This is a genomic window from Achromobacter colocynthidis, from assembly GCF_057334535.1.
The window spans coordinates 604,520-700,705 of record NZ_JBHFIZ010000035.1; the positions used below are offsets into that span (position 1 = coordinate 604,520).

Annotated in this window: 86 protein-coding genes and 2 pseudogenes; 51 read left to right on the forward strand and 37 right to left on the reverse strand. The window is 63.7% G+C overall.

Features of this window, described 5'->3' with window-relative positions; all coding sequences use genetic code 11:
- Positions 1 to 846 (forward strand): Bug family tripartite tricarboxylate transporter substrate binding protein (locus ACE04A_RS18390; RefSeq protein ID WP_485820380.1); only part of this gene is annotated, 846 nt, incomplete at its 5' end.
- A 134-nt stretch (positions 847 to 980) separates the two neighbouring features.
- Here the strand turns inward: ACE04A_RS18390 and ACE04A_RS18395 are convergent.
- From ACE04A_RS18395 to ACE04A_RS18425, 7 genes are all read right to left on the reverse strand, one after another.
- On the reverse strand, positions 981 to 3,368 hold the full coding sequence (locus ACE04A_RS18395) for a catalase (RefSeq protein WP_448719007.1): 2,388 nt from the start codon (positions 3,366 to 3,368) through the stop codon (positions 981 to 983).
- Positions 3,369 to 3,378: 10 nt separating this feature from the next.
- Positions 3,379 to 3,993 (reverse strand): hypothetical protein, encoded by a 615-nt coding sequence (locus ACE04A_RS18400; RefSeq protein ID WP_259247114.1) that lies wholly within the window; start codon positions 3,991 to 3,993, stop codon positions 3,379 to 3,381.
- A gap of 122 nt (positions 3,994 to 4,115) precedes the next feature.
- Entirely contained in the window at positions 4,116 to 5,012 is an 897-nt protein-coding gene (locus tag ACE04A_RS18405) for a LysR substrate-binding domain-containing protein (protein ID WP_448719008.1), read from the reverse strand.
- A gap of 73 nt (positions 5,013 to 5,085) precedes the next feature.
- Complete coding sequence (locus tag ACE04A_RS18410; RefSeq protein ID WP_448719009.1) at positions 5,086 to 5,982, reverse strand: ABC transporter permease; 897 nt, start codon at positions 5,980 to 5,982, stop codon at positions 5,086 to 5,088.
- 2 nt (positions 5,983 to 5,984) lie between these two features.
- Positions 5,985 to 6,935, reverse strand: a complete 951-nt coding sequence (locus ACE04A_RS18415; protein WP_448719010.1) for an ABC transporter permease — start codon at positions 6,933 to 6,935, stop codon at positions 5,985 to 5,987.
- A gap of 17 nt (positions 6,936 to 6,952) precedes the next feature.
- Positions 6,953 to 8,605, reverse strand: a complete 1,653-nt coding sequence (locus ACE04A_RS18420) for a peptide ABC transporter substrate-binding protein (RefSeq protein ID WP_448719011.1) — start codon at positions 8,603 to 8,605, stop codon at positions 6,953 to 6,955.
- Between the two features lie 46 nt (positions 8,606 to 8,651).
- Entirely contained in the window at positions 8,652 to 9,785 is a 1,134-nt protein-coding gene (locus tag ACE04A_RS18425) for an NAD(P)/FAD-dependent oxidoreductase (RefSeq protein ID WP_485820381.1), read from the reverse strand.
- 341 nt (positions 9,786 to 10,126) lie between these two features.
- On the opposite strand from ACE04A_RS18425, the gene ACE04A_RS18430 reads away from it, so the two are divergent.
- The 9 genes from ACE04A_RS18430 (at position 10,127) to ACE04A_RS18470 (ending at position 21,315) form a co-directional block, all read left to right on the forward strand.
- Positions 10,127 to 10,540: a Rid family hydrolase gene (locus ACE04A_RS18430; protein WP_448719013.1), complete on the forward strand. Its 414-nt coding sequence runs from the start codon at positions 10,127 to 10,129 to the stop codon at positions 10,538 to 10,540.
- Complete coding sequence (locus ACE04A_RS18435; protein ID WP_448719014.1) at positions 10,527 to 11,882, forward strand: NAD(P)/FAD-dependent oxidoreductase; 1,356 nt, start codon at positions 10,527 to 10,529, stop codon at positions 11,880 to 11,882. The genes ACE04A_RS18430 and ACE04A_RS18435 overlap by 14 nt, the downstream gene beginning before the upstream one ends.
- A 14-nt stretch (positions 11,883 to 11,896) precedes the next feature.
- The gene (locus ACE04A_RS18440; RefSeq protein WP_485820382.1) at positions 11,897 to 13,426 is read left to right on the forward strand and encodes an aldehyde dehydrogenase family protein; all 1,530 of its coding nucleotides are present in this window, start codon (positions 11,897 to 11,899) and stop codon (positions 13,424 to 13,426) included.
- On the forward strand, positions 13,423 to 15,237 hold the full coding sequence (locus ACE04A_RS18445; protein WP_485820383.1) for an ABC transporter ATP-binding protein: 1,815 nt from the start codon (positions 13,423 to 13,425) through the stop codon (positions 15,235 to 15,237). Before ACE04A_RS18440 ends, ACE04A_RS18445 begins: the two co-directional genes overlap by 4 nt.
- 55 nt (positions 15,238 to 15,292) lie before the next feature.
- Positions 15,293 to 16,426 carry a serine hydrolase domain-containing protein gene (locus ACE04A_RS18450; RefSeq protein ID WP_448719017.1) on the forward strand — a complete coding sequence of 378 codons (1,134 nt, stop codon included), beginning with the start codon at positions 15,293 to 15,295 and terminating at the stop codon, positions 16,424 to 16,426.
- A 172-nt stretch (positions 16,427 to 16,598) separates the two neighbouring features.
- Positions 16,599 to 18,239, forward strand: coding sequence for a PepSY-associated TM helix domain-containing protein (locus ACE04A_RS18455; protein WP_485820384.1), 1,641 nt, complete (start codon positions 16,599 to 16,601; stop codon positions 18,237 to 18,239).
- Positions 18,236 to 18,586 carry a DUF3325 domain-containing protein gene (locus tag ACE04A_RS18460; RefSeq protein ID WP_100855554.1) on the forward strand — a complete coding sequence of 117 codons (351 nt, stop codon included), beginning with the start codon at positions 18,236 to 18,238 and terminating at the stop codon, positions 18,584 to 18,586. Before ACE04A_RS18455 ends, ACE04A_RS18460 begins: the two co-directional genes overlap by 4 nt.
- 229 nt (positions 18,587 to 18,815) lie before the next feature.
- A complete protein-coding gene (locus tag ACE04A_RS18465; RefSeq protein ID WP_448719084.1) occupies positions 18,816 to 20,588 on the forward strand; it encodes a ribonucleoside triphosphate reductase in 1,773 nt (590 codons plus the stop codon).
- Positions 20,557 to 21,315, forward strand: coding sequence for an anaerobic ribonucleoside-triphosphate reductase activating protein (locus tag ACE04A_RS18470; RefSeq protein WP_448719019.1), 759 nt, complete (start codon positions 20,557 to 20,559; stop codon positions 21,313 to 21,315). Before ACE04A_RS18465 ends, ACE04A_RS18470 begins: the two co-directional genes overlap by 32 nt.
- Positions 21,316 to 21,367: 52 nt before the next feature.
- Here the strand turns inward: ACE04A_RS18470 and ACE04A_RS18475 are convergent, their stop codons facing one another.
- Positions 21,368 to 22,789 carry an aminotransferase-like domain-containing protein gene (locus ACE04A_RS18475; RefSeq protein ID WP_448719020.1) on the reverse strand — a complete coding sequence of 474 codons (1,422 nt, stop codon included), beginning with the start codon at positions 22,787 to 22,789 and terminating at the stop codon, positions 21,368 to 21,370.
- Between the two features lie 132 nt (positions 22,790 to 22,921).
- On the opposite strand from ACE04A_RS18475, the gene ACE04A_RS18480 reads away from it, so the two are divergent.
- From ACE04A_RS18480 to ACE04A_RS18490, 3 genes are all read left to right on the forward strand, one after another.
- Positions 22,922 to 24,211, forward strand: a complete 1,290-nt coding sequence (locus ACE04A_RS18480) for a hydroxymethylglutaryl-CoA reductase, degradative (RefSeq protein ID WP_448719086.1) — start codon at positions 22,922 to 22,924, stop codon at positions 24,209 to 24,211.
- Positions 24,212 to 24,291: 80 nt separating this feature from the next.
- The gene (locus ACE04A_RS18485; RefSeq protein WP_259247099.1) at positions 24,292 to 24,780 is read left to right on the forward strand and encodes a hypothetical protein; all 489 of its coding nucleotides are present in this window, start codon (positions 24,292 to 24,294) and stop codon (positions 24,778 to 24,780) included.
- Entirely contained in the window at positions 24,777 to 26,165 is a 1,389-nt protein-coding gene (locus ACE04A_RS18490; protein WP_448719022.1) for a tripartite tricarboxylate transporter permease, read from the forward strand. Before ACE04A_RS18485 ends, ACE04A_RS18490 begins: the two co-directional genes overlap by 4 nt.
- A gap of 5 nt (positions 26,166 to 26,170) precedes the next feature.
- On the opposite strand, the gene ACE04A_RS18495 is transcribed toward ACE04A_RS18490, so the two are convergent.
- The 5 genes from ACE04A_RS18495 to ACE04A_RS18515 all read right to left on the reverse strand — a co-directional run bounded on the left by ACE04A_RS18495 (position 26,171) and on the right by ACE04A_RS18515 (position 31,336).
- Complete coding sequence (locus ACE04A_RS18495; RefSeq protein WP_448719023.1) at positions 26,171 to 27,070, reverse strand: SMP-30/gluconolactonase/LRE family protein; 900 nt, start codon at positions 27,068 to 27,070, stop codon at positions 26,171 to 26,173.
- 13 nt (positions 27,071 to 27,083) lie between these two features.
- Positions 27,084 to 28,091 (reverse strand): Bug family tripartite tricarboxylate transporter substrate binding protein, encoded by a 1,008-nt coding sequence (locus tag ACE04A_RS18500; RefSeq protein ID WP_448719024.1) that lies wholly within the window; start codon positions 28,089 to 28,091, stop codon positions 27,084 to 27,086.
- A gap of 31 nt (positions 28,092 to 28,122) precedes the next feature.
- Entirely contained in the window at positions 28,123 to 29,109 is a 987-nt protein-coding gene (locus ACE04A_RS18505; RefSeq protein ID WP_259247092.1) for a Bug family tripartite tricarboxylate transporter substrate binding protein, read from the reverse strand.
- Positions 29,106 to 30,311 carry a CaiB/BaiF CoA transferase family protein gene (locus ACE04A_RS18510; protein WP_259247090.1) on the reverse strand — a complete coding sequence of 402 codons (1,206 nt, stop codon included), beginning with the start codon at positions 30,309 to 30,311 and terminating at the stop codon, positions 29,106 to 29,108. The genes ACE04A_RS18505 and ACE04A_RS18510 overlap by 4 nt, the downstream gene beginning before the upstream one ends.
- An 86-nt stretch (positions 30,312 to 30,397) precedes the next feature.
- A complete protein-coding gene (locus ACE04A_RS18515) occupies positions 30,398 to 31,336 on the reverse strand; it encodes a hydroxymethylglutaryl-CoA lyase (RefSeq protein WP_447989369.1) in 939 nt (312 codons plus the stop codon).
- 215 nt (positions 31,337 to 31,551) lie between these two features.
- On the opposite strand from ACE04A_RS18515, the gene ACE04A_RS18520 reads away from it, so the two are divergent.
- Positions 31,552 to 32,280 carry an IclR family transcriptional regulator gene (locus ACE04A_RS18520; protein WP_279996737.1) on the forward strand — a complete coding sequence of 243 codons (729 nt, stop codon included), beginning with the start codon at positions 31,552 to 31,554 and terminating at the stop codon, positions 32,278 to 32,280.
- Between the two features lie 153 nt (positions 32,281 to 32,433).
- Positions 32,434 to 33,591: an NAD(P)H-dependent flavin oxidoreductase gene (locus tag ACE04A_RS18525; RefSeq protein ID WP_448719025.1), complete on the forward strand. Its 1,158-nt coding sequence runs from the start codon at positions 32,434 to 32,436 to the stop codon at positions 33,589 to 33,591.
- A gap of 5 nt (positions 33,592 to 33,596) precedes the next feature.
- On the opposite strand, the gene ACE04A_RS18530 is transcribed toward ACE04A_RS18525, so the two are convergent.
- Together ACE04A_RS18530 and ACE04A_RS18535 are read right to left on the reverse strand one after the other, a co-directional pair.
- Entirely contained in the window at positions 33,597 to 35,069 is a 1,473-nt protein-coding gene (locus ACE04A_RS18530; protein ID WP_259247079.1) for a sensor histidine kinase, read from the reverse strand.
- Complete coding sequence (locus ACE04A_RS18535; protein WP_259247076.1) at positions 35,066 to 35,794, reverse strand: response regulator transcription factor; 729 nt, start codon at positions 35,792 to 35,794, stop codon at positions 35,066 to 35,068. The genes ACE04A_RS18530 and ACE04A_RS18535 overlap by 4 nt, the downstream gene beginning before the upstream one ends.
- Before the next feature lie 147 nt (positions 35,795 to 35,941).
- Between ACE04A_RS18535 and ACE04A_RS18540 the strand changes: the two genes are divergently transcribed.
- The 5 genes from ACE04A_RS18540 (at position 35,942) to msrA (ending at position 39,119) form a co-directional block, all read left to right on the forward strand.
- Positions 35,942 to 36,574, forward strand: a complete 633-nt coding sequence (locus tag ACE04A_RS18540; protein ID WP_259247075.1) for a cytochrome b/b6 domain-containing protein — start codon at positions 35,942 to 35,944, stop codon at positions 36,572 to 36,574.
- Between the two features lie 10 nt (positions 36,575 to 36,584).
- On the forward strand, positions 36,585 to 37,376 hold the full coding sequence (locus ACE04A_RS18545) for a molybdopterin-dependent oxidoreductase (protein ID WP_259247074.1): 792 nt from the start codon (positions 36,585 to 36,587) through the stop codon (positions 37,374 to 37,376).
- A gap of 41 nt (positions 37,377 to 37,417) precedes the next feature.
- A complete protein-coding gene (locus ACE04A_RS18550; protein ID WP_448719027.1) occupies positions 37,418 to 37,714 on the forward strand; it encodes a pentapeptide MXKDX repeat protein in 297 nt (98 codons plus the stop codon).
- A 94-nt stretch (positions 37,715 to 37,808) separates the two neighbouring features.
- Complete coding sequence (gene msrB / locus ACE04A_RS18555) at positions 37,809 to 38,312, forward strand: peptide-methionine (R)-S-oxide reductase MsrB (protein WP_427964466.1); 504 nt, start codon at positions 37,809 to 37,811, stop codon at positions 38,310 to 38,312.
- A gap of 105 nt (positions 38,313 to 38,417) precedes the next feature.
- Positions 38,418 to 39,119 (forward strand): peptide-methionine (S)-S-oxide reductase MsrA, encoded by a 702-nt coding sequence (msrA, locus tag ACE04A_RS18560; protein WP_447989379.1) that lies wholly within the window; start codon positions 38,418 to 38,420, stop codon positions 39,117 to 39,119.
- A 34-nt stretch (positions 39,120 to 39,153) separates the two neighbouring features.
- Here msrA and ACE04A_RS18565 read toward each other — a convergent pair whose 3' ends face one another.
- A complete protein-coding gene (locus tag ACE04A_RS18565) occupies positions 39,154 to 40,476 on the reverse strand; it encodes a tetratricopeptide repeat protein (protein WP_448719028.1) in 1,323 nt (440 codons plus the stop codon).
- A 426-nt stretch (positions 40,477 to 40,902) separates the two neighbouring features.
- Here ACE04A_RS18565 and ACE04A_RS18570 point away from each other — a divergent pair.
- Positions 40,903 to 41,016, forward strand: a pseudogene (locus tag ACE04A_RS18570) (ESPR domain-containing protein); the annotation flags it as partial.
- Between the two features lie 39 nt (positions 41,017 to 41,055).
- Positions 41,056 to 48,207, forward strand: a complete 7,152-nt coding sequence (locus ACE04A_RS18575) for an autotransporter domain-containing protein (protein ID WP_485820399.1) — start codon at positions 41,056 to 41,058, stop codon at positions 48,205 to 48,207.
- 37 nt (positions 48,208 to 48,244) lie between these two features.
- Here the strand turns inward: ACE04A_RS18575 and ACE04A_RS18580 are convergent, their stop codons facing one another.
- Positions 48,245 to 49,210, reverse strand: coding sequence for a tripartite tricarboxylate transporter substrate binding protein (locus ACE04A_RS18580; protein WP_448719029.1), 966 nt, complete (start codon positions 49,208 to 49,210; stop codon positions 48,245 to 48,247).
- A 265-nt stretch (positions 49,211 to 49,475) separates the two neighbouring features.
- On the opposite strand from ACE04A_RS18580, the gene ACE04A_RS18585 reads away from it, so the two are divergent.
- Positions 49,476 to 50,462, forward strand: a complete 987-nt coding sequence (locus ACE04A_RS18585) for a Bug family tripartite tricarboxylate transporter substrate binding protein (RefSeq protein WP_448719030.1) — start codon at positions 49,476 to 49,478, stop codon at positions 50,460 to 50,462.
- Positions 50,463 to 50,471: 9 nt separating this feature from the next.
- Positions 50,472 to 51,257: an SDR family NAD(P)-dependent oxidoreductase gene (locus ACE04A_RS18590; RefSeq protein ID WP_448719031.1), complete on the forward strand. Its 786-nt coding sequence runs from the start codon at positions 50,472 to 50,474 to the stop codon at positions 51,255 to 51,257.
- A gap of 18 nt (positions 51,258 to 51,275) precedes the next feature.
- Here ACE04A_RS18590 and ACE04A_RS18595 read toward each other — a convergent pair whose 3' ends face one another.
- Genes ACE04A_RS18595 through ACE04A_RS18605 form a run of 3 tightly spaced genes read right to left on the reverse strand, consistent with a single transcriptional unit; the run spans position 51,276 to position 53,763 of the window.
- A complete protein-coding gene (locus tag ACE04A_RS18595; protein WP_485820385.1) occupies positions 51,276 to 51,836 on the reverse strand; it encodes a cyclophilin-like fold protein in 561 nt (186 codons plus the stop codon).
- A 17-nt stretch (positions 51,837 to 51,853) separates the two neighbouring features.
- Positions 51,854 to 53,011, reverse strand: a complete 1,158-nt coding sequence (locus ACE04A_RS18600; RefSeq protein ID WP_448719033.1) for an MFS transporter — start codon at positions 53,009 to 53,011, stop codon at positions 51,854 to 51,856.
- Entirely contained in the window at positions 53,008 to 53,763 is a 756-nt protein-coding gene (locus ACE04A_RS18605; protein WP_448719034.1) for an alpha/beta hydrolase, read from the reverse strand. The genes ACE04A_RS18600 and ACE04A_RS18605 overlap by 4 nt, the downstream gene beginning before the upstream one ends.
- Before the next feature lie 135 nt (positions 53,764 to 53,898).
- On the opposite strand from ACE04A_RS18605, the gene ACE04A_RS18610 reads away from it, so the two are divergent.
- On the forward strand, positions 53,899 to 54,813 hold the full coding sequence (locus ACE04A_RS18610) for a LysR family transcriptional regulator (RefSeq protein WP_448719035.1): 915 nt from the start codon (positions 53,899 to 53,901) through the stop codon (positions 54,811 to 54,813).
- A 44-nt stretch (positions 54,814 to 54,857) separates the two neighbouring features.
- Here ACE04A_RS18610 and ACE04A_RS18615 read toward each other — a convergent pair whose 3' ends face one another.
- Together ACE04A_RS18615 and ACE04A_RS18620 are read right to left on the reverse strand one after the other, a co-directional pair.
- Entirely contained in the window at positions 54,858 to 55,535 is a 678-nt protein-coding gene (locus ACE04A_RS18615) for a carboxymuconolactone decarboxylase family protein (protein ID WP_448719037.1), read from the reverse strand.
- A gap of 118 nt (positions 55,536 to 55,653) precedes the next feature.
- Entirely contained in the window at positions 55,654 to 56,151 is a 498-nt protein-coding gene (locus ACE04A_RS18620; protein ID WP_438857623.1) for a (R)-mandelonitrile lyase, read from the reverse strand.
- Between the two features lie 169 nt (positions 56,152 to 56,320).
- On the opposite strand from ACE04A_RS18620, the gene ACE04A_RS18625 reads away from it, so the two are divergent.
- The 3 genes from ACE04A_RS18625 to ACE04A_RS18635 all read left to right on the forward strand — a co-directional run bounded on the left by ACE04A_RS18625 (position 56,321) and on the right by ACE04A_RS18635 (position 58,904).
- Positions 56,321 to 57,241, forward strand: coding sequence for a LysR family transcriptional regulator (locus tag ACE04A_RS18625; RefSeq protein WP_448719038.1), 921 nt, complete (start codon positions 56,321 to 56,323; stop codon positions 57,239 to 57,241).
- A 66-nt stretch (positions 57,242 to 57,307) separates the two neighbouring features.
- Positions 57,308 to 57,625, forward strand: a complete 318-nt coding sequence (gene relB, locus ACE04A_RS18630) for a type II toxin-antitoxin system RelB family anti-toxin (protein WP_279996753.1) — start codon at positions 57,308 to 57,310, stop codon at positions 57,623 to 57,625.
- Positions 57,618 to 58,904 carry a type II toxin-antitoxin system HipA family toxin gene (locus ACE04A_RS18635; protein WP_448719039.1) on the forward strand — a complete coding sequence of 429 codons (1,287 nt, stop codon included), beginning with the start codon at positions 57,618 to 57,620 and terminating at the stop codon, positions 58,902 to 58,904. The genes relB and ACE04A_RS18635 overlap by 8 nt, the downstream gene beginning before the upstream one ends.
- A 31-nt stretch (positions 58,905 to 58,935) precedes the next feature.
- On the opposite strand, the gene ACE04A_RS18640 is transcribed toward ACE04A_RS18635, so the two are convergent.
- Positions 58,936 to 60,015 (reverse strand): sensor histidine kinase, encoded by a 1,080-nt coding sequence (locus tag ACE04A_RS18640; RefSeq protein WP_259247019.1) that lies wholly within the window; start codon positions 60,013 to 60,015, stop codon positions 58,936 to 58,938.
- 183 nt (positions 60,016 to 60,198) lie between these two features.
- Between ACE04A_RS18640 and ACE04A_RS18645 the strand changes: the two genes are divergently transcribed.
- The 5 genes from ACE04A_RS18645 (at position 60,199) to ACE04A_RS18665 (ending at position 65,076) form a co-directional block, all read left to right on the forward strand.
- The gene (locus tag ACE04A_RS18645) at positions 60,199 to 60,885 is read left to right on the forward strand and encodes a LytR/AlgR family response regulator transcription factor (RefSeq protein ID WP_447989430.1); all 687 of its coding nucleotides are present in this window, start codon (positions 60,199 to 60,201) and stop codon (positions 60,883 to 60,885) included.
- A 2-nt stretch (positions 60,886 to 60,887) separates the two neighbouring features.
- Positions 60,888 to 61,772: a LysR substrate-binding domain-containing protein gene (locus tag ACE04A_RS18650; protein ID WP_448719040.1), complete on the forward strand. Its 885-nt coding sequence runs from the start codon at positions 60,888 to 60,890 to the stop codon at positions 61,770 to 61,772.
- Between the two features lie 148 nt (positions 61,773 to 61,920).
- Entirely contained in the window at positions 61,921 to 63,138 is a 1,218-nt protein-coding gene (locus ACE04A_RS18655; RefSeq protein WP_485820386.1) for a CaiB/BaiF CoA transferase family protein, read from the forward strand.
- A 15-nt stretch (positions 63,139 to 63,153) separates the two neighbouring features.
- Positions 63,154 to 64,005: an enoyl-CoA hydratase-related protein gene (locus tag ACE04A_RS18660; RefSeq protein WP_485820387.1), complete on the forward strand. Its 852-nt coding sequence runs from the start codon at positions 63,154 to 63,156 to the stop codon at positions 64,003 to 64,005.
- Between the two features lie 87 nt (positions 64,006 to 64,092).
- Entirely contained in the window at positions 64,093 to 65,076 is a 984-nt protein-coding gene (locus ACE04A_RS18665) for a Bug family tripartite tricarboxylate transporter substrate binding protein (protein WP_424917713.1), read from the forward strand.
- A 110-nt stretch (positions 65,077 to 65,186) separates the two neighbouring features.
- Here ACE04A_RS18665 and ACE04A_RS18670 read toward each other — a convergent pair whose 3' ends face one another.
- Positions 65,187 to 66,179, reverse strand: coding sequence for a Bug family tripartite tricarboxylate transporter substrate binding protein (locus ACE04A_RS18670; protein ID WP_485820388.1), 993 nt, complete (start codon positions 66,177 to 66,179; stop codon positions 65,187 to 65,189).
- 58 nt (positions 66,180 to 66,237) lie between these two features.
- Positions 66,238 to 67,335 carry a mandelate racemase/muconate lactonizing enzyme family protein gene (locus ACE04A_RS18675; protein ID WP_448719044.1) on the reverse strand — a complete coding sequence of 366 codons (1,098 nt, stop codon included), beginning with the start codon at positions 67,333 to 67,335 and terminating at the stop codon, positions 66,238 to 66,240.
- A 98-nt stretch (positions 67,336 to 67,433) separates the two neighbouring features.
- Between ACE04A_RS18675 and ACE04A_RS18680 the strand changes: the two genes are divergently transcribed.
- Both ACE04A_RS18680 and ACE04A_RS18685 read left to right on the forward strand, forming a co-directional pair.
- A complete protein-coding gene (locus ACE04A_RS18680) occupies positions 67,434 to 68,375 on the forward strand; it encodes a LysR family transcriptional regulator (protein ID WP_485820389.1) in 942 nt (313 codons plus the stop codon).
- Positions 68,376 to 68,463: 88 nt separating this feature from the next.
- The gene (locus ACE04A_RS18685; protein ID WP_448719046.1) at positions 68,464 to 68,907 is read left to right on the forward strand and encodes a DUF695 domain-containing protein; all 444 of its coding nucleotides are present in this window, start codon (positions 68,464 to 68,466) and stop codon (positions 68,905 to 68,907) included.
- Positions 68,908 to 68,921: 14 nt separating this feature from the next.
- Here the strand turns inward: ACE04A_RS18685 and ACE04A_RS18690 are convergent, their stop codons facing one another.
- Complete coding sequence (locus ACE04A_RS18690) at positions 68,922 to 70,613, reverse strand: sensor domain-containing diguanylate cyclase (RefSeq protein WP_485820390.1); 1,692 nt, start codon at positions 70,611 to 70,613, stop codon at positions 68,922 to 68,924.
- A 213-nt stretch (positions 70,614 to 70,826) separates the two neighbouring features.
- On the opposite strand from ACE04A_RS18690, the gene ACE04A_RS18695 reads away from it, so the two are divergent.
- Both ACE04A_RS18695 and ACE04A_RS18700 read left to right on the forward strand, forming a co-directional pair.
- Complete coding sequence (locus ACE04A_RS18695) at positions 70,827 to 71,219, forward strand: VOC family protein (protein ID WP_279996764.1); 393 nt, start codon at positions 70,827 to 70,829, stop codon at positions 71,217 to 71,219.
- Positions 71,220 to 71,436: 217 nt separating this feature from the next.
- On the forward strand, positions 71,437 to 71,802 hold the full coding sequence (locus tag ACE04A_RS18700; RefSeq protein WP_259246985.1) for a hypothetical protein: 366 nt from the start codon (positions 71,437 to 71,439) through the stop codon (positions 71,800 to 71,802).
- Between the two features lie 24 nt (positions 71,803 to 71,826).
- On the opposite strand, the gene ACE04A_RS18705 is transcribed toward ACE04A_RS18700, so the two are convergent.
- Together ACE04A_RS18705 and ACE04A_RS18710 are read right to left on the reverse strand one after the other, a co-directional pair.
- Complete coding sequence (locus tag ACE04A_RS18705) at positions 71,827 to 72,672, reverse strand: MBL fold metallo-hydrolase (protein WP_259246982.1); 846 nt, start codon at positions 72,670 to 72,672, stop codon at positions 71,827 to 71,829.
- Positions 72,673 to 72,699: 27 nt separating this feature from the next.
- Positions 72,700 to 73,242, reverse strand: a complete 543-nt coding sequence (locus ACE04A_RS18710) for a sugar ABC transporter (RefSeq protein ID WP_448719049.1) — start codon at positions 73,240 to 73,242, stop codon at positions 72,700 to 72,702.
- A gap of 164 nt (positions 73,243 to 73,406) precedes the next feature.
- Between ACE04A_RS18710 and ACE04A_RS18715 the strand changes: the two genes are divergently transcribed.
- From ACE04A_RS18715 to ACE04A_RS18745, 7 genes are all read left to right on the forward strand, one after another.
- Positions 73,407 to 74,312, forward strand: coding sequence for a LysR substrate-binding domain-containing protein (locus tag ACE04A_RS18715; protein ID WP_448719050.1), 906 nt, complete (start codon positions 73,407 to 73,409; stop codon positions 74,310 to 74,312).
- Positions 74,313 to 74,361: 49 nt separating this feature from the next.
- Positions 74,362 to 74,745, forward strand: coding sequence for a VOC family protein (locus tag ACE04A_RS18720; RefSeq protein WP_259246977.1), 384 nt, complete (start codon positions 74,362 to 74,364; stop codon positions 74,743 to 74,745).
- A gap of 115 nt (positions 74,746 to 74,860) precedes the next feature.
- Positions 74,861 to 75,787 (forward strand): alpha/beta hydrolase, encoded by a 927-nt coding sequence (locus tag ACE04A_RS18725; protein WP_448719051.1) that lies wholly within the window; start codon positions 74,861 to 74,863, stop codon positions 75,785 to 75,787.
- Between the two features lie 358 nt (positions 75,788 to 76,145).
- The gene (locus tag ACE04A_RS18730; protein WP_448719052.1) at positions 76,146 to 76,667 is read left to right on the forward strand and encodes a Csu type fimbrial protein; all 522 of its coding nucleotides are present in this window, start codon (positions 76,146 to 76,148) and stop codon (positions 76,665 to 76,667) included.
- Positions 76,668 to 76,679: 12 nt separating this feature from the next.
- Positions 76,680 to 77,408, forward strand: a complete 729-nt coding sequence (locus ACE04A_RS18735) for a fimbrial biogenesis chaperone (RefSeq protein WP_279996771.1) — start codon at positions 76,680 to 76,682, stop codon at positions 77,406 to 77,408.
- 91 nt (positions 77,409 to 77,499) lie between these two features.
- Complete coding sequence (locus ACE04A_RS18740) at positions 77,500 to 79,719, forward strand: fimbria/pilus outer membrane usher protein (protein ID WP_485820391.1); 2,220 nt, start codon at positions 77,500 to 77,502, stop codon at positions 79,717 to 79,719.
- A 2-nt stretch (positions 79,720 to 79,721) separates the two neighbouring features.
- Positions 79,722 to 80,687, forward strand: coding sequence for a Csu type fimbrial protein (locus tag ACE04A_RS18745; protein ID WP_279996773.1), 966 nt, complete (start codon positions 79,722 to 79,724; stop codon positions 80,685 to 80,687).
- A gap of 3 nt (positions 80,688 to 80,690) precedes the next feature.
- Here ACE04A_RS18745 and ACE04A_RS18750 read toward each other — a convergent pair whose 3' ends face one another.
- Positions 80,691 to 80,927, reverse strand: a complete 237-nt coding sequence (locus ACE04A_RS18750; RefSeq protein WP_448719054.1) for a hypothetical protein — start codon at positions 80,925 to 80,927, stop codon at positions 80,691 to 80,693.
- 206 nt (positions 80,928 to 81,133) lie between these two features.
- Here ACE04A_RS18750 and ACE04A_RS18755 point away from each other — a divergent pair, with 206 nt between their 5' ends.
- The 3 genes from ACE04A_RS18755 (at position 81,134) to ACE04A_RS18765 (ending at position 85,186) form a co-directional block, all read left to right on the forward strand.
- Entirely contained in the window at positions 81,134 to 81,643 is a 510-nt protein-coding gene (locus ACE04A_RS18755; protein WP_279996775.1) for a sigma-70 family RNA polymerase sigma factor, read from the forward strand.
- Entirely contained in the window at positions 81,640 to 82,617 is a 978-nt protein-coding gene (locus ACE04A_RS18760) for a FecR domain-containing protein (RefSeq protein WP_448719056.1), read from the forward strand. Before ACE04A_RS18755 ends, ACE04A_RS18760 begins: the two co-directional genes overlap by 4 nt.
- Positions 82,618 to 82,819: 202 nt before the next feature.
- Complete coding sequence (locus ACE04A_RS18765; RefSeq protein ID WP_485820392.1) at positions 82,820 to 85,186, forward strand: TonB-dependent siderophore receptor; 2,367 nt, start codon at positions 82,820 to 82,822, stop codon at positions 85,184 to 85,186.
- Positions 85,187 to 85,238: 52 nt separating this feature from the next.
- On the opposite strand, the gene ACE04A_RS18770 is transcribed toward ACE04A_RS18765, so the two are convergent.
- On the reverse strand, positions 85,239 to 85,796 hold the full coding sequence (locus tag ACE04A_RS18770) for a dihydrofolate reductase family protein (protein WP_279996778.1): 558 nt from the start codon (positions 85,794 to 85,796) through the stop codon (positions 85,239 to 85,241).
- A 59-nt stretch (positions 85,797 to 85,855) separates the two neighbouring features.
- On the opposite strand from ACE04A_RS18770, the pseudogene ACE04A_RS18775 reads away from it, so the two are divergent.
- A pseudogene (locus tag ACE04A_RS18775) lies at positions 85,856 to 86,042 on the forward strand (NmrA family transcriptional regulator); the annotation flags it as partial.
- A 279-nt stretch (positions 86,043 to 86,321) separates the two neighbouring features.
- Here the strand turns inward: ACE04A_RS18775 and ACE04A_RS18780 are convergent.
- Positions 86,322 to 87,293, reverse strand: coding sequence for a quinone oxidoreductase family protein (locus ACE04A_RS18780; RefSeq protein ID WP_448719058.1), 972 nt, complete (start codon positions 87,291 to 87,293; stop codon positions 86,322 to 86,324).
- Positions 87,294 to 87,412: 119 nt separating this feature from the next.
- Between ACE04A_RS18780 and ACE04A_RS18785 the strand changes: the two genes are divergently transcribed.
- Both ACE04A_RS18785 and ACE04A_RS18790 read left to right on the forward strand, forming a co-directional pair.
- Positions 87,413 to 88,327 carry an AraC family transcriptional regulator gene (locus tag ACE04A_RS18785; RefSeq protein ID WP_448719059.1) on the forward strand — a complete coding sequence of 305 codons (915 nt, stop codon included), beginning with the start codon at positions 87,413 to 87,415 and terminating at the stop codon, positions 88,325 to 88,327.
- Between the two features lie 276 nt (positions 88,328 to 88,603).
- Complete coding sequence (locus tag ACE04A_RS18790) at positions 88,604 to 89,731, forward strand: HNH endonuclease (protein ID WP_448719061.1); 1,128 nt, start codon at positions 88,604 to 88,606, stop codon at positions 89,729 to 89,731.
- A gap of 162 nt (positions 89,732 to 89,893) precedes the next feature.
- Here ACE04A_RS18790 and ACE04A_RS18795 read toward each other — a convergent pair whose 3' ends face one another.
- The 6 genes from ACE04A_RS18795 to ACE04A_RS18820 form a co-directional block, all read right to left on the reverse strand.
- On the reverse strand, positions 89,894 to 90,433 hold the full coding sequence (locus tag ACE04A_RS18795) for a carboxymuconolactone decarboxylase family protein (protein WP_259246950.1): 540 nt from the start codon (positions 90,431 to 90,433) through the stop codon (positions 89,894 to 89,896).
- Positions 90,434 to 90,501: 68 nt separating this feature from the next.
- Positions 90,502 to 91,695 carry an MFS transporter gene (locus ACE04A_RS18800; protein ID WP_485820393.1) on the reverse strand — a complete coding sequence of 398 codons (1,194 nt, stop codon included), beginning with the start codon at positions 91,693 to 91,695 and terminating at the stop codon, positions 90,502 to 90,504.
- A gap of 57 nt (positions 91,696 to 91,752) precedes the next feature.
- Positions 91,753 to 92,511 carry an SDR family oxidoreductase gene (locus ACE04A_RS18805; RefSeq protein ID WP_448719063.1) on the reverse strand — a complete coding sequence of 253 codons (759 nt, stop codon included), beginning with the start codon at positions 92,509 to 92,511 and terminating at the stop codon, positions 91,753 to 91,755.
- 128 nt (positions 92,512 to 92,639) lie between these two features.
- Positions 92,640 to 93,590, reverse strand: coding sequence for a GlxA family transcriptional regulator (locus ACE04A_RS18810; RefSeq protein WP_448719088.1), 951 nt, complete (start codon positions 93,588 to 93,590; stop codon positions 92,640 to 92,642).
- Between the two features lie 120 nt (positions 93,591 to 93,710).
- Positions 93,711 to 95,069, reverse strand: coding sequence for an MATE family efflux transporter (locus ACE04A_RS18815; RefSeq protein ID WP_448719064.1), 1,359 nt, complete (start codon positions 95,067 to 95,069; stop codon positions 93,711 to 93,713).
- 202 nt (positions 95,070 to 95,271) lie between these two features.
- Entirely contained in the window at positions 95,272 to 95,394 is a 123-nt protein-coding gene (locus ACE04A_RS18820) for a hypothetical protein (RefSeq protein WP_448719089.1), read from the reverse strand.
- A gap of 112 nt (positions 95,395 to 95,506) precedes the next feature.
- On the opposite strand from ACE04A_RS18820, the gene ACE04A_RS18825 reads away from it, so the two are divergent.
- Positions 95,507 to 96,186 (forward strand): transposase (locus ACE04A_RS18825; RefSeq protein WP_485820394.1); only part of this gene is annotated, 680 nt, incomplete at its 3' end.

Here is a 96,186-nt window from a genome sequence, read left to right on the forward strand (position 1 = left end):
GGGGGGGCGCGACTCTTGGCCAACAAGCTGTCGGGCAGCCTGGGCCAGTCCGTCATTGTCGAGAACCGCCCCGGCGCGTCGACGGTGATCGGCGCCGACGCGGTGGCGCGCGCACAACCCGACGGCTACACCTTGCTGCTGTCGGGCAGCACCACGTACACGGTGCTGCCGGCGCTGAAACCGTCGCTGCCCTACGACCCGTTGCGTAGCTTCGAACACATCGGCATCGTCGCCATGGCGCCGGTCGTGCTGTTGGCGCAGAACGGGTTGGCGGCGAACACGGTGCAGGAAGCCGCCGCGCTGGCCAAGCAGCAAAGCAGCAAGGGCGGGCTGATGTACGGCACCTTTGGGCCGGGCTCCGCACCGCATCTGGCCGGAGAAATGTTCGCCGAGGCCGCCGGCGCGAAGATGATGCCCGTGCCGTACAAGGGCAGCGCGCAATTGATCACCGCGATGATCGGCGGCGAAGTGTCCCTGGGCGTGGACACCGTGTCGTCCGCCGCGCCGCAGGTGCGCGCGGGCAAGGTTCGCGCGCTGGCCGTCACCGGCGAGCACCGCATGCCGCAGTTGCCGGACGTGCCCACCTTTGCCGAAGCCGGCATACCCCAGGTGTCGTGCGTGGGCTGGTACGCGCTGGCCGCCCCCGCGCGCACGCCCGCGCCGGTCATCGATACGCTGAACCGGGCGGTGGAAAAAATCATGCAGGACCCGCAGGTGCGCAAGGCGGTGTCGGACCTGGCGCTGGAACCCGTGTATTTGCCGGGCCAGGCGCTCAAGGACCAGATCGCGAAAGAAGTGAAAACGTTTGGCGACGTGGCCAAGCGGGCCGACATCAAGCTGGAATAAGCGCGAAAACAGCGGGGGAAAAGTGGCGAAAAAGGCGCAGAAAAGCAGCGCGTGAAAACCGCCCCCCAAAAAAAACGCTTGGCCCCAGCGCGTTACAAACGTCTGGGGCCAAGCGCGTTTTACGTCAGACTGCCTTACACCATCGGCGGCATCGTTTCCCGCTCAGGGTGCCGATGCATGGCCAGCGCCTGGATGAACGCCGCCGCGCTTTTTGCCGGCGCGCCGCCGCCCATCAAGAGGCCACTGTCCGCCTCGTTGGGCGCAATGCCCGCCGAGCCAAACAACTGCCCTCCCCGGCCCAAACCCAGCAAGGTCTTGCCGTGCCGGAACGCATCGCGCAAGAACTCCAGCGCGCGGCCATCCGCCTGCAAGCGCGTCACCGCGCCTTCGCCGCCGGGCACCACCGCGCCGTCGAACAGCCCGGACGGATGATTGTCCAGCGATGCATCGGCATCGAACATGCCGCCGCCTTCGGCCTGCACGGGCCCGATGCGCTGACCCACCAGCCGCACCACCACGCCCGCCTGAATCAGCGCATCGGCCACCGCCGTCACGGCCGCGCCGTCCACGCCTTCGGCGACCAGAATGGCGACCTTGCGCGTGGCCACACCGCCATCGCCCGGCCTGGCAGTCAGAGACAACGCGGGTGACACCTCGACTTCCGGCTTGGGCGGTTGCGCCGCCGCGCGCGGCATCGGTTCGGGCAAGACCATGCCCAGCAGGTCGGCCACGCCCTGCGCCAGCTCGTCAGACACATTGCGCAGCGACGCCACCATGCGCTGGCGGATGGCGGGCACCGTCACCTTGCTCAGCTCGAACGAAAAGGCGTGGATGATGTGCTGCTTTTCCCAATCAGTCTGGCTGTTGTAGAACAGCGCGGCCTGGTTGTAGTGCTCGGCGAACTTCTCGGGGTGCCCGCGCAATTCATCGCCCGCGATCGGCTCGGGGAACGGCACAAAGCCCTGCATGCCCGCCTGGAACGGACACCCTCCTGCCAGCGAGTTCGGTTCGTACGCGACACGGCCACGGTGGATGGCTTGGCGATGCATGCCGTCGCGCTGGTTGTTATGCACCGGCGCCACCGGCGCGGTGATGGGAATTTCATGGAAATTGGGGCCGCCCAAGCGCGAGATCTGCGTGTCCACATACGAATGGATGCGGCCGGCCAACAACGGGTCGTTCGTGAAATCGATGCCCGGCACCACGTGCGCCGTACAGAACGCCACCTGCTCAGTTTCCGCGAAGAAATTGTCGGGGTTGCGGTCCAGCACCATGCGGCCGATGGGGGTGATGGGCACCAGTTCCTCGGGCACGATCTTGGTGGCGTCCAGCACGTCGAAGCTGTAGCGCTCGGCGTCTTCCTCGGTGAAGATCTGCACACCCAGTTCCCATTCCGGGCCGTGGCCCGCGTCAATGGCTTCCCACAGATCGCGGCGGTGGAAGTCGGGGTCGGCCCCCGATACCTTGACGGCTTCGTCCCACACCTGCGAGTGCGTGCCCAGGACGGGACTCCAGTGGAACTTCACCAGGCGCGACTCACCGCTGGCGTTGACGAAGCGAAAGGTATGCACGCCAAAGCCCTGCATCATGCGATAGCTGCGAGGGATGGCGCGATCGGACATCAACCACATCAGCATATGGGTGGACTCCGGCATCAAGGACACAAAGTCCCAGAACGTGTCGTGGGCCGACGCGGCCTGCGGCATGCCGTGATGCGGCTCGGGTTTTACCGCGTGCACCAGGTCCGGAAACTTCATCGCGTCCTGGATGAAGAAGACAGGCATGTTGTTGCCGACCAGGTCCCAGTTGCCTTCGTCGGTATAGAACTTGACGGCAAAGCCGCGCACGTCGCGCGCGGTGTCCTTGGACCCCCGCTCGCCCGCCACCGTGGAAAAGCGCACGAACACCGGCGTGCGCTTGCCTTTTTCTGCAAATAGAGACGCGGCGGTCAAATCGGTCAAGGGCTTGTAGCACTCGAAGTAACCGTGGGCAGCCGAGCCGCGCGCGTGCACGATGCGCTCGGGAATGCGCTCGTGATCGAAGTGCGTAATTTTTTCACGCAGGATGAAGTCTTTCAGCAGCGCCGGCCCGCGCACGCCGGCCTTGAGCGAATGCTGGTTGTCCGCCACCGGCACGCCCTGGTTGGTCGTCAACTGCTGGCCACTGCCGTCCGAACGCACCCGTGACAGGCGCCCGTGCACCTCGTTGACTCCAGGCGCGGCGGCGTCTCCGGTCTTGGCGGTGGACTCGGATTCCGACAAGGAACTTGCGCCCACGGAGGGGTCCGGCGGCGTCGTCTGCGCGCCGGTGTAAGGACAGCGCGCGGCCTGTTCACCATATTCGGCGGCCTTGTTGGGGTTGTGGGGCATGGACGCAGCCGTGGCGCCCACGGCGGCCGCGCGCTTGAGCGCGGGCTCGGTCGGCTTGCCAGCGGGACCGGCGGCCGGGCCGCTGTCGGTGTTCATGTATGCAGTGGGCAATGCGCCAGCGGCGCCCTTGGCTGCGGGTTTCTTGCTTGCCATTGAATCTCTCCTAGTGTTTCAGCATTTCGCCGCGCGCCTGCTCGGCCCGCGAGGCGCCGATGGCGGTTTTCACTTGTTTGACTTCTTCAGGCGGGGGCAGCACTGCGGGCAAGCCCAGCGACTCCACCCACAACTCGCGCGACCACCCTTGCGTGTGATATAGGTGGTGGTCTTCGTCCTGCGCCACCGCGTCGTGGGCCTGTTTCAGAATCGCGGCTTCCTTGCCGGAATGCTGCTCGGCCAGCAGCCCGATCAGCGACCAGTTGGCGTGGTCCTTGGTTTCGGCCAGCACCACGCATTCGGTCGCCACCAACTGCGCCGCATCGGCATCGCCCGCGCTGACGGCCATCTTCATCGCCTTCACCAGCGAATCGCCAAGATGGCGCACCACCTCGCGCCCCGGCGTCTGCTTGGCGGGGTCAAGTCCCAGTTGTTCAAACACGGTCAAAAGCACACGATGGTGCGTGCGCGTTTCTTCCAGGTATTCCTTCCATTCCTTCTTCAGGTCTTCGTTGACGGCACAGGACACGGCGGTCTCGTACACAGCCAAGCCGCCGATTTCAGTCTCCAGCGCCTGGTAAAGCAATTCATTGATTTGTTTGGCGTTTGCCGCTTTGCGTTTCATCAGGGGCTCCTTGTCCACGGGGTCGGTTCGCCGGTTGCGCCCTACGTTCGCAAACCCGGCGGCATGACGCGCAGCTTCAGCAAGCGCCATGCCCAACCTCGTGCCCCCGCGCAGCCTCCCGGCTAGGCGTAGGACCTGATGATGGCTTGGGATTCCACCAATTCGCTGACGATCCAGTCTTCCACCAGCTTGACCTGCCGGCGATGGCGCAACGCGGGCCGACGCACCAGGTAGTACGACACGCCGGTGGGCACCGCACGGCGCAGCGGCACCACAACCCGACCGTCCTCAATGGCCTGGTGCGCCAGCACTACGTCCGCGATGGCTACGCCCAGCCCGGCCTCGGCGGCGCTCAACGCCATATCCAGTGCGTCGAAATCCAGGCCGCCGCGCGTCAGCAGTTCGATACCGGTCTTCTCAGACCAGGTGATCCAGTCCTGGTGGTCGGGCAAGGGGTGCAGCAGCGTGGACTCGCGCAAGCCGCGCTCGGGGTCGGCGGCATCGATGTGACCGGGCGCGCACACCGGCACGATCCACTCGGCGTAGAGCTCCGTGGCGTCTTCGTGCGAGAAGTTGCCCAGCGCATAGCGGATACCCAGGTCGGAATCCGTCTCATCGGCCGTCATGTCATTGAGCCGTGTGCGCACCACGACCTTGATCATCGGGTATTGCTCGTGAAAACGCCGCAGCCGGGGAAACAGCCAACGCAGCGCAAAGGTGGGAATCACGCGCAGCGTCACGATGTCCTGGTCCGTATGCGTGGGGTCGATGGCGTTGGCGATATGGTCGAACGCTTCCTTCACCGTCGTGGCAAGCTTGCGCCCGGCCTCGGTGATTTCCAGGCCGCTGTGCGTGCGTAGAAACAGCGTCTGCCCCAACTGCTCTTCCAGGATGCGAACCTGCCGGCTGACCGCGCTTTCGCTCACGTTCAAAATCTGCGCGGCCTTCTTGACGCTGGTATGGGCCGCCACGACTTCAAAGCAACGTAGCGCGTTCAGCGAGGGCAGGCGTCGAAGCATCCCGGTCTCCAGGGCGTATGGGGGTGGCTAGGCTCGGATCAAGGGGGACCGGCTGGCGCGTTCGCCAGCTTGTTCACTGGCTGCGCGGCTCGAGTATATTGCGCAGCCCTTCGCCGATGAAGTTCACGCTGGTCACGGTCAGCGCAATCGCCACGCCGGGCACGATGGCCAGCCAGGGCGCCGAAGTCAGGTAGATCTGCGCGTTGTTCAGCATGTTGCCCAGGCTGGCCACGGGCGGCTGGATGCCGTAGCCCAGGTAACTGACATAGGATTCCAGCAGGATGGCGCGCGCCACGTTCAGCGTTGCGACGATGATGATGGGGCCCATGGCGTTGGGCAGCAGTTCAACGACCATGATGCGCAAGCCCGATGCCCCGGCCGTGTGCGCCGCCGCCACGTATTCCGCATTGCGCAGCGAGCGGTACTGACCCTCGACCAGCCGCGCCACTTCCATCCAGCAGGTTGCCGAGATCAGGATGGTGGTTGAGACGATGCCCGGCTTGACCAGCATGGCCAGGGCCAGAATCAGGAAAATCGTCGGGAAAGCCAGCATGGCGTCGACAAAGCGCATCAGCAAGGCACCCACGAAGCCGCGCCGGTAGCCGGCGATCATGCCCACGATGGTGCCGATCACCACCGATATCAGCATGGCCGCAAAGCCGATCGTCAGCGAGATCCGCCCGCCAGCCATCAGGCGGGCCAGAACGTCGCGGCCCAGCTCGTCAGTACCCAGCAGATGCCCGGCGCTCAGCGGCGGCGCAAAGCGGTTGAGCACGTCGATATAGCTGGCGTCCAGACGCAAGACCAGCGGCCCCGCGAAGCACAGCAGCACCATCACGGCAATGGTGATGACGCCGGCGGTCGCCAATTTGTTGCGCGCCAGGCGACGCCAGCCGGCGCGCAGAGGACCGGGCGGACAGTACGCACCGCCGGCCGTGACCGGATCGGAGATTCCAGGGGCTTTCATCATGCTCAGTCCATCCGAATACGAGGATCGGCGATGGCGTACAGCACATCGGCCAACAGCGAGCCCAGCATCACCATGATGGCGGACAGCATCAGAATGCCCATGACCACGGGGTAGTCGCGGTACTCCAGCGAGTCGAAAAACAAGCGGCCCATGCCGGGCCAACTGAACACCGTCTCGGTAATCAACGCGCCGCCCAGCAAGGAGGGGAACTGCAGGCCGACCAGGGTGATCATGGGCAGCAGCGCATTGCGCAAGGCATGCGACAGGATGATGGCGCGCCCGCCCGCGCCCTTGGCGCGCGCGGTGCGGATGTAGTCCTGCTCCAGCGTCTCGATCATGGACGAACGCATGAAGCGCGCCCACACCGCCGTCTCGACCAACGCCAGCACCATGACCGGCGCAATCATGTGATGCGCCAGGTCCAGGAACGAACCGTCGCCAAAGGTTTGCTGGTTACCGGCCGGCAGCCAACCCAGCTTGATCGAGAACAGGTAGATCGCCATCAGCCCAAACCAGAACGTCGGGATGGACAGGGCAATCATCGCCCCCACCGACGACAGCGCGTCCATCAACGAATGCCGCCGCACCGCCCCCCAGATGCCGATCATGCCGCCCAGCAGCGCGGCAATGACGGTGGATACCGCCATCAGCGACAAGGTCGCGCCGATGTGCGATCCAATGGTGGCCAGCACGCCGATGCCGTCGCGGTAAGACGCGCCCCAATCACCGCGTACCATGCGCAACAGCCAGTCGCCGTACTGGATGAGAAAGGGGCGGTCGAGCCCCATGCTGCGCGTCAGGCGGTCGATATCCTCTTGCGCCATGTTCGACGATTGCACCAACTGCGACAGCGGCCCACCCGGCGACAGGTACAGGATGCCGAAGCCTATCAGCGACACCAACAGCAGCAACACCAGGGATTGGCCGCCGCGCTTGAGCAGATATTGAGTCATCTGAAAGCTCCGCCCCGTCAGCTTGCCCAATACCAACTGCGCATGTTCCAGCAGTTGGACGAGCTGTTGATATTGTTTTCGTAGCCGACCAGCTTGTCCTTGACAGCTTCGATGATGACGGTCTGCGACACGGGCAACAGCACCAGATCGGATCTGACGATTTCTTGGATACGGTGATAGATGCGCTTGCGCTCGTCCAGGTTGAATTCCCGCGTGCCCTGCATCAGCAACTGGTCCATTTCCGGGTTCTGGTACTGGTACGTGTTCAGGCCGCTGCCCCCCTTGGCGGGTATCGATGCGCTGGAAAAACGCGCGGTCACGTCGGGGTCGCTGCCTTGCAGGAAGTTGGACGCCACCATGACCGACTGGTATTGGGACTTCTGCCAGAAATTTCCCCAAATGACGGCCGCCGGCATGTTCTCGATGGTCATCTCCACCCCGATCTGCCGCCAGTCCTGCATCAGCAGTTGTTGCGACTGCTCGCGTGCCTGCGCGCCGGCCGTCGTGGAATTCGTGAACGCCATGCGCTGGCCGTTCTTGACCCGGATGCCATCGCTGCCCGGCACCCAACCGGCCGCATCCAGCAAGGCGCGCGCGGCCTGCGGGTCGTAGCGGTGCGCCGGCAGCGCGTCGTTGTACGCCCAGTGGCCTTTAGGCACATAGGATTCCGTCGGCAGCGGCCGGCCCTGATAAATGGCCTTGATGCGGGCTTCCTTGTTCATGCCCAGGTACAGGGCTTGGCGCACGGACTTGTCCGCGAACGGGGCAAAGCCCAGGTTCAGCGCCACGTGTTCAATAAACGGCGTGGGCACCGGCATGATGCGCACGCCGCGCAGCTTGGCCGCTTCTTGTTCGAAGCTGGGCTGGATGCCCGACAGCCCCAGGTAGTCGATCTGGCCGCTGCGAAACTGCGTATACAGCATCGTCTGATCAGGGATGTACTTGAAGATGACGCGCAACAGGTAGGGGCCCTGGCCGTGATAGGCAGGGTTGCGTTCCAGCTGGATGTGGTCGCCCGCGCGCCGCGCGCCCCAGCGGAAGGGGCCCGTGCCCACGGGCGCCTGGTTATAAGGCGCGGTGTTGGGGTCGGCGGCCGTGGCTAGTATGTGTTCCGGCACCATGAAGGTCTGGGACAGCACCGACATGTACGGCGTGAAGCTGCTTTCCATGCGCCAATGGATTTCGTCATCGGCCACGACGGTGATGTCGCGCACCAGGGAATGGCCAACGCGATTGCGCGCCCGGAACGCCGGGTTGTTGATCAATTCCAGCGTGTACTTGACGTCGCGAGCGGTGAACGGCTTGCCGTCGTGCCAGGTGGCGCCCGTCTTCAGCTTCACCTTCCAGACCAGGCCGGCGGCCGACAGGCCGCCGTTGGCGACAGACGGCACTTCGCGCGCCAGGTCGGCCACGGTATTGCCTTGCGCGTCGATGAACCACAGCGTGCTGAACAACTGCCACCACACGCCCTGGTCAACTTCGCTGCCCGGCATCAACGGATTGAATACCGTGGGTTCCTGCGAAATGCCGGCAATCACCTGCCCGCGCGGGGCGGACGGCGGCGTGGTCGTGGCGGATGTGGTTTGTGCCCAGACGGGCGCGGCCATCAAGGTGCCGGCGGTGGCCGACAGCTTCAGGAAATCCCGTTTGGAAATCTTGTGGTGGATCATGGCTTCCGTTTCCCCGTTGTGGATTGCTTGTTCGTCTTTGCCGGAATCAGGCGGATAGCAGCGTGGCGCGGTCGGGCGACAACGCCTCGGGCGTCAGGCCACGCGCTTGTAGTGCGTCGGGCAACGCGTGGCCCTGCGCCAGCGCCGCCACGGCCTGCCCCATCGCTGGCGAGGTCAGCACACCGCAACCGCCCAGCGCCGCGTACCAGATGAAGTCGGGGCTGTCGGCGCGCGCGCCGCAAACCGGGTTGCGGTCACGCACATAGCTGCGCACGCCCGCCCAGACGCTGAGGGGTCGCGGCACGCGCAAGCTCGTGTCCAACTCAATGTTGTAGATGCCCTGCGCCACGTCCAGTTCTTCGGGATAGACCTCGCCAGGAGCCACCGGTTGCGCGTCGGCGGGCGAGCCCATGAAGCAGCCATGTTCCGGCTTGACGTACCACTGGTAGTCCGCGTTGCACACATGCGGCCAGTGCCCGCCTTCGGAACCGGGCAGCAGCGGAAAGGTAAAGGCCGTGCGCTTGTACGGCGTAATGCCGATGGGCGCCACGCCCGCCATGTGGGCAATGGTGTCAGCCCAGCCGCCGGACGCATTGACGATCACGTTGGCGGTGTAGTCCTCTTCCTGGGTGCGGATGCGCCACTTGCCGGCGTGCCGTTCTATCCCCTGCACCGGCGTATTGGTCGCCAGCACGGCGCCATTGCGCTTGGCGCCTTTCAGATAGGCCTGCAACAAGGTGTTCACGTCGATGTCCTGCGCGTCGGTCTCATGGACGCCCAGGTCGAACTTGTCGGCCAGCAACGCGGGGAACAGGGCCATTGCTTGTTCGCGGTCCACCCATTCGGCGTTGCCGCCCGCTTGCCCGATACGGGCGTGCAAGGTTTCCAGCACGGCCTTTTGAGCATGGCGGCCCAAGGTCAGGCTGCCGCGCTGCTCGATCAGGGGAAGGTCGGCAAAGCCCGAGGGCGGTTCATAAAAGAACGCGCGGCTGGCGGCGGCCATGGCGCGCATCTGGTCGGCGGAAATGCCAACGGTGAACTGGCCGGCGGTACGCCCCGAACTATGAAACCCGAAATGCGGCTCTTGTTCGATCAGCGCCACCTTACCGGCCCGAGAAAGAAAGTAGGCGGCAGCCGCGCCTGAAATCCCACCGCCCACAATGACAAAATCAACGTGCATCCTGCGTTCCCCTTTCATCTGGAATGCCGCGAGTGCTGCTTCGCGGCGCCGGGCTGTTCCCGGAATGACCCGATTGAATCCCAACGCCTTCGGCAGTGTCGAGTCGAATAAATGGAATCGAAACCGCAATAATCTGCACCGGGTCCGCGCTTGCCCAAGCGCGGGGGAACGCGCTACGGGAAAACCATGACCAGGCAAGTGCCCTACCCGGAGCCATGACGTACCGGCCATCCGCGGTCGTTCTATTAATCGCATCCCGTCCTCGATTTTTTGACATCGACGCGGCAGCGCCTTTTGCGCGATCCTGCTCGCCAATGAAGCACTCCTGGATGAAAACCGACATGAACGAGCACACCCGCCAACACGGCAGCCGCAAAGCCATCTACTCCGGCAGCGAGTATGAACGCACTTACAGCTATGCGCGCGCCGTCGCGCTGAACGGCCACGTCCGCCTGTCCGGCACAACCGGCTACGACTATGTTGCCGACGTGCTGGCCGAAGGCGCCCAGGCGCAGACCGAACAGATCCTGCGCAATGCGCAGCATGCCTTCCAGCAGGCGGGCGCGTCGCTGCGCGATGTGGTCCGGGTGCGTATCTATATCGCCCGGCCCGAAGACTACGATGCCGTCATGGACGTGTACGCGGCGGCGTTTCGGGGCATAGATCCCGCGTGCACCACCGTGCAGGCCGGCTTGTTCGATCCCGCCATCCGGGTCGAGATCGACATGGATGCCATCATCGATGCCGCCGCTTAACCTGTTGCACCATGCGCCGGCCGACGCCGTGTCGCGCCTGCTGGACAGGGCCGAGCCCCTGCCCGCCACGGCCGACGTGGTCATCATCGGCGGCGGCATCATGGGCTGCAGCGCCGCCTGGTATCTGGCTCGCGCCAATTTGAAAGTGGTGCTGCTGGAAAAGAACCGCATCGCCTCGCAGCAGTCGGGGCGCAATTGGGGCTTTGTGCGGTCGCTCTATCGAGACCCGGCCGAGCTTTCCCTGGCGGCGCAGGCGCTGTCGCTTTGGCCCGGCTTGCGGGCAGAGCTGGGCCATGAGACGGGGTGGATGCGCAGCGGCTGCCTGTTCCTGTGCGCCGACGAGTCCGAGCGCCGGTCCTATCAAGCTTGGCTGGCCGAGGCCGGAGGCCGGGTCAGTGACACGCGCATGCTGAGTCCCGACGAGATCGCGGCGCGGTTTCCGATGGTGTCCCGGCGTACCGAAGGCGGCATCATCGCCGAATCGGATGGCCAGGCCGAACCCACCCTGGCGACCCTGGCTTTTGCCCGCGCGGCCATCGGCGCCGGCGCCGTGGTGCTGGAAGATTGCGGCGTGAGCGCCCTGGACGTCGCGGGCGGCAGCGTGTGCGGCGTGCAGACCGAACACGGCAGCGTGCGCGCCCCCATCGTGATCTGCGCGGCCGGCGCGCAGACCTTTCGCCTGTTGCAGGCGCTGGACGTGAAACTGCCGCAGAAGGTCGTTCGCAGCACGGTGTCGCTGACGGCGCCGCTGCCCGCCATGGGCCTGCCGTGCTTCGTCGGCTACGGGCTGGGCTTGCGTCAGCGGCCGGATGGGTCCTGCATCATCGCCACCGATGCCGGCACCGACATCGACCTGACGCTGGACTCTTTGCGCGCCTCGCATTATTTCCTGCGTGAAGTGGTACGCAACCACAAGGGCTTTTCGTTCCGGCTGGGCAAGCCCTTCGTCAATGACCTGTACACCCGCCTGTCGGTGCCGAAATCGGATTGGGCGATCAAGCCCCGCGATCCCGACATCGCGCCCAACACGCACCGCGTGCGCGACAACCGCAAGCGGTTCGCGGAATTGTTCGCGCGGATGCCCCCCGTTGAAATCGTCAAGTCCTGGGCCGGCAACATCGACGTCATGCCGGACGCGCTGCCGGTGATCGACGCCGCCTGGCCGGCTCGCGGCCTGATCATCGCCACGGGGTTTTCCGGGCACGGATTCGGCCTGGGTCCCGCGGTCGGCAGCACGCTTGCCGCATTGGCCCGAGGCGCCGAACCCAAGACCGACCTGGCGCCGTTCTCGGCCGACCGTTTCCTGCGTGGAGCGTATTCGCGCCCCTACGCGGCCATCTGATTCCTGGAGCAATGATGTCCGATACCGCCCTGCCCCTTCCCAGCCATGCAGAACTGCAACGCATGGCCGCCGGCCTGCGCTTGCCCGACCGCGCCTTCATCGACGGCGACTGGTCGGCGTCCGATAACGGAGCGCTGATCGAAACCAGCAACCCCGCCACCGACGCCGTGCTCGGCACGTTGGCCCATTGCGGCCAACAAGACGTGGACCGCGCGGTGGCGGCGGCGCGCTCGGCGTTCCGCAGCGGCGCCTGGTCGCGCTGCGCGCCGGAGCAACGCAAGGAAGCCCTGCTGAGGCTGGCGGAGTTGATCCGGCGTGATGGCGTCAAGCTGGCCGTCATGGAAAGCCTGGAAAGCGGCAAGCCCATTCGGGACTGCCTGCGCGAGATCACGCAGGAAGTGCCGGCGATCTTTCAGTGGTACGGCGAATTGGTGGACAAGACCTACGGCCACGTGGCCCCGACCGGGCAGGAAGACTGCGCGATGGTCGTGCGCGAACCCATCGGCGTGGTGGCGGCGGTGCTGCCCTGGAACTTTCCCCTGCTGATGGCCACGTGGAAACTGGCGCCCGCGCTGGCCAGCGGCTGCTCGGTCATCGTCAAGCCAGCCGAAGAAACGTCGCTGACCACCCTGGCCCTGGCGGCGCTGGCGATCGAGGCTGGCATTCCGCCGGGTGTCTTGAACGTCTTGACGGGGCCGGGCGAAACCACGGGACGCCTGATCGGACAACACCCTGACATCGATGCCGTGTCGTTCACCGGGTCCACCGACGTGGGGCGGCTGTTCCTGCAATACGCAGGGTCCAGCAACCTGAAAACGGTGGGGCTGGAGATGGGCGGTAAAAGCCCCTTCATCGTCCTCGATGACGCGGACCTGACCGACGATCTGATCGACAATGCCGTGATGGCCGCGTTCTGGAACGGCGGCCAGAATTGCTCGGCCAACATGCGCCAACTGGTGGCGCGGTCGCGGCAGGACGCCTACGTGGAGAAGATCATCGCGCGAACCAAGCAGATCGTGATCGGAGACCCGCTGAATCCGGCAACCGACATGGGCCCGCTGATTTCGGCGGGCCAGCGCAACCGCGTGCAGTCCTATGTGGCCAAGGGCGTGGAGGAAGGCGCGCGCCGCGTGCTGGAAGCCGTCGGCGCGCCGGGCGGTCGCGGGCCCTATCTGGGTCCCACCGTCTTCGCGGACCTGCGTCCGGACATGGTCATCGCCCGCGAAGAGATCTTCGGCCCGGTCCTGGGGGTCCTGCCCGTGGACAGCATGGACCAGGCTCTGCGGATTGCCAACGGCACCGACTACGGCCTGCACGCCACCGTCTACACCCGTGACCTGGACCGCGCCATGTACTTCGCGCGCCGCCTGGAGTGCGGCACGGTCGCGGGCAACGGCTTTACCGAGGGTGACATCAAGACCCCCTTCGGCGGCTACCGGCGCTCGGGGTCGCTGGCGCGCGACAAAGGGCTGGAGGCCATGGCGCAATACCAGCAGATCAAGACGATCTGGTTGCGTCTGTCCGCAATGGGGCTGAGCGCGTGAACGCGCCGGTGCTACGCGTCGCCGGCCTGCACACCCGCTTCCGGGTGCCGGGCGGCTGGAAGACCGTCGTCAACGGACTGGACTTCGAGGTTGCCCCGCGCGAGACGCTGGCCGTGGTGGGCGAATCCGGCTCGGGCAAAAGCGTGACGGCCATGTCGATCATGCGCTTGCTCAACCCGCGCGACACGCAGGTGTCGGGCAGTGTCCTGCTGGGCGACCGCGACCTGCTGGCGCTACCCGAACCCCAGATGCGCAAGATTCGCGGCGCTGATATCGCAATGATCTTCCAAGAGCCGATGACCAGCCTGAACCCGGTGCGCACCATCGGGTTCCAGGTGGCTGAATCGCTGATGCTGCATCGGGGCCTGGACTGGCCGGCGGCGCAGGCCGAGGCGCTGCGCCTGCTTGAGAAAGTACGCATCCCGGCCGCGGCGACTCGTTTGAAAGACTATCCGTTCCACCTGTCGGGCGGCATGCGCCAGCGCGTCATGATCGCCATGGCGCTGGCCTGCCGGCCCCGGCTGCTGATCGCCGACGAGCCGACCACCGCGCTGGACGTCACGATCCAGGCACAGATTCTGGCCCTGATCCGCGAACTACAGCAGGAAGACGGCATGTCGGTGCTGTTCATCACGCATGACATGGGCGTGGTGGCGGAGGTGGCTGACCGGATGGTCGTGATGTGCGGAGGGCAGCAGATCGAATGCGGCGAAACCGCTCGTATTTTCGATACGCCCGGCGAACCCTATACGCGGGCCCTTTTGGCGGCAGTGCCGCGCCTGGGCGCCATGAAAGACGTGGCGCGTCCGCTGCCGTTTGCCGCCATCGACCGGCAAACCGGCGTCCAGACACCTGCCGTGGAAGCGGCGGACACCGTGCGCACCGACGCCCCGCCCGTGCTGGAGGTCCAGGGGCTTACGGTGCGGTACCGCATGGGTTCCGGGCTGCTGTCGCGCGACCGCGGCATGGTGCATGCCGTCGAAAACGTATCGTTCAGCGTGCAGCCCGGCGAAACCCTGGCGCTGGTGGGTGAGTCAGGCTGCGGCAAGTCCACCATCGGCCGCAGCATCATGAACCTGCTGAGGCCGACCTCGGGCCAGGTGCGGGTCAATGGCCAGGATATCCACGCCGCCAGGGGCCGCGACCGCGCCGCCATGGCGCGCCATGTGCAGATGGTGTTTCAAGACCCTTTTTCCAGCCTGAACCCGCGCAAGACTGTCGCGGCGGCAGTCGCCAGCCCCCTGATAGTGAATAAGGTCTGCAAGGGCGACGCGCTGCGAGCCCGCGTGGCCGAACTGCTGGCCTGCGTGGGTCTGGACAACGCGGCCGGCGACCGCTACCCCCAGGAATTCTCGGGGGGACAGCGCCAGCGCATCTGCATCGCCCGCAGCCTGGCGCTCGGGCCGTCGTTACTGGTGGCAGACGAGGCCGTCTCCGCGCTGGACGTATCGATCAAGGCGCAGGTGATCAACCTGATGCTGACGCTGCAGCGCGACCTGGGACTGGCCTATCTGTTCATCTCGCACGACATGGCCGTGGTGGAGCGCGTGAGCCATCGCGTGGCGGTGATGTACATGGGCGAAATTGTCGAGATCGGCTCCCGCGCCGCCGTGCTGTACGACCCCCGCCACCCCTATACGCGACGCTTGCTGGACGCCGTGCCCGTGGCGGACCCGGGCGCGCGCCTGGCGTCGCCACGCCACCTGATCCAGGACGAGATCCGGCATACGTTGCGCCCGCTCGGCTATACGCCACCCAGGCGGCGCTACCAGGAAGTCGCGCCCGGCCACTTTGTGATGCAGGACGACTAAGGCCCGCAGGTCGCGCGCCGCTCGTCCACCCATGAATTCAAATCTGGAACCTGCCATGCCCATGACGCCCGCCCTGAAGACGCATTTGATGCGGTTCTACGACGGCACCCTACTCCCCGACGAACTTGCGCTGGCGCTGTCCAGCGACCCCGGCTGGTTTGCGTCCGACACCGTAACGCGCGGCAAGCGCGTGCGCGATCTGCCATTGCGGCCCGGCGGCATGCCCGCCTTGCGCATCCAGGATCAAGGGCGTGTGTTCGACCTGTACGACTATCTGGCCACTAACGGCGTGGCCGGCCTGTTGGTGATGAAGGACGGGCAAGTCGCGTTCGAGACCTATCAGCGTGGCATCGCGCCTGAAACGCGCTGGAATTCGTGTTCACTGGCCAAGTCGGTGGCGGCGACGCTTGTGGGCGTGGCGCTCAAAGAAGGGCTGATCCACTCGCTGGACGACCCGGTGACACGGTACGCGGACTTGGGCGGGGTCTATCGCGAGGTCTCGCTGCGCCAGATGTTGCGCATGTGCTCGGGCGTGCAATGGAACGAAGACTACGGCGACTCGGCCTCCGAGCGCCGCCAACTGCTGGACATCCAGACCCGCTGGCAAGCGGGCGGCATCCGCGACTTCATGAAGCGCCTGCCCGCGCGCCAGCCCGCGGGCCAGGCGTGGGCCTACAACACGGGCGAATCGTATCTGCTGAGCGCGGTGATGGAAGGCGCAACGGGCCAGCGGCTGGTCGACTACCTGCAATCGCGGCTGTGGTCGCGCATCGGCATGGAGTTCGACGCTACCTGGTGGGCGGAATGCCCCGGCGGCATGACGATCTCGGGCAGCGGCATGAACGCCACCCTGCGAGACTACGCACGGTTCGGCCAATTCGTAATGGAAGGCGGGCAGTTGGATGGCGAACACCTGCTGCCCGAGGACTGGGTGGCGCAGGCAGGGTCCCCCTACCGAATCGGCGACACCGAAATTCCCTACGGCTACATGTGGTGGGTGCCTGAGCTGAAAGACCCCGCCCTGGCCGGCGCCTTCCAGGCCGAAGGCATCTATGGGCAGTTCATCCACATCAACCCGGCGCACAAGCTCGTGGCCGTGGTGCTGAGCGCGCGCGGCAAACCCAGCTACAAGAAGCGCGTCGAGATCAACGACGACGCCTTCTTCGCGGCGCTGGCCCGGGCGTTCTGACGGCCCTTTGAGTAGGACAAGCAGATCCAGCCGCATCAACATGGACGTCTCCCATAGACGTCCCCAATTAGCTTAAAATCGGAACCATTCTCAATAAAAATTCTTGCCGACTCGCTCTCCGCGGCAATCCCACAACAAGAGGCTCGCTCTGAAATCCGGTTTCCGCCTATCCATGGCCTGGTTGCACACCTGGGTCGGCCTGTGGTTTTCGTGGCTGCTGTACACGGTGTTCCTGACCGGTTCGCTTGCCCTCTTCGCCGAACCCATCACCCACTGGATGACGCCCGAGCACCACGCGGCGGAAGCTGCGGCGGCCGATGCCGCGGCGGCCGATGCCGCGGCGGCGGCGCAGGAAGGCGCGCCCGTGGATCGCGCCCGTCGTCTGGACCTGGCCGTGGACTACATGGCGCGCCATCACGCGGGCGCGGGCATGTGGGAGATCTGGCCCGTCAACCGGCATCACGACAACGGCTTGTCGGTCTACTGGTTCGACAAGAACGGCATGTACGCCGACGCCGAGCTGGACCCCGCCACGGGCGCCGAACTGGACGACCATCACGACGAGGCAGGCCGCGCCACCATGGGCGGCACGCACTTCGTGAACTTCCACTACATGCTTCACGAAAGCCGCTTCGGCGTGTGGATCGTGGCGTTCGCCACGATGGCGATGCTGGTCGCGCTGATTTCGGGCGTGGTCACCCACAAACGCATCTTCAAGGACTTCTTCACCTTCCGCGCCAAGAAAGGCCAGCGTTCGTGGCTGGACGCGCACAACGCCGTGGCGGTGCTGACACTGCCCTTCCAGTTCATGATTGCCTACACCGGCATCGTGATTTCCAGCGCGCAACTGATGCCCGCCCCCGTCGTGGCGCAGTACGGCCCCGGCATGGAAGCCACCCGCCTGTACCTGGCCGAAATGCAGGGGGAAGAAAAGCCCGTGCGCACCGGCCAGCCGCTGGCCATGCCGCCGCTGGAACCGCTGGTGGCCCGCGCCGAAGCCATGATCGGCCAAAGCGCGCGCGCCATCGTCATCCAGAACCCGGAAGACAGTTCCATGCGCGTTGCGGTCTACGGTTGGAACGAAGCCAGCGACGCCTTGCACAACATCAGCGCCACCACCGGCATGGCCGAATTCTCGGCGGCCACGGGCGACCTGTTGCGCATGCGCCCGGCGGGCGGCGTCAACGGCGGCGCGCCGGCACTCACGCGCCAGGTGATGGGCGACCTGCACATGGCGCCGTTTGGCGGGCTGGCCGTGAAGTGGCTGTACTTCCTGTGCGGCGTGGCCGGGGCCGCCATGATGGGCACGGGCGCCGTGCTGTTCATGGTGAAGCGGCGCGCCAAGCTGGGCAACGAATTCGGCGCGGCCACCGCGCGCATGTACCGCCTGTTCGAAGGCCTGAACGTGGCGGCGCTGGCCGGTCTGGCGGTGGCTTGCATCGGCTACTTCTGGGCCAACCGCCTGTTGCCCGTCGCGCTGGAAAACCGTGCGTTGTGGGAACTGCGCTGCTTTTTCGGGCTGTGGGCGTTGATGCTGGCGCATGCCTGGCTGTGTCGTCCCCGGCTTGCGTGGATCACGCAGTTGGGCTTGCTGGCGGCGCTGTGCCTGCTGTTGCCGGCGCTGTCCTACGCCACATTGGGCGACCACACCGTGGCGCAGATGGCGCGCGGCGACTGGGAAAGCGCGGGCGTCGAACTCACCGCCGTGGCCGTTGGCGTACTATCCGCGTGGGCGGCCATCCGTATGTGGAAGAAGCCCCAGTCCGCGCCCGCCCAGCGCACTCCCCGCGCGACGCAAAAGGCAGCGGCATGAACCTGAACGACGTATTCGCCATTGCAGTGGCTTTGCTGCTGACCTACTCGGGCATGGCCTGCCTGAGCCTGGCCATGCCGCGCCATTACGAGCAGGTGTGGGATCGCGACCCGTCGGCCGGTCACACGCGCGTGCTGCGCGGCGCGGGCGTGCTGCTGCTGGCGCTGGCCTTACTGCCTTGCGTGGGCCTGTGGGGCAATACGGTGGGCGTGGTGGCGTGGCTGGGCTGGCTGTCGGCGGGCGCATTGCTATGGGTCGGCATGCTGTCATGGGCGCCCCGCCCGGCCGCGCGCGCCGCCGCGTTCGCCGTGGCCATTTCCTTGGCGGGCATCGGCATCGGCTTCTGACGTCAGGCGAAAGCCGCATTGCGATTTGCCCCTTCGTTTTTCCCTGTTTGACCCGCATCAAGCCAGGCTGACATCGCCTTCCATTGGCGGCCGATAACACCATATGTAGTGATAGAGTTTTGACACTCCACTACATATGGTGCCATCCATGCTTCTACAGCCCCCGCTCCCCCGCGACATTCCCTCCGCCTCTTTCGACCGCAACAAGCTGGTCGACGTGGAAAGCGCCATGGAGGAATACCTGGACCAACGCGATTGGCGCGTCAACGCCAATGCCAACCAGGGGTACAGCCTGGGCGGCCTGATCCTGAACGTGGCGGGCAAGGTCACGGCCAACTATTGGCTATCGCACGTGTTCACACCCGAGGCGGGCCAGGCGCATCGCGACGGCGACCTCCACATCCATGATCTGGACATGCTTAGCGGCTATTGCGCCGGCTGGTCGTTGCGCCAATTGCTGACCGAAGGCTTCAACGGCGTGCCCAGCAAGGTGGAATCCACGCCGCCCAAACACATGTCGGCGGCCATCGGCCAGATCGTCAACTTCCTGGGCACGCTGCAAAACGAATGGGCGGGTGCGCAAGCGTTCAGCTCGTTCGACACCTACATGGCCCCCTTCATCCGCCGCGACGCCATGACGTACGCGGACGTGAAGCAGGCCATGCAGGAACTGATTTTCAACCTGAACGTGCCCAGCCGCTGGGGCACGCAAACGCCCTTCACCAATCTGACCTTCGACTGGACCTGCCCCGCCGACCTGAAAGAACAGGTGCCCTACGTGGGCGGCGAGGAAATGCCGTTCGCCTATGGCGAGCTGCAAGCAGAAATGGACATGATCAACCGCGCCTACATCGAAGTGATGATGGCCGGCGACGCCCGGGGCCGCGTGTTCACCTTCCCGATACCCACCTACAACATCACGCCGGATTTTGATTGGAGCCACCCCAACACCACGCGCCTGTTCGAGATGACGGCGCGCTACGGCCTGCCCTACTTTCAGAACTTCTTGAATTCGGATCTGGAACCGCACATGGTGCGGTCCATGTGCTGCCGCCTGCAACTGGACCTGCGCGAATTGCTCAAGCGCGGCAACGGCCTGTTCGGCTCGGCCGAGCAGACCGGATCCGTGGGCGTCGTCACCATCAACTGCGCGCGGCTGGGCCATACCTGCCAGGGCGACGAAGCCCGGCTGATGCAACGCCTGGACCACCTGCTGGAACTCGGCCGCGATGTGTTGGAAACCAAGCGCCGCGTGGTGCAGCACTACATCGATCAAGGCCTGTACCCCTACACCCGCCGCTACCTGGGCACCTTGCGCAACCACTTCAGCACGCTGGGCGTGAACGGCATCAACGAGATGATCCGCAACTTCACGCACGACGCCGACGACGTCACCACGCCGGCCGGCCACGCGCTGGCGGTGCGCCTGTTGGACCGCGTGCGCGAGCGCATGACGGAATTCCAGGAACAGACCGGGCACCTGTACAACCTGGAAGCCACACCCGCCGAAGGCACCACCTATCGCTTCGCGCGCGAAGACCGCAAGCGCTTTCCCGGCATCTTGCAGGCGGGTAGCGACGCCCAGCCCTACTACACCAATTCCAGCCAGTTGCCGGTGGGCCATACCGACGACCCCTTCCATGCGCTGCAATTGCAGGAAACGCTGCAAGGCAAATACACGGGTGGCACCGTGCTGCACCTGTACATGAACGAAGCCGTGTCGTCCGCCCAGGCATGCAAGGAATTGGTGCGTCGCGCGCTGACGAACTTCCGCCTGCCCTACATCACCGTCACACCCACGTTTTCCATCTGCCCAAACCACGGGTATTTGGCTGGGCACCACGACGTCTGCCCCAAGTGCGAGGCCGAGGGCAACGCCCCCGAACCGGTGCGCTGCGAAGTCTGGACCCGCGTCATGGGTTATCACCGCCCCGTGTCGTCCTTCAACACCGGCAAACAAGGCGAATTCCATGAACGCCGCTTCTTCGTCGAACAACACTGAACCCGTCGCACGCCGGCCCGCGCGCGCTGCGCCCCCGCAACCCGTGGCGACGGCCCTGCCCCGGCATGCGCCCGCCATCGGCGGACTGGTTCCGTTTTCAACGGTGGATTGGCCCGGCCAGTTGGCGGCCGTCGTGTTCATTGCCGGGTGCCCGTGGCGCTGCCATTACTGCCACAACCCCGACCTGCAAACCCGCGCCGCCCGCTACGACTGGCGCGATACGCGCGCCTTTCTGAAAGACCGCGCGGGCTTGCTGGACGCGGTGGTGTTTTCAGGCGGCGAGCCGCTGTCCGAACCCCGCCTGCCGTCGTTGATCCGCGACGTGAAGCGCATGGGCTACCGCGTGGGCCTGCATACGGCCGGCATCTACCCCTTGCGCCTGGCCGATGTGTTGCGCCATCTGGATTGGGTGGGCCTGGACATCAAGGCCGATGCACAAGGCTACGACGACATCACCGGCCGCCGCGATTCCCATCGCCCCGCGATGGCGTGCCTGACGCAGTTGCTGTCGGCGGGTACGGACTTTGAATGCCGCATCACCTGGCACCCTGATTGGCTGGCCGAGGACCGGCTGCTGGTGATGGCGCAAGCGCTGGCGCGCCGGGGTGTGCGGCGCTTTGCGGTGCAGGCGGCGCGCGGTAATTCCAACCTGCACGCCGCGCGCATGCTGAGTCCCCAGGCGCAGGCAAGCATGGCGCAGTGGTTCGACGAATTCACTTATCGCTGAACCGAAAGAACGGCGGAAGAAGGCAGCAGAAAGAGCCGGCGGTCTCACGCGCCTAACGCCGCGCCGCCAGCGCCTTTTCCAACGTGGCCCGAAAACGCGGCGACCCAATCGCGCCCACATTGCACCGCGACCACGGCGACACCGCCGTGGGGTCCACGCTGAACACGCGGCCCGGCGCCATGATGACTTTCTCGGGCATCAGATCCGTCGCCAGCGTCAACGAGTCCGCCACGCCCGGAAACGATGACCATAGATACAGTGAACTGGTCGGCCGCGCGAATACCTCGGCGCCCAGTGCATCCAACACCTGCAACGCATGGCCGGTGGCGGCCTCCAGCCGTTGGCGCAAGCGCGCCAGATGGCGCTCGTAGTGCCCTTCGCGCAGCATCACGTCCACCATGCGCTCGCAGTATTCCGAACTGCTCACGTGCACCAGCGCCTTCAGATCGGCCAAGTCGCTGGCCAGCGCCGCGTTGCAGGCGATGAAGCCCACGCGCAGCGCCGCCGAGAACGACTTCGAAAAACTGCCGATGTAGATCGTGCGCTCCAACTGGTCCAGCGCCGCCAGCCGCACGGCGGACGTGGGCTTGAAATCCGCCAGCGCATCGTTCTCCACGATCATCAGGTTGTAGCGCTCGGACAACTGCAGCACCTTGTAGGCCTTGGCCAGCGAGATGTCGGACCCGGTCGGGTTGTGCGCCAGCGACTGCGTAAAAAACAAGCGCGGCTTCTCGCGCTGCAACAAGGCTTCCAGCGCGGCCACGTCCGGCCCGTCCGACAGGCGCGGCACGCCCAGCATGCGCACGCCCGCCAGCTTCAGCTTGCCGAACAGCGGGTAGTAGCCCGGGTCGTCCACCAGCACGGTCGCGCCGGGCGGCACAAAGTAGCGGATCACCAGGTCCATCGCCTCGTTGGCGCCATGGGTCAGCACCAACTGCGACGGCGCCACATTCACGCCCACATCGCCCAGCTTGCGCACCAGGCTTTCGCGCAGCGGCGCGTAGCCAAAGCGGCTGCCGTAGCGGAACAGCGCGCCCAGCCCGGTGCGCACCACCTTCTGGTGATAGCGGTCCATGCGCATGTCGGCCAGCCATTCCACGGGCGGAAAGCCATCGCCCGCCTGGACCGCGTCGGGCTGCGTCTTGAGCTGCTCGCGCATCAGCCAGACGATGTCCATGGCGCGGCTCAATTGGCCGGGTTCCTCGTCGGCCGCCTTGCGCGCGAAGTCTCCGTCCAGCACAAAAAAGCCCGACCCACGGCGCGGTTCGACCAGCCCCTGGGCCACCAGCATTTCAAACGCCACCACCACGGTGTTCTTGGCGTAGCGGTGCAACTGCGACAGTTCACGCAGCGACGGCAGCTTGTCGCCCGGGCGGTAGACGCCGTCGGCAATCTGCTGGCCGATCAGCTTGGCCAGGCTTTCCGCGATGGGCGCGCCGCGCGGCCGTTTACCGGTGTTGCTGAGGTCATTCATGGGATGTTTTTCGCCCGGGATACCCGTCAAAATTGGTGCAGTGCGATGGTACTGTTTGGCAAAACTGTACCTCTCAATAGCGGTACAGTTTACCTAGAATCAGGCCACTCAATAACGATACGGAGACCTGCCATCGTGGCCGATTCACGCCTACCCAACTTCCGCGCGCTGACCCCCGCACAACGCCTGGCCGCCATTGCCCAGACCGCCGCGCTGACCCCCGATGAACAACAATTGCTGGCCCAGCCCGGCGCGCTGGGACTGGACCGCGCCGACGGCATGATCGAAAACGTCATTGGCGCATTCGAACTGCCGCTGGGCGTGGCGGGCAACTTCCAGGTCAATGGCCGCGACGTGCTGGTGCCGATGGCGGTGGAAGAGCCGTCGGTGGTGGCGGCGGCGTCCTACATGGCCAAGCTGGCGCGCGAATGCGGCGGCTTTGAAACATCCAGCACCCGCCCCTTGATGCGCGCGCAGGTGCAGGTGCTGGGCCTGACCGACCCGCACGGCGCGCGGCTGGCGCTGCTGCGCGAACGCGAACGCATCCTGACGCTGGCCAACAGCCGCGACAAGGTGCTGATCGAGCTGGGCGGCGGCTGCCAGGACATCGACGTGCATGTGTTCGCCGACACGCCGCGCGGCCCGATGATCGTGCTGCACCTGATCGTGGACGTGCGCGACGCCATGGGCGCCAACACCGTCAACACCATGGCCGAAGCCGTCGCGCCGCTGGTGGAAGAAATCACGGGCGGTTCGGTGCGCCTGCGCATCCTGTCCAACCTGGCCGACCTGCGCCTGGCGCGCGCCCGCGTGCGACTGACCCCGCAAGTGCTGGACACCAAGGAGCGCAGCGGCGCCGACATCATCGAAGGCGTGCTGGACGCCTACACCTTCGCCGCCGTCGACCCCTACCGCGCCGCCACGCACAACAAGGGCATCATGAACGGCATCGACCCCGTCATCGTGGCCACCGGCAACGATTGGCGCGCGGTGGAAGCCGGCGCGCACGCCTACGCCGCGCGCTCGGGCCGCTACACGTCGCTGACCACCTGGGAAAAGGACACGTCAGGCGCCTTGGTGGGCACCATCGAAATGCCCATGCCCGTGGGCCTGGTGGGTGGCGCCACCAAGACGCACCCGCTGGCCCGGCTGGCCTTGAAGATCATGGACGTGCGCTCGGCCCAAGAGCTGGGCGAAGTAGCGGTGGCCGTAGGCTTGGCGCAGAATCTGGGCGCGCTGCGCGCCCTGGCCACCGAAGGCATCCAACGCGGCCACATGGCCCTGCACGCGCGCAACATCGCGCTGGTGGCAGGCGCCGTGGGCGCCGAGATCGATACCGTCGCCAAGCGCATGGCCGAGGAAAAAGACGTACGCACCGACCGCGCGCTGGCCTTGCTGGAGGAACTGCGCGCCAAGAAATAAGCCCTGGCCCCCGGCCACATAAGAACAGAGGCGATGCGGCCAAGCCCCCCCCCCCCCCCCCCACCACAACGGAGAGAGACATGGAACCAAAATCCCCAGCGCCGTCCTGGCGCCTGGCAGAAGTGTGGAACGACACGGTGGACCTGCGCCAACTGGCGTGGGCCATCGGCATCGGCATCGCCATCAGCGTCACCGGCTTCTTCGCCGCCAGCCGCTGGTTGCGCGGCGTGGTGGCGTCGCCGGAACTGGCGCACGCCTACGCCATGCTGGCCGGTCTTGCCGGCTGCGTGATCGCGGGCGTGATCTGCGCCCGCCTGTTTCCGCCCAAGCGTGAAGTGGTCGAACATGCCTCCACGCATGACCCCGCCTGGCGCGCCGAAGTGCTGGCCGAACTGGCCGAACAGCCGGGCGGCCTGGGCTCGGTGGCCGACCTGCCCGAGCCCGTGGTGCGTGAGCTGAAGGAACTGGGTCTGTACGAACTGTTCGCCGAAGCGCCGCCGAAGCCCCAGTCCGCAACATCGCCATCCGCCTCCCAGCCGCAAGGCGCATCCAAGGAGGCGCTGGCATGAGCGACCCCATCCTGCTTGAACAAATCATGGTGGCCGCCGCCATGGGCCTGCTAGGCGCGGTGGTGTTCGCCGCCATCGGCCTGGTGTCCGGCACCGACGAGACCACCACGCTTGCGCCGCTGACCTTGCTGGTGGTGCTGCTGGGCGTGCCGCCCGCCGGCGTCTTCACCTTTTTCCTGGCCGGCGCCGTCGCCAAGCACATGACGCACGCGGTGCCCACGGCGTTATTGGGGATACCCGGCGACACCCTGGCCACGCCGCTGCTGCAAGACGCGAACATGCTGCGCAAGCTGGGCGTGCCGCACATTGCCTTGCGCAAGATGGTGTCCGGCGCCATCGTGGCCGCCTTCGTGGCGGTGCCGCTGGCCGTACTGTTCGCCGTGTTGCTGGCGCCGTTTGGCGCGGCCATCACCAAATCCGCGCCCTGGATCTTCCTGGCGGCGGCGGTGCTCATCGCGTACTTCTCGGCCGGACGCTGGTCGGCGGTCGCGCTGCTGGTGCCTTTCGTAGTGGTGATCATCGCCCTGCAAAGCCTGACCGCCAAGTACGGCGTCAAGCTCAGCATCAGCTACTTCCTGGGCATCGCCATCGGCCCCTTGATCGCGGATCTGTTCACCGTGGTGTCGCCCATGGGGCGCAAGAGCATGATGCGCGACAAGGTCCGCACGTTCTCGCTGGCGCCCGACGTCAAGGGCTGGTCGGGCTATTTCCCCAACCCGCTCAAGGTCATGGACCGCGTGCAGACCCGCTGGACCCTGGCCACCGCCGCCGTGTCCAGCGCCACCTTCGTGTTCAGCCCCGTCGCCATGACGGTGGTGCTGGGCGAGCTGGTGGGGTCGCGCATCAAGCATGCCTACCATCGGCTGACCACGGTGCTGTCGGCGCGCAACGGCGTCACCGAAGCCACCTATATTGCCGAGGCGCTGATTCCGTTGATCGCCTTCGGCCTGCCGCTTAGCCCCGTGGCCGCCGGCCCCGCCGCGCCGCTGTTCAACGCGCCGCCGCGCTTCACCGTGGACGCCGCCACCGGCCAGACGCACAACCTGCACAACCTGCTGAACCACTGGGAATTCCTGGGCTACGGCATGCTGGCCGTGCTGTTGGCGGCGCTGGTGTCTTACCCCTTCGCCATGAACTTCGCGCGCCGCGCCGCGCTGTTCGTGTCGCGCCGCGTCAGCCACGAAGCCATCATCGCCACCTTCGTGGGCCTGATCATCGTCATCAGTATCTGGGAAGGCCAATTCCTGGGCCTCCTGGTCATTCTGACGATGGGCCTCTTTGGCGGCCTGCTGTCGCGCCGCTTCGGCTTCAACACGGGCGTGCAGTTCATGGGCTACTACACGGCCGTGCTGTCGGTGCCGGCGATTGTGAAGCTGATGGCCTGATCGCGTTACGCCGGCAACGGCGCTTCAAGAATCGCCCCGGTTGCGGATTCCGTCATCACGACGGTGCCGCCATCGGGGCGTATTGCCACATTGGTGACCGTGCTGCCGGCGATCGGGCTTTTCAGGAAGTGCGTGACTTCGCCACCCGCGTTCAGCACGAAGACGCCGCCCAGGCTGGCATGCGCCACCAGCAAGCCACCCGTTGGGGTGCAGGCCAGCCCGTCGGGGCCGCTGGTGCCAAAGAACGTGCGAAACGCCCCCATCTTGCTCAGCGAGCCATCTTGCATCAACGGGCCGCGCCACACCTGGTTGGCGCGCGTCACGGCCACGAACAGCACCTGTTCCCGCGCGTCCAGCGCAATGCCATTCGGGCTGGGCGCATTGGCCAGCAGCAGGTCCAGGCGACCGCTGTCCGGGTCATAGCGATACACGCGACCCTGCGGGTCGTGCAGCCCCGTCTGCCCCTGGTCCGTGAAATAGAGCCGGCCGTTGCGATCAAACACCAGATCGTTCACGCCCTTGAACGATTCGCTGTTGCGCTCGCCCAGCACGGTGTCCACGTTGCCAGTGGCCGGGTCGCATCGCAGAATGCCGTGCCGGTAATCGGCCACCCACAGGCTGCCGTCCTGATGCCGCGCCAGGCCGTTGGGCCAGCCGCCCGTCTCCGCCACGACGCGCCATTCGTTGGCATCGTCGATGCGCAGGATGCGGCCGTGGGGAATGTCCGTGACATACAGCGCGCCTTCGGCGTCAAACACCGGCCCTTCCAGAAAGCAATCCACGGGGTGGCCCGCCTTGTTGGCGTCGGCCCAGGCGCTGCGCCGTGGCAGCCGCAAGGTGTCTGGCATGACCGTGACCACACGCGCCTCGATCACCATCGGCGGTTTGAAATCCAGGTTCCACATGATGCCGCCTTCCCTATTCAGGCTTGATACCCACGCGCTTGCCCACGTCGGCCCACAGGCTGACCTGGTCTTGCACGTAGGCGCCGAACTGCGCCACCGGCATGGAACGATGCCGCGCACCTTGTCGGGCCATGTTTTCCTGCATGGCGGGCTCGCTCATCACTTGTGCCACCAACTGGTTCATCTTGGTGACGATGGCATCGGGCGTGCCCTTGGGCGCGGCCAAGCCAAACCAGTTCAGCACCTGATACGAGGGCAAGCCCGCCTGCGCGAAGGTCGGCACGTTGGGCAAGGCGGCGAGCCGCTCGGTGCCGGTTACCGCCAATGCGCGCACGCGGCCACCCTGTACGGGTGCGATGGCGGTGGGCGCCGCCGTGATCAACAGGTCGATCTGCCCGGCCATCAAGTCCGCCAAAGCCGCGCCCGCGCCGCGATACGGAATGTGCGCCAGCTTCACCTTCGCTTCGCTCTGGAACACTTCGGCGGCCAGATGGGTGGAACTGGCTTGCCCGCCAGACCCGTAGTTCAGCGTGCCGGGCGCTTTGCGCGCCTGTGCGATCAGCGCGTCCATGGTCTTGAACGGCGATTTTTCGGGAACCAGCAGTACCAGCGGCGTTTCGATGATCTCGCTGACGTGGACCAGGTCGTTCTCATAATCCCAGGGCAGCTTGGAGAATAGCAGCGGCAGCATGGTGTACGTGGTGTCCGTCACCAGGAACGTGCTGCCGTCCGGCGTGGACCGCGCCACCTCTTGCGTGGCAATCGTGCCGGACGCGCCGGTCTTGTTTTCGACGATGAACGTCTTGCCGGTGGTCTCGGATAATTTCTGCGCCACTTGCCGCGCGGCGTAGTCCGTTGTGCCACCCGGCGAATAGGGAACGACTAGGCGCACGGGTTTGTTGCCGGGCCAATCGGTGGTGCTGCCGGCGCTGTCGGCAGCCTGCGCGGGCACGCAGGCCAACCCCGTCGCGGCCGCAAGCAGAACGCGGCAAAAGGCGCCGCGCGCAAAGAGCATAGTCATGATGTTGTCTCCGTTTTTTTAATCAATCGTTTCAAGCCGCCGTCTGGATGCCGGCCTCGCGGATCAGCGCCGCCCATTTCTTTTGTTCGTCCAGAATGTATTGCTGCGCCACTTGGGGCGAACCGCCCATCGCCTTGCTGCCTTCCGCCGTGAACATGGCGATGGTGGCCGGGTCCGCCAGCACCTTCTGCACCACGCTGTTGACCGCCTCGATCACCTCGGGCGGGGTGCCGGCGGGCGCCACCAGCGCCTTCCAGTCCAAGGCCTCGAAGCCATCGAATCCGGATTCCGCCACGGTCGGCACATCCGGCAGGATGGACAGGCGCTCGCGAGCGCTGACAGCCAAGGGGCGCAGCACTTTTCCTTTCAGCATTTCCTGCGCGGCCTGCGGCGTGGCGAACATGTAGTCGGTGTTCTCGCCCAGCAGGTCGTTCAACGCGGGCGCCGCGCCCCGGTACGGCACGTTCAGCACCTGGAACTTGGCCTGATACGCCAGCAGCTCGCCCGCCAGGTGGCCCACCGTGCCCGAACCGGCAAGCGCCTGCTTGATGGCGCCGGGCTGCGCGCGCGCTTCCTTGACCAGGTCGGCCAGCGTGTTCCAGCGCGCATTGGCCTTCACCACCAGCACCACGGGCAGCGACGCAATCATGGCGACCGCCGCGAAATCCTTGCCGGCATCGAACGGCATCTTGGGCATCAGCGCGGGGTTGATTGCCAGATTGGCGGTTTGGCCCATGCCCAGCATGAAGCCGTCGGGGCGGGTCTTGGCCACTTGGTCCATGCCAATGTTGCCGCCCGCGCCGGGGCGGTTTTCCACCACCACCGACCACCCTGCCGCCCCCGTGATCTTGGCGGCGATGGCGCGCGCCACCGAATCGGTGCCGCCGCCCGGCGTGTAGGGAACAATCAGCCGGATGGGCCGGCCGTCGGGATACGCGGATGCGGCATGCAAGCGCAACGGCAAGGCCGCCGCGCAAAGGGTTGCGCCCAGGAACGAACGTCGGGTCAGAGTGATCATGATGGTTGGTCTCCTTCTGTTATGCGCCTTGCTTTCAAGGCCGCGATCTCATCGTCGCGATAGCCGACCGCCCGCAAGAGCGCGTCGGTGTGTTCGCCCACAGCCGGGGGCTGCAAGCGGATGGGGGGTTGCCGCCCGTCCAGCGTCAAGGGGGTCAGCGGCACGAAGCTGTCAGTGCCATCCGGCAGCGTGATCGGCGCCAGCCCGCCGGTGGCTTTCAGATGCGGGTCATCGAACAGTTGCTCGGGCCGGGTGATGGGCGCGAAGGGCAAGCCTTCTGCTTCGAAGCGCGCGGCCAGTTCCGCCGCGCTATGTCCCGCCAGATGCGAACGCAGCAGCGGCATAAGCCAATCTCGCGCGCGGACCCGATCGTTGTTGGTGGCAAGGCGCGGGTCCGACAGCCATTCTTCAAGGCCGAAGGCGCGGCAGAAAATGTCCCACTGCTTGTCGCTGACCACCGCCAGGAAAATCTGCTCGCCATGCTTCACGGTGAACACGTCGTACACCGCCCAAGCGGATATGCGGGTGGGCATGGGCGCGGGCGCGCGGCCCGTCACGGCGTACTGCATCATGTGCTGCCCAACCAGGAACACGTTGTTCTCGAACAGCGAGGCTTGCACCTCGGCGCCCACGCCCGTGTGTTCGCGCTGGGCCAGTGCGGCCATGGCGCCCATCGCGCCGAACATGCCGCCCATGATGTCGTTCACGCTGGACCCCGCGCGCAGCGGGTCGCCGGCACGGCCGGTCATATAGGCCAGGCCGCCCATCATTTGCACCACTTCATCCAAGGCGGTGCGATTGTCGTAAGGGCCAGGCAAAAAGCCTTTATGGCTGACGTAGATCAGCCGGGGATTGCGCGCCTTCAAGGTGGCGTAGTCCAGGCCCAGCTTTTGCATCACGCCGGCCTTGAAATTCTCACTGACGACGTCGGCCGTATCGATCAGGCGCAAGGCGGCTTCCACGCCTTCGGGTTGCTTCAGGTCCAGCGCAATGCTCTTCTTGTTGCGGTTGAACATGGGGAAGAAGCCCGCGCCGGAACCCAGCAGGCGGCGGGTGGTGTCGCCGCCTATGGGTTCGACCTTGATCACTTCCGCGCCCAGGTCCGCGAGCAGCATGCCGCAGGTCGGCCCCATCACCATGTGGGTGAACTCGACGACGCGGATGCCTTCATACGGAAGGCGGGACGTTGCACTGCTAGTCATGTGGGATGCACCTTGGTGGCAATAAGGGGGAAGCGGACGCCGCTAGCGGGCCTGGGGTTAGCAGCCGGGAACTAGCGGGTCGGAAGCTAGCGGGCCTGGACAAAGCCCAAGGGCAAGCCGGCGTCCGGCGTCATGCCGTACAGCGGTTCGCCCGGCAGGCCGGCGGCTAGCGGCTGACGCGCCGCGATGATTTTTTCCAGGTCGATGCCGGTACGCACGCCCATGGCTTCAAACATGAAGACCAGGTCTTCGGTCACGACGTTGCCCGACGCGCCCGGCGCATACGGGCAGCCGCCCAAGCCACCCAGCGAACTGTCGAACGTGCGGACCCCTTCGTCCCAGGCGGCCAGGCAATTGGCCAGGCCCAGGCCGCGCGTGTTGTGCATGTGCGCGGCGCCGGCCTTTGCGCCCAATTCCGCGCGCAGGCGGCGGAACAACCGACGCACCTGCGCCGGGTTGGCGTGGCCGACGGTGTCCGACAAGCCCGATTCATCGGCGCCTGCCTCTACGCACATCAGCGCCAGCCGAATCACGTCGTCCTCCGGCACCAGGCCTTGCAGCGTGCAACCGAACGCGGTGGAAATGCCGGCCTCAAGCTTTACGTGGGGCGCAAGCTCGTCGCGCAGCGCGGCAATGGCGCGCACCTGCTCCACCATTTCTTCCGGGGTCTTGCGCACGTTGGCCAGGGAATGCGCGTGGCTGGCGGATACCGGCATGGTCAGCTTGTGCACGCCGGCCCGCAGCGCGGCCTCGGCGCCGCGCAGGTTGGGCACCAGCGCCATCACCGTCAAACCCGGAATGCGGGCGGCGTAGGCCACGACCTCGGCCGCGTCCGCCATCTGCGGCAACAGGCGAGCCGGCACGAACGACGCCACCTCGATCTCGCGCACGCCAGCCGCAACCAGCGCGTCGATCCAACGGAATTTGTCTTGCGTGGGCATGGTGGACGACACCGACTGCAAACCGTCGCGCGGGCCCACTTCGCTGATCAGTACCTGCCCCGGGTTGGGCGCGATATCCGCCATGACTGCGTCTCCTTATATTCTATCTATTAGAATGCTGTTCTTTCTTATAGAATTAAAAACGAAGAGAAAATCGCTGTCAAGCGCGAATCCCGGCGCGGCGCGATGCTGTGCCTACAATGGCGGCGCCTGTCGTTCTAAAGGATGGAATATGCCGATCGCCCTTCCCTTGCTGGTTCCCGTTGCCTGCGCCCTGGCCGTCACCACGCGGAACCGCCATGCCGCGTAAAGCCGCAACCGAATCTGTCGCCGATGCCGACGCCGCCGCCGGCGGCGTTGCCGCGGTAGACCGCGCGATGAGCCTGATGGCCGTGTTCACGCCCAACGACCGCACGCTGTCGCTGGGCGAATTGGCCGAACGCACGCGCCTGTACAAGAGCACGGTGCTGCGCCTGCTGGCCTCGCTTGAACACGCGCAATGGATCCAACGGCTGGACGACGGCCGCTACGCGCTGGGCCCGGAAATTGCCCGCCTGCACGGCATCTATTCCGCTTCGTTTTCCCTTGAGCATGTGGTGGTGCCGGTGTTGCGCGACCTGGTCGCGGCCACCGGTGAAAGCGCGGCCTATCACGTGCGCCAGGGCGACGCGCGCCTGTGCCTGTACCGCGTGGACTCGCCCCACCCGGTGCGCGACCATATCCGCGCGGGCGACCTGCTGCCGTTGGAACGCGGCAGTGGTGGGCGCGTGCTGACGGCTTTCGATGACATCCTGGGCAAGGCGCCCGGCCCCGAACAAGCGCTCTACACGCGCATCCGCCAGGACGGCTACTTTGCCGCCATGGGCGACCGCCTGAACGAAGTGGCGGGCATATCTGCGCCCGTGTTTTTGCTGTCGGGTGGCTTGGCCGCCGCTGTGACGCTGACCGCGCCCGTGCACCGCTACAACCCCGACCACCTGAGCCATGTGCTGAACGCAGCCCGGCGCCTGACCGGCCGCGTGGGCTAAGGCCCGCGGCGCTCGTCACGCGCGGCGCGCCGGCAGAGCCAGCCGCGCCCGTTATTCGCTTCGCCCCATCCCCACGCCGCTTGATCCCGCGCAAGGCAACCCGTCATGCCTTGCTCTAGCCTCTGTCCACTTGATCAGAGGAAAGGCTTCAACATGACGTGGTTCAAATCACTCAAACTCGGCGGTCGCGAGCTGCTGCCCATCGTGCAGGGCGGCATGGGCGTCGGCGTGTCGGCGCATCGGCTGGCGGGCGCCGTGGCCAGCCAGAACGCGGTGGGCACCATCGCCAGCATTGATTTGCGCCACCACCATCCCGACCTGCTTGAAAGAACCGACAAGTGCAATGACCGCGACCTGATCGACAGCGTCAACCTGCTTGCGCTGGACCGCGAAGTGCGCGCCGCGCTAGACACGGCGCAAGGCCGGGGCCTGGTGGCGGTGAACGTCATGAAAGCCGTGCGCGGCCACCCCGCACTGGTGCGGCAAGCTTGCGAAAGCGGCGCGCAGGCCATTGTGATGGGCGCGGGGCTACCCATGGACCTGCCCGAGATGACGGCGGATTTTCCCAAGGTGGCGCTGGTGCCGATCTTGTCCGAAGCGCGCGGCGTGGCCGTCGTGTTGAAGAAATGGATGAAAAAAGGCCGGCTGGCCGACGCCGTGGTGATCGAACACCCCGGCCATGCGGGCGGCCATCTGGGCGCCGCGCGCATCACCGACATTCACGACGAACGCTTTGATTTCCAGCGCGTGCTGGCCGACTGCCATGCGCTGTTCGATGAACTGCAATTGGGCCGCGACGCGCCGCAACTGATCGTGGCGGGCGGCGTAGGCAGCCATGATCAAGTGCGGCATTGGCTGGCGCACGGCGCCGACGGCGTGCAGGTGGGCACCGCGTTCGCCGTCACCCGGGAAGGCGATGCCCATGAGAACTTCAAGCGCGTGCTGATGGATGCGGACCCGGCAGAACTGGCCGAATTCACCAGCGTGGCCGGCCTGCCCGCGCGCGCCGTCGCCACGCCGTGGCTGACGCGCTATCTGCGCCAGGAAGCCACCCTGCAAGCCGCCACGCGCTGCGACCCGCGCCGTTGCAGCCAGCGCATGGACTGCCTGACGCAATGCGGGCTGCGCGATGGGCTGTCACGCTTTGGGCAGTTCTGCATCGACTTGAAGCTGGCTGCCGCGCTGCGCGGTGAAGTGAGCCGTGGCCTGTTCTTCCGGGGCGCGTCCAAGCTGCCGTTCGGCAGCGCCATGCGGTCGGTGCGCGAACTGATGGACTATCTGCTGCATGGGCAGATGCCGGCAGCGGCGTAAGCCGCCTACCGCGCCGCCGACAAATCAAACTGAAACACCGCCCCCGGTTCCGGCCGTTCCACCAGCCGGATCTCGCTTTGATGCAGTTGCAAAATGCGCTGCACGATCACCAGACCCAGCCCACCGCCATCACGCGGCCCTCGGTTCAACGCCGAGGCGCGCGTGAACAAACCGTTGCGCAGTTCGGGCGGAATGCCCTTGCCCGTATCGCTCACCTGCACCTGCACGCGGTTCTGCGCCACGCCCAACTGCAAGTCGATCCGGCTGCCCGGTGGGCTATGGCGAATGGCGTTGTCCAGCAGGTTCGTCAGCACGCGCTCGATCAGGCCCAGGTCGGCTCGCACCAAGGGCAAGGCCTGGGGAATATCCGTAGTCAGTTCCTGCTGGCGAGCTTCGGCGGCAAGCTCGAACTTCTGCATCACGTCCTGCACCAGTTCCGGCAGCGAAAACGTTTCCGGTTCCAGCCGCACCAAGCCCGACTCCAGGCGCGCCAGTTCGAAGAGCTCTTGCGCCAGCCGCCCCACCTTGCGGCTTTGCGCCAGCGCGATGTCCAGGTACCGGCGGCGCTCGCTGGCGTCCAGCGTTTCGTCTTTCAGGCGCAGCGTTTCCAGATAGCCATGCAGGGATGTCAGCGGCGTGCGCAGGTCGTGCGAAATATTGGCGACCAGGTCGCGGCGCTGCTGGTCTTGCCGCGTCAGCTCGCGCCATTGGTCCGAGATGCGTCCGCCCATCTGCACGAAGCTGCGACGCAGTACCGAGATTTCATTCAAGCTCTGGTCCGTGGCGTCGCCCGGCCGGGCCAAGGCGGCCAGCGCCTTGCCGTCGTCGCCTTCAAACGCGCTGACCGCCCGCGTCAAGGCACGCAGCGGCCGCGTAATGAGCGCGAACGCCGTCAAGCCCGCCACCAGCCCCAGCAAGGCCACCAGGGCAATCGACCACAGCGTGGTGCGCAACACCGAACTGCGCGACACCGACATCGCCAGCGCATCATGCGCCTGCCCTTGCAGCACCACGTACACATAGCCCGCGTCCGACGTTCCCACGCGCACGGGCGCGGCGCTGAACACCTTTTGGGCATCCTCGCTGCGCGGGTCGTCGCCCACAATGGGCAGCATGTCGCCCGCCAGCAGGCGCTTGACCGGGGCCAAGTCCACCTGGCGCCGCTTGATCTGGCCGGCCGGCGCGGCATCACCCACGATGCGGCCATCGTTGTTCAGCAGATAGACCTCTACGGCGGGGTTGACCGCCATCAACATGTCGAACAGCGAACGCACCGCGTCGGGCTTCCAGCCGTTGGCGTCCATCAGCTCGGTGCTGCCGGCAATATGCTGCGCCAGCCCGCTGGACAAGCGCTGCACCACTTCCTGCTCGTAACGGGAATTGGCGGCGATCTGCAACCAGGCCGACGCGCCGCAGCAGGCCAGCAACAGCAGCGCAAAGACGGCGGACAGGCGTTGGGTCAAGGTGAATCGTTTCATGTCGAGCCTCCGGCAGCGCCCGGACCGGCGGCGAATTTATAGCCCCTGCCCCATACGGTCAGAATGCGGCGGGGGTCGGACGGGTCGGCCTCGATCTTCGTGCGCAGCCGGTTGATATGCGTGTTGACCGTGTGTTCATAGCCTTCGTGCTGATAGCCCCAAACGTGGTTCAGCAGGTCCATCCTGGAAAACACCTTGTCGGGATGGCGGGCAAAGAAATGCAGCAGATCGAACTCGCGCGGCGTCAGATCCAGCCGGCGATCATCCACATCCACCGTGCGCGCGATAGGGTCAATTGACACACCATGCACGGCAAGGCTGCCGGCATCGATGCGCGCATTGCGCTCAATGGCGCTGCTACGGCGCAGCAGCGCCCGCACCCGCGCCACCAGTTCCAGCATGGAAAACGGCTTGGCCAGATAGTCGTCGGCGCCCAGTTCCAGGCCCAGAATGCGGTGCACCTCGCTGGACCGGGCGCTGGTGATGATGATGGGCGTGTAGCGCGCCATGGCCCGCGCGCGCTTGCAGATTTCCAGGCCGTCGATGCCGGGCAGCATCAGGTCCAGCACCAGCGCGTCCCAACTGCCCTCTTCCAGCCGGCGCATGCCCTCGTTGCCGTCGGCCGCGTGCTCCACCTCATAGCCTTCGTCGCGCAGATGCAGGCGCAGCAATTCGGCAATGTGGGCGTCGTCTTCAACAATCAAAACGCGGCGGGGCGTGTCCATGGGGGGCTCGGGCAAGGGAAACACCGCCATTGTCGCCAATCCGCGGGCGGTGAGTTATCACAATTTTTTTAAGTTTGCGTGAGGACTTCGATATCGGCCCCGGGGAAGAATGGCTCCAACGACAGCACCCCGCCCCGGAGACCCGCCATGATGGCAAGCCCCGCCAGTCACATTCCCCCCGCCGCCGCCCGGCCCCCCGGCGTCATCCACCCCGGCTGGCTGCGCATTGTGCACTGGCTGAACGCGCTGGCGGTGGTGATCATGGTGATGAGCGGCTGGCGCATTTATAACGCCGCCCCATTCTTTGATTTCACCTTTCCCAACGGCATCACCCTGGGCGGTTGGCTGGGCGGCGCGCTGCAATGGCATTTTGCCGCGATGTGGCTGCTGTTCGCCAACGGCCTGCTGTATCTGGCCCTGAACCTGGCCACCGGCCGGCTATGGCGCAAATTCTTCCCCTTGAGCCCGAGCGGCGTGGCCGCCGACCTGGGCGCGGCACTGCGCGGCAAGCTGTCCCACGGCGACCTGCGCCACTACAACCAGGTGCAAAAGCTGGCCTACCTGTTCGTCATCGTCGACATCGTGGTGCTGGTGCTGTCCGGCCTGGTGCTGTGGAAGTCCGTGCAGTTCGACCTGCTGCGCGAGCTGATGGGCGGTTATGAATTCGCACGCCGTATCCACTTCTTCGCCATGGCGTTGCTGGTGGCCTTCGTGGCGGTGCACCTGGTGATGGTGGCGCTGGTGCCCCGTAGCCTCATCGCCATGATCCGCGGCAAATAAGGAGCCCAACGTGAGCCAGAAAAAACGCTTGTCGCTGCTGGGCCTGGACGGCGCGGCCATCCTGAAAGAAGCCAAGAACCTGATCACCAGGCGGGTCGAACAACCCTCGCGCCGCGCCTTCCTGCGCAACACCCTGACGCTGGGCGGCGTAGCGATGCTGTCGGGATGTTCCTTGTCCGACGATGAGAACGTGGAAAAGGCGCTGACATCCGTATCGCGCTTCAACGACCGCGTGCAGGGCTGGCTGTTCGACCCCAACAAGCTGGCGCCCACCTACCCGGAATCCATGATTACCCGGCCGTTTCCCTTCAATGCCTATTACGGCATCGACGAAGTGCGCCACGTGGACGAGGAAACGTTCCGGCTTGAAGTCACCGGCATGGTGGCCGACAAGCGCCAATGGCGGCTTGAAGAACTGCGCGCCATGGCGCAGGTGGACCAGGTCACCCGCCACATCTGCGTGGAAGGCTGGAGCGCCATCGGCAAATGGGGCGGCGTGCCGTTTTCCACCTTTCTCAAGCGCGTTGGCGCGGACCTGACGGCCAAATACGTGGGCTTCAAGTGTTCCGACGACTACTACACCAGCATCGACATGCCCACGGCACTGCACCCGCAGACGATCCTGGCACTGACCTATGACGGCAAGACCTTGCCCCCCGAGTACGGCTTCCCCATGAAGCTGCGCATGCCTACCAAGCTTGGCTACAAGAACCCCAAGCACATACAGGCGATTTTTGTCACCAACACCTACCCAGGCGGTTACTGGGAGGACCAGGGCTACAACTGGTTCGGCGGAAGCTAGGTGCAATTCCTGTCTTACTCAATCCATCAAAGGAACGCATCATGAAGACACTTACCACCGCTGCTTTTTCCCTGTGCCTGGCCTTTGGCGCCGTGGCCGCGCATGCCGCCGACACCATGGGCAAGGACAGCATGAGCAAAGACGGCATGAGCAAGAGCTCGATGTCGAAGGACGGCATGGCTAAAGACGGCATGGCCAAGGACGGCATGGCGAAAAGCGGCATGAGCAAGGACGGCATGTCGCACGACGGCATGAAGAAGGACTCGATGTCGAAGGATTCCATGTCCAAGGATTCGATGTCGAAAGATTCCATGTCCAAGGACGGAATGAAGAAGTAAGGAACAAGCACCGGGCAAGCGCCGGGGTCGGAGATTCGATCCCGCCGCACCCCCTGCCAGCGCTTGCCTTGTTGCCTCTTGAAGGAGCCACGCCATGAGTTTGAACCGCAGACATTTCCTGACCCTGGGCGGCGGCGCCGCGCTTGCCGCCGGCCTGGCCCCCTGGCTGACTCCGCGCAGCGCATCGGCCGCCAAGGCCGCCGCCACCTACCCCTACGCCTTGACCGACGAACAATGGCGCGCCCGGCTAACGCCCGCGCAATATCAGGTGCTGCGCCGCGACGGCACCGAACGGCCCTACACCAGCCCCTTGAACGACGAACATCGGAACGGCACGTTCTCGTGCGCGGGCTGCGAGCAGCACCTGTTTTCGTCCAGCACCAAATTCGACAGCGGCACCGGCTGGCCCAGCTTCTGGCAGCCCCTGGCCAACGCCGTCGGTGAAACCCGCGACACCGGCTTCGGCATGGTCCGCACCGCCGTGCATTGCGCGAATTGCGGCGGACACCTGGGCCATGTCTTCGACGACGGTCCTCGCCCCACCGGCTTGCGTTACTGCATGAACGGCGTCGCCATGACGTTTACTGCACAGGGCTGAGTCGCCCGATGCAGAGACCCGACCGGGGCTGGCCCGCCCAAGACTGACCCGCCCGCCTCTACGCCGACCCGGCACCGACCACCCGCCTTATCAGGATTCCCGACCATGAACTTCCAAGCCAAAAAATTCTGCGCCGCCCTCGCCGCCGCCTGCGGCCTGCTGGGTGCGGGCGCATCGCAATCCGCCGAAACCGCCTTCATCATCCCCGCCCCGGCGGTGGACCAAGCCCCGGCCACGGCGCCGCAAGCAAAAGCCGTTATCGCCGGCGGCTGCTTCTGGGGCGTGCAAGCCGTGTTCCAGCACGTCAAAGGCGTCAGCAACGCCGTATCCGGCTACGCGGGCGGCACGGCGAAGACGGCCGACTACGACGCCGTCAGCGGCGGCCGCACCGGCCACGCCGAAGCCGTTGAAATCACGTATGACCCCAAACAGGTCAGCTACGGGGAACTGCTGCAAATCTACTTTTCCGTGGCCCACGACCCCACGCAACTGAACCGCCAAGGCCCGGATCGCGGCACGCAATATCGGTCCACGGTGTTTCCGGCGGACGAAGGCCAGCGCAAGGTGGCCGAAGCGTATATCGAGCAGTTGAACAAGACGGGGGTGTATTCGAAGAAGCTGGCCACCACGGTGGAACCGCTGCAAGCGTTTTATCCCGCCGAGGGCTATCACCAGGACTATCTGGTGCGCAACCCGAACAGCATGTACATCGTGGTGAATGATGTGCCGAAGGTGGAGAACCTGGCGAAGACGTTTCCCGCGAAGTATCGGGACAAGCCGGTGTTGGTGAGTGATAACGGGCGGTAAAGTCCGTCGCGTTCTGACTATCGAGCCTGGCTTGCTAAAGCGCCGCTGCCCGCGAGGCCAGCTTGCGGTTGCCTTCGCTGGCGGGTTTCAAGGCCATGCGTTCCGCCGTCAGCACCTTGGCCAGGCCGCGAGCGCCGTCGCGCAAGGCCGCTTCCACCAGGGTCAGCGCCAGCACATCACGCTGGGCATGGCTGCCGCCAAAGCGGTGCGCGATCAGGCGCAGATCACGCAGCAGGTCCGCGCTTAGCGCATAGTCCTGGCGGGCGAAGGCCACGAGCGCATGCGCCACGGGCAGGCCGACGGCACGCGTCATCATGGCATTGGTGCCGCTACCTTCCGCCGCGGCCTCCATGGCCGCGATCAATTGCTGCGCGGCCGCGTCATCGCCCGCGCCCAGGTAGGCCATCAAGGCATGGACATCATTGAACGCGTAGTACCCCGTGCCCCCGCGTTCCCGCCAAACGTCGGCCAACTGCCGCCAGCGCGGTCCTACGTCCACGCCGCGCAGCAGCAGGCGCCACAGCATGGCGGACGCATCGACCAGGTCCAGGACCTGCCCGGTGGAGGATTCGCGCAGCCGCTTGTCGTACAGCGCCAGCACCTCGGCTGTCTCGTCGCGGTCCAGGTGAAACAGCGCCAGATGCCACCAGTTGTGGATGGCCAGCATATTGTCGGCCGACCAATCTTCGCGGCGTCCGTCCAGCCATGCGATGCCCTCCTCCACCCGCCCCTGCATCTCCAGCACATGGGCCACCGCGTGCACGGCCCAGGGATCGCGCGGGTTCAATTCCAGCGCGCGCCGGCCCTGGGCCTCGGCCTGGGCGTACAAGTTGGTTTCCTCCAGACCAAAGGCATGCATGCCCAGCACGTAGCCATAGTGCGGCATCTGGCTGTTCCAATCCGGAAGAATGCCGGCCACGCGGTCGCGCAGCATGGCCGAGCGCCCAAGCAGGAAGTCGCCGATATGGCCCACCTGCAAGGCCAGCGTGTCGTGCGGGTAGTCGATGAGAATGTCGGCGTAGCGCCGCAAGGCATTCGAGAATTCACCATTCAGCCACGCGCGCGCGGCGGCGGTGTGGCGCCGTTCGCGCGGGTTGGCGATGTCGTGCAGGCCCTCGGCGGCCTCCACGCTCTCGCGCAGCAGCGGCTCCACGCATTGGTCGCTGGCCGTGATCATCATCCCGGCGCGCAGCACATGACCCATGACGAACACGGGGTTGTTGGCCAAGGCCTGGTCGATGACCCCTAGCGGATCGCCGTAATAGCCAAGAAACAGGGATTGCGCCTTTTCGTAGGCGGCCAGGGATGCTTGATCATCCGTGGAAACGGGATTGCCCCGCTCATCGGTCTGCGCCATGGTGGTCTCCTAGGATGCCGCCCAGCGACGGGCTCTGACGATGTAAGCACGGACACCGCCCCACGGCAAAGCGCAACTGCTCTAGTGCGCTTGTACCGCGTGCCGTCCGTTTGACCTGGAGCGACGCAGCAACACCCCTCCGCGCCCGCGCGGCGCGATAGGACAACGCTTCAAACGTCGGCAATAGGACAACGCTTCAAACGTAGGATGGGTGAAGCGCGCGAAAACCGCCACAAGCTAACCAGACCCAAACGCGCGCAACCCATCATGCAGCCATTGCGTTAATCAAAATCGAATCTCTGCCCGTGATTACCTATTTTCAGTGATTCAACAATCCTGTTACTCAGCTTACAGTCGAAGAGTAAGAATTAATTACAAACAGGCTGGCTCGCGGCGAGCAGCCTACGACCTCTTCGATAGGCTGTCATGAATAAAACGTTCTGCTCCGTTTGGAATCCGTCCCTGGGCGCGTGGGTCGCGGCACCGGAAACCACCCGGGTCAGGGGCAGAACATCAGGCAGTGGCAGCGCCACGCTGCTAACCGCATCACCCTCCCGCCACGTTTCGCGCCAACGCAGCATGGTGCTGGCCCTGGCCGCGGCGTGTGCCCTGTTTGGCGCCCTGCCCAAGGCGCATGCCGCATGCACCCCGTTCAGTACGGGCGCCACGGTCGTGTGCACCGGCGGAATCGCCGGAATCAACGAAGCCACCAACAACCCCACGGTAAACATTGCATCCGGCGCGATCATCACCGCGCCATCCTCGTCGTCCAGCGCGGTCACGTTAAGTGGCAACAATGTCCAGCTTGAAAACAATGGCACGATTGACCCATCCGCCATCGGTATCCCCAGCACACTGACCTCTGCCGTCACCATCGGCAATAGCAACAACAGCCTGGCCACGGTGATCAACAATGGGACGATAAGCGGGACGACAGACGCGCCTGCCAGCGCGCTCTTGGGCTCTCTGACCGGCATGGCGCTGAACATTCAAAACGGCAGCTTCGGATCCACGACGATCCTCAACAAAGGCACCTTATCTTCGATGCCCCTGTCAGGGACATCAATGTCGGGCGACGCGCCTGTCGTCGCGGTCTGGGGTGGCTCCCGCGTCAACATGGAGAACCGCAATGCGATCTTCGGCCGCGTGGCGTTTCAAGCGGCGGCGGCCGGCAACGTGTTCACCAATGTGGGCACGATCTACGGTAGCGTGTCCCTGGGCGCCGGTGCCGGGGCCAACCGATACAACGCGCTGACCGGCTCATGGGTCGAATCGGGCGGCGGCGCTGCGGGCGACATGGCGGTGCTGAACCAAGACCTGGAGTTCGCCAGCACTGGCACGGTGGACGGTGGCGCGGGTGGCAACAACACCCTGGCCCTGCAAAACGCCGTCGATGGCGGTTCCGGTACGGCCGGCAGCGGAGTCATTCTGGGTGACACGTACCGCAACTTCAGCAACCTGATCGTCGACAGCGGCACATGGACGGTGTCCGGTCCGCTGTTGACCGGCTCAACGTCGACCACCATCAACGACGGCATGCTGACCTTGATCGACACGCTGGCCCTGGGCTCCGGCCGGATAACCGCCAATGGCGGCACCTTGCTAGTCGGCGCCATGGGCCTGGTGCTTGGCAATGACCTGACCCTGCAAAGCGGCAGCCTGACCTTGGCCGGTGCTCAGCCGCTCACCCTTTCCGGGCAACTGAGCGGCACGGGGAATCTGGTTAAAACCGGCACCGGCGTCACCACGCTAAGCGGCAACAACGGCGCCTTCACCGGCACGACCGCCGTCCGCGGCGGAACGCTGGCCGTAAACACCACGCTGGGCGGCGACGTTACCGTCGAGGCAGGCGGCAAAATCACGGGTACGGGCACGGTCGGCCAGAACGCCACGGTGCGCAGCGGTGGCATCTTGCAGGGCGTGCAAGGGCAGACGCTGAAATTCGGCACTTTGAACCTAAGCCAGGGCAGCCAGATCAACGTGGCGCTGGGCGGCGCGAACGCCACGCCGCTGTTTGACGTTACCGGCAATCTGTATCTAGGTAGCCCGACACTGAATGTGAGCAATCAGGGCGGATTCGGAGCGGGCGTCTACCGCCTGTTCGATTACCACACGTCCCTGACCTTTCCAACGAACTCCCCGATCCTCATCGGCACGACGCCCACGGGCATCAGCGCTTCCCAACTGACCGTGCAGCTGTCGACGTTTGGTCAGGTCAACCTGGTATCCACTGCGGGCTTGACGGTAAATCAATGGGATGGCGCCGACACCACGCCCAATGGCCAGATCGACGGTGGTTCGGGCATATGGAACGCGACGGCCAGCAACTGGACCACTGCCGATGGTTTGATGAACGGCCAATACACTTTGCCCTCCCTGGCCACCTTCACGGGCGCGGCGGGCACCGTCACCGTCGACAACAGCGGCGGCGCCATCGGCGTGACGGGCATCACAATCGGCACGGACGGCTATCGCATTCAAGGCGATTCCATCGCCCTGCAGGGCAGCGGCGGCCAGACGGCAATCCTCGTGGGCAACAGCACCCCTGCCAGCAGCAGCATGGTCGGCACGATTGCATCGTCGTTGACCGGTGCCAGCAAACTGGTGAAGTCCGATTTCGGCACCTTGGTGCTGGCGGGCAACAACACCTACACCGGCGGAACGGATGTGCGCCTGGGCACGCTGTCGGTGTCCAGTGACGCCAACCTGGGCGCGGCCAACGGCGGCCTGACGATCGCGGGGGGCACGCTGGCATCGACGTCCAGCTTTACCAGCAATCGCGCCGTCACCTTGGTCTCAGAGGGCACGTTCAATGTGGCGGCCGGCACGCAACTGGGCCTGGCCGGCACGATCGACGGCAACGGGCAGCTCATCAAGGAAGGCGCGGGCACGCTGGCGCTGACGGGTGCCAACCACTACACCAACTCCACCTGGGTGAAGGCGGGCAGCTTGATCGGCAATAGCGCGTCCATCCGGGGCAACCTGCTCAACTACGGTTCGGTCATCTTCGACCAAAGCCTGGACGACACCGTATCCGGTTTTTTGATCGGCACCGGCGCCATCACCAAACGCGGCACGGGCACCCTGACCTTGGATGGCCTGAACACGCTGGACTGGAACATCGAAGCAGGCACGCTGGCCACCGAGGTGTCAACGTACACCGCCAACGCCACCATCGGCGCGGCCGGCACGCTGCGCTTTGACCAAGCCACCGACGCCGGCTATGCCGGCAAGCTGTCGGGCAGTGGCGTCTTCGTGAAGACTGGCGCCGGCAATCTGGAAATGAACGCGGACAGCAGCGCCTACACCGGCACGACGCGCGTGGCCGGCGGCATGCTGAGCGTGGTCGGCAAGCTGGGCGGCAACGCGGATGTGCAGAGCGGCCGCCTGCACGTCACCGGCACACTGGGCGGCAATGCCGCCATCGGCGCCAACACCATTCTGTCGGGCGCCGGCACCATCGGCCAGAACGTCACGCTGACGGGCGGCGAGCTGCAAGGCACACAAGGCCGCACCCTGACCATTGGCGGTGACCTCACTTTGGACAACGCCAGTCGCGTCAACGTGGCGCTGGGCCGTGCCGGCGCTGCAGCCCTGTTCGATGTGGGCGGCAACCTGGCCTTGGCCGGCACGCTGAACGTCACGGACCAAGGCGCCTTTGGCGCGGGCGTCTACCGCTTGTTCGACTATGGCGGCACCTTGACCACCAACAAGATGGCCGTGGGCAACACACCCACGGGCATCACGGCCAATGACCTTCGCATCCAGACCGCCGTCAACGGCCAGGTCAACCTGATGTCGACCAAGGGCGCCACCTTGAGTTTCTGGGACGGCGGCAACGCCGCGCAACGCGATAACGGCGTCATCGACGGCGGCGCGGGTACGTGGCGCACCGATGGCCTGAACTGGACCAACGCCGACGGCACCCTGAACGGCCGCTTCCAGCCCAACCCGACGTTCGCCGTCTTCCAAGGCGCGTCCGGCGCCGTGGCGGTGGATACAAGCGCTGGCGCCGTCGGTGTGACGGGCATGCAGTTCACAAGCGGCGGCTACCGCGTCCAGGGCGACGCCATCGCGCTGTCCGGCGCGGGCGGCGAAACCATTGTGCGCGTGGGTTCGGGTCTGCCCACCAGCGCCGGCACCACCGCTACCCTCGCGTCCAGCCTGACCGGCGCCAGCAAGCTTGTGAAGTCCGACTTTGGCACGCTGGTGCTGGCGGGCACGAATAGCTATACCGGCGGCACCGAGATCCGTGGCGGCACCTTGTCCATTGCGTCGGACGCCAACCTGGGTGCAAGCTCGGGCGGCTTGACGCTGAACGGCGGCGCGCTCGCCACCACGGCCAGCTTTGATTCCGCGCGTGCCGTCACGCTGATGCAAAGCGCCAACATCACGGTCGCGGCGGGCACCACGCTGGGCTTGCAAGGCGCCATCGGCGGAACGGGCAACCTGCAAAAGCTGGGTGCCGGCACCTTGACGCTGACGGGTGCGAACAGCTACGGCAACACGCAAGTCCAGGCGGGCACGCTGGTGGGCAATGCGGCCTCGATTCGTGGTGACCTGATGAACAACGGCGCGGTCGTGTTCAACCAGGCTAGCGATGCGACCTACGCGGGCTATGTGTCGGGCACCGGCACGATGACCAAGCAAGGCGCGGGCGTGTTGACGCTGACCGGCGTCAATGCGCAAGACTGGCGCGTCGATGCGGGCACGCTGGCATTCAGCGCCGGCCGCTATACCAGCAACACCACGATCGCCTCGGGTGCCGAGGCGCGCTTCGATCAAACCAGCAGCACCTCGTTCAGTGGCGTGCTGTCTGGCGCGGGACAGGTCACGAAGACCGGCGCGGGCATGCTGCAACTGGTGGCCGACAGCAGCGCCTTTACCGGCCAGACCCAGGTTCAATCCGGCATGCTGTGGGTGTCGGACAAGCTGGGCGGCTCGGCCTCGGTCACGGGCGGCCGACTGCATACCGACGGCGTTCTGGGCGGCGACGTCACGGTCAGCGGCGCGGGCATCCTGTCTGGCTTGGGCCGCGTTAACGGCAACGCCACGCTGGCGGGCGGCGTACTGGAAGGCGTGCAGGGCCAGACGCTGACCGTTGGCGGCGACTTGTCGCTGTCCGGCAGCAGCCTGATCAACGTGGAACTGGGCCACGCGCCGAACAACGCCCTGTTCGATGTCGGCGGCAACCTGACCCTGGCCGGCACGCTGAACGTGACGGATCAAGGCGGCTTTGGCGCGGGCATTTATCGCCTGTTCGACTACGGCGGCACCCTGGTCGATAACGGCTTGACCGTGGGTGCTACACCTTCTGGCGTCGATGCCAGTGCCTTGACGCTGCAAACCGCCGTGGGCGGACAAGTGAACTTGGCCTCGACATCCGGCGCCACGCTGAGCTTCTGGGACGGCGGCAACACCGCCCGCCACGATAACGGCGTCATTGACGGCGGCTCGGGCACCTGGCGCGCCGATGGCCGCAACTGGGCCAACGTGGACGGCACCTTGAACGGCGTCTTCCAACCCAACCCGACCTTCGCCATCTTCCAGGGCACGGCAGGCACGGTCACGGTGGACACATCGGCAGGCGCGATCGGCGTTACCGGCATGCAAATCGCCACCGACGGCTACCGCATCGAAGGCGATGCCATCGCGCTGCAAGGCGCGGGTGGTGAAAGCATCATCCGCGTGGGCGCGGGGTCGGCGGCCGACGCCGGTATGACGGGCACCATCGCCGCCAGTCTGGCGGGCGCCAGCAAACTGGCCAAGACCGATTTCGGCCGTCTGGTGCTGACGGGCGACAACACCTATACCGGCGGCACGGACGTGCGTGTGGGCACGCTGTCGGTATCCAAGGACGCCAACCTGGGCGCGGCAACGGGCGGCGTGACGTTGAGCGGCGGCGTGCTGGCCACGACGGCCAGTTTCGATACCGCCCGCAGCATCCTGTTGACGCAACCCAGCGCCATTGATGTTGCCGCGGCAACCACCTTCGGCCTGACCGGAACCCTTGCCGGCAACGGCGATCTGGCCAAGGCAGGCACCGGCATGCTCACCATTTCAGGTGACGGCAGCGGCTACACCGGCAGCATGCTGGTGCAGGCAGGCGCGTTGAACATCGCATCGAGCGGCAAGCTGGGCGGTACGCTGACGCTGGCCAGCGGCACGCTGCTGCAAGGCGCGGGCCAAGTCGGCACGACCACGCTGCAAAGCGGCGCCATGCTGGCGCCGGGCAAGGTCAACGGCACCTTGAACGTGGCGGGCGATTTGACGTTCATGCCGGGGTCCACGTACCAGGTTGCGGCCGATCCGGCCTCATCCGACAGCGCCCGGGTGGCCGTCAGCGGCGTCGCCAATCTGGCCGGCTCCGTAGTGCACGTCGGGCCGGAAGGCGGCTTTGAAACCACGCGCCAGTACACGATCCTGAGCGCCAACGCCATCAACGGCCAGTTCGACAACGTGTCGTCGAACTACGCCTTCCTGGCTCCGGCCCTGCGCTACGGCGCACAGGATGTCACCTTGCAACTCGGGCGCAAGGTGGTGCCGGTGGATCCCACGACGCCGACCACCCCCTCCCGTCCGATCGCTTTCGCCGACGCCGCGCGCACCGGCAACCAACGTGCCGTCGCCAATGCACTGGACAGCCTGCCGTCCGGCAATGCGCTGCACGAGTACATCCTGACCTTGCCTAACGGCGCGCCGCCGGCCGCTTTCAACAGCCTGTCCGGCGAAGCGCACGCCAGCGTCACGTCCAGCCTGATGAGTTCCAGCAGCACCCCACGCACGCTGCCGCTGTCGCACCTGCGGGCCAACCTGAACGCGGGTATGCGCCCGGGCGCGCCCACCGCACAAGCGGGCGGCACGCTGTCCGCGTCCGCCTTGCCGTCATCGAACGCGCAGCCCGCCTGGGCAGAGCTTGTCGGCAACTGGCAAACCCAGAACGCCACTGACAACACCGCGCAAGTGCGTCAACACACGGGCGGCGTCTTCGTTGGCGCCGACCATGCGGTGGGCAACGGCTGGCGCGTGGGCGGCGCGGTCGGCTACACCGACAGCAAGATCCGGGTTGACGATCGTTCGTCCAACGCCGACGTGTCCGGCTATAGCGCGGCCATCTACGGCGGCAAATCGTTTGACGCCGGCGCGGGCAAGCTGAACCTGCTGGTCGGCACGTCGTACACCTGGCACGACGTCAGCACCGAACGCTACGCCACCGTGGCCGGCGCATCGCAAAAGCTCACGGCAGACTACGGCGCCAGCACCACCCAGCTCTTCACCGAGCTGGGCTACGCCATGCCCTTGTCCGACCGCACCACGCTAGAACCCTTCGTGGGCCTGGCCTGGAGCGACCTGCGCAGCCGCAGCTTTTCGGAATCCGGCGGCTCGGCGGCCTTGAACGGCCAAAGCAGCAGCGACAAGCAAACCAGCAGCACGCTGGGCATGCGCGCGCAAACGGACTTCACGCTGAATGGCGCCGAAGGCCGCTTGCAAGCCACGCTGGGCTGGCGCCATGCCTTTGGCGATGTGTTGCCGCAATCGACGATGGCGTTTGATGGCGGCCAGGCGTTCACGGTGTCGGGTGCGCCGATTGCCCGTAACGCTGCCGTTGCCGAGCTGGGCGCGGAAGTGGCGGTGTCTAAGAACGCGTCCGTGGGCTTGAATTACAGCGGGCAGTACGGCGGCGGAAATCGCGAACACGCGGGGTCGTTGAACGTGCGCTGGCGGTATTGAAGGGGACGCCCCCCCCATCAACCGACCCTACCCCCGATCATTCGCTCTTGCGCTGCCTCGCACTCGCTTCAAACTCAGCCGCCAAGCGCAAGAGCTCTTGCTTGTAGTTGTCCAAGGTTCCGCTGTATTCATCCAGATAAAGCTCCCGACGGGCCGCGTCCATCTCTTTTGACGTAGCCGCCTGCCTGACGAAATTCGCAAGCTGGGTCCTTACCGGTTCGGGGATACCGCTACGCACCGCCACGCTATAGCTGCTGTGAAACAGCATGTCGGGAATGCCAAGCTCGGCAAACGTCTTTACCCCGGCCAGATGGCTCTCGCTTCCGGGCCGGCCGGTATAAGCCAGCACTTTGACGCGCGGGTTGTCCTTGACGTTTTGCGTGGTGCCTATCGTGGTGAAGTAGCCATCGATATGGCCACCAAGAATTGCCGTCAGCCCTTCCGCGCCGCCCTTGAAGGGAATGGGGCGATACTGCGTGCCCAGGCTGGCCGCCAGCCTGCTCGCCAAGGTCGAATAGGTGCCGATGCCAAGATCCGCAATGCCGATATCCAGTTCCCGATTCAAACCCTTCAGGTCTTGAAGCTGGTTCCAGCCTCGGTCGGCCGGCACGATGAAGGCATAGCTGCTTTGGGCCAGCGGAGCCAGGATTTCGAAGTCGGAGAGTTCGTAGCTCGCGCTGGGCGTCGTGAGCTTTGCGCTATAGAAACCTTCGGCATGCACCAGCAAGGTGTACCCATCCGCAGGGCTGTTCTTGACGGCCATGATGCCGATGGCCGAGCCGGCGCCAGGCCGGTTTTCCACGACTACGGTCTGGCCCATGATCGCGCCCAACTGCTGGGCAAACGCGCGCGAGATGGCGTCGGTGGCGGCGCCTGGCGGATACGGAACGACAAGCCGGACGGGCTTGGACGGATACGCCGTTTGCGCGGCGGCCGCAAAAGAAAATGCTGCGCTGAACACTGCGCACCCCAACAGCAAACGGCGGCGAATGGCGAACGGCATGGCTTGCTCTTATTCAGTTGTCTCCCCGAAAGTGTATAGAGCCGTCCGCCCGTCAATACCGCCAAATTCTGAAGAAGTCTTCTGCAAAAAACGCAGCACGACGGCGTCCTCATCGCGAGCGGCGCTGTCCATTATTCCTTCGCTTCGCGCAGTTCTGATCTGCGAGTTCAGGGATAGGCAAGCCGGTTCAGCCACCTAGAATTTAGAGCTCCTGATAATTCAAAAACGAATTCGACAACGAGTTCAAAGATTCTGGAGACAAGCAATGACCCAATCCCTTCCCACGCGACGGGCCATCCTGCTGGGCGGCATGTTGATGGGCCTGGGCGTCAACGCCTTGGCCGCCAACGGCAATTGGCCCGACCGCCCTATTCGGCTGGTGGTTGCCGGTTCACCGGGCGCGGGCGGCGATATCTTTGCACGCCTGCTCGCCGCGCCCTTGTCCAACGCGCTGAAGCAGCCCATCGTCGTGGAATCAAAGCCGGGCGCCAACGGCATGATCGCGTGCAGCGCGGTGGCCAAGGCAGAGCCCAATGGCTACACCTTGCTGCTTGCGCCCTCTTCCGCCATCTTGCTGAATCCCGTCGTGCTGCCTTCGCTTCCCTACGATCCGGAGAAAGATCTGCTGCCCGTCGCCCAGGTCGGCGCGGCAGGAATTTTGCTGGTCGCCAACCCCACCATGGGCTTCAAGAATCTGGCGGACATGGTCGCCTACGCCAAGGCCAACCCCGGCAAACTTGCCTATGGATCCTGGGGCGCTGGGTCATCCGGCAACCTGGCCATGGAAGGCATCAAGGCCCATTACGGCCTGGACATGCCGCATGTTCCCTACAAGCAATTGGTCACCGAAAGCACCGACCTGATGGCCAACACCATCAGCGTGGGTTTCATGGATATCGCGTCGCCCGTTCCCTTCATGCGCAGCGGCAAGTTGGTCGCCCTTGGCCAGACGGGTTCGCGGCGCTGGCCAGCCACGATGGACGTGCCTACGCTAGCCGAGCAAGGCTACAACTTTGAAGCCGATGGTTGGTATGGCGTATTCGCGCCGGCGGGCACGCCGCCCGAGATCATCGACCGGCTTAACGCCGAGATCTACCGTGCGCAGCACACGCCTGACGTCCAAGCGAGTATCGAAGGACAGAACATGATCGTGCCCCCGACAATTTCCGCGAAGGAATTCGCGGCATCGATCAAGCGCGATGCGGTCATCTGGCAAGGTCTGGCGAAAGTTGCCGACCTGAAAAACAAGTAGGCAGAACGCATGGACACGTCTTTCAATGCCCCGTTTGCCGTCAATGCCTTGCAAGGTCGCGTCGCGGTGGTCACAGGGGCCACCGGCGGAATCGGCCTGGCCATTTGCCAGCTCCTGCGATCCATGGGCGCTGCCGTGGCGCAGGTGGATATCAACGCGCCCGACACCGCCGACCAGGCGGATGGCCTGTTGAACCTGCGTTGCGATATTTCCGACCCGGACTCGGTAGCGACGATGGCCAGGCAGCTTGGCGAGCGTTTCGGCCGTTGCGACATTCTGGTCAACAACGCGGCCATCAGCGCCGCACCGGTGGGCCTGGAGGAATTCCCGATCGACTTATGGGACAGCATCTTCCGCGTCAATCTGCGAGGCGCATTGCTGTGCGCGCAGGCGCTGTTTCCCATGATGCGGAGTCAGCAGGCGGGCAGCATCATCAATGTGGCGTCGATCTCTGCCCAGACGCCAACGCGAGTCGGCGCCTACGGCACCACCAAGTCCGCCCTGCACGCCTTGACGCGCCAGATGGCCGTGGAATGGGGCCCGCTGGGACTCCGCGCAAACTCCATCAGCCCGGGCATGATCCGCACGCCACTGTCCGAGGCGCACTACCGCGACGACGCCGTGCTGCAAAAGCGCATCGCCCATATCCCGGCGCGGCGTATTGGACTGCCGTCGGATATCGCGGGAGCCGTCGCGTTTCTTGCGAGCGATGCGTCGCTGTATGTGAATGGGCAGGACATCGTGGTGGACGGCGGCTTTCTTAAAGCGTCGTTGACGAATCTGTATGCTGCGTAAGCGGGCTGCTTCGGTCGGCTAGTCCTTGGCGAACCCGATCCGCGCATTTCCGCTGCCAAGCGCCTGCGTCAGGCCGTCGACGTCGCCTACCCGACCAATCGGCGTGTAAGCGTACGACGACTGGAAGGTCTGATAGAAAACGACCAGGGTTCTAGATCCGTACAGCATGAGGTCGCCGCTTCGAATCGTGCCGGGCCGGCTGGCGTTGGTGGGCAGCGCGCGCGGAAGGTCTGCGTGCTTTTCGTTGTCGTTGAGGGCGGCCATGTCGATCGTCAGGGGCAGCATGGCGGCGAATTCTCGAGCCGCCATGGTGTCGGCCAAGGTGATCGCGAAGCGGCGTTCGCCAATGGTTATCCACATGCTTGCTTCCTCCGATTGGATTGCGTCCACAGCCGTGGCTGCGGCGATGGGCGGGCCTGAAGCGCCGGGCTTGGCGGCGTGGCTTCCCCCCAGCACAAGAACGCCGCAAAACAGGCCAAGCCAGCGCGACGCTCGCGGACGACGCAAGTGGCGGATTTTAATGGCCGGCTGGCGTTGTCCGCCGCGAGCGGCGCGAAGGTTCGTCGTCATGGCTTTCATTTAATGCGATGCACGGCTCAGGCCGCTTGCCGCCGTTGCGAGCGCGACGCCAGAAAAGCGAGAAAGGCTGCGACTACCAGCGCCGTCGCACTCGCCACGAAGGTGCTTTGATACCCCACCGAATCGAACAGCACGCCACCCACGAGCGAACCCAGAGCGATGGACAACTGGATCACCGCCACCATCAGACCACCCCCTGCCTCGGCGTTGTGCGGCATGGCCTCAGCGATCCAGCTCCACCAGCCAACGGGCGCGGACGTCGCCATCAGGCCCCAAAGAGCCAGCAGAGCCACCACCGCGGCAACCCAGGTGCCGAAAGGGATCAGCGCCAGGGCAATGACCGCCATCAATGCCGGAATGAGGATCAACGTCCGGTACAAGCCACGCTTGAGAACCGCGCCAATCAGCGCGGTGCCAATAAAGCCCGCCACACCGATCACCAGCAGGATCAGCGATAGCGTGGACACGTTCACTTGCGTCACCGATTCAAGAAACGGGCGCAGGTAGGTGAACAACGCGAACTGGCCCAAGAAGAAGGCTCCACACCCGGCCATGCCATAACGAATGGTGCGGCTCTTAAGCACCTTGAACACGCTGCCAGAGCCAGGCGCGCGTGCCGCCGGCTTCATGGAAGGCAAGGCGATCCACTGCCAGATCAATGCGATTGCAGCCACGGGCACCAGCGCGAAGAACGCACCCCGCCAGCCGATGATGGAGCCCAAGTAGCTTCCCAGGGGCGCCGCAATCACCGTCGCCAGCGCGTTGCCGCCGTTGAAAATGGCCAGGGCCTTGGGCACCTGGCTCGCCGGCACCAGGCGGATTGCCATGGCAGCCGACATGGACCAGAAGCCGCCGATCACGACACCAATGAGCGCGCGGCCCACCATGTACGTCACATAGTTCGGTGCTGTCGCCACGATGACGCCGGAGATGCCCATCAAGACGGTCAAGATCAGCAGCAGCTTCTTGCGGTCCATGGCGCCGGCCACGGCCGAGATTGACAGGCTGGTCAACACCGCGAAGGCGCCAGAGATCGCGATACCCTGCCCCGCCATGCCTTCTGTTATTCCCAGATCGCCGGCGATTGGCGTCAGCAAACTGACGGGCATGAACTCAGAGGCCACGAGTGCGAACACGCACAGCGACATGGCGAATACGCCGCTCCACGCCTTCATGTGGAAGCCAAGTGCTGCGTGAAGAAAGCCGCCAGCTTGTCAAAGGGAATCACATCCAGCCGGTCGTACAGATCAATGTGCGTGGCGCCCGGAATGATCATCAGCTCTTTCGGCTGGGCGGCAGCCGCATAAGCCGTTTCGCTGAAGTAGCGCGAGTGCGCCAATTCGCCATGGACGAACAAGATCGGACGCGGGGAAATTTCCTGGATGTACGTCAGAATCGGCATGTTCATGAACGATAGCGGCGTGGTCATCGTCCAGGCGTTGCCCGAATTGACCGCGCGCGGATGCCGCCCGCGCGGCGTCATGTAGTAGTCGTGGTAGTCCACCAGGAACTGCGCTTCCCCACCCTTGAGCACGTTGTAGGGCGGCTGATAGGCCGGCGTACCCTTCTCGGCGTCTACCCAACGCTGCTGGCTGAGTTGCGCAAGCGTTTGGGTGCGCAGTTCGCGCGTCACGCTATCGTTGTAGCCCTTGGACATGACGCGCGTCATGTCGTACATGGTGCTGGCAACGACGGCCTTCACGCGCTTGTCCGCCGCGACGGCGTTCAGAACCATGCCGCCCCACCCGCAAATTCCAATGACGCCGATCCTGTCACGGTCGACGGCGGGTTGCAGGCCAAGACAGTCAACCGCCCCCACGCTCAGGGCCGCGATGCCGGTGCCCGTCATCTTCAGAAGGCCGCGGCGGCTGATGTCCTTGCCGTACTGCAAAAACACCGTACTACTAGCTTCATTTTTCTGGGTCATGGCGAATTTCCTTTCTGCGAGCCTTTCCATCGGTATGAAGAAGATTCTCCCGCGCGAGGCGCACCATGACTAGCTAATGAATAATGAATAGGCTTATAAGTACTACTAATCAAAAGTCCGTGGGACACTTCCGACATGGTCAGACGAAACCTCAACGATCTCCTCTCATTTGTGACCGTGGCGCGGGAAGGCAGCTTCACGCGCGCCGCCGCGTTGCTGGGCGTAACCCAATCGGCGCTAAGCCAAGCCATCAGCGGCTTGGAAACCCGGCTGGACATCCGCCTGCTGACGCGCACCACGCGCAGCGTGTCGCCTACTGCCGCCGGGGAACGGCTGTTGCAGGCCATCGGCCATCGCTTCGACGAAATCGAAGCGGAACTGGATGAATTGTCGGAACTGCGCGACAAGCCGGCGGGCACCGTCCGCATCACCTGCGGCGACCATGTGCTGAAGACCACGCTGCTGCCGAAGATTGCCCCGCTGCTACGCGATTACCCGGACATCAACGTAGAGTTCGACGTCAACTACGGATTCCGCGACATCGTCGCGGACCGCTTCGACGCGGGCGTGCGCATGGGTGACACCATCGACCGGGACATGATCGCAATGCCGATCAGCCCCAAATTGCGTATGGCCGCCGTCGCCACGCCGGACTACTTCGCCAAGCATTCGAAGCCGAAGCGGCCGGAAGATCTGACAAAGCACCGCTGCATCAACATCCGCTTCCCCACGCATGGCGGCTTGTACGTCTGGGAATTCGAACGCAAGGGCAAGCAGTTGAACGTCCGCGTCGATGGGCAAGCCACGCTTAACAGCACCCCGCACGTCGTTCAGGCAGCGCTGGAAGGCCTGGGCATTGCCTTCCTGCCAGAGGACGAATTCGCGCCCCACATCGACGAGGGGCGCCTTGTGCGGGTGCTGGAGGACTGGTGCGCGCCCTTCGACGGCTACTACCTCTATTACCCCAGCCGGCGGCAGCCGTCTCCCGCGTTCTCCTTGGTGCTTGATGCGCTGCGTACCCAGGAGCCGCCTGCAAAGAAGCGGCGATGATGGCCCGCCTGCCTGACTGCTGTCGGGCGGCGACCACGCCTCACTCACTTCCCCGCTTTAGCCGCCAGTTGACGCGCCAACGCTTCACTGGCTCGACGCCCCATCTCGGCATCCACGCCCGTCACCAGCACTTGGCCAAGCTGACGCAACTGGCCAGCGGTGAGGCCAACGTTCATGCTGATGCGCATGTGCGCCTGCAATTGCGATTCGGCGCCAGGCAGCGCGGACAGCATGCTGACGGTGGCTAACTCGCGACTTTGCCAATCCAGGTTGTCGCGCTCGAAGATATCGCCGAACAAGTGCTTGCGCAGGTATTCGTTGGCGACTGGCGCGAAGTCGAACAACGGCCCTTCCACCGGCCCGCCCGACAGCTTCGTCTGGTTAGCCGTGCCCGCGGCCAGCAGCGCATCCCCCTTCGGAATGGGGCGAGTGGGTGCATTGCCGGGCGCATCCTGGATGCCCCGTTGCTTGCGGGCGTCCAACACCTTCATCAACTCGCTCAGCGCATTCAGGCTGCGGGGAAAGCCGGCATAGGCATACAACTGCACCAGGATCTCGCGGGCGTCGCTTACCGTCATCCCGCTATTCAGGCCCTGGTTCAGCGCGACGTTCAGCTTGGCCAGGTCACCCGCCGCCGCAAAGGCGGCGATCGGCACGAGGGCCTGCTGCCGGGCATTGAGGGTTTCGGAAGGGGTGGGCGCGCTGGCCGGTGCGGGGTTCATCTGTCGGGTTTCCTGTGCGTGGGCGGGCTGAATCAACGCACCAGCCAAGCTCAGGGCAAAGACCAGTGCACTCCAATGTTGGCGCGACTTGCCCGGATGAACGCGCGCTTTGCCCTGCTTAATGGGCGTCATATTGTTCATCGCTGACCTTCTCCATCCAGTTGACGTTCTTTCCATCTGCCGTCGCGGTGACAGCGATATGGGTCATGGCGGTGCTGGGTGCGGCGCCGTGCCAGTGCTTCACGCCCGGCGGGCACCAGACGACATCGCCCGGGCGTATGACCTGTACGGGCTTGCCCCACTCCTGGGTCAAACCAACACCCGACGTCACCACCAGACGCTGTCCCGCAGGGTGCGTGTGCCACGCTGAACGCGCGCCAGGTTCAAAGGTGACAAGCGCCCCTGATGCATTGATGTTCTCGTTGTTCGGCCAGACTGGATCAATCCGCACCCGGCCCGTGAAGTATTCGTCTGGACCCGCGATTGAGGCCTGTTCGCCCGCGCGTGTGATCGCCTGGGCTGCGGTGGAGGCTTGGGCTTGCGGCTCGGCGGCATTGGCGGCCGCCATCTGAAAGACCGCGGCGCAAGCGGCGATTGTCGGGATCTGGGTTTTCATGTGGTTCGACCTTTTTTTAAGTGCGGCGAAACGGCCATGATTAGCGGTTCCTTGAGGTGTTTCCGACGGCAAAGCGAGCATTTACCGCCGGCTTTTCGCTACTGTATGATCGGGTCGATTAGATGAGAAGACTGGAAAATCAGCATGCCCTGGTGTGCTGAATTCACTAATGGCCAAAGAAAACCTGAACGACCTCCAAACCTTCGTGGCCGTTGCGCAGGCGCGAAGCTTCACGCGCGCGGCGGCGCAACTGGGCTTGTCGCGCTCAGCCCTGAGCCACGCGATGCTGGCGCTGGAAGCGCGCTTGGGCGTGCGTCTACTCACCCGCACCACGAGGAGCGTGTCAACGACCGAAGCCGGGCAAAGACTGCTAAGCGTGTTGAGCCCACACTTCAACGAGATCGAGCAAGAACTCGCATCGCTGACCGCCATGCGGGACAAGCCGGCCGGCACGGTTCGTATCACCACCCATGACCACGCCATCAAGACGGTGCTCTGGCCACGTCTGTTGCCGCTGTTGCAGCAGTATCCCGACATCCAGGTCGAGTTCAGTGTGGACTATGGGTTCACCGACATCGCGGCAAACCAGTTCGACGCTGGCGTGCGCAGCGGCAATCGCATCGACAAAGACATGATCGCGGTGCGCATCGCCCCCGATTTCCGGATGGCGGTCGCGGCCTCGCCCGCCTATCTAGCCGGCAAGCGCCCGCCCAGCACCCCGCAAGAGCTGACGGACCATTGCTGCGTCAATCTACGGCTGCCCACGCATGGAGGCCTGTACGCCTGGGATTTTGCGAAAGGCGGAAAGACGCTAAGCGTCCGGGTGGCGGGCCAGACGATCTTCAACAACACCTTTCTGATGCTCCAGGCGGCGCTGGACGGCATGGGCCTGGCGTATGTCCCCTACGACCTGGTGCAGCCCAATGTGGAACAGGGCCGCCTGGTGCCCGTGCTGGAAGACTGGTGGCCGGTGCTGCCTGGCTACCATCTCTACTACGCCAACCGGCGACAGATTTCCCCGGCATTGGCGCTGGTCATCGAAGCCCTGCGGTATCGGCCGGATGCGCCGAAAAAGCGCAAAAGAGACTAGATACGATGCATCGTTAATCCTATAATTTTGGGTATTAACTGGCATAAAGCCATCTGGATACACAATATGTTGGATTTAAGCTTCAGCACGCCAAGCGAGATCGTCAAGCGTCTCTGCCAACGTTTGCGCACGGAGCGTCTGGCGTTGGGCATGACGCAAGCCGACTTGGCCGGGCGAGCCGGCATTGCCACCAACACCGTGTCCAGCCTGGAAACCGGGCGCAATGTCAGGTTCGAGAACGTGGTCCGGGTGGCGATGGCCCTTGGTCGGGCCAAAGAGCTTGAGGGTCTGTTCCAGCCAAAATTGAACAGCATCGAAGACATTCGACGCTACGAAAGCAGCGCGGATCGTCTCCGTGCAAAAAGGAACCCCGGCAATGCTTGAGCAAGTGAATGTCTTCTATGAGGGCTGGGGTGAGCGGTGGCTTTGGGGAACCCTGGCCTCAACAACCGCCCTGACCGGTCGTCCAGTGATCGTCTTCGAGTACAGCAACGACGCCAGGCAAAGGGGCTTGGAGCTATCCTCCTACACCCTGCCGTTGGAGGGGCCCCAGCTGCGCCGCGGTTTTCCAGACCACCAACTTGACTTGCCAGGCCCTGTTTATGACTCGTTGCCGGACGGATGGGGCATGTTGCTGATGGACCGAATGTTCCGGCGACGCAGCCTATCCACGGCTCGCATAGGCCCGCTGGAACGGCTGGCCTATATCGGTGGCAACGCGATGGGCGCCATGAAGTTTGAACCCGTTGCGCCGGAAGGACAGGAACTGAAAGTCCATATCCCGCTTGAAGAACTAGCCGCCGACGTGCAGCAAGTGCTGCAAGGGGAAGGCGGCGAGTTCCTGGAGACATTGCTGCTGGTGGGCGGCTCGCCTCAAGGTGCAAGGCCTAAGGCCCTGGTCTATCGGAATCCCGAAACGGACGGGTTTACCACTGCCGTCACACCGGGATTTGAAGCGTGGTTGATCAAGTTCCCCGCCAAAGAAGAACATCCCGAGGTGTGCGCTATCGAAATGGTCTACGCCGAATGCCTGCGCATGTGTGGCATCGAGACGCCGGACACGCGGTACTTCAGTCTGCCTGGTGGGTCGGCGGCGTTTGCCAGCAAGCGTTTTGACCGACAAGACGGGCTGCGCGTACCCATGCAGAGTCTCGCCGCCTTTACGGGCGCCAATTACCGCACTCCGGGGGTGTTGGACTACGTCAACTTCTTTCGGGCGACGCAGATGTGTACCAACGACGTGCGGCAGATGGCAGTGGCTTTCGAGCGCGCAGTCTTCAACGTTGCATTCCACAACAGGGACGATCATCCCAAGAACTTTGCCTACCTCATGTCGCAAGCGGGTCACTGGAGGCTGGCGCCCGCTTACGACGTGACGTTCTGCGAGGGGCCTGGTGGATATCATCAGATGGACGTGATGGGCGAGGCGCAGGCGATTTCCCGCGCACAGATGCTCAGGCTTGCCAACGAGGCCGAAATGCCCCAGGACGTTGCCGGAAAAATGATTGACCGCATTTGCGATGTGGCAAGCCAGTTCGCCATTCTCGCCGACGACCTCTACCCACAGATCATTACTCGTGACACCTTGCGCACGATCCAACACTGCATCGATCAGAACGTAGCCCGGTTACGCCAAGACCAACCGGGCCGCGGTCGCCGGTGAAGACCTTGGGCGAGCGGACGCTTCCAGGAAGTTACAGCGGCTCTGGCGCTCCCCTCAGCCTGATCTCGGCCACGGTGCTGTCGCCGCGTTGATCCAGCGAAAATGCGTGTCGTCCGGCGTATCGCAACTCAAGGCGGCGGCAAAGATTGCCGAGTCCGCCGCCGCTTCGGACCACGTCGAACGGCGCTTGCAAGCGGCCCGGGTTTTCTACCTGGATGATCAGTTCGTCGCCTTCTAGCCGGGTGCGAATATGGATCACAAAGCGCTCGTGCGCGGACCGCATGCCGTGCTTGATGGCATTTTCAACAAGGCCTTGCAAGGTCATCAGCGGCAGGTTGATTTGCAGCGTGGCCGGGTCGATCTGGCATTGGCACTCAAGCTGCGTGTCGAAGCGCAAGGCTTGTATGCGCAGATAGGCTTGAGCCGCCTCGATCTCTTCTTCCAGCCGGGACAAGCCGCGCCCGCGACGGTCCAGTGAATAGCGCAGGTAATCCGCCAGGCGGCGCGTCATCTCTTCCGCAATGGCGGGACGCTCGGCAATCTCGGCCACGATCGTGTTCAGCGCATTGAAGAGAAAGTGAGGCTCTATCTGCAAGCGCAGATGCTCCAGCTCCAGTTGCAAGGACCGCGTCTCGGCCTTCATCTTTGACATGCGTTCGGTGCGCGCGGACAGCTCAGCCGACACGCCGAAGTACACCAGCGTCCAGATGGAAAGAATGCCCATGTAGTAGAGAAACGCCAGCCGGTACTCATTACCCGGCATCACCTGCATGCTTCCTGGCGGGAACATCTGATGGATGGCGGAAGAAACGGACGCCAGCAACGCCGAGGCCGCCAGGCACAACAGCACGGCGCTGACAAGCACCAGGATCGGCGCGTCGGCCTTGCCCGCGCGGCGCCCATGCAGCACGGCGGCCACGCTGGTCATCGCGAAGGCCAGCGGTTCCAGCACCAGCGTCAGCCAGACAGCCGCGGCCGAATTGCCGAACACCGCCATCCGGATAAAAAAACCGACGACCGCAAGGAAAAGCCATCCCACGATCTGGGCGCGCCAGAAGCCCGGCGACGATTCCCCTTGACTAAGGCTCTGGCTGAGTGATGTGGACATCATGGACGAGCTCTTCTCGAAATAGCCATATTCAAGCGCCGCGACGGGTTCACGGAACAGCGCATATGGCCTTATATTTACCGGCGTATCGGAATCGCAGAGATATCGAAGCCGAAGATATATCGGAACTGACGGTATATCGGAACCGAAGAATATACCCGCCACACTCCGGCGCCTGGGAGGAAAATGCTACGTGTGCTGATCGTCGACGATGAAGCTCCGGCACGGCGCTACCTGCGCCGGCTGCTCGAAGCCACGCCCGATATCGAGGTCACCGGCGAGGCCTCCACCATTGAGCAGGCCCACGAGCTGATCCAGGCACACGCGCCAGACGCCCTGTTTCTGGACATCGAACTGACATCCGGCACCGGGTTTGATCTTCTGAGCGATCTGGAATCCGCGCCCGCCGTGGTCTTCGTCACCGCGCACAACGACTACGCCACCCGCGCGTTCGACGTCGCGGCGGTGGATTACCTGCTCAAGCCGGTCAGCCCCGACAGGCTGGCCCAGACGCTGACGCGGCTACGGCCCCGCGCCACCGGCTACGTGCCGATGAAAACGAAGGCCGGCACCAAACTCATCAAGGTCGAAGCGCTGACGCTCGTGCAGGCCCAAGGTGACTACGTCCGCCTGTGCAGCGCCGCCAACGACAACGAGCTGATGCACATCACGCTGAAGCGCCTGGCCGCGCATCTGCCGTCCCCGCCTTTCTGCGCCTTGTCCCGCTCGATCATCATCAATCTTGAGCATGTCTTGCAGTTATCGCCCCTTTCCGGCGCGCAGACGGAAGTGACGTTCAGCAATGGCGTAGCGCCCATCGTGCTGGGCCGCGTCGCGTCGCTGCGCCTGCGGCGCGCGGTGGCGCGGGGCTAGCCATGGCTAGACGCGACTTGCTTCCCCCACTGAATCCCGCCCGGGCGTTCGAAGCCACTGGGCGCCTGCTGAGCATTTCCAAGGCAGCCGATGAACTGTGCGTCACACCGGCGGCGGTCAGCAGGCAGGTCCGGGCGCTGGAAAACTACCTGGGCACACCGCTGTTTTTACGCATACGCGGCGGCCTGACGCTGACACCGGCAGGCGCACGCTATCTGTCGGACCTAATACCGTTGTTTGCGACCCTGCGTGAGGCCACCCTGGCGGTGGCCGGCGCCAGCGTGGGCCGGGATACGCTGCGCATCCGCTCACCCGCCACCTTTGCCGTGCGCTGGCTCATCCCGCGACTGGCGAGTTTTCATCAGAAGCATAAAGACATCGACGTTCAAGTCATGACGTCGTTCGCGCCGCTGGATTTCCAGCGCGAAGATATTGACGCCGGCATACAGCTGGGCGATGGACGCTGGCCGGGTATGCGCACGCTGCAGCTTGTGCGCAACGAGCTGGTGCCCGTAGCGGCCCCCACGCTGGGGCTGACGCACAAGAAGCAACTGGCGACGCAAACCTTGCTGCATTCCATGGCTCGCCCGGACGATTGGATGCTATGGCTGCGCGCCGCAGGCTTGCGAAACGTCAACCCCGCGCAAGGCATGAAGTACGAAACCTCGTTGCTTGCCTACCAGGCAGCCATCGAAGGACATGGCGTCGCCATTGGCCAAAAGGCGCTGATCGAAAAAGAACTGGCGGACGGAACCTTGGTGGCGCCGCTGGATCGCATACTCGACCATGAGGATTTCACGTATTACTTCGCCTGGCCGACGGGCAAGCCGCAATCCCGAGCGTTGCGTGTGTTCCGCGATTGGCTGTCCACCTTTGTCGCCGTTTGATCTGCACACGCCTGCATTGACCCTTTTACAAAAAGTCAAAGCATCCGGTCGATAAAGTCGTTTGCCGGGTCTGGCGCCGCTGCCTATTCTGCCTGCATGACACGAGAACACGGTCACCCATCAGACCGTGTCGTGCAGGAGACAGGACATGTTCAAACGTAGCTTGCGAGACCTCCGGGTCGTGGATTTCTCGCACGTCCTCGCGGGCCCCGTCTGCACCATGATGCTTGCGGACATGGGCGCGGACGTCATCAAAATCGAACCTCCCGGCGGGGAACTTGGCCGGCAGATCGGCCCACCCTGGATCGCGGGCGAAAGCGCCGTGTACTTGAGTGTGAATCGCAACAAGCGCGGCATCGCGTTGGATCTGAAATCCGACAGCGGTCGCGAGGTCGCGCGCCGCTTGGTCAGCCGCGCGGACGTGGTGGTTGAAAACTACCGTCCGGGCGTCATGCAGGCGTTTGGTCTGGGCTACGACACGCTGGCCAACAGCAATCGCGGATTGGTGTATTGCTCCATTTCCGCGTACGGACAAACCGGCCCGCTGCGTGGCCGGCCCGGTGTAGACGGCATCATCCAGGCCGCCAGCGGCTTGATGAGCACCTTGGGCGGCGCGGACGGCGAGCCGGTAAAAGGCGCGACGCCGGTTGCCGACATGGTTACGGCCTACCTGGCCACGATTGCGATTCTGGCCGCGCACCACGCGGCGCAACGCAGCGGCCAAGGCGAATACCTCGACATCAGCCTGTACAACGCAACGCTGATGCTGCAGCAGATCGGCTACGCGTCGTACTTTGCCTCGGACACCGCACCCGCCAAGGCGGGTAGCGCCGCCCCCTACGCCGCACCGAACGAGGCATACCAGACCCTCGATGGCTGGATCATGGTGGCCGCCTACCACCCCAAGCGCTGGCAAGCCTTGTGCGCCGTATTGGGCGCCGGGGAACTGGAACATGATCCGCGTTTTTCCAGTAATGAATCCCGCGTCGCGCACCGCGATGCGCTTCGCCGGGTGTTGACCCCCTTGTTTCGGCAGCGTGCCACCGACGAATGGGTGAAGCGGCTTGCCGAGTCGGACATCCTGTGCGCGCCGGTGGCGGACTACGACGATGTCGTCCGCTCACAAGAGTACGCGGCGAGCGGAATCGACAGTTGGGTTGACCATCCTGTTGCCGGAAAGGTGCGCATGCCGAGCTTTGCACCGGGGCCCGCTCACGCAACCAGCGCGAATGCCCGCATCACGGCCGCGCCAACGCTGGGCCAGCACAGCCGCCAGATCCTCACCGAATGTGGCTATGCCCCTGCGGAGATCGACGCCCTGTTTGGTAGCGGCGTACTGGGTCAACCCGAGCAATTTTCTACATGAGCCAAGGACACACCAATGAAATCCAATGAATCCGTCGCCGGAGAGGCCGCCTCGCCCATTGCCGAGGTATTGATCCTGCAAGACGTCGCCGACGGCGTCCTCACACTGAGCCTCAATGACCCCGATACAGGCAATGCCATGTCGGTACGCATGGCCGAGGCGCTTGCCGAGGCCCTGGAACGGGCCAATACGCTATCAAACGTTCATTGCGTATTGCTGCGCGCCACAGGCAAGCACTTCTGCACGGGCGGCAATGTGAAAGACATGGAACAAGGGGCCGACTTGATGCAAGGCTCCGCCACCGAAATCCGCGCCCGACTGAAATCAACGCTGCATCGAATCACTCATGCATTGCAAGCCTTGCAGATGCCGTCTATTGCGGCGGTCAATGGGGCGGCTGTGGGAGCCGGCTGTGACTTGGCCCTCATGTGCGACCTGCGCGTGGCCAGCGAAAGCGCGACATTTGCCGAAAGCTTCCTGCGGCTGGGCCTGGTGTCTGGCATAGGCGGCGCCTGGTTCTTGACCCGCATCGTGGGGACGGCAAAGGCGTTGGAGTTGACCCTGACCAGCGAATTCATCGACGCGGCGACCGCGTTGCAACTGGGCATGGTGGCCCGCGTGGTGGCGCCGGAAGCGTTGGACGAGACAAGCGCCGCCTTGGCCCGGCGCATTGCGTCGAATCCCCCCCAAGCCTTGCGCATGGCCAAGCGCCTGGTATTGGATGCCGCCGAGTCGACCTTGCCGATGGCGCTGGAGACCGCTGCCGCCATGCAGGCGATTTTGCTTTGCGGCGATGAGCACAAGGCCGTCGTGCGCGATTTTCTCTCGCAGCGCGCCCGCCGCGCCCCTTCCTTCCAGCCGGTTTGAGCGCGTTGACCACGCACTCAGAAGGCTGGCATACGAAGCGTGCAGGCCAATGACGCCCGCACCAACTAATTGCAGGAGACAAACATCATGAACCGCATCATTACTTTTATCGTCCGCCTGGCGGCATCTATGTTGGCCGTCCTTGGCCTCGCCTGGACCGTCTCGGCACATGCGGCCGGCTACCCTGAAAAGCCCGTGACATTTGTCGTGCCATTCGGCGCGGGCAGCGCAACCGACCTGCTGGCTCGCGCATTGTCAGCGTCGCTTACGCAGCAGACGGGGCAAGCTGTCGTCGTGGAAAACCGGCCAGGCGCAAGCGGCATGATCGCCGCGCAGCATGTGGCCCGAGCCGCCCCCGACGGCTACACGGTGTTGATCACCACCAACACGACGCAAGCCGCCAACCCCCATCTTTTCAAGACGCTTCCTTATGACCCGGTAGCGGATTTCACCCCACTGACAGGACTGGGACGCGGCGGTCAGGTTTTAGTGGTGAAAGCCGACTCGCCTTATCGCACGGTCGATGACCTGGTTCGCGCGGCCAAGCAAGCCCCCGGCAAACTGAGCTTTGGCAGCGGCAATTCGTCCAGCCGCATCGCAGGCGAAATGCTCAAGCAACTGACCGGTACGGACATCGTCTGGGTCGGCTACAACAGCAATCCCAATGCGCTTAACGATCTGTTGGGTGGTCACATCGACATGATGGTGATCGACACCGTGACCGGTTTGTCGCAGATCGAGGCAGGCAGACTGCGCCCACTCGGCGCATCAACCCAGGAACGCCTGCCGCAACTGCCGGATGTGCCTACCCTGGACGAGGCCGGCATCAAAGGCTATGACATGGGTTACTGGTTCGCTGCCTACGTTCCGGCCGGATCACCCGCGCCGACGGTTGCGAAGCTAAGGCAGTTGCTGGTCGGGGCGGTGGGCAGCGACGGCGCGCGGGCATTCTTTCGAAACTCAGCAACTCAGGCGTGGACAACAACCTCCGCCGAGCTGAACGAATTTCAGGCCGCCGACATTCAGAAATGGGGCAGGGTCATCAAGGCCGCAGGAATCGCGCCCGAATGACCTGCTCACCGGGTATGAGCCGAATCGGCAAGCGCGCTGACCCAATTCGCGTGCCCCCTCACCCCACCTTGCGCTCCACCGAGCATGCGCGCGGGCGCCATCGGCGCACCCTACTCCGCCTTGATCCCCCCACGCTGGATCACCCCCGTCCACTTCGCCACATCGTCCTTTATCCGCTGCGCGAATTCAGCCGGTGTGCTGCCCACCGGCTGAAAGCCCAAGCCCGCCAGCTTGTCGCGTAGCGCGCCGTTGCGCACGGATTCGGCCAGCGTTTTCGACAGCCGCTCGATGATCGGTGCCGGCACGCCGGCTGGCGCCACCAGGCCGAACAAGGGCGAGATGTCCACGCCTGGCAGACCCGCCTCGGCAAACGTCGGCACATCAGGCAACTGGCTGACGCGCTTGGGGCTCGTGACCGCCAAGGCCTTCAGGCGTCCCGCCTTGATGTGTTCCAGCAGCGTGGGAACCGTGGCGAAGGCAAACTGCACCTGGCCGCCCAGCAGATCGGTGATGACGGTGCCGCCGCCCCGGTACGGCACGTGCAGCACGTCCACGCCCGCCTGCTGGCGCAATTGCTCACCCGCCAGATGCGGACCGCTGCCCACCCCCGCCGACCCGAACGACAACGTACCCGGGTGCGCCTTGGCCAGCGCAACAAAAGCGGCAACGTCGGTGGCCTTGACGGACGGATGCACCACCATCACGAACGGCGCGGTCGCCATCAGCGAGATCGGCGCAAAGTCATTGATCGCGTCGTAGGGCTGGCGATCGCCCAACAGCGCGGGGTTGATGGTGAAGGTGGAGTCGACCATGCCGATGGTGTAGCCGTCCGGCGCCGACACCGCCAACGCGCGCGTGCCGATCGTGGTGCCGCCGCCGCCCCGGTTCTCAACCACGAAGGGCTGGCCCAGCGCCTCGGCATACACCTGCCCCGCCATGCGGCCCAACGTGTCGGTGGCCGCGCCCGGCGGATAGGGAATGTATAAGCGCACCGCCTTGTCCGGATACTGCGCGGCGCGTGCCGCGAAGCTCCAGGGCAACGCGGCCGCGCCCACTGCCATGGCCGTGCCGTTGATCAAGAACGCTCTGCGCGATGAATGCATATTGTTGTCTCCAGGTTTATGTTTGATGCGGCCTCTTTGGGCTCGCGTTGTCGTCGTGTCAGGCGCTGTAGCGGCCTTCGGCAAGTTCCGCTTCCGGATCCGCGCCCAGCCCGGGCCCGTCCGGCACGGTCACCCAACCGTCTGCGATGGGCACGCTGCGCCCATAGGGCACGTGGGCCAGTTCCACGTAAAGGCGTTCCAGTGATACCTCGGCCTGCTGCGCCGCGATCAGGTGCAGGCTGGCCAGATAGCCCGGTCCAAAAAATGCCACCTGCGGCGCGCAGACGACGTTCGTCCCCGCGCACTTCTGCGCGATGCGCCACGCGCCGGTCAGGCCCAGTTTGATGACGCTGGGCTGCACATACTGCGCGGCTTCGCTGTCCACCACCCGCTCCAGGTCGGTCACGCTGCCGGCGTTCTCGCCCACGGCCAGCGGCACGCCACAGGCGCGCTTCAAGCGGGTCAACGCGCGGTCGTCCTCCGGCGGCCACAGCGGCTCTTCAATCCAGAACGGATCATGCGGGTGCATGGCGGCGATGGCGGCTTCGGCCTCGTCGGGTAGCCAGGCGCAGTTCGTATCCACCATGATGGGCACGCCCGCGCCGGTGCTGCGGCGCACGGCGGCCAGCGCATCGGCGGTGCGCTCGTGCAGCTTGATCTCGGTATAGCCTTCGTTCAAGGCGCGCGTTGTCACCGCGTCCAGGCGTTCCGCGTTGCCGTAGTACTGAAGCAGCGACGCGTAGACGCACACGCGATCGCGGCGCTTGCCTCCCAGTAGTTGATACAAGGGCACGTCGGCGCGTTTGGCGCGCAGGTCCCACAGCGCGATGTCCAGGCCGGCCAGCGCATGCACCACGGGACCCGACCGCCCCAGGTTGTGCAGCGTGCGCTGCATGCCCGGCAGCAAGGTGTCGTCATCCGCATCCCGCCCGCAGGCCAGCGGCGCGATCAAGGTCTCAAAAATGGCAACCAAGGCGCGCGGCTCCACGCAATAAGACTCGCCCCAGGCCACCGTGCCGTCTTCCGTCTGCACGCGCACCAGCGCGCTGTCCAGCTTGTCGCGCGGACGGCCGGCGAACAGCGGCGACGGGCTCCAATGATGAAACGGCAGGCGCAAGGGGATGCAAGTGACGGAAACGATGGTGTTGGCGGGCATGGCGATAGCTGAAGAAGCAGAATGCGATCCGGCTATTCTGGCGGCGCCCCCTTCATATGGTCAAATAGATGAATTGACTATTTCCATATGAAATTCATATGTTCAATCGGCGAGAACTCCTGCTGCTGCGCGCCATGTATCGGCACGACACCGTCACCGCCGCCGCCGCTTCCGTCAACATGACCCAGCCCGCCGCCAGCGCGCTGCTGCGCGACATGGAAACCCGCCTGGGCTTCGCGCTGTTCAGCCGCGAGAACCGGCGGTTGCACCTCACCAGCCAGGGTCGCGCGCTGATACCCGAAGTGCTCAACGCATTGGCCGGCATCGAAGCGGTCGACCGGCTGGCCGTCGACATCCGGCAAGGGGCGTTGGCGCGCTTGGACGTGGGCGCGGTTGCGATAGCGGCCTCCAGCCTGCTGCCCCCTGCGCTAGCCGGCATGCGACAGGCGCACCCGACCGTCGCGGTAACGGTACGCGCCGGCACCGCGCTGGAGATCATAGAAATGGCGGTCGACCATCGCATTGACCTGGGCATCATCATCGGCGCACCGTCCGACATCGACCGCGTCAGCAGCTTGCGGTTGGCGCCGTTGAGCCTGCACGCGGTCATGGCGCAAGATCATCCCTGGGCGCGGCAGTCGGCGCTGACACTTGAACAGGTGGCCAATGCTGGCCCGATCGTGCTGGCCCCCGCCCTGCCCGCCGGCCGCGCAACACGCCAGGCGCTGGAAGCGCGCGGGTTGCCGTATAAGCCGATTATCGAAGTGGCGCAGTCGTCGGCCGCCAGCGCGCTGGCGGCGCAAGGCTTGGGCGTGGCCATCGTGGAAAGTCTTGGCGCCCAGTATGCGGAGCGCCAAGGATTGGTGGCGCGGCAGTTGCTGTCGCTGGAAGATCCGGTGCTTGCGGTGGTCTGGTCGAAAGACCGCGCCATGAGTGGGCCGGCGCAATTGCTGCGGGACGGGTTGGCGGAACAGGCGCGAATTACGGCGCAAGCGTGTGGCACGTGTGTCCCACAGTCTGGGATTGATAGCTTGCGATAGACTTCGCGCTTCTTTTTTTTGAAGACGAGCTTTGCTCGGAACCAAGCGCTGAACCCGCCGGTTCGGTTTCTATATAGGAAGGCATTCAATGAACAGCATTTTCCCAGGCGATCTCTGGGCAGTGGGTGAAACCCGCGTCAACGGTTTGTCGGTCATCGTTCGTTTTCGTACCGGGCTGCCGGCGGCGCCTGACCGTCAGATCAATGAAAACCTGATCATCATCTCCTGGCCGTATACGGGCATCGAGTCCGGCATGCCCAATGACGAAGACAAGCAAAACACCAATCGCTTTGAAGAAGCCATCGAGAACGGCTTCGAGAACTCCAATGTCGGTGTGCAGGTGGCTTGCCTGACCGGCAATCATCTGAAGGAGTGGCGTTACTACACCCCGAACGTTGAGGCCTTTCTGGACGCCTTCAACGAATGCCTGGCCGGGCATCCGGTCTACCCCATCAATCTGCGCATGTTCAAAGACCCCGATTGGAATGGGCTGTCGGAATTGCAACCCGAGGGCTCGGAACAGATTCATTGACGATAAGGGTTGTTCTATCGGAACAGCACCGATTCGATCCGATTGCGCCCCCGTTGCTTGGCGTAATACAGCGCGCGGTCGCTGCGGCTAAGCGCCAGCTCCGCGTCGTCGTCCTTCGTGTGCAGCGCGGAAATGCCGATGCTGACCGTCAGCGGTATGTGCCGCCCATCCGACAAGTACGGCGTATCAGCGATCTGGCGTTGCACGTTTCGGGCGAACAGGTGCGCGCTTTCGATGTCGGTATCGGGCAGCACAACGGCGAACTCCTCGCCACCGATGCGCCCCACCAGGTCGATTTCGCGCAACTGGGCGCGCAGCATGTTCGCAAAATGCTGAAGCACACCATCGCCGATGGCGTGGCCCCAGGTGTCGTTGATGTGCTTGAAGTGGTCCAGGTCGCACATCAGCACCGCGGAACCCAGGCCGCCCAGGCCCTTGATCCGCGTGAGCTCCGCGGCGATGCGCGACATGAAGTGGCGGCGGTTGGGCAAGGTCGTCAGCGCGTCCGTGGCGGCAAGCTCGCGCAATTCGAGTTCAGCGCGCTTGCGGTCGGTGATATCGGTGACGAACCCGTGCCACACCACGCCATTGTCGGTGTCGCGGCGCGGGCTGGCGTCCCCCTGCCGCCACCGCACACCCTGCAACGGCAGGCAGACGCGGAACTCCAAATGCCACGGCGTCAGCGCGCCGGCCGCCGCATGCAGCGACGTGCGATAGGCGGGCAGGTCCTCGGGATGAATGCGCTGTTCGATGGCGGTGGCGCTGGCGCGCGCGTCTTCGGCGGTGAGCTCGAACATGTCCCAGATGCCCGCGCTGACATACGAGAACCACGCGCCGCCTTCGGGCACGGCCCGGCACTGGAACACCAGGCCGGGCACGGCATCGGTAAGGTTGACGACCAGGTCCGCCGTGCGCTGGAGCCGCTCGGACATGGCGCGCACCGCGCTGATGTCGGTGGTCGTGCCCATCATGCGTAGCGCCCTGCCCGTTGTGTCCCGGCTGATCACCTTGCCGCGGCTGCAAATCCACTTGTAGCTGCCATCCTTGCATCGGATGCGGTGCTCGACTTCGTAGCTGTCCGTCTTGCCGTCGAAATGGTCCTGCATGGCGGCGCGCACGTAGTCCAGGTCGTCCGGATGCAGGCGGTTGTAGGCATCCTCGATGCGCGTGGTGAGTTCCGATTCTGAATAGCCAAGCAAGGCCTTCCAGCCGGGCGAATAAGTGATCTCGCCGGTCACCACGTTGCGGTCCCAGACGCCCGTGCCACTACCCGCGATGGCCAGCGACAGCTTTCGGGCTTCTTCGCGCCAGGTGTCTTCGTCGGCGCGCTCGCTCGACAGCGCATGGCGCTGTTCGATGGCCGTGGCCGCCAGGTCGGCCAGGTCTTGCAAGGCCCGGCTGTCTTCGTCGGTGAAGTCGCGCGCCTGCCCGTGCAGCAGCCGCAAGCTGCCCAGCAGGCGCCCGTCGGCAGCGCGTACGGGGCATTCGATGGACCAGGGTTGGGAATTCGAGGGCGGCGCGCCATCCGCCACCTGCCATGCGCCACTGGCGTCGGCGTCGGTGCCCGCCAGGATTGCGAAATCCACACGAAAGAAGCGCCGGGTCAGGCGTACCAGCCGGCCCAGGGAACCGTCGGGGTCGCATTGCGCGCCGCCCCCGCCATCGCCAGGAGGTCGGGTTAGGTACGGATCACCGATAACGGGCATTTCAGAACCTGATCAATACGGAATTCACCGGTAAAGCCGGGCGGCACGTGCCTGACATTCTGTCACGTTTCTCACCAAAGCTGCATACGCGCCAGGCACTCTTGTGACTGGGCGGCGACAAACAGCCCGTCACACCGCAACGTCCACGTATGATGCGCACGATCAGCGTTGACCTGTTTGTCGACGCGCAAACCAAGCTTTCAAGGACCCCTCATGAAGTTCGGATACACCATCGTTTATGTGCCTGACGTGGCGGCGTCGTTGTCCTTTTTTGAAGCCGCGTTTGGCTTTCCGGTGCGCTTCCTGCACGAGTCAGGAACCTACGGAGAGCTTGATACTGGCGCCACCACGCTGTCGTTCGCGGCGCATGAACTGGCTGCCATGAACTTCGCCACGGGACACGTCGAAGCGTCGGCGTCGCCCAAGCCCCTGGGCATGGAAGTGGGCTTTGTGACGGACGACGTGGCAGCCGCCCACACCAAGGCCTTGTCGTTGGGCGCAACCGAACTCAGTGCGCCGACCGCCAAGCCTTGGGGTCAAGTGGTGTCTTACCTGCGCTGCCCCGACGGCACGCTGGTGGAACTGTGCACGCCGGTGCAAGGCTGAGACGACGGCCTCACCGCAAGGCCTGTTTAGGTAGAAACAGCCGGATTGCAGTGAACAAACTCAAGATATGGCCCTCAGTTATACAAGCAGTTGCTTGCATAACATGAGGGCCATTCTGGCTTGACGGAGCGTCGGGCGGTAAGGTTTCTGATACATTGACGCCCGGAAAATCGTAAGCACCTAACTCTCAACCGTCGAACTTTAGGTAATGCTCAAAATGAAAAAATTAGCACTGCTTGTTGTCCTGCCATCGCTACTAGTGGGATGTACTTCTGGACAGATGAACATGCTGATGGGCACACGGAATAAAACCTATAACGACGTCAATGCAGTCTGGGTCGGCAGCACGGAAGAGCAACTGATTTCCAAGTGGGGACCTCCCAAGAAAAGCTATACGCTTTCCAGCGGGGCAACGATCATTTCGTACGAAGAGATCTGGGGTCCCATGTCCGCCTATCACGTGTGCATCGAGAAGTTCATGATTGAAAAGGGCATGGTCACCAAGTGGGGAATTTCGGATTGCCCGTCGCGCATATCGGGCACGCTGCCGAAAGACACCCCGATTCCGCAACCGACCCTGTAAGCAGGGTTGCATAGATTGGGGGCTTCACGCTTCGGTCTCATACTCCAGGCCGTAGCTTCCGCCGCTTCGCTTTATTCGCGCGAAACCAAGTTCCCCCAAATGCATGCCGGCGATCAAGAGTTTCTCTGAACTGACCAGATCCAACAGCTGTGATCGTGTGGTGGCGGCAAGGGAAGAATCCTGATCAAAGGCAATCGACACGTCTGGCCGTTCGATCTGAATGTGGGGAAAATGGACAATATCTCCCCAAACAAGCAGGCTCTGATCGGACGATTCGAAAAGATATCCGGAATGGCCATCCGTGTGCCCCGGTAGCGGCATCGCCTTGATACCGGGAAGCACCTCCCCTTCCTGGAAAGTACGAAGCGTGTCGCGGTAGCCGTCGAACACTTGACGCGCAATCAGGAAGTTGCCGCGCGCGCGCTCGGTGGCGCGACTGAGATTTCCGTCATCCTGCCAGAACGCAAGCTCGCGTTGATGAGCCACCAGCTCCGCATTCGGAAAGAGGTTTTGTCCGGCTGCGTCCACCAGCCCGCCGACGTGATCGGGATGGGCGTGGGTGAGCAGGACGGTGTCGATGTCGGCGGGCTTGACCCCAGCCAGCGATAAATTCGATATCAACCGCCCCCCCCATTGCTTGATCCCTCCCGCCCCCGCGTCAATCAGAATCGTGCGGCCCGCTCCCCGGACCAAATAGCAATTGATATGCACGGCGCCCGGCTCCTTCTGGCCCGCGGCATTTTGCATTGCGGACGCATCGTCCGGGTTGATATTCGAAAGCAAGTCCAGGCTGGCGGTGAGGTAGCCGTCGCTGATGGCGGTAACCGTGAAATCTCCGGCTTGCTGACTTGGAAATGGAATGGCGGGCACAACTTTTCTCCGGAAAACGCTTTAACTTCAGGCTTGAATGTTCAACGCTGCATAAGAACTTGTGAGTTGTTCCGTCATCGGCGCATAGACGTGGACGCCTTCGGGCACGCTCTCCAATAAGCGGGCCTTTCCTCGAGACAGCTTTGCCAGCCAACGACGTTCCGGAGACTTCTCAAGCGCAACGGCTCGCATGGCGAAGGGGGTAAGGTCCATCTGAATCAGAGGTTCGGCGCCGCTTGCACACAGCACAAGGAGTTCGTCCTCATTGACCGCCGGCGCAACGCCGATGTCGTCATACAGATTTCGGTGCCAGTCGGTGATGTGCTGCTGCCACCTTGCAAAATTGCCGCCGCCCTTCTGGCGGTATTCCTCGCCCGTCAGAACATCCAGGCCGTCAATCGTGTGTAGGGCCAGGTAGATCGGGCAACCATCGCTTAACGCCTTGAAGCGCTGCGACGTCTGAAAGCCCCTGACCGAGATAAGGGCGGGCAGCTTTTCAGCGCTGTAGAAGTCGTTCCATTCGGCTTCGCTGTTGGGATCGGCGAAGCTGCATTCCACGGTATAGATCATCAGGAAAATCCTTGGTCACGGGTTAAGCGCTTTCAGCACTCAAACCCACTCATTGCAGTAAGGTCATGCTAAACGCGCCTCTACCGCGTATATAGCGATATAAAATCAGCCTTCAGTGACATTGACTCAAGCTGCCTCAAGCGCACCCCATCAACGAGCCCCCCATGCGACGTAAGATTCCAAGTAATTCCGCGCTCCTGGCTTTCGAGGCAGCGGCGCGACACGGCAGCTTCGCCCGCGCGGCCGAAGAATTGGCGCTGACCGAGGGCGCGATCAGTCGTCAGATCGGTCGCCTGGAGGCGTTTTTAGGCGTCGCACTCTTTGAGCGCGTGGGGAATCGCGTACGGCTTGCACCCCACGGCATGCGATACGCGCTGCAAGTGCGCGAGATCCTGAATCGGCTAGAGCGGGACAGCCTTTATGTAATGGGGCAGCCCACCGAAGGCGGGACCATTGATATCGCCGCCATTCCCACCTTCGCTACCCGCTGGCTGATCCCTCGGCTGAAGCGTTTTCAAAACGCGCATCCCAACATCACCGTGCATATCACCGAGCGTATGGAGCCCTTCATTCTTGCGGGTAGCGGTTTCGACGCGGCCATCCATTTTGAGCATCCAGCATGGGCGGGTATGCACTTGCATCACTTGCTGGAGGAAGTGCTGGTGCCCGTCTGTAGTCCGGCGCTGCTCGCGGAAGCCGGTGCGCACACGTCGCTGGACGAGCTACCCCGCCTTCACCGCCGGCAAAACCCGGACGCATGGCAGCTTTACGCACAAGAGGCCGGCATCGAGTTAACTAATTCGGCAGTCGGCGCGCGCTACGATCTGCATTCCATGCTGATCGCGGCGGCAGTGGCCGGCCTGGGGGTCGCGTTGGTGCCCCGTCTTTATATCGAGGCAGAGTTGGAACAAGGCAGTCTGGTCGCGCCTTGGCCGGACAGCAAAGCGATTGCCAAGAATTTCTGCCTCGTTCTGCCCGAGCCGATCGAGTTGAGTGAAGCGCCACTACAGGCATTTGCAAAATGGATGCTTCAGGAAGCGCAGGGCTTGGCGTCGTCGTTCAGCGCCTGATGTGCATTACATAACTTGGAAACCGCAACGCCATAGGAGGCAGTCCACAATGATCGACCATACCGGTATCGGGGTGGCAGACGTCGCCCGCTCCGCCGCTTTCTACGATTCAGTGCTGGGAGCACTCGGCCTGCGCCGCGTCATGCAGATTCCCAGCGATGACGGATCTGATGCCGTGGGCTATGGCGTCGACTATCCGATTTTCTGGATCGACAAATTCCATCCACATAGCGTGCGCCAGCACACCGCTTTCGCGGCAAAGAACCGTGCCGAAGTCGACGCCTTTTACGCAGCCGCCATGAAAGCGGGCGGAACCGATAACGGTGCGCCCGGCCTGCGCGACACGGCGATTGGCTATCCGCCGGGATACTATGCCGCGTTCGTGCTGGATCCCGATGGAAATAATATGGAGGCGGTGTTTCGTGGCGGGTGAAGCGGCTGGAGGGCTGAGGCAATAGCGCGCTTGCCACACCTGGCAACACCAAACGTCCGGCCAGATCATCGAAGACTCGTCGGAAGTTCCGGCTGTCGAAAAACATAAACTTCACATGCAACGACATTATCTAAGCGCCCTGCTGCTCGCCCTTATCGCCAGCTTCGGCGTCACTAGCCGGCCGGCGCACGCCCAGCCCACATCAACGGTAAAGGTACAGCCCGGCGAAGGCCGCCCCTACGAGATCGCCGACAGCGAGGTCTGGGACGTGCCCGATCCGGTATCTGGACGCGGTTACCAGGTCTTCGTTGCTTTACCGCCGTCTTATGCAAAGCAGCCGCAGCGGCGCTACCCCGTGCTGTATGTAACCGACGCCGACTACGCTTTCCCAATCATCCGGCAGTTAGGCCGTCGCCTGAACGTTGAGGGCCCCAAGATCGAGGAATTCATCCTTGTCGGCCTGTCCTATGCAAAGGGCGAAGACGGCGGGGTCAGCCGGCAACGCGACTACACGCCAACGCCAAATGGCCCAAGCACCGCACCCGCCAATGCAGTCCATGGTCAGTCGCGCGCTTACCAGGACTATCTGCGCGATCAGGTCAAACCATTCATCTCCGCCCGCTACCGGGCAGACCCGGCCCGCGCCCTCTTTCTGGGCCACTCCTACGGCGCCCTGCTGGGCACGCAGATCCTTTTCACCGAGCCTGGCCTGTTCAGCGGCTATATCCTCGGCAGCCCGTCTCTCTGGTACGACAAGCGGGTCGCCCTGACATTCGAAGCGCGCTACGCCAAGCAGAATCAAGATCTGAAGGCGAATGTCTTTATGTATGTGGGCGCCTTTGAAGCCCTGCGCAAAGGGGACCGGCGCTACAACCAGACGGTTGACATGGTCGCCGACAACCGGGCGCTTGAATCGGCATTGCAGAGCCGCAAATACCCCGGCTTGAAACTGAAGTCAGCGGTCCTGAACGACGAGGACCATCTCAGCGTCGCGCCACGGGGTTTCACTCAGGGGCTGAAATATCTGCTGCCGGCGCGCTGACTGTAGACTCCCCACGCCCATATGGTTGCCTCCACGCTCGTCGCCATCACCATTGAAAACTCACTGCCGATTAAGCGTGGTTATTCTCGCCGTATTTGGCGGCCTTTAATATTCGTTTCAAAATCCAGCCCATAAATTGTTTCTATTTTTTATAGATGTGACGTGTCAATCACATCACGTTCAGCGCGTCTATACCCACCGCAGCAGGAACGCAGGCATTTAAATATGCTGGCCCGCCAATAGACAGTAAATGACGATCTTGGAAAAATAAGGAAATAAGTTCCTCACCCCCCATCGCTAGAGTGGTTCGAAGCACTTAAATGGTTCGAACCACTTAACAACATTGAGGAGCGTAGGTATGAAAGCGATGGGGTATGCCACTGCACTGACCGTTGTTGTCGGCGCCTACGCGCCTACGCTTGCTCAAGCGCAGGTTTATGAAAACGGTACGTCAAGCGCAACCTTCAATGTGTCATTGACCGTGCAGGCCAATTGCACGATAGCGGCCGAGCCATTGGTGTTTCCCGCTACCGGCTTGCTGAGCGCGCCGGCCAATGAAGAAACAACGTTGAGTGTTACCTGCACGGATACGACGCCTTACAACGTCGGCCTGGATGCAGGGACGGCGGCGGGCTCGACCGTTGCCAGCCGTCTGTTGACCGGTACCGCACCGGGCAACACCGGAACGACCGTCGATTACCAGCTTTATCAGAACGCGGGGCGTACGACGGTCTGGGGCAATACGCAAGGCACGGACACCGTCGGCGGTACCGGCACGGGCACCGCGCAGACGCTGACCGTGTACGGGCAAGTGCCACCGCAGGATGCGCCGGCGCCCGACACCTATCAGTCGACCGTTACCGCCACCGTCTACTTCTAGTCACGGATCGCCATGACGACGCTTGGGATACTTCGCCAAGCGGCGGGAGCCTGCCTGATCGGCGTGGCGCTACATGCGCATTCCGCCAGTTTGCAGATCTCGCCCGTGATCCTGAACCTGGGCAGCGCTGAACAAGCGACGACCATGACATTGCGCAATGAGGGAGCCGCCCCCGTCTATGGTCAAGTGCGCGTCTATGCATGGCACCAGACGCTGAATGAAGATGTACTGACCGAATCCGCAGCCCTGGTAGCCAGCCCCCCGATGATTCAGATTGCGCCGGGCGGACGGCAGGTTGTACGCCTGCTACGGCCGAACGCGGAAGCTCCATCCGGCGAGCAATCGTACCGGCTGATTATTGATGAGATCGCGCCGCCCGATCCGCTGCGCACCACCGGCGTGCAGGTACGCTTGCGTTACTCGGTACCTGTGTTCGTGGGCGCGGCGCCGCAACAGGCCGTCCAGGACGACCTTGTCTGGTCGTTGGCGCGCGACGGCACAGGCTGGGCGCTCCAAGTCCGCAACAACGGCGCACACCGCGCACAGCTTAGCGATGTGGTTCTGGTTTCGAACGGCCAAGACCGTAGCGTGCGTGATGGCCTGCTGGGCTATGTATTAAGCGGCAGCACGCGCCAATGGCGCCTGCCGTTCCAACCCGGTGCGAACGCATCAATGTCGGTGCGCGCGCGGGTGAACAGTGTGGAAATGGACGCACCCTTGCGGCCATCCCCCGGGAAGTGAGACATTGTGTGCGCGCGCCCTTCAATGGACTCTGACCCTTGCCGTTGCAATCACCGGCGCACCATCACAGGCGCAACCCGCCCCTGCTCCGTTGGCGGCGGTATCTGCTATCGACGTCTATTTGACGGTCAGCTTCAACGGCCAGCGCAGCCCCTACATTGCTCGGTTCCAAGATCAGAACGGCCGCTTGTCGGCCCGCGGCATCGATTTGCGCGGCATCGGTATCGATACTCCCGCCTTGGGAATCCCGGACCAGGAACACGTGCCGCTGGATCAGATTCCAGGCTTGACGTATCGCTTCGATGCGGCCGCGCAAGAGGTGGATATTGATATGCCCGACCGCTATCGCGTCGCGCGCAGAATCGATGGCCGTGGCCTGGCCCCCACCGCCGCAGCCACGACTGGTCGCGGGTTTCTTATCAACTACGACTTGTATGCCCGCACGGAACGCAACAACCCGTTGGCCCTTTGGAGCGAACAACGTTACTTCGACCAGTACGGCGTGCTCAGCAATACCGGCACGGGCTATCTGCAACGCGACTTGAGTCGCTATGTGCGGTATGACACCAGTTGGACCCACTCCGACCCCGAGACACTCACCACCCGCCAACTGGGTGACACAATTTCGGGTTCGCTGGCCTGGTCGCGTTCGATACGCATGGCCGGTTTTCAGTGGCGGCGCAACTTCGCGCTGCGGCCCGATCTGGTGACCTTTCCCATGCCCGCGTTTGGCGGCAGCGCCGTGGTGCCCTCCTCGGTCGACGTGTACATCAACAACATCCGACGCTATTCCGGCGACGTGCCTAGCGGGCCGTTCGTGGTTGACAACGTTGCGGGTATCACTGGCTTCGGCCAGGCCAACGTCATCACGCGCGATGCACTGGGCCGACCCGTATCGCAATCGCTGCCTATCTATGTCGACACGCGGTTGTTGGCAGAGGGCATGTCGAGTTATTCGGTGGAAGCGGGGTTTCTACGCCGCGCCTATGGTTGGCGCTCGTTCGACTATAAAGACGACCCCGCACTGAGCGCTTCGTGGCAATACGGGTTGTCTAATGCTGTGACGGCCGAGGCGCATGGTGAAGCCACCACGGGCCTCTACAACGTGGGCACGGGTGTGCTCGCAAAACTGGGCATGGCGGGGGTGGTCAATGCTTCCGTTGCCGGCAGCGCGGGTAGAAGCGCGGGCTTGCAGGTGGGCCTGGGCTACCAGTATGTGGACCCGCGATTCTCCATCGACCTACAAACCTTGCGCAGCACCTCGGCCTATGCCGACCTGGCGGCCAACGACGGCATTCCGGTGGCACGCGCCAGCGATCGCGCAACCCTGGCGCTACCCTTGGGCGGCGGGCAGTCGGTGTCGTTCAGCTACATCGGGCAGCAGTATCCCGGCGTTGAAGCCGCGCATATCGGATCAATGGCCTACAGCACACGCCTGGGCAATCGCGCCACCCTGACCATGAGCGCCTTCCAGGACTTCAGCGACGGTAACAGTAGAGGTGCGTTCCTCAGCCTGGGTATCGCGTTGGACGACGTATCCGTCAACGCCACGACCGGTTGGCAAGACGGCGAACCCTATGCCAATGCAAGCGCCATCCGCACCCCCGATTACGGCGGCGGCTTTGGCTGGGGCGTTCAGGCAGGCACCTATGCCAGCGGACACTACGAACAGGGCTGGGGACGGTATCTGGGGCGCTATGGCGAGGTTACGGTGGGCGCACAACGCTTTGATGGGCGGACCACCGGCGAACTCGACGTGAACGGCGCCCTGGTGTTCATGGATGGAACCGCGCAGGCTTCCCGGCGCATTGATGACAGCTTCGCGCTGGTGTCCACGGGTGACGAGGCCGACGTGCCCGTCCTGCATCAAAACCGCGTCACGGGCCATACCGGCGATAGCGGCTACCTGGTCGTGCCGGACCTGAACAGCTACCAGACCAATACGCTGGACATCGATGGACTGGATTTACCCCCCAACGCCCACGTAACGGCCTATTCGCGTGACATCGTGCCCCAATGGCAATCGGGGGTGCTGGTGAAGTTCGGTATCGAACGCGAAGCGGCGGCGACAGTGCTGCTGGTCGACGGCGAAGGCAAGCCGCTGCCTGTGGGCGCCCGCGTCGTGCATCGGGAAAGCGGATCTCAAGGCGTGGTCGGTTATGGCAGCCAGACATTCGTGCGCGATCTGGTTGACGTCAATCATCTGGACGTGCGCGCGCAGAACCTTGCCTGCACGGCACGCTTCGCTTTCGAAGCCCCCGATGATGGCGCTTTGCCACGCCTGGGCCCGGTCGCGTGCGTGGGGCGTTGACCATGAAAGCCACAGCCGCCCTATTTCTGCTGATGGCCGCGTTGCTGGGCGGCAATGCCGTCCAGGCGCAGACCTGCACGGCGTCCATGACGCCCATCACCTTTCCCAATGTGAATCCCGTGTCGGGTGCGTCGGCCACGCAAACGGGAACGCTGACCGTAACGTGCAACTGGGGGCTGCTCACACTGGGATTTGCCCGGGTGTGCGTCAACCTGGGCATAGGCAGCGGGTCGACCGCGCAAGATCCTCGGCGGATGGCCAATGGCGCCAATCGGTTGCAGTACCGGCTATCGCCCAGCCCGTCCATGAGCCCGCTATGGGGCGCGACCGCGACCGGCACGACACCCATTTCCATCGTGTTCTCACGCCCGTTGCTGGGTGGGCAAGTGACCTTCAACCAGCCCATCACGGGACAGATTTTGCCCGCCCAATACACGGTGCCGACGGTAAACAATGCCACGACGGCGTATTCCGAGACGTTCGCTGGGGTGGCCACCTTCGACTATGGGTTCTATGCCTTGACCCGGCCCGCGTGTTCGGCGCTGGGTTCGCGCGGCAGCTACAACTTCACGGTGCGCGCCAATGTCACCAACAACTGCACCATTTCGGCCGCTCCGTTGAACTTCGGCGCGGTGGCGGATTTCAAGACCGCGCGCACCGCCAACAGCGCCCTCAGTGTCAGATGCACCAACAACGACGCTTACCGAATCCGCCTCAATGGCGGCCAGAACGGTACCGTCGCCCAGCGCTATATGCGTTCCAACAACGGCAGGCTGGTGCGCTATGAATTGCATACCACCGCCCAGCGCACCGTTCCGTGGGGGGACGGCACACTGGGCACGGCTTTTGTAACAGGCACGGGCACCGGCAACCCGCAACAGGTGCAAGTCTATGGCCGCGTGCCCGCGCAGACCGCACCGCAGCCGGGACAGTATTCCGACGTGGTGACGGCCACGATCGAGTTCTGAACCTTAGAAAACCACTGTCCAGTATTGCGCGTCGGGTCTGCGCTGGATGAGGGAAGGCGTCTTGTGAGCGCAGCGCACGATCGGGTGGCTGCCGTGCTGGTGGCCGACCGTGCATTGGCTGAGCACCGTGAACGACACATTCATAGACGTCACGGGCGAGGAATTTGCATGATTGGCAGGCACGGCCATGCCACCCGCCATCAACAAGGCCGATGCCATCGGAAAAAACTTACGGATCATGGGAATTCCATCCATGAATCAGACACGCTGCATTGACGGCAACTTGGGCGGACTGCTTTAGGGGCTGGCTACGGTTTTACAAAAAAAGGCCCTGGCGCGGGGCCCTGCCATGACGCACCTCTGTTGCGCGCACGCCGCGCCGGCACCCGCTCAGGTAATCTAATTAATAGTATTTCTTATTCGCATTCGGTAAACTTCGGGGCATCTTGCAATCACCCGACTCTCTTACCCTCCCCGCCGTCGAGCAGCTTTATCGCCATCACCATGGCTGGCTGCAAGGCTGGCTCCATCGCAAGCTGGGCGACAGCGGCGACGCGGCCGATCTGGCGCAGGACACGTTCTTGCGGCTGATGGCCGCGCGCCGGCCGCCCGTGTTGCGTGAGGAACCGCGCGCCCTGATCACGCACATCGCCAAGGGGCTGCTGGTTGACCATTGGCGGCGCCGCGCGGTACAGCAGGCCTATCTGGACGCCATCGCGCATCTGCCCGAACCCCAGGTGCCGCCGCCGGAAACGGGCCTCATCATCGTGCAGACGCTGGTGGCAATCGACGCCATGCTCCAGCGCCTGCCTGCGGCCACGCGCGACATGTTCCTGCTGGCGCAGCTAGACGGCCTGACCTTGCAAGAGATTTCCGAGCAAACCGGCAAACCCGTCATTACGGTACGGCGCCATTTGCGCAAGGCCTTGATGGCCTGCATGGCCGTTGCCGCATGAGCGCGCTGGGCAGCAACGCCATGACGTCCATGCCCAACGACCGGCTGCTGGAAGAAGCGGCCGACTGGGTGATCCGGCTGCGCTACGAGCCCGCCGATGCGACCACCCGACGAGCATTCGAGCGTTGGCTTGCGCAGGGCGAGGCTTACGCGCAGGCTTGGGCACGCGCCGAACAGGTGCTGGGCACGTTCGACGGCCTGCCCGCCCAGATCGGACATGACGTGCTGCGCTCCACCCGCAAGCGCCAAGGCCGCCGCGCCGTGCTGCGCGTGGCGCTGGGGCTGGGCGTCGTGGCGCCGGTGGGCTGGATGGCGTGGCGCGAGGCGCCCGCCTTGCGCGCGGATCTGCGCACCGCCGCGGGCGAACAACTGACACGCATGCTGGACGATGGCACGCGGCTGGTATTGAACAGCGGCAGCGCCGTCGACCTGCACTTTGGCCCCACCGAGCGCCGTCTGGTTTTAGTTGCGGGCGAGGTTCTGGTGACCACCGGCCAGGAAGCGCAATCCACGTATCGACCGTTCGTCGTGCAGACCCCGCAGGGCGAGGTGCAGGCACTGGGCACGCGCTTCTCGGTGCGTGTGATCGACGATCGTACCGAGGTCATGGTGTTCGAACACGCCGTGCTGGCACGCCCCGCGCACGCCGCTGCCTTGCGCATCGACGCAGGCCAACGCGGCAGCTTCACGCTTGCCCAATCCAGCGGGTTAGCACCCGTGGACGACAGCGCGGCGCTCTGGGAGCAAGGCATGCTTGTCGTGCGCGACCAGCGTCTGGCCGATGTGGTGGCCGAGCTGGCGCGCCATCGCCCGGGCATGCTGCGCTGCTCGCCCGAGGTGGCCAACTTGCGGGTGTCGGGCGCCCTGTCGCTGCGCGATACCGATGCCGCCCTGCGCGCCCTGGCCGAACGTCTGCCCATCACCGTGCAACGCGTCACGCGCTACTGGGTGTCGGTGGGACCGGCGGGCGCTTGATCTGACGCGCAATAAAAATAATTTGCATTCAGGTGATCACTTTTTCGTTGTCGTGCGGAGTAGGAAGTGACACCGCATCGAGGGGATGCGGGCGCTTCTTGCTTGACGACGAAAGGATGAAAGAGTGATGGCACGTGTACGCGCAACGCGGGGCAAAGGACCCCGCAAGGCAATGATCTGGTCGGCTATCTGGTGCACGGCCATGGCAAGTGCGACGGCGGGCGCGCAATCCGCAGCACAGACCGCAACGCAAAGCGGCACGGCGCCCAGCTCACAGATACGCACCGTCGCGATCGGCGCGGGTGCGCTCGATACCGTGCTGGCGCGCTATGCGGCTGCCGCCGGCGTACAAATCGTCTACGACCCCGCCTGGCTGGCTGGCCGCCAGAGCCCGGGCCTCTCGGGCGAGATGAGCGTGCAGCAAGGCTTCGACCGTCTGCTTGCAGGCACCGGCTATCGCGCCGTGCCCAGCGCCGCGGGCACCTATGCCTTGCAGGCCACGCCGCAAGGCGGCGTCACGCAGCTAGAGGCCGTGACCGTTACGGGAACGGCAACGCCCGCCACCAGTGAAGGAACGAACTCGTACACCAGCAACGCCGTCACGCTGGGCAAGGGCACGCAGACGCTCAAGGAAATTCCGCAGTCGGTGTCGGTCGTGACGCGCCAGCAGCTAGATGACCAGAACCTCAACAGCCTGTCGGACGCGATGCGCAACGTCACCGGCATCACCGTTGAAACGCTTTCCAGCGGCGGCAATATTTCCGGGTTCATCTCCCGAGGCTATACGCTTGATTCGATCCAGGTTGACGGCCTGCGCGCACCCGCCGGGGCCGGCAACCTGTCGGCGGGCTTCGACCTTGCCATCTACGACCGCATTGAAGTGCTGCGCGGCCCGTCCGGGCTGTATCAAGGCACCGGAGAGCCCGGTGGCAGCGTGAACCTTGTGCGCAAGCGTCCGCTGCAGGAATTCGCCTTTGGCGCCCAGGCCAGCGTGGGGTCGTGGGATTACTACCGGGCGGTGGCCGACCTGAGCACGCCTTTCGATAGCGAGGGCAAGGTGCGCGGCCGCTTCATCGCCGCCTATGAAGATCGCGGATCGTTCGTGGACCGCGTGAATTCCGAGCGCCCTACCCTCTACGGCATCATCGAGGCCGACCTGACGCCGCACACCACGCTGGCGGCCGGCATCACGCATCAACGCTCGCGCACGACCCCGGCGTTCGGCCTGCCCGCCTATGCCGACGGCTCGCTGCTTGACGTGCGCCGTGGGACCAACCTCAGCGCGGAATGGAACCGCATCGAAGAAGAAGCGACGGAACTCTTTGCCGACGTAGAGCACCGGCTTGAAGGCGGTGGCGTGGTCAAGGCAAGCGTGTTCCACCGCGACACCGATACGCCCACGCGCCAGACCACCTGGCCCAACCGCGCTGTCGACCCGCTTACCGGCGATACCAACCTTGTTGCCTGGTCATACCGCAATCACTGGAAAACCACCGGCGCCGACGCCCATTTGAACCTGCCCATCGAAGCATTCGGCCGCGAGCACAGCCTGCTGGTGGGCGCCGACTACAGCTACACGCGCAAGCAGTTCAATTACGGCGGCGGCACCCTGTTCCCGACCAACGTCTACGAGCCGGTCATCGACATGCCCATGCCCGACATGGAACAGGTCAACGGCAATGACGGTCGCACCAGCGAATTCGGCCTGTATACCCGTGCGAATTTTCAGGCGACCGACAATCTGAAGTTCATCGCGGGGGCTCGCCTGGGCTGGTGGAAGAACGACGCACGCAACGCCAACCAGTACTTCGGCGATTTCAGCCAGACGGAAACCCGCATCGCCGCACGCACCACGCCGTACGCCGGCTTGGTCTACGACCTGACGCCGCAGGTGTCCGCCTACGCCAGCTACACCAGCATCTTCCAGCCGCAGACCGAGACCGACGCGCAAGGCAACACGCTGTCGCCGCGCGTGGGACGCCAGATCGAAACCGGCCTGAAGGGCGCGTTCATGGACGGCAGGCTCAATGCGCATGCCGCGCTGTTCCAGATCGTGGACCGCAACCGGGCGATGGGCGACCTGAACAATCCGATGTATTCCGTGGCGGCGGGCAAGGTGCGCAGCCAGGGCTTCGAAACCGAGATCAGCGGTTCGCCGCTGCCAAACTGGGACATCGTGGCGGGCTATGCCTACACGCAGACCAAGTACCTGGAGGCGGCCGCAGCCACGGAAGGACTTTCATACAGCACCATCACCCCGCGTCACGCCATCAACTTGTGGACCCGTTACCGGTTTACCCAGCCGACGCTGGAAGGTTTCAGCGTGGGCACGGGCGTGCGCTGGAACAGCGGCAACTATCTGCAAAGCGGCAACGTGCGATGGGACCAGGGTAGCTATGCGGTCGTGTCGGCCCAGGTCGGCTATCGCTACAACCGCCATGTCGAGGGCACGCTGACGGTCGATAACTTGTTCGATCGCAAGTATTACGAGAAGCTCGGCGGCGCGTCGCGCCAGAACTACTACGGGCAACCGCGTAGTGTGATGTTGACGTTGCGGTATCAGTATTGAGGCGGGGGCCGCCACGTCAACGCAGTGACAGGCGGCCGAACCCACCCCAGAGTCAGCGCAGGCGCCGGTAGTGCATGGCGACGACACCGCTACGAAACGGCTTCGCAGAGATCAATTCGAGCCGCCGCGTACCCGGCAGCCCGCTCCCGAACAGGGTCGGGCCGTGGCCGACGATCCTGGGGTGGACAAGGAATTGGTATTCGTCGATCAGATTCAACCTGTCCAACTCAGTCGCGAGCATGCCGCTACCCACCAATACGCCGTCCGGCGTCGCGTCCTTGAGCTGCTGCACGCGCGTGAGCAAGTCATCTGCGATGTGGTGGCTGTTGGCCCACGGAAAGTCCTTTCGCGTCGAGGACACCACGTACTTCGGCTTGGCCTCCAGCTTGACCGCCCATTCACGCATCGCCGCTGATGCATCCCCCTCGCCGCGGGCAACTGCGGGCCAACTGCTCTCCATCATCTCGTAGGTGACGCGACCCCACAGCATCGCGCCGCAGTTGTCCATGAGCCTGGTGAAGAACGCGTGCGTGTCATCGTCGGCGATTCCTTCCCGATGATCCACGCAGCCATCAAGCGTGATGTTCATGGTGAAAGTCAGGATGCCCATGATGTCGTTCCTCCTCGGCGTCGGGAAACTTGGTGTCGGAAATTGGTGTCAGAACGGCACTCGAAAGGCAGATCTGGGAAGCGCTGTTCCGCTCACGGGGCATGATATATCCGCTGCCACGGATGCGCATGCTGGATGGATTCAACGAAGGTTGGATCGATTTTTGAAGCGCTCTCTGATGGAATAGCCCGCGGCGATGTCGATCTTGAGACAGTGCTGGGCGAGCTTGTGTCACGTTCCATCTGAACGCAATGCGCGAAACCCATCAAACGGCGGTGCATAGATCGCCAATTCAGCCACAACACGGCCGCGTGATGGGTTTCGCGCGATGCGCAGCGATGTTCTTGCCATTGATAGCGCGCGCTGCACCCATCCTACAAATTACGGCCGTAGGATGGGTGCAGCGCGAGAAGGCCTTCGCAAATACCGCAACGCCTACCGCGCGAAACCCATCAATCAGCGGTGAAGCGACGACCACTAGCCGACATCTGACCCTCACGCCCAAGAGCTACAGCCTCTTCAGTTTCAAGCCATGTGCAGTAGCAGCTTGCCCACAGTGGAACGGCTTGCCATCTCTGCGTGTGCCCTCGCGGCATCGGCCAGCGAATACTCGCCTCCGATATGCACCTTCAGCTTGCCTTCGGCTATCCAATCGAACAGTCGCTTTGAATGCGCGCGCAAGAGTTCCGGTGTGTGAATGTGGTCAAAGAAAACCGCGTAGCCCAGCTTGATGCTCTTGGGCAGGCTCATGATGTCAAGAGGGCCGGGGCCACCCAGCACAGGGCCGTACCAGCAGAACGTTCCGGAGCGTCGCAGCACGTCCATCGACCCCTGAAAAGTGCTGGGACCAGACCCATCGAACACCACATGCACTCCCTCGCCGCCAGACAAGCTTTTAGCTTCTTCAACGAATTTTCCCTCGGCATCGACGATGACGTGTTCCGCACCCGCAGCCCTTGCTGCCGCCACCTTGTCCGCCGACGAAACGCGGCCGATAACTCTGCCGCCGCGTAGCTTGATGATCTGGGTCAGCAATAACCCAAGGCCGCCTGCCGCCGCATGGACGAACGCGATGTCGCCCGGCTGGGTGGCATAAAAGTCGGTGGCGAAATGGCTGGCTGTCAGGCCCTGCATCATCACCGCTGCAGCGGTCTTGTCGTCGATGCCATCGGGTATCGGCACCAACGAGCTGGCCGCAATGGCGATCTTTTGCGCATAGCTGCCGGGCCCATAGACCCAGGCCACACGCTGGCCAATGGAGAAACCCTCCACACCCGCGCCTAGCGCCAACACGCGACCCGCGCCCTCGACGCCCAGAATCTTCGGGTTGGGCAATTCGTTCCACGCCATGCCACGCCGCACACCGATATCCATGAAGTTGATACCGGCCACGGCTATCTGGACCAGTACTTGTCCAGGGCCGGGCACGGGGTCCGGCAACTCCGTAAGCGCCAGTACGTCGACGTCGCCTGTTTCGTTCATCACCACCGCTTTCATTGCCGCTCCTTCGAGAAACATCCATGAGTTCAATGGTGTCTATCGTATGCAGGCATAATTAGACGAACAATCCTTACTCGTCTATTTTTATGTACTGATCGTCCAAATAGTTGGAAACGATGGATCCTTTAGCCAATATCCTCATGGGCTCGCGCGTGCGCACGGCCAACTTCACGCGCTTGGACGCCAGCGCGCCGTGGGGGCTCAACTCCCCCGGTGAGCGTGGCGTGAACTTTGTGCTGTTGGTGCGTGGGTCAGCCATTTTGACGACGCCTGACAGTCCGCATCCCATCTCAATGCGCAGTGGCGATGTCTTCATCAAGCTGGACGACACGCCCTACCGCCTGTACGACCACGAAGACTCTGTCCAGATCGATTGTGTGGAAGTCGAGAAATTGCGTGTCGGCAACTACATCCAAGTCGGCGGCGGCGGCGCAATTACCACCTTCGTCAGCGGGTCGTTCGATCTGAACGAACGCGACGCCAGGCCCCTGCTTCGCGCACTGCCGTCACTTTTGCATTTGAAGCTGGATCAGCATCGCAGCCTGGCCTTTCAGTCGGTGCTGGAAATGCTGGCGCTGGAAACCGAGTCGCCAGGGCTGGGCTCCGAAGCCGTAGTCAGCCGACTATTCGAGTTGCTGTTCGTGCATGCGATACGCGCGTATGCAGCGCAGCCGGGCGGCCCCACTCAGGGGTGGTTGGGCGCTCTTGCCGACCGCCATCTGGCATTGGCATTGGAAGCGATGCACGACGCCCCGGCCCAAGACTGGACAGTGGAGTCGCTGGCGCGCGCGGCCGGCATGTCGCGCTCTGGTTTTGCGGCCAGATTCAAGGCTGTTGTCGGGCAATCACCGCTGGATTATTTGACCGGATGGCGGATGCATTGCGCGAGCCGGTTGCTTCAGGAGAAGCTTGCTCTGATTGACGTGGCTAGCCAAGTTGGCTATGAGTCGACGGCAGCTTTCAGTCGAGTGTTTCGGCGTGAAATGGGGATGACGCCGGCGGAGTTTCGTAGAGGTGGGAAGTCGGGGTGAGGTGTGCTCGCAGTTAGCCTACGGAACTAGCGTCAGGCTGCAATTTGCTATGACGGTAATCCGCCAGGAACGGCCATACAAGTTGATCCGTAAAGCGGACATGCCCCCTCCCGAGGGTCCGTATGTCGGGGGAGTTATACGGACAAGGATAGTTCAATACCCTTGAAGAATATGCTGTTACGCTGACGACTTTGCGGCCACACCGTTTTGAAGCAGTTTGATGAGACTATGACGATTAAAGAAAACCGGAGAATTCCCACAGGACTAAGGAGGAAGATGCTGGACAAATATGGTCACAAATGTGCGATATGCGACGTTAGTGACGACGTAGTGTCTCTGGAACTCGCTCACCTTATTCCCCTTTCCAATGGGGGTGAGTCGTCGGAAAAGAACTTGACTATCCTCTGCCCCAATTGTCATGAGACTCTTGACCGGCAGCCGAGGGAAATCGAATTCGTCAGCTTCATTACCGAGCTTCTGAAGCTCCACCCAGGCTTCAGCGAGGTACGCCAGGAAGTCCTCTTAGGCCGTGAGACGAGATATCGCGCCGATATTCTGGTAAATCGGACATCTGGTGGCGGAAAGGAAGCGCTACTGATTGAGTGTAAGACGCCTATCGTGTTTGCGGCTGGAAGCATACGAAACGCAATTTCGCAGTTGAAGACCTACAAAGCCGTCTATGGCGACTGCCGGATGGTTCTTGCCATTCCAGCCACATTAACAGAAGCAGACTTGTTGAGTCTTCGTGCCGCCAATATCGAAGTATGGGATTTACCCCACATCGAGTCGCAGTTTCCGGTAGAGATACAAAAGGCATCCCCTAGCTACTATAAGGCTCTGTTTCTCGCACAACTCGGTCGCCCGGAAAGGGTCGCTCGCGAGAAAGAATTGATTGATTCGCTCGCCTCCTGCAACCCCGGGAAAACTGACTGCTATGTATATCAGGCCCTTGTCGGGGAGATTCTGGAGTGCCTTTTTACGCCCCCCCTTGGGAAGCCAATCCCAGAATTGTCGGATAAATCAGAGGCCAACCGCCGCGACTTCATCATGCCTAACTATGCAGAAAGTGGGTTCTGGTCATTCCTGCGGCAGAAATATGATGCTGATTACATCGTGATCGATGCGAAGAACTACACAAGAAAGGTCAAGAAGCCAGAAGTCCTACAGATTGCCAATTATCTTAAACCGCACGGGGCTGGCTTATTTGGAGTAATTGTTTCGCGCAAAGGAGGTGATGCCTCCGGCTGTGAGCACACCCTGCGAGAGCAATGGATGGTCCACAGGAAATTAATACTTGTCTTGGATGACGAAGACATTAAGGCCATGCTGATGGCAAAATCCGACGGCCGGCTTGCAGAAGATATTTTGGGCCAAAGAATTGAACGTTTTAGGCTATCCATGTAGCCCTCACACTTCGTTCTAGCGGAGCTGGCTACCTGCCCACTGAACTCTATGGTTGAAGGTGTACTTCCCAAAGATCCAGGGACCGCTTTGGTCGGGAACGGTCATCGACCCGACCCGACTCGACCGCCCCTCCTTACTGCTCCCCTTCCCCCGTAACTCCCATCACTTCAGTTCTGGAAAGTCCACCACGGTGTCATTCGCACGATTGAACACGTTCGTAAACGTGATGACGGCGATGGCCAATGCGATATCCGCGATGGCCTCGTCCGGATAACCCGCCGCGCGCAAGGCCGTGAGTTGCTCGGCGTCGAGGGTGCCTCGGCCTTCTTGAAGGTGCCGGACAAACTGGATCAGCGCATCGCGCTTTGCATCGCCGGTCGGCTGCAGCGCCCTGATGGCGCGCACGGTGTCCACGGGCAGGCCGGATGCCTTGCCCGCCAGGCTGTGTGCAGCGACGCAGTAGTCACAACCGGCAATCGCGCTCACCACCAACTTGATGGTTTCGCGGTCCTGCGCGGACAGGACGCCTTGCGCCAGCACCGCGTCGGCGGACAGCATCGCCTTAAGTGCGGGCGTATTCAAGGCGCCAATAGCCGCATAGGCATTAGGGACCATGCCCACCGCTTTGCGGATAGCGGCGAAAACGTCGGCGGTTTCGCCGGAGGCACTGCCGGCGGCGGGCGTATTGATACGGGAAGTCATGTTCTGGGTTCCTTTCAAAGTGGTGTTGCTGAAAACCGGCAGCGGTGAACCCGCCGATACAGAGAAATTCAAGTTCTACGCGCAATGGCGGCGTTCAGGCCCAAGGCGATCAGTTCCGCCATGGCCGCCACGACGCCAATTGCCCAAATGGCGCCAGCGCCCAACACGGTGGCACCCAGCGCACTGCCGATTGAAAATCCGAAATACATGGTCGAGGTGTTAAGCGCTAGCGCTACGGACGCTTGCGAGGGGACGCCCGCTCCGATAAGCCGTGCCATTTGCGCGGGAAAGAATGACCACACCGTGAAGCCCCACACAGCCACGGCGATCATGACCAGACCCAACGAAACTCCCGGTGGCAGCACCGTTGCAACGGCCAAAGCCAGGAACGACAACGCCAACAGCACGAGCGACCCGCGCACCACCGTGCCAGCCCCAAAGCGATCGTTGAGGACCCCACCCGTCATGACCCCAGCCGCTGCACAAAGCCCCCAGAGCGAGACAGACGCTGTGATCTCCAATGGGCCAAAGGCCAACACGGCGCTCAGATACTCGGCGATATACGGGTAGGCAGCAAAGGCGCCGATTGACCAGAACAGGCTGACCGCCAGCAAGCGCAACACGGAACGCTGCGCCACCACCGAGACACGTTCGCGCAAACTGGCCACCGCGATGCCCTGCCCCGCGTCACGGTCGATACCGGTCAAAATGCCTGCAATGGCCACCAGGCTCATCGCGCCGCCCAGCAGAAAGGTTGCCCGCCAGCCGAAGGCGTGACCGATCAGTCCGCCAAGCGGCAGGCCCAGCGCGATGGCCAATGTCTGCCCCCCGCTGACAATGGCAAGCGCACGCCCCCGCATCGTGGGTGGGACGATGACGCCGGCCAGGCCATTGGCGGCGGGCACATATAGCCCCGCCGCAATGGCCATCAGCACGCGCGCGGCGATCAGCACGGTGAACGACGAGGACAGCGCGGCCACGACGTTGCCAATGGCGAACAGGGCCATCGCGATCAGCAGCACCTGCTTGCGGGCCATGCGGCCGGTGGCCACGGTGGTCACCGGCGATGACAATGCCAGCACCAGCGTGAACACGATCACCAACAGCGCGATGGTGGGCACGGGCAGCGCAAAGTCCTTCGCCATGACCGGCAGCAAGGGCGCGATCATGAAGCCTTCGGTGCCAATGGCGAACGTTCCCAAGGCCAGGAATCCCGCCGGCAGCAACACCGTGCGCGAATCGTCGGCAAGCGTTGCGGTCATGACGCAACTCTCCTACAAATGCAGTCTGTGCGGGCGTGAGCCCGCCTGTCAGGCGTCTTAGACGGGGATGGGATTGGCGGCGATTTCAGTGTTGAAACCGTCAATCAGCGCATGTTCGCCAATGCCGGGGTTGTCGCGCAGGGCACGAATCGCCTCAACAAATACTTCCGGTGCGTCGGTCGCCAGCCCCTTCATCGTTTCGGCGATAAAGGCGTCCAGCGGCATGGCGCGAGGGTCACCGCTCTTTTTGATCAGGTCGGTGTCAACCCACGGCGGCGCGATTTCCTGGACGGACACGCTGCTGCCTTTGAGCATGAAGCGTTGCGACAAGGCATACGAGTGCAGCGCCGCCTTCGAAGCGGAATAGACGGCATTGGTGGCAATAGGCACGTAGGCCAGAACCGAGGTGTTGTGAATGATCGTCGCGCGCGGCTGCGCCTTCAGATGCTCGATCAGCGCAGAGGTCAGCCGGATCGGGCCAAGCAGGTTCGTGTCGAGAATCTGGCGCGACACGGCATCATCGATCCGGCCCGAAGGATCGTCGAACGGCATGATCCCCGCATTGTTGATCAGTACGTTCAGCGTCGGGTAGTCGCGGATCAGTTGCGCGGCTACGCGGTCGATGTCGGCCGCATCCGAAATGTCCAGGGCGACGCCCTCGATCCCCGGATGGGCCGCGGCCACTTCATCCAGCAGGGCCTGACGGCGGCCGGCGATGATGACCTTGTTACCCAGGGAATGAAACTGTTCGGCAAGCGCGCGGCCAATGCCCGAGGTGCCGCCCGTGATAAAGATTGTGTTGCCCGTCATCTGCATGATTTGTCCTTGTGTTGCGCCTGGATGGCGCCTTCGATGGACGTACTATGCGCGGGTCGGGTGAAGTCTCAAATGCCATAGATCCGGCAAAAACGGACACGGGTGATAAGCAGGCCGCCCATGGCCGGTCAGGCGGCGTCGCGGTCTTGCATCGACACCAGGCTCCGCTTCACGCTGGCCGGGGGCTGGCCAAGGTTGCGCAAGAAGGCGCGCCGCATTCGGTCACGGTCAGCAAAACCTGTGTCACGCGCCACAATTTCCAAAGGGTGACGGCCGTCTTCCAACATGACGCGCGCAGCCTCCAAGCGCAGCATTTCCACGGCCTTGGCCGGAGACCGCCCGGTTTCTTCGCGAAATACCCGGCTGAACTGACGCGGTGACAGGCTGGCAGCTTCGGCAAGCTCTTCGACAGACAAGGGATTGCGCAGGTTTTCACGGGCGTAGGCCAGCGCGCGCTTTACCCGGTCAGAGCGAGGCTCCAGCGCAAGCATCGCCGAAAATTGCGATTGCCCGCCGTGGCGACGATGGTAGACGACAAGCCTACGAGCCAGTGCCCGGGAAAGCGCAGCCCCATGGTCGTCCTCGATCAGCGCAAGCGTCAGGTCGATGGCCGATGACATTCCCGCCGACGTCCAGATGTTGCCGTCACGGATGAAAATTCGGTCCTCTTCGACCCTGACCTTCGGAAAGCGCGCCCGAAGCGCCGGCGCATGCGCCCAGTGCGTGGTGGCGGTACGGCCATCAAGCAGACCGGCGTGCGCCAGCACAAAAGCGCCTGTGCATACCCCAGCCACCCGGCGGGCTTGTTCCCCCGCGCGGGCGAGATACGCACGCAGCCCGGGCGAAATATTCTGGGGCGCCAATTGGCCGGCAACCATCAGCGTATCGGGTATGCCACCTAGCGGCGTCGTTTCGATACCTGCGTTCATGGACGACCTGACCGTGCCGCCTTTTTCAGAGAGCACCGTCAGCCGATAGCCCTTATCGCCCAGCTCAGTATTGGCGAGCTCAAAGGCAGAGAGCGCCGCCAAACCCATCAGCTGGAAGCCATCTTCCAGGATTAAACCAACGTGCCGCATCATGCTTCCTTTTCAGGCAATGGAAGAACAGATTAATCCGGCACGGGGAACGGCATCCACGTTGTTGCCAAAAATTGGCCCACTTTGTTGCGCCATTTTGACGTCGGCACCCACCCTGCTTTACTCCTGTTTCCGGCAATCGCGCAGCAGCGCATAAAGCCCCGCCGCCCCAAAAGCCGCCATACCCAAGCCCACGCTGACGAACAGCCCGGTCTGCGTGGTGGCGATCAGCCCCCCACCCAACGCCACCAACGTGCGCGCCAAGGCGCCCGCCAACGGTACTGCCATCTTGCCGGTGCCTTGCGCGGCGCAGTACTGGGTGAATCCAAGCCCGAAGAAGCCAAAAAAGGGGCCAACATGGCGCAGGTACACGCTTCCCGTCGCCACACTTTCAGGGTCCGTCAAAAACGCGCCCAGCCATAACTCGGGGCATATCGCAACCACCAACCCAATAGTCTCGGCAACGGCGAACCCCAGACAGGCTGCGATCAACGCAGCGCGGCGTGCGCGATCGATCCTGCCCGCCGCCGCGTTAGTGCCGATCAGGATCGCGGCAGGCCCGCCGATGCCGAAACTGAGCGGCACCAACAAGAATTCCAATCGCGCAGCCGCGCCGTACCCGGCCACGGCCGCCAGACCGTACGACCCAACGTAGCCGGTAACGATGGCGATGGTGAGATTGGTACTTGTCGCGATAAGGGCCGACACGCCGCCGACCTTGAGAATGTCGGCAAATAGCCGACGTTGCAGCCGCACCGGTCTGGCAGCCGGCCGCAGCACCCCTTGGCCACTCCAAAGATATATTGCGAAAACCAGGCTACCAACGGCGTAATACAAAACCATTGCCAACGCGCCGCCTGTCACGCCCAGCCCCCGAAAGCCTGCCGCGCCAAAGATCAGCAGCCACGATACCGGTATCAGGATGACGCCACCGCCGCACACCACCCGCATCGGCAAGCGTACATTGCCACTGCCCCGAATGACCGCCAGCAGTGCATTGAACAGCCAAATCAGCGGTGCCCCGCCAAAGACGACGGCGGCATAGTGGTCTGCGTGCGCAAGCGCTTCGCCGCTAGCCCCCATGGCACTGAAGGCCACGGTGCCAAAAGCCAAGACGAGCCCTGCCGTGACAAGCCCAAACGCCACCGCAATGGCGACAGCATGCCAAACCAGCGCGTTGGCTTGCACGCGGTCGTTGCGCCCCAGCGCCCGCGCAACCGCGCCAAGCATTCCCCCACCTACCGCACCGGTCGCAAGCGCCGTCGTCAACGCCAGCAATGGAAACACAACCGACACGCCAGCGAGCACGTCTTCACCAAGCTGGGAGAGAAACCACACCTCCATCAGTCCGACAAAGGTTTGGCTAAGCATCACCAGCAGTGTCGGGCCGGCCAGCGACAACATCACAGGCAAAATTGGGGCGGTCAGCAGGCGCTCGGTCTGGACGTCACGGCTGCGGGAATCGGTCTGCGCGGTCATGACGGCACTCGAAGACGGTTCTGGGCGAGCGCAGAATAGGCCAATGTCGCGTTGGCGGGAATGTCGAATACACGGCAATTCAAGCCATGGTGATAGTCGGATGCGAAACAATGGGGTCAGGCTGGACTTATCCGGATTTCCCCGGTTGCTCAAACCAGCCCACATCTGACTCATGCGCCCACGCGCTGAAGCAATTTCAGTTTCAAGCCATCTGCAGTAGCAGCTTGCCCACGGTGGAACGGCTTGCCATATTTGCCGGGGCCCTTGTGGGTTGGGCAAGTGGATACTCGCCTCCGATAAGCACTCTGAGCTTGCCTTCGGCTATCCAATCGAACTTCCGCTACGACGGATTTCGGCCGATTCTGTTGAAAAACTCGCGGCCGTCTCGGTCGTCTGGCGGAATTTGCAAAGCGCCAACGAGTTCGGAGAGCACCGACATGATGGGTCATCAAGCGAGCGGGCAAGAGCGGCTGTTCTACGCTTTCAACCTTGAAGACGTCGTTCCGCCGACCCATCTTCTTAGAGCCATCGATCGCTGTCTGGATCTGAAGGAACTCCGCCAACACCTGGCGAAGCACTACAGCCATACGGGCCGTCCGTCCATTGACCCCGAACTTATGATCCGTATGCTGATCGTTGGGTATTGCTACGGCATCCGCTCCGAGCGTCGTCTGTGCGAAGAGGTTCAACTGAATCTTGCATATCGATGGTTCTGTCGTCTCGGCCTCGAGGATGCAGTGCCCGATCACTCGACCTTCTCCAAGAACCGACATGGACGTTTCCGCGCCAGCGATACCTTCCGCTGGTTGTTCGATGAAGTGGTCCACCGTTGCATGGCTGCGGGCCTAGTCAAAGGCGAAGGCTTCGCTGTCGATGCCAGCGTCGTGGCTGCTGATGCGAGCCGCCAGCGCGGTGTTCCTGCCAGTGAGGCCACCGACTGGTCGAACCCCGCACTCAGCACGCGTGCCGTGCGCGAGTATCTCGAAGCGCTCGACGACGAAGCGTTCGAACAAGCCGTTCCCCGGCGAATCTCGCTGACCGATCCGCAGTCACGGTGGACGGCCGCCCCTGGCGGTCCCGCATTCTTCGCTTATTCGACAAACTATCTGATCGATAC

Excerpts from the sequence above, each read along its gene's own strand:
- ACE04A_RS18395 (WP_448719007.1), bottom strand. The coding sequence starts at position 3,368 with ATGGCAAGCAAGAAACCCGCAGCCAAGGGCGCCGCTGGCGCATTGCCC.
- ACE04A_RS18400 (WP_259247114.1), bottom strand. The coding sequence starts at position 3,993 with ATGAAACGCAAAGCGGCAAACGCCAAACAAATCAATGAATTGCTTTAC.
- ACE04A_RS18405 (WP_448719008.1), bottom strand. The coding sequence starts at position 5,012 with ATGCTTCGACGCCTGCCCTCGCTGAACGCGCTACGTTGCTTTGAAGTC.
- ACE04A_RS18410 (WP_448719009.1), bottom strand. The coding sequence starts at position 5,982 with ATGATGAAAGCCCCTGGAATCTCCGATCCGGTCACGGCCGGCGGTGCG.
- ACE04A_RS18415 (WP_448719010.1), bottom strand. The coding sequence starts at position 6,935 with ATGACTCAATATCTGCTCAAGCGCGGCGGCCAATCCCTGGTGTTGCTG.
- ACE04A_RS18420 (WP_448719011.1), bottom strand. The coding sequence starts at position 8,605 with ATGATCCACCACAAGATTTCCAAACGGGATTTCCTGAAGCTGTCGGCC.
- ACE04A_RS18425 (WP_485820381.1), bottom strand. The coding sequence starts at position 9,785 with ATGCACGTTGATTTTGTCATTGTGGGCGGTGGGATTTCAGGCGCGGCT.
- ACE04A_RS18430 (WP_448719013.1), top strand. The coding sequence starts at position 10,127 with ATGAACGAGCACACCCGCCAACACGGCAGCCGCAAAGCCATCTACTCC.
- ACE04A_RS18435 (WP_448719014.1), top strand. The coding sequence starts at position 10,527 with ATGCCGCCGCTTAACCTGTTGCACCATGCGCCGGCCGACGCCGTGTCG.
- ACE04A_RS18440 (WP_485820382.1), top strand. The coding sequence starts at position 11,897 with ATGTCCGATACCGCCCTGCCCCTTCCCAGCCATGCAGAACTGCAACGC.
- ACE04A_RS18450 (WP_448719017.1), top strand. The coding sequence starts at position 15,293 with ATGCCCATGACGCCCGCCCTGAAGACGCATTTGATGCGGTTCTACGAC.
- ACE04A_RS18455 (WP_485820384.1), top strand. The coding sequence starts at position 16,599 with ATGGCCTGGTTGCACACCTGGGTCGGCCTGTGGTTTTCGTGGCTGCTG.
- ACE04A_RS18460 (WP_100855554.1), top strand. The coding sequence starts at position 18,236 with ATGAACCTGAACGACGTATTCGCCATTGCAGTGGCTTTGCTGCTGACC.
- ACE04A_RS18465 (WP_448719084.1), top strand. The coding sequence starts at position 18,816 with ATGGAGGAATACCTGGACCAACGCGATTGGCGCGTCAACGCCAATGCC.
- ACE04A_RS18470 (WP_448719019.1), top strand. The coding sequence starts at position 20,557 with ATGAACGCCGCTTCTTCGTCGAACAACACTGAACCCGTCGCACGCCGG.
- ACE04A_RS18475 (WP_448719020.1), bottom strand. The coding sequence starts at position 22,789 with ATGAATGACCTCAGCAACACCGGTAAACGGCCGCGCGGCGCGCCCATC.
- ACE04A_RS18485 (WP_259247099.1), top strand. The coding sequence starts at position 24,292 with ATGGAACCAAAATCCCCAGCGCCGTCCTGGCGCCTGGCAGAAGTGTGG.
- ACE04A_RS18490 (WP_448719022.1), top strand. The coding sequence starts at position 24,777 with ATGAGCGACCCCATCCTGCTTGAACAAATCATGGTGGCCGCCGCCATG.
- ACE04A_RS18495 (WP_448719023.1), bottom strand. The coding sequence starts at position 27,070 with ATGTGGAACCTGGATTTCAAACCGCCGATGGTGATCGAGGCGCGTGTG.
- ACE04A_RS18500 (WP_448719024.1), bottom strand. The coding sequence starts at position 28,091 with ATGACTATGCTCTTTGCGCGCGGCGCCTTTTGCCGCGTTCTGCTTGCG.
- ACE04A_RS18505 (WP_259247092.1), bottom strand. The coding sequence starts at position 29,109 with ATGATCACTCTGACCCGACGTTCGTTCCTGGGCGCAACCCTTTGCGCG.
- ACE04A_RS18510 (WP_259247090.1), bottom strand. The coding sequence starts at position 30,311 with ATGACTAGCAGTGCAACGTCCCGCCTTCCGTATGAAGGCATCCGCGTC.
- ACE04A_RS18515 (WP_447989369.1), bottom strand. The coding sequence starts at position 31,336 with ATGGCGGATATCGCGCCCAACCCGGGGCAGGTACTGATCAGCGAAGTG.
- ACE04A_RS18520 (WP_279996737.1), top strand. The coding sequence starts at position 31,552 with ATGCCGCGTAAAGCCGCAACCGAATCTGTCGCCGATGCCGACGCCGCC.
- ACE04A_RS18525 (WP_448719025.1), top strand. The coding sequence starts at position 32,434 with ATGACGTGGTTCAAATCACTCAAACTCGGCGGTCGCGAGCTGCTGCCC.
- ACE04A_RS18530 (WP_259247079.1), bottom strand. The coding sequence starts at position 35,069 with ATGAAACGATTCACCTTGACCCAACGCCTGTCCGCCGTCTTTGCGCTG.
- ACE04A_RS18535 (WP_259247076.1), bottom strand. The coding sequence starts at position 35,794 with ATGGACACGCCCCGCCGCGTTTTGATTGTTGAAGACGACGCCCACATT.
- ACE04A_RS18540 (WP_259247075.1), top strand. The coding sequence starts at position 35,942 with ATGATGGCAAGCCCCGCCAGTCACATTCCCCCCGCCGCCGCCCGGCCC.
- ACE04A_RS18550 (WP_448719027.1), top strand. The coding sequence starts at position 37,418 with ATGAAGACACTTACCACCGCTGCTTTTTCCCTGTGCCTGGCCTTTGGC.
- msrB (WP_427964466.1), top strand. The coding sequence starts at position 37,809 with ATGAGTTTGAACCGCAGACATTTCCTGACCCTGGGCGGCGGCGCCGCG.
- msrA (WP_447989379.1), top strand. The coding sequence starts at position 38,418 with ATGAACTTCCAAGCCAAAAAATTCTGCGCCGCCCTCGCCGCCGCCTGC.
- ACE04A_RS18565 (WP_448719028.1), bottom strand. The coding sequence starts at position 40,476 with ATGGCGCAGACCGATGAGCGGGGCAATCCCGTTTCCACGGATGATCAA.
- ACE04A_RS18575 (WP_485820399.1), top strand. The coding sequence starts at position 41,056 with ATGGTGCTGGCCCTGGCCGCGGCGTGTGCCCTGTTTGGCGCCCTGCCC.
- ACE04A_RS18580 (WP_448719029.1), bottom strand. The coding sequence starts at position 49,210 with ATGCCGTTCGCCATTCGCCGCCGTTTGCTGTTGGGGTGCGCAGTGTTC.
- ACE04A_RS18585 (WP_448719030.1), top strand. The coding sequence starts at position 49,476 with ATGACCCAATCCCTTCCCACGCGACGGGCCATCCTGCTGGGCGGCATG.
- ACE04A_RS18590 (WP_448719031.1), top strand. The coding sequence starts at position 50,472 with ATGGACACGTCTTTCAATGCCCCGTTTGCCGTCAATGCCTTGCAAGGT.
- ACE04A_RS18595 (WP_485820385.1), bottom strand. The coding sequence starts at position 51,836 with ATGAAAGCCATGACGACGAACCTTCGCGCCGCTCGCGGCGGACAACGC.
- ACE04A_RS18600 (WP_448719033.1), bottom strand. The coding sequence starts at position 53,011 with ATGAAGGCGTGGAGCGGCGTATTCGCCATGTCGCTGTGCGTGTTCGCA.
- ACE04A_RS18605 (WP_448719034.1), bottom strand. The coding sequence starts at position 53,763 with ATGACCCAGAAAAATGAAGCTAGTAGTACGGTGTTTTTGCAGTACGGC.
- ACE04A_RS18610 (WP_448719035.1), top strand. The coding sequence starts at position 53,899 with ATGGTCAGACGAAACCTCAACGATCTCCTCTCATTTGTGACCGTGGCG.
- ACE04A_RS18615 (WP_448719037.1), bottom strand. The coding sequence starts at position 55,535 with ATGAACCCCGCACCGGCCAGCGCGCCCACCCCTTCCGAAACCCTCAAT.
- ACE04A_RS18620 (WP_438857623.1), bottom strand. The coding sequence starts at position 56,151 with ATGAAAACCCAGATCCCGACAATCGCCGCTTGCGCCGCGGTCTTTCAG.
- ACE04A_RS18625 (WP_448719038.1), top strand. The coding sequence starts at position 56,321 with ATGGCCAAAGAAAACCTGAACGACCTCCAAACCTTCGTGGCCGTTGCG.
- relB (WP_279996753.1), top strand. The coding sequence starts at position 57,308 with ATGTTGGATTTAAGCTTCAGCACGCCAAGCGAGATCGTCAAGCGTCTC.
- ACE04A_RS18635 (WP_448719039.1), top strand. The coding sequence starts at position 57,618 with ATGCTTGAGCAAGTGAATGTCTTCTATGAGGGCTGGGGTGAGCGGTGG.
- ACE04A_RS18640 (WP_259247019.1), bottom strand. The coding sequence starts at position 60,015 with ATGATGTCCACATCACTCAGCCAGAGCCTTAGTCAAGGGGAATCGTCG.
- ACE04A_RS18645 (WP_447989430.1), top strand. The coding sequence starts at position 60,199 with ATGCTACGTGTGCTGATCGTCGACGATGAAGCTCCGGCACGGCGCTAC.
- ACE04A_RS18650 (WP_448719040.1), top strand. The coding sequence starts at position 60,888 with ATGGCTAGACGCGACTTGCTTCCCCCACTGAATCCCGCCCGGGCGTTC.
- ACE04A_RS18655 (WP_485820386.1), top strand. The coding sequence starts at position 61,921 with ATGTTCAAACGTAGCTTGCGAGACCTCCGGGTCGTGGATTTCTCGCAC.
- ACE04A_RS18660 (WP_485820387.1), top strand. The coding sequence starts at position 63,154 with ATGAAATCCAATGAATCCGTCGCCGGAGAGGCCGCCTCGCCCATTGCC.
- ACE04A_RS18665 (WP_424917713.1), top strand. The coding sequence starts at position 64,093 with ATGAACCGCATCATTACTTTTATCGTCCGCCTGGCGGCATCTATGTTG.
- ACE04A_RS18670 (WP_485820388.1), bottom strand. The coding sequence starts at position 66,179 with ATGCATTCATCGCGCAGAGCGTTCTTGATCAACGGCACGGCCATGGCA.
- ACE04A_RS18675 (WP_448719044.1), bottom strand. The coding sequence starts at position 67,335 with ATGCCCGCCAACACCATCGTTTCCGTCACTTGCATCCCCTTGCGCCTG.
- ACE04A_RS18680 (WP_485820389.1), top strand. The coding sequence starts at position 67,434 with ATGTTCAATCGGCGAGAACTCCTGCTGCTGCGCGCCATGTATCGGCAC.
- ACE04A_RS18685 (WP_448719046.1), top strand. The coding sequence starts at position 68,464 with ATGAACAGCATTTTCCCAGGCGATCTCTGGGCAGTGGGTGAAACCCGC.
- ACE04A_RS18690 (WP_485820390.1), bottom strand. The coding sequence starts at position 70,613 with ATGCCCGTTATCGGTGATCCGTACCTAACCCGACCTCCTGGCGATGGC.
- ACE04A_RS18695 (WP_279996764.1), top strand. The coding sequence starts at position 70,827 with ATGAAGTTCGGATACACCATCGTTTATGTGCCTGACGTGGCGGCGTCG.
- ACE04A_RS18700 (WP_259246985.1), top strand. The coding sequence starts at position 71,437 with ATGAAAAAATTAGCACTGCTTGTTGTCCTGCCATCGCTACTAGTGGGA.
- ACE04A_RS18710 (WP_448719049.1), bottom strand. The coding sequence starts at position 73,242 with ATGATCTATACCGTGGAATGCAGCTTCGCCGATCCCAACAGCGAAGCC.
- ACE04A_RS18715 (WP_448719050.1), top strand. The coding sequence starts at position 73,407 with ATGCGACGTAAGATTCCAAGTAATTCCGCGCTCCTGGCTTTCGAGGCA.
- ACE04A_RS18720 (WP_259246977.1), top strand. The coding sequence starts at position 74,362 with ATGATCGACCATACCGGTATCGGGGTGGCAGACGTCGCCCGCTCCGCC.
- ACE04A_RS18725 (WP_448719051.1), top strand. The coding sequence starts at position 74,861 with ATGCAACGACATTATCTAAGCGCCCTGCTGCTCGCCCTTATCGCCAGC.
- ACE04A_RS18730 (WP_448719052.1), top strand. The coding sequence starts at position 76,146 with ATGAAAGCGATGGGGTATGCCACTGCACTGACCGTTGTTGTCGGCGCC.
- ACE04A_RS18735 (WP_279996771.1), top strand. The coding sequence starts at position 76,680 with ATGACGACGCTTGGGATACTTCGCCAAGCGGCGGGAGCCTGCCTGATC.
- ACE04A_RS18745 (WP_279996773.1), top strand. The coding sequence starts at position 79,722 with ATGAAAGCCACAGCCGCCCTATTTCTGCTGATGGCCGCGTTGCTGGGC.
- ACE04A_RS18750 (WP_448719054.1), bottom strand. The coding sequence starts at position 80,927 with ATGATCCGTAAGTTTTTTCCGATGGCATCGGCCTTGTTGATGGCGGGT.
- ACE04A_RS18760 (WP_448719056.1), top strand. The coding sequence starts at position 81,640 with ATGAGCGCGCTGGGCAGCAACGCCATGACGTCCATGCCCAACGACCGG.
- ACE04A_RS18765 (WP_485820392.1), top strand. The coding sequence starts at position 82,820 with ATGGCAAGTGCGACGGCGGGCGCGCAATCCGCAGCACAGACCGCAACG.
- ACE04A_RS18770 (WP_279996778.1), bottom strand. The coding sequence starts at position 85,796 with ATGGGCATCCTGACTTTCACCATGAACATCACGCTTGATGGCTGCGTG.
- ACE04A_RS18780 (WP_448719058.1), bottom strand. The coding sequence starts at position 87,293 with ATGAAAGCGGTGGTGATGAACGAAACAGGCGACGTCGACGTACTGGCG.
- ACE04A_RS18785 (WP_448719059.1), top strand. The coding sequence starts at position 87,413 with ATGGATCCTTTAGCCAATATCCTCATGGGCTCGCGCGTGCGCACGGCC.
- ACE04A_RS18790 (WP_448719061.1), top strand. The coding sequence starts at position 88,604 with ATGCTGGACAAATATGGTCACAAATGTGCGATATGCGACGTTAGTGAC.
- ACE04A_RS18795 (WP_259246950.1), bottom strand. The coding sequence starts at position 90,433 with ATGACTTCCCGTATCAATACGCCCGCCGCCGGCAGTGCCTCCGGCGAA.
- ACE04A_RS18800 (WP_485820393.1), bottom strand. The coding sequence starts at position 91,695 with ATGACCGCAACGCTTGCCGACGATTCGCGCACGGTGTTGCTGCCGGCG.
- ACE04A_RS18805 (WP_448719063.1), bottom strand. The coding sequence starts at position 92,511 with ATGCAGATGACGGGCAACACAATCTTTATCACGGGCGGCACCTCGGGC.
- ACE04A_RS18810 (WP_448719088.1), bottom strand. The coding sequence starts at position 93,590 with ATGCGGCACGTTGGTTTAATCCTGGAAGATGGCTTCCAGCTGATGGGT.
- ACE04A_RS18815 (WP_448719064.1), bottom strand. The coding sequence starts at position 95,069 with ATGACCGCGCAGACCGATTCCCGCAGCCGTGACGTCCAGACCGAGCGC.